This window comes from Psychrobacillus sp. OK032 (genome assembly GCF_900111345.1).
Taxonomy (GTDB): Bacteria; Bacillota; Bacilli; order Bacillales_A; family Planococcaceae; genus Psychrobacillus.
Genome location: NZ_FOGY01000005.1, coordinates 57,672 through 173,014, shown reverse-complemented (window position 1 = coordinate 173,014; position 115,343 = coordinate 57,672). Strand labels below are relative to the sequence as shown.

At 36.7% G+C, this 115,343-nt stretch carries 106 protein-coding genes, 1 tRNA gene, 1 other RNA gene, 2 pseudogenes and 1 riboswitch (2 of these 111 cut by a window edge); of the genes and pseudogenes, 89 read left to right on the top strand and 21 right to left on the bottom strand.

Translation table 11 applies throughout. From position 1 onward, the window contains the following. Together BMZ04_RS11505 and BMZ04_RS11500 are read left to right on the top strand one after the other, a co-directional pair. Positions 1 to 1,126 carry the 3' portion of an EAL and HDOD domain-containing protein gene (locus tag BMZ04_RS11505; protein ID WP_093270186.1) on the top strand. The gene continues 104 nt to the left of window position 1, outside the view, so the window shows 1,126 of its 1,230 coding nt (coding positions 105–1,230); its start codon lies beyond the left edge, outside the window; its stop codon occupies positions 1,124 to 1,126. Between the two features lie 915 nt (positions 1,127 to 2,041). Continuing rightward, positions 2,042 to 2,407, top strand: a complete 366-nt coding sequence (locus tag BMZ04_RS11500; RefSeq protein ID WP_093270183.1) for a YhjD family protein — start codon at positions 2,042 to 2,044, stop codon at positions 2,405 to 2,407. On the opposite strand, the gene BMZ04_RS11495 is transcribed toward BMZ04_RS11500, so the two are convergent. Further along, entirely contained in the window at positions 2,404 to 2,946 is a 543-nt protein-coding gene (locus tag BMZ04_RS11495; protein ID WP_177184420.1) for a competence protein ComK, read from the bottom strand. The two genes, BMZ04_RS11500 and BMZ04_RS11495, sit on opposite strands and share 4 nt — an antisense overlap. Before the next feature lie 178 nt (positions 2,947 to 3,124). Here BMZ04_RS11495 and BMZ04_RS11490 point away from each other — a divergent pair, with 178 nt between their 5' ends. The 23 genes from BMZ04_RS11490 to BMZ04_RS11380 all read left to right on the top strand — a co-directional run bounded on the left by BMZ04_RS11490 (position 3,125) and on the right by BMZ04_RS11380 (position 27,581). Next, entirely contained in the window at positions 3,125 to 3,361 is a 237-nt protein-coding gene (locus BMZ04_RS11490; protein WP_093270177.1) for an IDEAL domain-containing protein, read from the top strand. A 137-nt stretch (positions 3,362 to 3,498) separates the two neighbouring features. Further along, positions 3,499 to 5,481 carry an excinuclease ABC subunit UvrB gene (uvrB, locus tag BMZ04_RS11485; protein WP_093270174.1) on the top strand — a complete coding sequence of 661 codons (1,983 nt, stop codon included), beginning with the start codon at positions 3,499 to 3,501 and terminating at the stop codon, positions 5,479 to 5,481. Between the two features lie 3 nt (positions 5,482 to 5,484). Further along, positions 5,485 to 8,376, top strand: a complete 2,892-nt coding sequence (gene uvrA / locus BMZ04_RS11480; protein WP_255367903.1) for an excinuclease ABC subunit UvrA — start codon at positions 5,485 to 5,487, stop codon at positions 8,374 to 8,376. 83 nt (positions 8,377 to 8,459) lie between these two features. Then, positions 8,460 to 9,581, top strand: coding sequence for a DUF4097 family beta strand repeat-containing protein (locus tag BMZ04_RS11475; RefSeq protein ID WP_093270171.1), 1,122 nt, complete (start codon positions 8,460 to 8,462; stop codon positions 9,579 to 9,581). Positions 9,582 to 10,580: 999 nt separating this feature from the next. Further along, positions 10,581 to 11,516 (top strand): HPr(Ser) kinase/phosphatase, encoded by a 936-nt coding sequence (hprK, locus tag BMZ04_RS11470; RefSeq protein WP_093270168.1) that lies wholly within the window; start codon positions 10,581 to 10,583, stop codon positions 11,514 to 11,516. A 24-nt stretch (positions 11,517 to 11,540) separates the two neighbouring features. Further along, positions 11,541 to 12,350: a prolipoprotein diacylglyceryl transferase gene (gene lgt / locus BMZ04_RS11465; protein ID WP_093270165.1), complete on the top strand. Its 810-nt coding sequence runs from the start codon at positions 11,541 to 11,543 to the stop codon at positions 12,348 to 12,350. 18 nt (positions 12,351 to 12,368) lie between these two features. Continuing rightward, positions 12,369 to 13,307 carry a nucleoside recognition domain-containing protein gene (locus BMZ04_RS11460; RefSeq protein ID WP_093270162.1) on the top strand — a complete coding sequence of 313 codons (939 nt, stop codon included), beginning with the start codon at positions 12,369 to 12,371 and terminating at the stop codon, positions 13,305 to 13,307. Next, positions 13,304 to 13,960, top strand: a complete 657-nt coding sequence (gene ppaX, locus BMZ04_RS11455) for a pyrophosphatase PpaX (RefSeq protein WP_093270159.1) — start codon at positions 13,304 to 13,306, stop codon at positions 13,958 to 13,960. Before BMZ04_RS11460 ends, ppaX begins: the two co-directional genes overlap by 4 nt. Continuing rightward, positions 13,957 to 14,466 (top strand): acyltransferase, encoded by a 510-nt coding sequence (locus BMZ04_RS11450; RefSeq protein WP_093270156.1) that lies wholly within the window; start codon positions 13,957 to 13,959, stop codon positions 14,464 to 14,466. The genes ppaX and BMZ04_RS11450 overlap by 4 nt, the downstream gene beginning before the upstream one ends. 566 nt (positions 14,467 to 15,032) lie before the next feature. Then, complete coding sequence (locus tag BMZ04_RS11445; RefSeq protein WP_093270154.1) at positions 15,033 to 16,211, top strand: ATP phosphoribosyltransferase regulatory subunit; 1,179 nt, start codon at positions 15,033 to 15,035, stop codon at positions 16,209 to 16,211. After that, entirely contained in the window at positions 16,204 to 16,833 is a 630-nt protein-coding gene (gene hisG / locus BMZ04_RS11440) for an ATP phosphoribosyltransferase (RefSeq protein WP_093270151.1), read from the top strand. Before BMZ04_RS11445 ends, hisG begins: the two co-directional genes overlap by 8 nt. Positions 16,834 to 16,841: 8 nt before the next feature. Further along, positions 16,842 to 18,125, top strand: coding sequence for a histidinol dehydrogenase (hisD, locus tag BMZ04_RS11435; RefSeq protein WP_093270148.1), 1,284 nt, complete (start codon positions 16,842 to 16,844; stop codon positions 18,123 to 18,125). Continuing rightward, complete coding sequence (gene hisB, locus BMZ04_RS11430) at positions 18,122 to 18,718, top strand: imidazoleglycerol-phosphate dehydratase HisB (protein WP_255367902.1); 597 nt, start codon at positions 18,122 to 18,124, stop codon at positions 18,716 to 18,718. The genes hisD and hisB overlap by 4 nt, the downstream gene beginning before the upstream one ends. 107 nt (positions 18,719 to 18,825) lie before the next feature. Beyond that, the gene (gene hisA / locus BMZ04_RS11425; protein ID WP_093270145.1) at positions 18,826 to 19,569 is read left to right on the top strand and encodes a 1-(5-phosphoribosyl)-5-[(5-phosphoribosylamino)methylideneamino]imidazole-4-carboxamide isomerase; all 744 of its coding nucleotides are present in this window, start codon (positions 18,826 to 18,828) and stop codon (positions 19,567 to 19,569) included. Then, a complete protein-coding gene (gene hisF, locus BMZ04_RS11420; RefSeq protein ID WP_093270143.1) occupies positions 19,563 to 20,318 on the top strand; it encodes an imidazole glycerol phosphate synthase subunit HisF in 756 nt (251 codons plus the stop codon). The genes hisA and hisF overlap by 7 nt, the downstream gene beginning before the upstream one ends. Next, entirely contained in the window at positions 20,315 to 20,941 is a 627-nt protein-coding gene (gene hisIE, locus BMZ04_RS11415) for a bifunctional phosphoribosyl-AMP cyclohydrolase/phosphoribosyl-ATP diphosphatase HisIE (protein WP_093270140.1), read from the top strand. The genes hisF and hisIE overlap by 4 nt, the downstream gene beginning before the upstream one ends. 194 nt (positions 20,942 to 21,135) lie before the next feature. Then, positions 21,136 to 22,662, top strand: a complete 1,527-nt coding sequence (locus BMZ04_RS11410) for a tetratricopeptide repeat protein (RefSeq protein ID WP_093270138.1) — start codon at positions 21,136 to 21,138, stop codon at positions 22,660 to 22,662. 69 nt (positions 22,663 to 22,731) lie between these two features. Continuing rightward, entirely contained in the window at positions 22,732 to 23,682 is a 951-nt protein-coding gene (gene trxB / locus BMZ04_RS11405) for a thioredoxin-disulfide reductase (protein ID WP_093270135.1), read from the top strand. A gap of 293 nt (positions 23,683 to 23,975) precedes the next feature. Beyond that, entirely contained in the window at positions 23,976 to 24,458 is a 483-nt protein-coding gene (locus BMZ04_RS11400) for an NUDIX domain-containing protein (RefSeq protein ID WP_093270131.1), read from the top strand. Further along, positions 24,451 to 25,335, top strand: coding sequence for an RNase adapter RapZ (gene rapZ, locus BMZ04_RS11395; RefSeq protein ID WP_093270128.1), 885 nt, complete (start codon positions 24,451 to 24,453; stop codon positions 25,333 to 25,335). Before BMZ04_RS11400 ends, rapZ begins: the two co-directional genes overlap by 8 nt. A 4-nt stretch (positions 25,336 to 25,339) precedes the next feature. After that, on the top strand, positions 25,340 to 26,296 hold the full coding sequence (yvcK, locus tag BMZ04_RS11390) for a gluconeogenesis factor YvcK family protein (RefSeq protein ID WP_093270125.1): 957 nt from the start codon (positions 25,340 to 25,342) through the stop codon (positions 26,294 to 26,296). Positions 26,297 to 26,361: 65 nt separating this feature from the next. After that, the gene (gene whiA, locus BMZ04_RS11385; RefSeq protein ID WP_093270122.1) at positions 26,362 to 27,303 is read left to right on the top strand and encodes a DNA-binding protein WhiA; all 942 of its coding nucleotides are present in this window, start codon (positions 26,362 to 26,364) and stop codon (positions 27,301 to 27,303) included. Positions 27,304 to 27,323: 20 nt separating this feature from the next. After that, positions 27,324 to 27,581, top strand: coding sequence for an HPr family phosphocarrier protein (locus tag BMZ04_RS11380; RefSeq protein ID WP_093270684.1), 258 nt, complete (start codon positions 27,324 to 27,326; stop codon positions 27,579 to 27,581). Positions 27,582 to 27,754: 173 nt separating this feature from the next. Here the strand turns inward: BMZ04_RS11380 and clpP are convergent, their stop codons facing one another. Then, complete coding sequence (gene clpP / locus BMZ04_RS11375) at positions 27,755 to 28,351, bottom strand: ATP-dependent Clp endopeptidase proteolytic subunit ClpP (protein WP_093270119.1); 597 nt, start codon at positions 28,349 to 28,351, stop codon at positions 27,755 to 27,757. A 163-nt stretch (positions 28,352 to 28,514) separates the two neighbouring features. On the opposite strand from clpP, the gene BMZ04_RS11370 reads away from it, so the two are divergent. From BMZ04_RS11370 to BMZ04_RS11345, 6 genes are all read left to right on the top strand, one after another. After that, positions 28,515 to 28,586: transfer RNA gene (locus BMZ04_RS11370), tRNA-Arg, on the top strand. Between the two features lie 500 nt (positions 28,587 to 29,086). Further along, entirely contained in the window at positions 29,087 to 29,884 is a 798-nt protein-coding gene (locus BMZ04_RS11365) for a helix-turn-helix domain-containing protein (protein ID WP_093270114.1), read from the top strand. Between the two features lie 100 nt (positions 29,885 to 29,984). Next, on the top strand, positions 29,985 to 30,398 hold the full coding sequence (locus BMZ04_RS11360; protein WP_093270111.1) for a DUF1761 domain-containing protein: 414 nt from the start codon (positions 29,985 to 29,987) through the stop codon (positions 30,396 to 30,398). Positions 30,399 to 30,559: 161 nt separating this feature from the next. Then, a complete protein-coding gene (locus BMZ04_RS11355) occupies positions 30,560 to 31,138 on the top strand; it encodes a LemA family protein (RefSeq protein WP_093270107.1) in 579 nt (192 codons plus the stop codon). Continuing rightward, complete coding sequence (locus BMZ04_RS11350; RefSeq protein ID WP_093270104.1) at positions 31,138 to 31,971, top strand: TPM domain-containing protein; 834 nt, start codon at positions 31,138 to 31,140, stop codon at positions 31,969 to 31,971. Before BMZ04_RS11355 ends, BMZ04_RS11350 begins: the two co-directional genes overlap by 1 nt. 113 nt (positions 31,972 to 32,084) lie before the next feature. Then, on the top strand, positions 32,085 to 32,531 hold the full coding sequence (locus BMZ04_RS11345) for a GNAT family N-acetyltransferase (RefSeq protein ID WP_255367901.1): 447 nt from the start codon (positions 32,085 to 32,087) through the stop codon (positions 32,529 to 32,531). Between the two features lie 253 nt (positions 32,532 to 32,784). Here BMZ04_RS11345 and BMZ04_RS11340 read toward each other — a convergent pair whose 3' ends face one another. Together BMZ04_RS11340 and BMZ04_RS11335 are read right to left on the bottom strand one after the other, a co-directional pair. Beyond that, a complete protein-coding gene (locus BMZ04_RS11340; RefSeq protein WP_093270100.1) occupies positions 32,785 to 33,531 on the bottom strand; it encodes a hypothetical protein in 747 nt (248 codons plus the stop codon). Further along, positions 33,506 to 34,030, bottom strand: a complete 525-nt coding sequence (locus BMZ04_RS11335; RefSeq protein ID WP_093270096.1) for an RNA polymerase sigma factor — start codon at positions 34,028 to 34,030, stop codon at positions 33,506 to 33,508. Before BMZ04_RS11335 ends, BMZ04_RS11340 begins: the two co-directional genes overlap by 26 nt. A gap of 182 nt (positions 34,031 to 34,212) precedes the next feature. On the opposite strand from BMZ04_RS11335, the gene BMZ04_RS11330 reads away from it, so the two are divergent. Beyond that, positions 34,213 to 34,446, top strand: coding sequence for a glutaredoxin family protein (locus BMZ04_RS11330; protein WP_093270093.1), 234 nt, complete (start codon positions 34,213 to 34,215; stop codon positions 34,444 to 34,446). 88 nt (positions 34,447 to 34,534) lie between these two features. On the opposite strand, the gene BMZ04_RS22395 is transcribed toward BMZ04_RS11330, so the two are convergent. Then, the gene (locus tag BMZ04_RS22395) at positions 34,535 to 34,675 is read right to left on the bottom strand and encodes a hypothetical protein (protein WP_177184419.1); all 141 of its coding nucleotides are present in this window, start codon (positions 34,673 to 34,675) and stop codon (positions 34,535 to 34,537) included. 105 nt (positions 34,676 to 34,780) lie between these two features. Between BMZ04_RS22395 and BMZ04_RS11325 the strand changes: the two genes are divergently transcribed. From BMZ04_RS11325 to ssrA, 11 genes are all read left to right on the top strand, one after another. Beyond that, positions 34,781 to 35,830 carry a sugar-binding transcriptional regulator gene (locus BMZ04_RS11325; protein WP_093270092.1) on the top strand — a complete coding sequence of 350 codons (1,050 nt, stop codon included), beginning with the start codon at positions 34,781 to 34,783 and terminating at the stop codon, positions 35,828 to 35,830. A 1-nt stretch (position 35,831) separates the two neighbouring features. After that, positions 35,832 to 36,839 carry a type I glyceraldehyde-3-phosphate dehydrogenase gene (gene gap, locus BMZ04_RS11320; protein WP_093270089.1) on the top strand — a complete coding sequence of 336 codons (1,008 nt, stop codon included), beginning with the start codon at positions 35,832 to 35,834 and terminating at the stop codon, positions 36,837 to 36,839. A gap of 158 nt (positions 36,840 to 36,997) precedes the next feature. Then, positions 36,998 to 38,182: a phosphoglycerate kinase gene (pgk, locus tag BMZ04_RS11315; RefSeq protein WP_093270086.1), complete on the top strand. Its 1,185-nt coding sequence runs from the start codon at positions 36,998 to 37,000 to the stop codon at positions 38,180 to 38,182. A 14-nt stretch (positions 38,183 to 38,196) separates the two neighbouring features. Then, a complete protein-coding gene (tpiA, locus tag BMZ04_RS11310) occupies positions 38,197 to 38,958 on the top strand; it encodes a triose-phosphate isomerase (RefSeq protein WP_093270083.1) in 762 nt (253 codons plus the stop codon). Further along, complete coding sequence (gene gpmI / locus BMZ04_RS11305) at positions 38,951 to 40,489, top strand: 2,3-bisphosphoglycerate-independent phosphoglycerate mutase (RefSeq protein ID WP_093270080.1); 1,539 nt, start codon at positions 38,951 to 38,953, stop codon at positions 40,487 to 40,489. Before tpiA ends, gpmI begins: the two co-directional genes overlap by 8 nt. Positions 40,490 to 40,491: 2 nt before the next feature. Beyond that, entirely contained in the window at positions 40,492 to 41,787 is a 1,296-nt protein-coding gene (eno, locus tag BMZ04_RS11300) for a phosphopyruvate hydratase (protein ID WP_093270077.1), read from the top strand. 629 nt (positions 41,788 to 42,416) lie between these two features. Then, positions 42,417 to 42,644 carry a preprotein translocase subunit SecG gene (gene secG / locus BMZ04_RS11295; RefSeq protein ID WP_093270073.1) on the top strand — a complete coding sequence of 76 codons (228 nt, stop codon included), beginning with the start codon at positions 42,417 to 42,419 and terminating at the stop codon, positions 42,642 to 42,644. A gap of 95 nt (positions 42,645 to 42,739) precedes the next feature. Further along, complete coding sequence (locus BMZ04_RS11290) at positions 42,740 to 43,486, top strand: alpha/beta hydrolase (protein ID WP_093270070.1); 747 nt, start codon at positions 42,740 to 42,742, stop codon at positions 43,484 to 43,486. A 42-nt stretch (positions 43,487 to 43,528) separates the two neighbouring features. After that, entirely contained in the window at positions 43,529 to 45,835 is a 2,307-nt protein-coding gene (gene rnr, locus BMZ04_RS11285) for a ribonuclease R (protein WP_093270066.1), read from the top strand. Between the two features lie 45 nt (positions 45,836 to 45,880). Beyond that, the gene (smpB, locus tag BMZ04_RS11280; protein ID WP_093270063.1) at positions 45,881 to 46,348 is read left to right on the top strand and encodes an SsrA-binding protein SmpB; all 468 of its coding nucleotides are present in this window, start codon (positions 45,881 to 45,883) and stop codon (positions 46,346 to 46,348) included. 95 nt (positions 46,349 to 46,443) lie between these two features. After that, positions 46,444 to 46,797: a transfer-messenger RNA gene (ssrA, locus tag BMZ04_RS11275) on the top strand. Positions 46,798 to 46,930: 133 nt separating this feature from the next. Here the strand turns inward: ssrA and BMZ04_RS11270 are convergent. The 3 genes from BMZ04_RS11270 to BMZ04_RS11260 all read right to left on the bottom strand — a co-directional run bounded on the left by BMZ04_RS11270 (position 46,931) and on the right by BMZ04_RS11260 (position 50,019). Then, positions 46,931 to 48,103 (bottom strand): site-specific integrase, encoded by a 1,173-nt coding sequence (locus BMZ04_RS11270; RefSeq protein WP_093270060.1) that lies wholly within the window; start codon positions 48,101 to 48,103, stop codon positions 46,931 to 46,933. 103 nt (positions 48,104 to 48,206) lie between these two features. Further along, a complete protein-coding gene (locus tag BMZ04_RS11265) occupies positions 48,207 to 48,461 on the bottom strand; it encodes a MerR family transcriptional regulator (protein WP_093270054.1) in 255 nt (84 codons plus the stop codon). Between the two features lie 223 nt (positions 48,462 to 48,684). Then, the gene (locus BMZ04_RS11260; RefSeq protein WP_177184418.1) at positions 48,685 to 50,019 is read right to left on the bottom strand and encodes an SIR2 family protein; all 1,335 of its coding nucleotides are present in this window, start codon (positions 50,017 to 50,019) and stop codon (positions 48,685 to 48,687) included. A gap of 677 nt (positions 50,020 to 50,696) precedes the next feature. Between BMZ04_RS11260 and BMZ04_RS11255 the strand changes: the two genes are divergently transcribed. Both BMZ04_RS11255 and BMZ04_RS11250 read left to right on the top strand, forming a co-directional pair. Next, positions 50,697 to 53,633, top strand: a complete 2,937-nt coding sequence (locus BMZ04_RS11255; RefSeq protein WP_093270044.1) for a hypothetical protein — start codon at positions 50,697 to 50,699, stop codon at positions 53,631 to 53,633. A 471-nt stretch (positions 53,634 to 54,104) separates the two neighbouring features. Beyond that, a complete protein-coding gene (locus BMZ04_RS11250; RefSeq protein ID WP_093270039.1) occupies positions 54,105 to 54,497 on the top strand; it encodes a hypothetical protein in 393 nt (130 codons plus the stop codon). A gap of 175 nt (positions 54,498 to 54,672) precedes the next feature. On the opposite strand, the gene BMZ04_RS11245 is transcribed toward BMZ04_RS11250, so the two are convergent. After that, positions 54,673 to 55,014, bottom strand: a complete 342-nt coding sequence (locus BMZ04_RS11245) for a helix-turn-helix domain-containing protein (protein ID WP_093270034.1) — start codon at positions 55,012 to 55,014, stop codon at positions 54,673 to 54,675. Between the two features lie 152 nt (positions 55,015 to 55,166). Between BMZ04_RS11245 and BMZ04_RS11240 the strand changes: the two genes are divergently transcribed. The 16 genes from BMZ04_RS11240 to BMZ04_RS11165 all read left to right on the top strand — a co-directional run bounded on the left by BMZ04_RS11240 (position 55,167) and on the right by BMZ04_RS11165 (position 73,680). Beyond that, positions 55,167 to 55,496 (top strand): transposase, encoded by a 330-nt coding sequence (locus BMZ04_RS11240; protein ID WP_093270030.1) that lies wholly within the window; start codon positions 55,167 to 55,169, stop codon positions 55,494 to 55,496. Positions 55,497 to 55,668: 172 nt separating this feature from the next. Continuing rightward, on the top strand, positions 55,669 to 56,085 hold the full coding sequence (locus BMZ04_RS11235) for a hypothetical protein (RefSeq protein ID WP_093270026.1): 417 nt from the start codon (positions 55,669 to 55,671) through the stop codon (positions 56,083 to 56,085). 215 nt (positions 56,086 to 56,300) lie between these two features. Next, positions 56,301 to 56,558, top strand: coding sequence for a hypothetical protein (locus BMZ04_RS11230; protein ID WP_093270021.1), 258 nt, complete (start codon positions 56,301 to 56,303; stop codon positions 56,556 to 56,558). A 656-nt stretch (positions 56,559 to 57,214) separates the two neighbouring features. Beyond that, a complete protein-coding gene (locus tag BMZ04_RS11225) occupies positions 57,215 to 57,487 on the top strand; it encodes a hypothetical protein (RefSeq protein WP_093270017.1) in 273 nt (90 codons plus the stop codon). Continuing rightward, entirely contained in the window at positions 57,477 to 58,493 is a 1,017-nt protein-coding gene (locus BMZ04_RS11220; protein ID WP_093270014.1) for a reverse transcriptase family protein, read from the top strand. The genes BMZ04_RS11225 and BMZ04_RS11220 overlap by 11 nt, the downstream gene beginning before the upstream one ends. Positions 58,494 to 58,746: 253 nt before the next feature. Further along, a complete protein-coding gene (locus BMZ04_RS11215; protein ID WP_093270011.1) occupies positions 58,747 to 63,420 on the top strand; it encodes a DEAD/DEAH box helicase in 4,674 nt (1,557 codons plus the stop codon). 469 nt (positions 63,421 to 63,889) lie between these two features. After that, on the top strand, positions 63,890 to 65,080 hold the full coding sequence (locus BMZ04_RS11210) for a DUF262 domain-containing protein (protein WP_093270006.1): 1,191 nt from the start codon (positions 63,890 to 63,892) through the stop codon (positions 65,078 to 65,080). Further along, entirely contained in the window at positions 65,077 to 66,513 is a 1,437-nt protein-coding gene (locus BMZ04_RS11205; protein ID WP_093270003.1) for an ATP-dependent nuclease, read from the top strand. The genes BMZ04_RS11210 and BMZ04_RS11205 overlap by 4 nt, the downstream gene beginning before the upstream one ends. A 722-nt stretch (positions 66,514 to 67,235) precedes the next feature. Then, positions 67,236 to 67,871, top strand: coding sequence for a PepSY domain-containing protein (locus tag BMZ04_RS11200; RefSeq protein WP_093270000.1), 636 nt, complete (start codon positions 67,236 to 67,238; stop codon positions 67,869 to 67,871). 79 nt (positions 67,872 to 67,950) lie between these two features. Further along, entirely contained in the window at positions 67,951 to 68,718 is a 768-nt protein-coding gene (locus tag BMZ04_RS11195) for an ABC transporter ATP-binding protein (RefSeq protein ID WP_177184417.1), read from the top strand. Continuing rightward, positions 68,715 to 69,473, top strand: coding sequence for an ABC transporter permease subunit (locus tag BMZ04_RS11190; RefSeq protein WP_093269995.1), 759 nt, complete (start codon positions 68,715 to 68,717; stop codon positions 69,471 to 69,473). Before BMZ04_RS11195 ends, BMZ04_RS11190 begins: the two co-directional genes overlap by 4 nt. Before the next feature lies 1 nt (position 69,474). Next, on the top strand, positions 69,475 to 70,002 hold the full coding sequence (locus tag BMZ04_RS11185; RefSeq protein WP_093269992.1) for a COG1361 family protein: 528 nt from the start codon (positions 69,475 to 69,477) through the stop codon (positions 70,000 to 70,002). Positions 70,003 to 70,068: 66 nt separating this feature from the next. Further along, positions 70,069 to 70,740 (top strand): response regulator transcription factor, encoded by a 672-nt coding sequence (locus BMZ04_RS11180; RefSeq protein ID WP_093269989.1) that lies wholly within the window; start codon positions 70,069 to 70,071, stop codon positions 70,738 to 70,740. Further along, positions 70,737 to 72,122 (top strand): sensor histidine kinase, encoded by a 1,386-nt coding sequence (locus tag BMZ04_RS11175; protein WP_093269985.1) that lies wholly within the window; start codon positions 70,737 to 70,739, stop codon positions 72,120 to 72,122. The genes BMZ04_RS11180 and BMZ04_RS11175 overlap by 4 nt, the downstream gene beginning before the upstream one ends. Before the next feature lie 107 nt (positions 72,123 to 72,229). Next, entirely contained in the window at positions 72,230 to 72,880 is a 651-nt protein-coding gene (locus tag BMZ04_RS11170; RefSeq protein ID WP_093269981.1) for a phosphatase PAP2 family protein, read from the top strand. 374 nt (positions 72,881 to 73,254) lie between these two features. Next, entirely contained in the window at positions 73,255 to 73,680 is a 426-nt protein-coding gene (locus BMZ04_RS11165; protein ID WP_143128298.1) for an exosporium protein C, read from the top strand. A 440-nt stretch (positions 73,681 to 74,120) separates the two neighbouring features. On the opposite strand, the gene BMZ04_RS11160 is transcribed toward BMZ04_RS11165, so the two are convergent. Then, positions 74,121 to 74,759, bottom strand: a complete 639-nt coding sequence (locus tag BMZ04_RS11160; protein WP_093269972.1) for a 2OG-Fe(II) oxygenase — start codon at positions 74,757 to 74,759, stop codon at positions 74,121 to 74,123. A gap of 474 nt (positions 74,760 to 75,233) precedes the next feature. Next, positions 75,234 to 75,314, top strand: a riboswitch (cyclic di-GMP riboswitch). A gap of 77 nt (positions 75,315 to 75,391) precedes the next feature. Between BMZ04_RS11160 and BMZ04_RS11155 the strand changes: the two genes are divergently transcribed. Continuing rightward, positions 75,392 to 77,887: a beta-glucosidase gene (locus BMZ04_RS11155; protein ID WP_093269968.1), complete on the top strand. Its 2,496-nt coding sequence runs from the start codon at positions 75,392 to 75,394 to the stop codon at positions 77,885 to 77,887. A gap of 141 nt (positions 77,888 to 78,028) precedes the next feature. Then, positions 78,029 to 78,175 (top strand): annotated as a pseudogene (locus BMZ04_RS22005) (transposase); the annotation flags it as partial. A 105-nt stretch (positions 78,176 to 78,280) separates the two neighbouring features. Here BMZ04_RS22005 and BMZ04_RS11150 read toward each other — a convergent pair. The 5 genes from BMZ04_RS11150 to BMZ04_RS11135 all read right to left on the bottom strand — a co-directional run bounded on the left by BMZ04_RS11150 (position 78,281) and on the right by BMZ04_RS11135 (position 82,348). Beyond that, positions 78,281 to 79,393: a TolB-like translocation protein gene (locus tag BMZ04_RS11150; RefSeq protein ID WP_093269964.1), complete on the bottom strand. Its 1,113-nt coding sequence runs from the start codon at positions 79,391 to 79,393 to the stop codon at positions 78,281 to 78,283. A gap of 64 nt (positions 79,394 to 79,457) precedes the next feature. Next, positions 79,458 to 80,924, bottom strand: coding sequence for a sensor histidine kinase (locus BMZ04_RS11145; protein WP_093269961.1), 1,467 nt, complete (start codon positions 80,922 to 80,924; stop codon positions 79,458 to 79,460). A gap of 3 nt (positions 80,925 to 80,927) precedes the next feature. Then, a complete protein-coding gene (locus tag BMZ04_RS11140) occupies positions 80,928 to 81,605 on the bottom strand; it encodes a response regulator transcription factor (RefSeq protein WP_093269959.1) in 678 nt (225 codons plus the stop codon). A 250-nt stretch (positions 81,606 to 81,855) separates the two neighbouring features. Continuing rightward, positions 81,856 to 82,032 carry a hypothetical protein gene (locus tag BMZ04_RS22390; protein ID WP_177184415.1) on the bottom strand — a complete coding sequence of 59 codons (177 nt, stop codon included), beginning with the start codon at positions 82,030 to 82,032 and terminating at the stop codon, positions 81,856 to 81,858. Positions 82,033 to 82,231: 199 nt separating this feature from the next. Continuing rightward, positions 82,232 to 82,348 carry a YjcZ family sporulation protein gene (locus tag BMZ04_RS11135; RefSeq protein WP_093269956.1) on the bottom strand — a complete coding sequence of 39 codons (117 nt, stop codon included), beginning with the start codon at positions 82,346 to 82,348 and terminating at the stop codon, positions 82,232 to 82,234. A gap of 314 nt (positions 82,349 to 82,662) precedes the next feature. On the opposite strand from BMZ04_RS11135, the gene BMZ04_RS11130 reads away from it, so the two are divergent. The 3 genes from BMZ04_RS11130 to BMZ04_RS11120 all read left to right on the top strand — a co-directional run bounded on the left by BMZ04_RS11130 (position 82,663) and on the right by BMZ04_RS11120 (position 86,260). Continuing rightward, on the top strand, positions 82,663 to 83,061 hold the full coding sequence (locus tag BMZ04_RS11130) for a YmaF family protein (protein WP_093269953.1): 399 nt from the start codon (positions 82,663 to 82,665) through the stop codon (positions 83,059 to 83,061). A gap of 486 nt (positions 83,062 to 83,547) precedes the next feature. Beyond that, the gene (sstT, locus tag BMZ04_RS11125) at positions 83,548 to 84,789 is read left to right on the top strand and encodes a serine/threonine transporter SstT (RefSeq protein WP_093269950.1); all 1,242 of its coding nucleotides are present in this window, start codon (positions 83,548 to 83,550) and stop codon (positions 84,787 to 84,789) included. Between the two features lie 292 nt (positions 84,790 to 85,081). Next, positions 85,082 to 86,260 (top strand): NupC/NupG family nucleoside CNT transporter, encoded by a 1,179-nt coding sequence (locus BMZ04_RS11120; RefSeq protein WP_093269947.1) that lies wholly within the window; start codon positions 85,082 to 85,084, stop codon positions 86,258 to 86,260. 101 nt (positions 86,261 to 86,361) lie between these two features. Here the strand turns inward: BMZ04_RS11120 and BMZ04_RS11115 are convergent, their stop codons facing one another. Then, on the bottom strand, positions 86,362 to 86,844 hold the full coding sequence (locus BMZ04_RS11115; RefSeq protein ID WP_093269945.1) for an Hsp20/alpha crystallin family protein: 483 nt from the start codon (positions 86,842 to 86,844) through the stop codon (positions 86,362 to 86,364). Positions 86,845 to 87,068: 224 nt separating this feature from the next. Here BMZ04_RS11115 and BMZ04_RS11110 point away from each other — a divergent pair, with 224 nt between their 5' ends. The 5 genes from BMZ04_RS11110 (at position 87,069) to BMZ04_RS11095 (ending at position 89,538) form a co-directional block, all read left to right on the top strand. After that, positions 87,069 to 87,272 (top strand): helix-turn-helix transcriptional regulator, encoded by a 204-nt coding sequence (locus BMZ04_RS11110; protein ID WP_093269942.1) that lies wholly within the window; start codon positions 87,069 to 87,071, stop codon positions 87,270 to 87,272. Further along, positions 87,273 to 87,950, top strand: coding sequence for a DUF3169 family protein (locus BMZ04_RS11105; protein ID WP_093269939.1), 678 nt, complete (start codon positions 87,273 to 87,275; stop codon positions 87,948 to 87,950). It begins immediately after the preceding gene. A 197-nt stretch (positions 87,951 to 88,147) separates the two neighbouring features. Then, positions 88,148 to 88,291: a hypothetical protein gene (locus tag BMZ04_RS22385; RefSeq protein WP_177184414.1), complete on the top strand. Its 144-nt coding sequence runs from the start codon at positions 88,148 to 88,150 to the stop codon at positions 88,289 to 88,291. A gap of 361 nt (positions 88,292 to 88,652) precedes the next feature. Further along, entirely contained in the window at positions 88,653 to 88,862 is a 210-nt protein-coding gene (locus BMZ04_RS11100; RefSeq protein WP_093269936.1) for a hypothetical protein, read from the top strand. A 145-nt stretch (positions 88,863 to 89,007) separates the two neighbouring features. Continuing rightward, complete coding sequence (locus tag BMZ04_RS11095; protein ID WP_093269932.1) at positions 89,008 to 89,538, top strand: hypothetical protein; 531 nt, start codon at positions 89,008 to 89,010, stop codon at positions 89,536 to 89,538. 636 nt (positions 89,539 to 90,174) lie between these two features. Here the strand turns inward: BMZ04_RS11095 and BMZ04_RS11085 are convergent. Together BMZ04_RS11085 and BMZ04_RS11080 are read right to left on the bottom strand one after the other, a co-directional pair. Further along, positions 90,175 to 90,408 (bottom strand): hypothetical protein, encoded by a 234-nt coding sequence (locus BMZ04_RS11085; protein WP_093269926.1) that lies wholly within the window; start codon positions 90,406 to 90,408, stop codon positions 90,175 to 90,177. Between the two features lie 170 nt (positions 90,409 to 90,578). Then, positions 90,579 to 93,596 carry an efflux RND transporter permease subunit gene (locus tag BMZ04_RS11080; protein ID WP_093269924.1) on the bottom strand — a complete coding sequence of 1,006 codons (3,018 nt, stop codon included), beginning with the start codon at positions 93,594 to 93,596 and terminating at the stop codon, positions 90,579 to 90,581. 358 nt (positions 93,597 to 93,954) lie between these two features. On the opposite strand from BMZ04_RS11080, the gene tsaA reads away from it, so the two are divergent. The 11 genes from tsaA to BMZ04_RS11025 all read left to right on the top strand — a co-directional run bounded on the left by tsaA (position 93,955) and on the right by BMZ04_RS11025 (position 103,083). After that, entirely contained in the window at positions 93,955 to 94,419 is a 465-nt protein-coding gene (tsaA, locus tag BMZ04_RS11075) for a tRNA (N6-threonylcarbamoyladenosine(37)-N6)-methyltransferase TrmO (protein ID WP_093269919.1), read from the top strand. Positions 94,420 to 94,537: 118 nt separating this feature from the next. After that, the gene (locus BMZ04_RS11070; protein ID WP_218145521.1) at positions 94,538 to 95,011 is read left to right on the top strand and encodes an MgtC/SapB family protein; all 474 of its coding nucleotides are present in this window, start codon (positions 94,538 to 94,540) and stop codon (positions 95,009 to 95,011) included. 127 nt (positions 95,012 to 95,138) lie between these two features. After that, a complete protein-coding gene (locus BMZ04_RS11065) occupies positions 95,139 to 96,122 on the top strand; it encodes a glutaminase (protein ID WP_255367906.1) in 984 nt (327 codons plus the stop codon). A gap of 627 nt (positions 96,123 to 96,749) precedes the next feature. Beyond that, positions 96,750 to 97,169 carry a nickel-responsive transcriptional regulator NikR gene (nikR, locus tag BMZ04_RS11060; RefSeq protein WP_093269911.1) on the top strand — a complete coding sequence of 140 codons (420 nt, stop codon included), beginning with the start codon at positions 96,750 to 96,752 and terminating at the stop codon, positions 97,167 to 97,169. 35 nt (positions 97,170 to 97,204) lie between these two features. Next, positions 97,205 to 98,818: an ABC transporter substrate-binding protein gene (locus tag BMZ04_RS11055; RefSeq protein WP_093269908.1), complete on the top strand. Its 1,614-nt coding sequence runs from the start codon at positions 97,205 to 97,207 to the stop codon at positions 98,816 to 98,818. Positions 98,819 to 98,877: 59 nt separating this feature from the next. Then, positions 98,878 to 99,822, top strand: a complete 945-nt coding sequence (locus BMZ04_RS11050) for an ABC transporter permease (RefSeq protein ID WP_093270678.1) — start codon at positions 98,878 to 98,880, stop codon at positions 99,820 to 99,822. Continuing rightward, complete coding sequence (locus tag BMZ04_RS11045; RefSeq protein WP_093269905.1) at positions 99,819 to 100,682, top strand: ABC transporter permease; 864 nt, start codon at positions 99,819 to 99,821, stop codon at positions 100,680 to 100,682. Before BMZ04_RS11050 ends, BMZ04_RS11045 begins: the two co-directional genes overlap by 4 nt. A 16-nt stretch (positions 100,683 to 100,698) precedes the next feature. Continuing rightward, complete coding sequence (locus BMZ04_RS11040) at positions 100,699 to 101,622, top strand: ABC transporter ATP-binding protein (protein WP_093269902.1); 924 nt, start codon at positions 100,699 to 100,701, stop codon at positions 101,620 to 101,622. Then, on the top strand, positions 101,612 to 102,205 hold the full coding sequence (locus BMZ04_RS11035) for an ABC transporter ATP-binding protein (RefSeq protein ID WP_093269899.1): 594 nt from the start codon (positions 101,612 to 101,614) through the stop codon (positions 102,203 to 102,205). The genes BMZ04_RS11040 and BMZ04_RS11035 overlap by 11 nt, the downstream gene beginning before the upstream one ends. 124 nt (positions 102,206 to 102,329) lie before the next feature. After that, positions 102,330 to 102,500, top strand: coding sequence for an NAD-dependent epimerase/dehydratase family protein (locus BMZ04_RS11030; protein WP_093269895.1), 171 nt, complete (start codon positions 102,330 to 102,332; stop codon positions 102,498 to 102,500). Then, complete coding sequence (locus BMZ04_RS11025; RefSeq protein ID WP_143128296.1) at positions 102,469 to 103,083, top strand: GNAT family N-acetyltransferase; 615 nt, start codon at positions 102,469 to 102,471, stop codon at positions 103,081 to 103,083. The genes BMZ04_RS11030 and BMZ04_RS11025 overlap by 32 nt, the downstream gene beginning before the upstream one ends. 84 nt (positions 103,084 to 103,167) lie before the next feature. Here BMZ04_RS11025 and BMZ04_RS11020 read toward each other — a convergent pair whose 3' ends face one another. Next, a complete protein-coding gene (locus tag BMZ04_RS11020) occupies positions 103,168 to 104,382 on the bottom strand; it encodes an NAD(P)/FAD-dependent oxidoreductase (protein WP_093269888.1) in 1,215 nt (404 codons plus the stop codon). A 103-nt stretch (positions 104,383 to 104,485) separates the two neighbouring features. Here BMZ04_RS11020 and BMZ04_RS11015 point away from each other — a divergent pair, with 103 nt between their 5' ends. Continuing rightward, positions 104,486 to 105,361 (top strand): 5'-3' exonuclease, encoded by an 876-nt coding sequence (locus BMZ04_RS11015; protein ID WP_093269885.1) that lies wholly within the window; start codon positions 104,486 to 104,488, stop codon positions 105,359 to 105,361. Here the strand turns inward: BMZ04_RS11015 and BMZ04_RS11010 are convergent. Continuing rightward, entirely contained in the window at positions 105,352 to 105,876 is a 525-nt protein-coding gene (locus tag BMZ04_RS11010) for a C39 family peptidase (protein WP_093269882.1), read from the bottom strand. The genes BMZ04_RS11015 and BMZ04_RS11010 overlap by 10 nt on opposite strands. 311 nt (positions 105,877 to 106,187) lie before the next feature. On the opposite strand from BMZ04_RS11010, the gene eis reads away from it, so the two are divergent. From eis to BMZ04_RS10995, 3 genes and pseudogenes are all read left to right on the top strand, one after another. Further along, positions 106,188 to 107,444 carry a GNAT family N-acetyltransferase gene (gene eis, locus BMZ04_RS11005; RefSeq protein ID WP_093269878.1) on the top strand — a complete coding sequence of 419 codons (1,257 nt, stop codon included), beginning with the start codon at positions 106,188 to 106,190 and terminating at the stop codon, positions 107,442 to 107,444. Between the two features lie 71 nt (positions 107,445 to 107,515). Beyond that, the gene (locus tag BMZ04_RS11000; RefSeq protein ID WP_093269875.1) at positions 107,516 to 108,391 is read left to right on the top strand and encodes a GNAT family N-acetyltransferase; all 876 of its coding nucleotides are present in this window, start codon (positions 107,516 to 107,518) and stop codon (positions 108,389 to 108,391) included. A gap of 236 nt (positions 108,392 to 108,627) precedes the next feature. Then, positions 108,628 to 109,584, top strand: a pseudogene (locus BMZ04_RS10995) (2-hydroxyacid dehydrogenase). A 215-nt stretch (positions 109,585 to 109,799) separates the two neighbouring features. Here the strand turns inward: BMZ04_RS10995 and BMZ04_RS10990 are convergent. After that, complete coding sequence (locus BMZ04_RS10990; protein ID WP_093269870.1) at positions 109,800 to 110,117, bottom strand: thioredoxin family protein; 318 nt, start codon at positions 110,115 to 110,117, stop codon at positions 109,800 to 109,802. 254 nt (positions 110,118 to 110,371) lie between these two features. Between BMZ04_RS10990 and BMZ04_RS10985 the strand changes: the two genes are divergently transcribed. The 3 genes from BMZ04_RS10985 to BMZ04_RS10975 form a co-directional block, all read left to right on the top strand. Beyond that, positions 110,372 to 112,798, top strand: a complete 2,427-nt coding sequence (locus tag BMZ04_RS10985) for a 3-hydroxyacyl-CoA dehydrogenase/enoyl-CoA hydratase family protein (protein WP_177184413.1) — start codon at positions 110,372 to 110,374, stop codon at positions 112,796 to 112,798. Positions 112,799 to 112,828: 30 nt separating this feature from the next. Next, positions 112,829 to 114,004: an acetyl-CoA C-acetyltransferase gene (locus tag BMZ04_RS10980; protein WP_093269861.1), complete on the top strand. Its 1,176-nt coding sequence runs from the start codon at positions 112,829 to 112,831 to the stop codon at positions 114,002 to 114,004. Positions 114,005 to 114,427: 423 nt separating this feature from the next. Further along, positions 114,428 to 115,343 carry the 5' portion of an acyl-CoA dehydrogenase family protein gene (locus BMZ04_RS10975; RefSeq protein WP_093269858.1) on the top strand. Its footprint extends 866 nt past the window's final position, so the window shows 916 of its 1,782 coding nt (coding positions 1–916); the start codon lies at positions 114,428 to 114,430; the stop codon falls past the right edge of the window.

The window sequence follows — 115,343 nt, the reverse complement described above, 5'->3', positions numbered from 1 at the left end:
AACAGGGGATGAAGCCACATTAGATGTAATTACGCATTCATTTTTAACAATAGGTATTAATGAACTAGCAGGAGATAAATTATGTTTTATTAATTTTACGGAAAATTTATTAGTAAAAGAAGTGTTTACTAAATTTCCTGCGGATCGAATTGTTGTCGAAATTTTAGAGGATATTCCGATTACGGTGGCTTTACTACAGAAACTACAAGAGATTAAATCTCTTGGCTTTTTAATTGCCCTAGATGATTTTGTATTGCAAAAAAATGTCACTTTATATGATAAATTATTCTCACTGGTAGACTTTATAAAAGTAGACTTTTTATTAAGTACTTTGTCAGAACGACAAGCCATTGAACGAATCGTCAAAACCAATTATCCAAATATCGTGCTGTTGGCAGAAAAAGTAGAAACAAGGGAACAGTTTTATGAAGCGAGAGTTGCTGGTTATGAACTTTTTCAAGGTTACTTTTTTGCAAAACCGGAAGTGATAAAAGGAACAGAAATCCCAACCAATTTAGCGCAATATTTTCGGATTATCAATTTGCTACGAAATAGTTCTGTTTCCGTAGAAGAAATTTCGAATGAAATTGAGCGAGATGTATCGCTTTCTTTTAAAGTACTAAAGATGATCAATTCCCCTGCGGTTCGTACAAAATCCAAGGTTCGCTCGATTAAGCAAGGAGTGCTCATGCTTGGACTTGAGGAATTGGGTCATTGGTTGTTTGTTCTACTACTACGTGAATCTAAAAAGAATCATTCAGGTGATGGAATGGCTCTTATAGAAGCATCGCTATTTCGAGCAAAACTTTGTGAGCTACTAGCAAGACGGAAATTTTTACAAAATGCTTCTGAATACTTCCTAGTAGGCATGTTTTCTTTAATAGATACATTACTCCATCGACCGATGATCCATTTACTGCAAGATCTACCACTTTCGGATGAGGTGGCAGAAACACTTTCTGGAACTAAAACGGAAATGTCTCCATTCCTAGAGCTTGCCATTGCATGTGATGAAGTTCGTTGGGATGACATGATCGTTGGAGCTGCCAAACTTGGCATAGATCATTCCACATTAAACGCGCTTTATCTAGAAGCAAGGCGCTTTGCAGCCGAAATAATAAACTAACTACCATGTCATTTTGACTGGTAGTTTTTTGTTGTATTCAAATGAATACGCCGGGACATAATAGAAAGTTTTGAGGTAATTTGCATTATAGAGATAATACGTCGCAACTAGTTACCGGTATGATTTCCGCTGCAGGGCGGACGCTTTCCGCGGGGTGAGCGATGTGCCAGCACCGCCGCTTCGCGTACGTTGTGATGGCACATCTGTCTCAACAGGGGAACGAAGGCTAAGTACGCCACATCGTGTGGCAATGCCTTCGTGACCAACATCCTGTTGGCCTCCGCAGGAGTCGCCGCCCTTCCGCTTCAATCAATGAGAATTTCTTTCTAATTTAGCGTCTGCAGTTATCAGAGATGTAAATTTATCAGGTCCACTGCGCAATATTTAGTTAAAAAAATTAGAAAGTGCTGTCTCCAAATAATTAGAGCGTTTACTAGGACAAAGTTCGCTTTATTCAACTATTTATTGGAATAACACCTCGCATTCTTCATTGTCTCAAACCAATTAAACTTGTTATTTGAAGGATTGGTTGCTTTCACCAGCAATTTGGTTGCCCTCGTGCTAATTTAGTTGCTTTCCGAGTGAACTGGTTGCTTTCAGTCACTGATTGATTGCTCTTATCCATTTATTGGATTATATTTTCAGGGAATACTACACAAAGTTGGATTTAGCGCGGCGGCGTGAGACTCCTACGGGAAAGCGAGGTAGACGAGACCCTGCAGGAGCGTTAGCGACGAAGCGGCTCGTCGCTCGCCCGCGGAAAGCGAAACGCCGCCGCGCTAAATCCCAGCGGTAACTTTATAGACTGTTTACGACGCATTATCCCTAAAAAGTATTGGTACTTAATTGTTGCATTTCCTTCTAAAAGTAGTACAATAAAATAAGAACAAATGTTCTTTAAAAGGAGAATGCGATATGCCATTAATACCGGAAGAGGCCATCCCTTATTTAGAAAACATGATTTATCTCCCAATGGTATTAACTATTTTAGAGAAGGATCGAATAATTTTCGAACGGGGTCCCTTTAAGTTAAAGCGTCCGTATGTGGCTATGGTAGAAGGAGCCACAAAGCATGTTCAAACTGAATTGAAAAAGACTCATATTTATATGAAAAGGCATAGTATGAAAGTCCTTCGCGGAGAAGGCGATGATATGTTCACGGAATATGTATTTTTTCATGGAGGCTATGAAGAACATCGTCGTTATTTAAATGTCCGACTCCGCAATCGAGTGGAAGAACTACTCACGATGTATTTGGCGATTGTAGAAAATGCACGTTAGCCAAATAAATCTTTTTGAAATAGTGGTTTGCGAGAAGTGATAAATCCATTATTTACTAGATGACTCATTCTTTTTAAGAAGTGCATATTTAAAATGTTAGCAAATCCAACTTGTCGGCTAATCGTATTCGAAGAAGAAGGCACTTGTATCGTTTGTCCATTTGGTAAAGCGATTGTGCAGCCACCTTCAGAAGGATAGAATGATTCAATCGCTCCAAGAGAAAACCATGTGTTTAAATCAGATTTTGGAGAAAGAATAGGGATTAAAATACAGGGACTTCCAAAGTCATGTGCGATAAGAATAGGAAGCTTTAAATAATTTCCAATAGCTTCTTTCGATAATTTAGTGGATTGTTGAAATGAAGAACCATAATAAGAACAAGAATAGCGAACAATATCATAAGGCTTTTTACCTATCATTTTAGATTCGCCCGAATAGCTAATAGCTTTTGTGAAAACTTTGTTATTAATTACAACTGGTTGAAGTACAGCGGTATCAAATGAAACTAGGAAAGGTTTTTCGTCTTTATTATTGAACATATACATTCACTCCTTAGTAAGTTATAACTCGATTATAGTTAAATATGGGAAAAAATCAAGTAAATATGTCGAATTTTTAAAATTATTCTTCTTCACTTTAAAATCGCAATTTTCTAAAAATGATTGCAACTAACGTTCAGCTTTTATATAATGAAAAAAAGGCATCGGGGTGATGGAGATGGACAAACAATATTCATATGCAGAATTTTTAAGAGCAATGGGTAAGCCAGGGAAAGAAAGCTCTGCAGAAAAACTGTTGAACGAAATTTATCTTGATATGTTTTTGAACATTATCCACCGGGAACAAACCAGTAATCGATTATTAGGACTGATAGATGAGGCACTGGATCAGAAAGACGAAAAGGCATTTACACAATATACAAATGCTTTACAACAATTAAACAATCCAAAGTAATAGACGTAAAAGCCGCTTATGCTTAAGCGGCTTTTGTTCTGCGCAAAAAATAATCTTGAAAACATACGTTCGTTTTATTAGTGTTCAAAAAAAGAGTGTGGTAAACTGAGATTATTCAAAATGTGGGAGGCTTATGTATGGAACAAATTTTCGATTTGCAAGCTCCGTATGAGCCAGCAGGAGATCAAATAGAAGCGATAAAAGAATTAGTAAAAGGTGTGCAAACAGGGAAGAAACATCAAACATTGCTTGGTGCCACGGGTACTGGAAAAACGTTTACGATTTCAAATGTCATTCAACAAACGAACATGCCAACCCTTATAATGGCCCATAACAAAACACTTGCGGGACAGTTATATAGCGAGTTCAAAGAGTTCTTTCCTAATAATGCTGTCGAATATTTTGTTAGTTATTACGACTATTTCCAGCCAGAAGCGTACGTACCTCAAACGGATACGTATATTGAAAAGGATTCAAGCATCAACGAAGAAATTGATAAACTTAGACACTCCGCTACATCATCCTTATTCGAAAGAAAAGATGTCATCATTATTGCATCTGTTTCTTGTATATATGGACTCGGAAATCCGGAGGAATACAGAGAATTGGTCGTTTCCCTTCGAACAGGAATGGAAATTGAGCGAAATCAGTTACTTCGAAAACTAGTTGATATCCAATATGAACGAAACGATATAAATTTTACAAGAGGTACATTCCGTGTACGCGGAGATGTTGTCGAAATTTTCCCAGCATCAAAAGATGAGAAATGTCTTCGAGTCGAGTTTTTTGGAGATGAAATTGACCGAATTCGAGAAGTCGACGCACTTACTGGCGAAATAATGGCAGAACGTGAGCATGTAGCCATATTCCCGGCATCTCACTTCGTTACAAGAGAAGAAAAGTTGAAACTTGCCATAGAGAATATTGAAAAAGAATTAGAAGAACAATTGAAGATACTACGTGCTGAGGATAAATTACTAGAAGCGCAACGACTGGAGCAACGTACGCGCTATGATTTAGAAATGATGGAAGAGATGGGCTTTTGTTCAGGTATTGAAAACTACTCGCGGCATCTCACTTTACGTGAAGCTGGGGCAACTCCATATACATTATTAGACTACTTTCCAAAAGACTTTTTATTAGTAGTGGACGAAAGCCATGTTTCATTACCGCAAGTTAGAGGAATGTTTAATGGAGACCAAGCGAGGAAATCAGTATTAGTAAACCATGGTTTCCGGTTACCTTCTGCACTTGATAATAGACCACTTACTTTTAGTGAATTTGAAGACCACGTACATCAAGCAGTTTACGTTTCAGCAACGCCAGGACCTTATGAGATCGAACATACTCCAGAGATGGTAGAACAGATTATTCGACCGACTGGGTTACTAGATCCAGTAATAACATTGAAACCGATAGAAGGACAAATTGATGATTTAATCAATGAAATACAGGAACGTGCAGCAAAAAATGAGCGTGTACTTATCACAACACTAACGAAGAAAATGTCGGAAGATTTGACCGATTATTTAAAAGAGATTGGCATTAAAGTGCAGTATTTACATTCGGAAATAAAAACGTTAGAGCGAATTGAAATAATAAGGGATCTTCGTTTAGGAACATACGATGTCCTGATCGGGATTAACTTATTAAGAGAAGGGCTTGATTTGCCCGAAGTGTCTCTAGTTGCGATTTTAGATGCAGATAAAGAAGGATTTCTACGCTCAGAGCGTTCGTTAATACAAACAATTGGACGGGCAGCGAGAAATTCGAACGGCGAAGTAATTATGTATGCAGATAAAATAACAGATTCTATGCAAAAAGCGATGGATGAAACGAAACGACGTCGCATGATACAAATGGAATATAACGAAAAGCATGGGATTACACCGAAAACGATTCAAAAGAAAATTCGAGACGTTATTCGTGCAACCCAAGTGGCTGAAGAAGAAGCGAGTTATGCACAGCAGTTAACAAGTGGAAAATCTTTAACGAAAGAAGAAAAAGATACACTACTACAGAATTTAGAAAAAGAAATGAAAGATGCTGCTAAAGCACTTAATTTTGAACGGGCAGCACAATTACGTGATGCGATCCTTGAATTGAAGTTGGAAGGATGAATAATGTTGAAAAACCAAGAAATTATTATAGAGGGTGCTCGGGCACATAATTTAAAAAACGTCAGCTTAAAAATACCAAGAGATAAGCTAGTTGTTATGACTGGATTATCTGGATCTGGTAAATCGTCTTTAGCATTCGACACTATTTATGCAGAAGGCCAACGCCGATATGTAGAATCATTATCTGCCTATGCAAGACAATTTTTAGGACAAATGGATAAACCTGATGTCGATGTCATTGAAGGACTTTCGCCAGCTATTTCTATTGACCAAAAAACGACGAGTAAAAATCCACGGTCTACCGTAGCGACGGTTACGGAAATTTATGATTATTTACGGTTATTATTTGCACGTGTCGGAAAACCAATCTGTCCTACACATGGTATTGAAATATCATCTCAAACGATTGAACAAATGGTTGACCGACTAAGTGAGTACCCGGAGAGAACAAAAATGCAAGTACTAGCGCCAATTGTGTCCGGACGTAAAGGAACGCATGTGAAGTTAATGGAAGATATGAAAAAGCAAGGCTTTGTACGTGTTCGAATTGATGGGGAAATTACGGACTTAGACGATGATATAAATTTAGATAAAAATAAAAAACATAATATTGAAGTGGTTATAGATAGAATCGTACTAAAAGACGGTATTGCAGCAAGGTTAAGCGATTCATTGGAATCTGCGCTTCGACTTGCAGATGGTCGAGTATTAATTGATGTAATGGAGCATGAGGAAATTTTGTTTAGTGAACATCACGCCTGTCCGATTTGTGGGTTTTCAATAGGCGAGTTAGAACCAAGAATGTTTTCATTCAACAGCCCATTTGGTGCATGTGCCGATTGTGATGGATTGGGAACGAAATTGGAAGTAGACCCGGAATTAGTTGTACCTGATAAAAGTATGACATTGGAAGAGGGGGCAATTGTCGCATGGCAACCAACGAGCTCCCAATACTATCCAAAATTATTAGAAGCAGTGTGCAAACATTACAAAATTAAAATGAATGTACCAGTCGAAAAATTGCCGATCGATCAGTGGAATAACATTATGTATGGATCCGGTGAAGATAAGATTCGTTTTCGATATGAAAATGAATTTGGTCAAGTACGTGACAGTTTAATCCAATTTGAAGGAGTACTTTCTAATATCGAACGACGATATAAAGATACGTCTTCCGATTACATCCGCGAGCAAATGGAAAAGTATATGGGGCAACACGATTGTCCAACTTGTAAAGGGTATCGTTTAAAAAAAGAAACGCTCGCAGTTAAAGTGGACTCATTGCATATTGGTCAAATAACACAATTTTCTATTGAAGAAGCAAATAATTTCTTTCATCAATTAACAATGTCTGAAAAAGATACGCAAATTGCAAAACTAATATTAAGAGAAATTGACGAACGTCTTGGGTTTTTAAAAAACGTCGGTCTCGATTATTTAACATTGAACCGAGCTTCAGGAACATTATCTGGTGGAGAAGCACAACGAATTCGTCTTGCAACACAAATAGGTTCAAGACTTACGGGAGTATTATATATTCTGGATGAGCCTTCGATTGGTTTGCATCAGCGTGATAATGATCGATTAATCGATACATTAAAAAATATGCGCGACATTGGGAATACCTTAATCGTTGTAGAACATGACGAAGATACGATGATGGCGGCCGATTACTTAATTGATGTTGGGCCTGGTGCTGGTATTCGCGGTGGAGAAATCGTTGCTGCTGGTACACCAGAACAAGTGATGAAAAATAAAAAATCGCTTACTGGTCAATACTTAAGCGGGAAAAAGTTTATCCCACTACCAACAGAGCGTAGAAAACCCGATGGACGATATATTAATATTAAAGGTGCAACTGAGAATAACTTGAAAAATGTTAGTGTAGATATACCATTAGGCGTATTTACAGCAGTAACTGGTGTATCAGGCTCTGGGAAAAGTACGTTAGTGAATGAGATTCTATATAAATCGCTTGCGTCAAAACTAAACCGATCCAAAGTAAAGCCAGGAGCGAACAAAGGTATTGAAGGTATCGATCAGTTGGAAAAAGTAATTGATATCGACCAATCTCCAATAGGTCGTACACCAAGGTCTAATCCAGCAACATATACAGGCGTTTTTGATGATATAAGAGATTTATATGCTGCGACAAATGAGGCAAAAGTAAGAGGATATAAAAAAGGTAGATTCAGTTTTAATGTGAAAGGTGGACGCTGTGAAGCATGCCGCGGAGATGGAATCATTAGAATTGAGATGCACTTTTTACCGGATGTTTATGTCCCTTGTGAAGTATGCCATGGTAAACGGTATAATCGGGAGACATTAGAAGTACAATACAGAGGGAAAAATATTGCAGAAGTTCTGAAAATGACAGTAGAAGATGGGTTAGCATTTTTTGAAAACCACCCGAAGATTAGTCGAAAACTACAAACGATTGTCGATGTTGGATTAGGTTATGTGGAATTAGGTCAACCAGCAACGACACTTTCCGGAGGAGAAGCACAGCGCGTAAAATTAGCTTCTGAATTGCATAAACGATCCAACGGCAAAACGTTTTATATTTTAGATGAACCAACAACGGGTTTACATGTCGATGATATCGCTCGATTACTTGTCGTACTTCAACGTCTCGTAGAAAATGGTGATTCTGTACTTGTTATTGAGCATAACTTAGATGTTATTAAAACAGCTGATTATATGATTGATTTAGGTCCCGAAGGTGGAGACAAAGGTGGGACAATAGTAGCGGTTGGGCCACCAGAAAAAATCATCGAAGCAAAAGATTCTTATACTGGTAAGTACCTAAAGACTGTTCTTGAGCGTGATCGAAAACGAATGGATGAAGTTGTTTCAGAAGCTTCTGCGAAGAAAAAACCAACTGTCCAATCATAAATGAAACTTTATTGAAGTTTAATCGTATTTAATAGAGTAAGTAACTCGTTTTATATTTTAAACTTATGAGGAGGCCTTTCATTATGCAAGAAGAACGCAAACGTATTTTAGATATGGTTGAAAACGGCACGATTACTGCACAAGAAGCATTGGCATTACTAGAGGAACTTGGCAAACAGTCAGCACCTATCATTTCGTTAGAAAAGGAAGAGCCAAAACAAGAACAAACACATGCACAAAACAAGCACCAAAACGCCGATTTTATAGAAGATTTAAAACGTGATTTCACGGTAATGGGTGAACGGTTTATGCAGTTTATGCAAGGAACTGTAGATAAGATGAAAGAGTTCGATTTTGAAATGCCATTTGGTGAGCCAGTTATTTTTGAAGAAAATCTAGTAAAAGAACAAGCATCTTTCGACGATATTTCCGTTAATATAGCCAATGGTAAAATAGAAATTCATCCGACAGAAGAAGCTTACGCACATGCAACTGTAAAGGTGAAATCCTTCAAAAATTCTACAGAAGAAGAGGCGAAAGCACGCTTTGCAGAAGAATTTATTTTCACTACTGAAGGAAGTAAATTGCGTGTATACAGCGATATGAAAACAACTTCAGTCCAAGTAATGCTCTATGTACCGAAAAAAGCATATAATCATATTTCAGGCAGATTGTTCAATGGGGAATTTGCTGCAAAGAACCTGGAAGCAAACTCGTTTAAATTAAAAACAACGAACGGAAAAATAACATTAGATGCGTTGACGTTCAAAAGAGCAGATATAGAAACTGTAAATGGAGCCGTACAAGTCCAAGATGTTGTAGGTGATTCAATCGAAGTAGAAACGATGAATGGTCGTATTTATGTAGATGGAAAGCTGAAGGAAATAGAAGGTTCTTCGGTTAGTGGGCATGTCATTTTAACGACGAAAGATAAGGAAGCACGTAAAATCGAAGGTACTGCTGTTGCAGGAACCGTTGAATTGTATGTACCAAAAGATGTATCGTTAAAAGGAGAAACTACTACTCAAATTGGTAAAATTGACGTGCAACTTGCAGATATCACGCAAATAAACCAATCAGAACAATTGTTAAATAAACGAGTAGGATTCACTAAAATAGTGGATTCTGAAGCAGAACCACTAAAAGTATACGGCGATGCAAAAACAGGATCAGTGCTTGTACGATATACAGTAGACAGTGAATAAACAACAAAGCTGAAAGGGGCATCAGGCTCCTTTCAGCTTTTTTTAGAGAAAGTATATACATTGGAAAAAAATATCCAAATTGCATCAGGTGTATCGCTTTTTAGGAATAATGCGTAACAATTAGTTACCGCTAGGATTTCCGCTGCAGGGCGGACGCTTTCCGCGGGCATGGGCTTCAGCCTCCTCGTCGCTAATCGCTCCTGTGGGGTCTTCAGCTCATGCTATTCCCGCTGGAGTCGCCGCCCTTCCGCTGCAATCCACTGAGCTAGCTAGTTAACTAACAGTGTCGCTACCCTTAATCCAATCTAATATAGAAATTCCTGGAAATAAGACTAATAAATGGTTGAAGGAGACAGCATCCACTGCGAATGCGACAAACTTTCTCATAGTAAAGGCTCCACTTGTCATGAGATTACATTTTCTAATTAGCATTGCACGTTTATATAATGTGCATAAAATGATTCTCACTAAGTAACTGCTAGGAGAATGTTGATAAACCTTAGTGCTTATTCAATATAGCAATTGATTAGTCAGCAAGTTCCATTGATTGCAACGGAAGGCGGCGACTCCAGCCGGATGAGTGAGACAGATGAGACATCACAACGTACGCGTAAGCGGCGGTGATGGCTCATCGCTCACCCGGCGGAAAGCGTCCGCCTGCAGTGAAAATCATTGCGGTCACCTCATAGAGCTTTTTAAGACGCATTATTCCTATATTGCGCAATACATAGTATTCATCAACATTGTCTCACAGCAAGTAAATTCCTTACTTTGATAAATGGTTACTCTGCATAGTTTTTGTTTCTTTTAATGGCCGATGTACTGTATAAAGTAACACATTATACGATGAAGACAAGGTACTTAAAGCATTCTGCACTTATCTAATCCGGTATCCTTTAATAAATAGTTATGCAAAAGATAAATGAATACAAAAAAAATGACTAATCATGCTAAAATAAGAACTATGTGCGGAAAGAAGCATGAAAGGAGTGGAGAGATATGCCTCATGTGACGACAAAGGATATAAAAGAAAAGTTCAATCTTTCATTAGTAAGCGGGGAGGAAGGAATTGGACGCCACGTTGCAATTAGCGATATTTCTCGACCAGGAATTGAAATGGCGGGTTACTTCACACATTATCCGTCCAATCGTATCCAATTAATGGGGAAAACAGAAATCTCGTTTTTTGCATTATTAACAGAGAAAGAAAAAAGCGAGCGAATGATGAAACTATGTGCATCAGATACACCAGTAATTATCGTTTCACATGGAATGGAAGTACCAGAAGAGTTAATCATTGCATCGAATGAAAACTCTGTTCCTGTTTTAACGACTACTATGCCTACTACTAGATTCTCTAGTATGCTAACGAATTTTTTAGAAAGTATGCTTGCTCCTACGACTGCTGTACATGGCGTATTAGTAGATATATATGGAGTTGGGGTTTTAATCACTGGTAAAAGTGGTGTTGGTAAAAGTGAAACAGCACTAGAATTAGTTAAAAGAGGGCATCGTCTAGTAGCAGATGATTGCGTGGAAATTAGGCAAGAAGGGGAAGACACGCTAGTTGGAAGTGCGCCCAAATTAATCGAACATCTTCTAGAGATTCGGGGACTTGGTATCATTGACATTATGACGCTTTTCGGTGCAAGTGCCATTCGAAACTATAAACGAATTACATTAGTGATCGAGCTTGAAATATGGGATGAGAAAAAGACGTATGACCGACTTGGATTAGAAGAAGAAAAGATGGAAATCATAAATACCGCTATTACTAAATTAACTGTTCCAGTTCGACCAGGTCGAAATTTAGCCGTTATTATAGAAGTAGCAGCAATGAATCATCGATTAAAACGTATGGGCATTAACGCTGCAGAAGATTTTGCGAAACGATTAGATGATGTAATAGGTCAAAATGGAGAAGCAAATTACTAATGAGTCAGTTGAAGGGAGTTTCATATGAATTTATTACAAGCGATTGATCCGGTGGCTTTTTCATTAGGATCATTGGAAGTACGTTGGTACGGGGTAATTATCGCGTTCGGAATTATTGTAGCTTTTTTAGTAGCTCAAAAAGAAATGGTGAAACGTGGATTTCATCCCGATTATTTAACTGATCTACTCATTTGGGCAGTACCAATAGCGATAATTAGTGCTCGTATATACTATGTCATTTTCAAATGGGATTATTACGGCCAGAATCCTGGCAAAATTATAGAGATTTGGAATGGCGGAATTGCGATTCATGGGGCATTAATTGGGGCATTTTTAACTGCTTACTTTTTTACAAAGAAAACAGGTACTTCTTTTTGGAAAGTGACCGATATTGTAGCTCCAAGTATTTTAATCGGGCAAACAGTTGGGCGTTGGGGAAATTTCATGAACCAAGAAGCGCATGGTGGAGAAGTAACGAGAAGTTTTTTAGAAAATTTGATGCTTCCAGATTGGATTATTAACCAAATGTATATAGATGGTAAGTATTATCACCCTACTTTTTTATATGAGTCCGTATGGAATTTAATAGGGGTTATTATTCTCATTCTTCTTCGTAAAGTAAATTTACGTCGCGGAGAAATGGTCTTATTTTATTTAACATGGTATTCAGTTGGACGATTCTTTATAGAAGGAATGCGTACAGATAGTCTTTACTTAATAGGGGATTTACGACAAGCTCAAGTCATTTCATTAGTTACGATTGCTGTCGCAATTATTTTATTTGTATATAGAAGAATGACTGTTAAACCAGTCGTTCGATATCAGGACAAGTAAGGGAAAGAAGGGGATTGCGTGGAGACATTAAAAAGGGGACTTATAGCAGGACTAAAAACTACATGGTCATTAAGTAAGATAATTTTTCCCATAACTCTATTCGTAGTTATTTTGCAGTATACTCCTATTCTCCCATGGATAATCGAAATAATCTCGCCGTTCATGGGTCTACTTGGGCTAAGAGGAGAAGCAGCAATTCCACTCGTTTTAGGAAATGCATTGAACCTTTATGCCGGTATAGCAGGAATACTTTCGTTGGAACTAACGGTAAAAGAAGTGTTTATATTAGCAACCATGTTATCTTTTTCACATAATATCTTTATAGAAACAGGAGTTGCACTTAAAGTAGGAGTAAAACTCTGGGTTGTTTTAGTCGTTCGTTTTGGATTAGCAATTATATCGGCAATGATTATAAATGTAGTTTGGCAAGGTGGCGGAGAAATAGCTAAGTATGGGGCAATTGCAGGTACGGAGAAAATCCCTGATGGTTGGGGAGAAATTATTTTACTTGGCTTGCAAAAAGCGACTTTTGGTGTTTTACAACTTGCACTTATTGTTATTCCATTGATGATTATTATTCAAGTGTTAAAGGACCGTAATTATTTGCAAAAGTTTTCCGAAAAGATCGCCCCACTTACGAAAGTTATTGGCGTTCAACCAAATGCCTCTTTAACACTTGTCGCAGGGCTTACAATAGGTCTTGCATATGGTGCTGGTGTTATGATTCAAGCAGTGCAAGAGGACGGGGTAAGTAAGAAGGATGCGACACTTGTCTTTATCTTTTTAGTAGCATGTCATGCAATAGTGGAAGACACGTTAATCTTTCTTCCGTTAGGAATTCCAATTCTGCCTTTATTTTTAATAAGACTCGTGACAGCGTTTGTACTGACGATAATTGTCGCTTACGTTTGGCGTAAATCTGAGCAAAGAAAGCAAGAGGAAGTGGCTACACTATGAAGGGAAAACCGTATAAAGCACTGTTGTTTGATTTTGATGGAACATTATTAAACACGAATGAGCTAATTATCGAAAGTTTTTTACATGTTTTAGGAGAAAGATTTCCTGGGAAATATGATAGAGAGAGTGTTTTACCATTTCTCGGACCAACATTGCAAGAAACGTTCCATGCCATTAATCCTGAACTCACGGAATCTCTTATAGCCGCTTATCGTACATGGAATATTCAACACCATGATGAAATGGTTGCACCTTTTGATGGGGTTGTCGAAACATTGTATAAATTAAAAGAAGAGGGATACAAACTAGCAGTCGTATCGACAAAGAGAAGAGAAATGATTGTTAGAGGGATTAACCTGATGAAATGTGAGACGCTATTTGACACAATCATTGGATTAGATGATGTAAAGAATGCGAAACCAGATCCTGAGCCAATCGAACTTGCACTTGAAAGAATTGGTGTTGGAAAAGAAGACGCATTAATGATTGGTGATAATTTACATGATATCATTGGCGGACAAAGAGCTGGAGTAGATACAGCTGCTGTCGCATGGTCAATGAAAGGGGAAGCTTTCTTAGCAACCTACCTCCCAACTTATATGATTCATCATATAAGTGAGCTTGTCGAAATTGCTAAAGGTCAGACAGTATGAGGAAAACCGAAAGATACCCTGTAAGTGGTGCAAATTCGTTATGGCATGTGTATGATACAGTTCCATTTTGGAAAGTAGTGAAGAATTTTATCTTCATACAAGCGGCGAGATACTCTCCATTTTTAAGTTGGAAGAACTTTTTTTATCGTGTATTTCTAAGAATGAAAGTTGGTAAAGAAACTTCTTTTGCTTTGATGGTTATGGTGGATGTCATGTTTCCGGAACGGATCAAAGTTGGCGATAATACGATAATCGGTTATAACACAACGATATTGGCGCATGAATATTTGATAGATGAATATCGTATTGGCGACGTAATCATCGGAGACCGGGTGTTAATTGGAGCCAATTCTACGATATTGCCAGGTGTGACGATAGGGAATGATGCAATAGTTTCCGCCGCTACACTTGTAAATGCAGATGTTCCAGAAGGTTGCTTCGTCGGAGGCAACCCGATGCGCATTATTTATACAAAGGAACAAATGATTGAACGAAATAATAAATAACAAACAAAGCTATTCTTCATGTGGAGGATAGCTTTTTTCTTAAGAGTAAATGATTACTTGCGAAGTAGAGTATGCATCTTGCGATTCGTGGACGTTAACTTGCGATTCGCTGATATATTACGTAAACACATTAAGTGTTTCGATTAATCTATCCTATTTTTGGCTTTGTTAAGCTTAGATGTTGAATAGACGGCAAGTTCCTTTGATTGGAGCGGAAGGCGGCGACTCCTGCGGGAAAAGCATGAGCTGAAGACCCTGGACTGAGCATAGCGAAATTGTTTTTTTGCGACGAGCTTGCGCAGGAGCAAGGGAAGCGGCTGAAGCCATGCCCGCGGAAAGCGTCCGCCTGGAGCGGAAATCAAATGCCAGAGCACTTTACTTTCTCTTCCGCTGGAGGTACGACGAGGGGGCTCGATTTTTTGCATATGGTAAGCTTCGGAAATTTTTTCTTACTATTCTAAAAGGAACTAACGGATAGTTTGACGAAATGAATAATATAGGATAAAATCTATATAATTTAACATATTAGTACTCTAGCATGATGAAGTAACTAAAGGAGTGGTGAAATGGGTAAAATTCAAATGTTCGAGAAACCTCTAGGAATGAGAGATTCGTTTCCAAAAGTAAATGAACAAAAAGAATACATACGTTCAACAGCAAGAAACTTTATACGAAACAAAGGATACGATTTTATCAAAACACCGTCTGTTGAATATTTTGAAACAATCGGAAAAGCTTCAGCAATTGACGAATCATCTCTTTTTAAACTAGTAGACAATCAAGGAGAAACGCTTGTATTGCGTCCGGACATGACGACTCCAATTGCAAGAATTGCAGCTTCCAAATTATTGAAAGAAAAAAATCCTTTGCGTCTAGCTTATTATGCAAATGTTTTCCGAGCGCAACAACGAGAAGGTGGCCGTCCAGCAGAGTTCGAACAGCTAGGACTAGAGTTAATCGGAGATTTCAGTGCATACGGAGATAGTGAAATTATTCATACAGCAGTAGAGCTCTTAAAAACGCTTGGTGTGGAAAGTTTTCGAATTACGATTGGCCATGCAGGATTATTAACGGCGTTACTAACAAATAATACTAATACAATGGAACAAGTAGACGCATTAAGACAGCTTTTAGTAGAAAAAAACTTTGTAGGATTCGAAGAAAAGTTAGAAAATCTAGGCTTATTACAAGAACAAAAAGATAATCTTACAAAGCTAATAGATTATACGATTGACTTTAAAGTATTTGAAAACTTCCGACCATATTTAACGAATGAACAACAATATTTAATTGATCAACTGGAGCAGTTAAAGCGTTTGTTGGAACTTCAACTAAATTATCCATCTATTGTCTCATTCGATTTCTCACTTGCTAGTCATATGAGTTATTACACAGGCATGTTGTTTGAAATTTATGCTGCCGGAAGTGGATTTCCCATTGGTAACGGTGGTAGATATGATGAATTGTTTAATCAGTTTGATGAAAAAGTAGGAGCTACGGGATTTGGAATACGTGTAGATCGGCTTTTAGAAGTGTTACCGAAAAATGATGTGAAGGAAAAGCATACACTTCTTTTATTCGATGAAGCATCCTATTTAAAAGCAAATGTATTAGCGGAAGCGAGAAGAAATAATGCAGAACGAGTAACCCTTCAATTTATAGCGAGTATCAACGATTTAGAAGCGTATAAACGAAGTTTTGATGAAGTACTAATTGTCTCAGAAGGTGGTTCTTTACGTGAATGAGTTAACAATTGCAATGCCGAAAGGGCGTATTTTCGAAGAAGCATATCAATTATTTGTAGAAGCTGGGTTTAATCTTCCTAAAGAGATTAATGACTCTAGAAAGCTTATTGTCGAAGCACCCGAGGAAAGAATTCAATTTATATTAGCGAAGCCGATGGATGTTCCCGTTTATGTAGAGCATGGAGTTGCAGACATCGGTATTGCGGGAAAAGACGTGCTATTAGAACAGCTTCGAGATGTTCATGAATTACTCGATTTGCATATTAGTAATTGTTATATAGCAACTGCAGGGCTACCTAATACGATGATGAACGAAATAGCACCAAGAGTTGCAACGAAATATCCGACAATTGCTACGAATTTTTATAAAGAAAAGGGAGAGCAAGTAGAGATTATTGAACTAAATGGTTCCATTGAATTGGCGCCGATGATTGGATTAGCCGATCGCATCGTAGACATCGTTTCAACTGGTCAAACATTAAAAGAAAATGGGCTAGTCGAATATGAAAAAATTGTAGATATATCCTCTCGATTAATCGTAAATCCTGTAAGCTACCGTGTGAAAAGTGAACGCATTCGTACATTTGTAGCACAATTAAAAAACGAATTGATTAAAAGGTAGGGAATCCTATGAAAATAGAAAAGCTTACAAATACAATTTCATTGCAACGTTCAGTCGAACAAGCAAATGAGAATCACTTAGAGACGGTACGGGAAGTCATTGAGCAAGTGAAACAAAAAGGAGACGAAGCCCTTTTTACATATACAGAAAAATGGGACGGTGCAAAACTTTCTTCTTTAAAAGTAACAAAAGAAGAAATGGAAGAGGCATTTGCTAGCTTTGACCCTCAATTGATTGAAGATTTAGAAGAAGCAGCTACTAATATCCGTGCATTTCACTCACAACAGGCACGACAAAATATAGATTTCCCATTAGCTAAGAACTCGTATATACAATATAAGATCTCACCACTCGATGCAGTAGGTTTATATGTTCCAGGTGGTACTGCTGCTTATCCATCATCGGTATTAATGAATGCTATTCCTGCAATCGTAGCGGGGGTAAAACGTGTAGTAATCGTGTCGCCGCCTTCGAAAAATGGCAAGCTACCGGCATCAGTATTAGTTGCTGCTCGCATTGCTGGAGTTTCAGAAATTTATAAGGTCGGAGGAGCGCAAGCGATTGCTGCTCTTGCTTATGGAACGGAAACGATTAAAGCGGTTGATAAAATTACAGGTCCAGGAAATAGCTTCGTCGCGCTTGCGAAAAGAGAAGTGTTTGGAAAAGTTGCGATTGATATGATTGCAGGACCTAGTGAAATAGCAATACTAGCGGATGAAACGGCTTATGCAGACGAAGTAGCTTCGGATTTATTGGCTCAAGCGGAACATGACCGATTTGCGTGTTCAGTGTTAGTTACAACGAGTGAAAAACTAGCAGAACGAGTTTCAAAAGAAGTGGAAAAACAATTGAAGCAACTTCCTAGAGAAGAAATAGCTAGAGCCTCTATTGAAAATTTTGGATATATTTATATTGCTGAATCATTAGAACAAGCTATTTCTGCAATTAATGAACTTGCGCCAGAACACTTAGAAATTATGACAGAACATGCAGAAGCGGTTTGCGAAAAAATCAATCATGCTGGCGCCATTTTTATTGGTAGATTTAGTAGTGAACCAGTTGGGGATTATTTTGCTGGTACGAATCATGTATTACCTACAAATAGTACAGCGCGCTTTTCAAGTGGACTATGTGTAGATGATTTTGTAAAGAAAACGAGTGTTGTCTATTATTCTGAAGAAATGTGGCAAGAACACTATCCAAAAATCGCACGACTTGCAAGACTGGAACAATTAGAAGGACATGCACGATCGGTCGAATCGAGAAGCTGGGATAAGGGGGATTCAAATTGACAAACAAAAGAACGGCAAAAATAGAAAGAATGACAAATGAAACTAAAGTGTGGGTAGAAATAGATTTAGACGGAGAAGGGAAATCACAGATTGATACGGGTGTACCATTTATGGATCATATGCTCGACTTATTTACAAAGCATGGGTTATTTGACGCAACGATCAAAGCGAATGGCGACACACATATCGACGATCATCATACAACGGAAGACATTGGGATTGTCCTAGGTCAAGCGGTAAAAGAAGCGCTGGGGGATAAAAAAAGTATTAAACGATACGGAAATGCATATGTACCAATGGATGATGCGTTAGCACAAGTAGTAATAGATATTTCGAATCGTCCGCATTTAGAATTTCGCGCACAATTTCCTACACAAAAAGTTGGGAATTTCGATACGGAGCTTGTACATGAATTCTTATGGAAATTTGCGTTGGAAGCACGTATGAATGTGCATGTTATTGTACACTACGGAGTCAATACACATCATATGATTGAAGCTATTTTTAAAGCATTGGCTCGTGCAATTGATGATGCGATTACGAAAGATGAACGAGTGAAAGGTGTACCTTCCACAAAAGGACTGCTTACATAAGAAAAGCGTAAGCTCCTATGTCTGTCCGGAGCTTTCGCTGGAATCTAGACAGTTAATAAGTAGAAAAGCAGTACTTTATTATGTGGTAAATAATAGGGGGAAATAAGATGACGTCCATTCAAGTCTATCCAGCAATTGATATGAAAGGCGGAAAATGTGTCCGTTTATATCAAGGGGATTATAAGCAAGAAACTATTTATGGCGATTCGCCATTCGATATGGCTAAAAAATTTGCAGATGAAGGAGCGACTTGGATTCATCTAGTTGATTTAGATGGGGCGAAAGATGGCGAGAAAATACATGCCAACGAAGTCATCCGAATTGCAAAGGAATTACCTGTTAGCGTGCAAATTGGTGGTGGCATTCGCTCAAAAGAAGATGTAAGTTACTATTTAAATAATGGCGTGACACGTGTCATTATCGGAAGTCTTGCAATAGCAAAACCAGAACTAGTAGCAGAATTATTAGAGGAGTTTGGCGGTGAACGAATCGTAATTGGTTTGGACGCAAAAGACGGCATGGTAGCAACGCATGGTTGGTTAGAGACATCTTCCCAATCTGCGATAGAAGTAGGTCAGTATTTTGCTACTAAAGGGGCAAAGCATGTGATTTTTACCGATATTGCAACTGATGGAACGCTTCAAGGACCTAATTTAGCGGCAAACAAAGAACTTGCAGAAGCAACCGGACTATCAGTTATCGTTTCCGGTGGGATCAGCTCACTAGAAGATTTGGGAGAAGTAGCAAAGTTAGCAAAAGATACGACGATAAGTGGCGTCATTACAGGAAAAGCATTATACAATAACCGATTCACATTGACAGAAGCATTACAGGAGGTTACAAAATGGTAAAGAAAATTATTCCATGTTTAGATGTGAAAGACGGGCGTGTTGTAAAAGGAATTCAATTCGTGGGACTAAGAGACGCCGGAGATCCAGCGGAATTAGCTGCATTCTACGATAAAGAAGGAGCAGATGAACTCGTCTTTTTAGATATCTCGGCGTCTGTAGAAGGTCGCGATACTATGCTAGATGTCGTGAAAAAAACAGCGGCGCAAATTTCCATTCCCTTAATCGTTGGCGGTGGAATTCGTACTACTGAAAATATGAAACAATTACTAGATGCGGGTGCCAGCAAAGTGTCTATAAATAGTGCAGCAATAAGTAATCCTGCTGTTATTACAGAAGGCGCAAAAGCATTCGGTTCCAATAAAATAATTATCGCCATCGATGTGAAATGGTCGGAAGAAGAGCAGGATTGGTTTGTCTATACACATGGTGGACAAAAGAAAACGGATTGGAAAGCGGTAGAATGGGCGATAGAAGTAGAAAAGCTCGGGGCAGGGGAAATATTACTGACAAGCATGGACCGCGACGGAGAAAAAGATGGCTATGATATCGAGATTACGAAACAAGTGAAGGAAGCTGTTTCTATTCCGATTACTGCTAGTGGTGGAGCTGGAAATGTTGAGCATATATTAGCTGCCTTTACAGAAGCTAACGCCGATGCAGCACTTGCAGCTTCCATTTTTCATTTCAAAGAAACGAGTGTGGCCGAAGTGAAAAATTACATACGTGAAAGAGGAGTCGAAGTGAAATGACCAACCTAAACTATGATGACAAAGGACTTATCCCAGTAATCGTTCAACATGCCATAACACGAGAAGTTCTAACGCTCGCTTATATGAATGAGGAATCGTACAACAAGACAGTAGAAACAAAAGAAACATGGTTCTTCAGCAGAAGTAGACAGGAATTATGGCATAAAGGAGAAACATCTGGAAATACACAAAAAGTAGTATCTATTCGTACTGACTGTGACTCAGATGCTTTAATAGTGGAAGTATTACCAAATGGGCCTGCTTGTCATACTGGTGAAGCAACTTGCTTCCATACCAGTCTAGAAAAATTTGACGAGACAGTTGGTTATAATGTTGTCACTTCGCTAGTTAATATTATTGAAGAAAGACAAAAAACGATGCCAGAGGGTACGTATACGACATATCTATTCGAAAAAGGCGTAGATAAAATTTGTAAAAAAGTTGGAGAAGAGGCTGCAGAAGTTATTATTGCTTCTAAAAATAACGACGCGGAAGAGTTAAAATGGGAAGCAGCAGATCTTATTTATCACTTGCTCGTACTATTACAAAATCAAAAAGTCAGTTTTTATGATCTGTTACAAGTACTGCAAAAAAGACATGAAGAGAAAGCCGATAAAAAATAATACTTTATGATATACTGAAGGTTATACTAATAAGGAACGTTTCAACTTCATTCAGCAATGCTAAATGAAGTTGAAGCCTCCGGCGGATGCCACAGATTTTTTAAAGGGATTTATCGAGCAAGCTCGATAAAAATCTGGGCCAAATACGCCAAGGCGTATTTGATTAGTTCCTTATTATTTTTCGGAGGATTATCTTGGATAAAAAACGTAAAAAGGTTTTAAAAGAAAATATTATTTCATTTTTGCCTACGGGCGATTATTACTATAAAAAAGCTTTAGATGAGCTACAAAAAGAAAAGTATGAAAAAGCGCATAAATATTTAAAAAGAGCTGTAGATTTAAGCCCCGATGACCCGGTTATTTTGAAGCAATATGCAATTTTACAAATGGAATTAGATAAATTTGATCTAGCCCATGAACTTTTGAGACATGCTTATACAATCGACTCAAGTGATCCAGAGATCGTCTTCTTTTTGGCAGAAGTGAACGCTCATATAGGAAACTTTATGGATGCTAACCGATTTGCCAAAAAATATTTGGAGATGAATATTAACGGAGAATATACAGAAGATGCAATGGAAATAGTAGACTTCACAGAGCAGGAAGATATTGTATCTCTACAAGTGGATGCACCTTCCTCTGAAGCTCTTTTTTTACAGGAAAAATCTCGCCGGCTGATGGAACAAGGGAAATTTCCAGAAGCAGTCGAATTATTAGAGGATATTATTACACAATATCCTGATTTTTGGGCAGCATTTAATAATTTAGCGCTAGCCTATTTTTATATTGGCGAAGAGGAACAAGCAAAGGCTTTACTTCATGAAGTATTAAGAGAAAACAGAGGGAATATTCATGCACTCTGCAATTTAGCCGTTATATATTATTATGAAAAAAATAGCGAAGAATTAGAAGATATAACTGAATTTTTATCTAAAATAAACCCATATTTCATCGAACATCGATATAAATTAGGTGCTACATTTGCGCTTATAGGTAAATATGAACAAGCATTCAAGTGGTTAAGAAGTTTGCAACGTAAAGGTTTTGAAGGGGATCCTGGATTTTATTTTTGGCTATCACATTCCGCTTATTTTTCTGGACATGAAGAAGTTGCGAAAAGTGCATGGAATACATTATTAAAATTAGATCCAGAAAAAGCAGGCTTTGAACCTTGGTTACCGCATATAAAAGATATAGATGAATCGCAGGTGGAGAACCAAAGAGAGTTCATTCTAGAAAAGCTTCAGAACCAACATGTGAGTGAGCGAATTTTAGGTTTTTATCTATTAGGAAAATCAGCGCATCGTCAAGAAATTATTTCTCATCCAAAATGGATTGTTGTAGAAGAATTGACGACTATGGAAAAATTATTTTTGGCGAATGCATTAGGCCATTCATTTAACGAAAAAACTGTAGCGGAAAAAGCTTTTTTAAGAGCCATTGCGGCTACAGATTTGCTTTATGAAAAACATAAGCCATTGGAACATTCTGCTGCGTTTTTATTTCAAATGTGGTTTGTATTATTGGAGCGTGCATTAAAAAAAGCATACGCTTTCAAAAATCCACGGGCACTTGCAGCTGCCACGGAATATATGTTTGAATCTTCCAGAAAGAAAAATGTAACGAAAAAACAATATGCGGAAGAATACGGGATTACGACAGCTACTCTTACAAAATATGTGAATGAACTCATGCAATTTTTGCCATTATTCGATGCATAAGCATAAAAGTTGAAGCAGTTATAAAAATCCTATAGATTGATGGTAGAAGCAATGTAGGAGGAATGTCAGATGACTGAAGAAAAAATTTATGATGTGATAATAATCGGAGCAGGTCCTGCAGGGATGACTGCCGCTGTTTATACTTCCCGTGCGAATCTTTCTACTTTAATGATCGAACGAGGTATTCCTGGTGGTCAAATGGCGAATACAGAAGAGGTCGAAAACTACCCAGGTTTTGAAATGATTTTAGGGCCGGAACTTTCGACAAAAATGTTTGATCATGCGAAAAAATTCGGTGCAGAATATGCATATGGAGACGTATCTGAAATCGTGGACGGGGAAGTTTATAAAACAGTTAAAGTGAGTGGAAAAGAATATAAAGCACTTGCTGTAATTATTTCATCCGGTGCGGAGTACAAAAAAATGGGGATTCCAGGCGAAAGTGAACTTGGCGGACGCGGCGTAAGTTATTGCGCAGTTTGTGATGGTGCATTCTTTAAAGGAAAAAACCTAGTCGTAGTCGGTGGGGGAGATTCCGCTGTTGAAGAAGGTGCATTTTTAACAAAATTCGCGGATAAAGTAACGATTGTTCACCGTCGTGATGAGTTGCGTGCGCAGAAAATTTTACAAGACCGAGCATTTGCAAACGAAAAAATCGACTTTATCTGGAATACAACGTTAAAAGAAATTCACGGCAAAAATGGTAAAGTGGGAAGTGTAACATTAGTTTCAACTGTAGATGGGTCTGAAAGAGAGTTCGAAACAGATGGAGTTTTTGTATATGTTGGTATGCTTCCATTAACAAAACCATTTTCAAATTTAGGAATTTTAAACGAAAACGGATATATCGTAACGAACGAAAGAATGGAAACAGCTGTACCTGGAATTTTTGGTGCAGGGGATGTACGTGATAAAATGCTTCGTCAAATTGTAACGGCAACTGGGGACGGAAGTATCGCAGCACAAGCCGTGCAACATTATATTGAAAATGTAAAAGAAAAAACGGCGACGAACGCTTAAAATTAGTATTTTTAATTTGCCTATTTACTTATGTGTTTAGGGGAGCAACAGGCTTCAAATTTATATACTTATATGTCAGTAACAATAGTCTGAATTTAATTATTTCTTAATCGATTTGTAACCTGCTTGAAACAATTATAGCGTATAGTTAGAAATATAAATTGACCCCCCTTTTTATATAAGAAATAGTTGAACAGGCTGTTTCGCGATTTTAATCGTGAAGCAGCCTCTTTTTGTGAAAATTAATGTATAATAAAATTATTAACAGATGAAAAGATGCGGAGTGACAATTCGTGCAAAGAATCGCAAATTTACTTATATGTAAAGATGGAAAAGTTCTTTTATTAAAAAAGCCTAGGAGAAACTGGTATGTAGCTCCAGGTGGGAAGATGGAAGTAGGAGAATCTATCTTCGTTTCTGCTATTCGAGAGTTTACTGAGGAAACGAATGCTAAACCTATTGAACCGCATTTAAAAGGAATTTACACGATGGTGATCGAAGAAGATGGTAAACAAATAGATGAGTGGATGTTATTCACTTTTGTTGCGAAGGACTTGGAAGGCACACCGTTTCATGAAACGAGAGAAGGTATTTTAGAATGGCATCCGGTGGAAGCTTTACGTACGCTTCCAATGGCTGAAGGGGATCGAACAAACTTGTTATTTGCTGTGCAAGAAAAGGGAATGCAATATGGAACATTTATTTACACACCTGATTTTTCATTGATAACAGAAACGATTCAGCATTCATCGGAGGGAGAAGTAAACAATGGATAGTACACAAAAGCCGGAAACAGAAGTGGTCATTATTACAGGAATGTCTGGAGCAGGTAAGACAGTTGCCATTCAAAGTTTTGAAGATCTTGGGTACTATTGTATTGATAATTTGCCACCGGAGCTTTTAAGTACATTCATAAAGCTAATGATCGATTCCAATAAACAACCTCGAAATATTGCAGCAGTAATGGATTTAAGAGGTGGCGAAATGTTCCATTCTCTAGTTGAATCGGTTAATCAGCTTCAAGAAGCAACAACTGTAACTCCAAAAGTATTATTTCTAGATGCAAATGATGAAGTATTGGTTAGAAGATATAAAGAGACTAGACGCTCTCATCCACTAGCTAATTCTGGTCTACCACTTGACGGGATAAAAAAAGAAAGAGAGTTACTTTCCGAGTTAAAAGGAAGAGCTCAATTTATTTATAATACATCTACGATGAAGCCCCGTAAGTTAAGGGAAAAAATACAAGATGAATTTTCGTCAAAAGGTAGTAAAGTATTTACTGTGAACATAATGTCTTTTGGGTTTAAACATGGAATCCCGATCGATGCGGATTTAGTATTTGATGTACGTTTTCTCCCCAATCCGTTCTATATTGAAGAGCTCAAGTTGAAATCAGGCCTAGATGAAGAGGTATCTAGTTATGTACTAAAATGGGCCGATACAAAGACATTAATCGAAAAGCTAACCGATTTGTTTTTGTTTATGATTCCACAGTATAAACGAGAAGGTAAAACGCAGCTAATCATTGCATTTGGTTGTACGGGTGGACAACATAGATCCGTTACATTGGCTGAATACTTTGGTAAACTATTAAAAGCTGAAGATAAAACGGTTATCACACATAGAGATGTTACGATAAGAAAGGAATGAAGGAATGGAGCGTACAAAACACCGTAAGAAAATAGTTATTATTGGTGGTGGTACGGGACTATCTACATTGCTTCGTGGTTTGAAGAAATTCCCACTCGACATTACAGCGATTGTCACTGTAGCAGATGATGGCGGAAGTTCAGGTCGATTGCGGGACGATTATGATATTCCACCGCCTGGGGATGTTCGGAATGTGTTAGCAGCACTTTCGGATGTAGAACCTCTAGTGGAAGAAATGTTCCAGTATCGTTTTTCGAAATCAGAAGAGCTTAAAGGCCATTCTTTAGGAAATTTAATGCTAGCAGCGTTAACTTCTATTACAGGTGATTTTGCTAATGCCATTAGTGAAATGAGCCGTGTATTAAAGGTTCATGGAAAGGTTCTTCCTGCAGCCAATCAATTAGTGACACTTCATGCACGATTTGAAGATCAAACAATTGTAAGTGGGGAATCTAAAATTCCATCATATGGAAAGAAAATAGAAAAGGTATTTATTTCGCCATCTGATGTGAAACCGTTACCAGAAACTATTAATACGATACGAGAAGCCGATATTATCGCAATTGGACCTGGAAGCCTATATACTAGTATTTTACCGAATTTATTGGTGCAAGGTATAAAAGAGGCAATAATCTGTTCAAAAGCGAAGAAAGTATATATTTGTAATTTAATGACACAGGCCGGGGAAACGAGTGATTATACTGCATTCGATCATGTCAACGCTCTAGTTGATCATGTAGGTGAAAATTTCTTAGATGCAGTTTTAATAAGCAATGAAGAAATTCCTGAAAATGTGCAATATTTATACAAGCAGGAAAAAGCATCTCCTGTCAAAATAGATATAGAGGAACTAGAAACATTAAACTTAAAAGTCGTGAAAAAAGACATTTCCATCGTCCATGGTGGCGCAGTGCGTCATGATGCGATGAAAGTAGCGAAATGGCTTGTAGAATATGCGTAAATGATTACTAGTAAAATTACATAATAAGTTATGGTAATCGTTAGCTAGAAAGGGGGAAACGGATTATGTCGTTTGCTTCTGAAACAAAAAAAGAAATGACGCAAGAAGAGTCCAAACCATGTTGTGCAAAAGCCGAACTATCAGCCCTTATTCGAATGAACGGATCTCTCTCATTTAGCAATAAGGCGTTTAGTTTAGACGTGCAAACTGAAAATGCTGCAATCGCTAGAAGATTGTACACATTGATAAAAACATTATATTCGTTGCAAGTAGAATTGCTTGTTCGAAAAAAAATGAGATTGAAAAAAAATAATATTTATATCTGTCGTATCCGAGAAGGATCGAAAGAGTTACTAGAAGATTTACAAATATTGAAAGATCATTTTCAATTTGAATATTCTATATCGAAAGAACTAGTAAAAAAGAATTGCTGTAAGCGCGCTTATTTAAGAGGTGCTTTTTTAGCTGGAGGGTCAGTTAATAATCCGGAAACGTCTTCTTATCATTTAGAAATTTATTCATTATACAAAACACATAGTGATGCATTAGTAGAATTGATGAATGGTTTTGAGTTAAATGCAAAAACGATAGAACGGAAAAAAGGCTTTGTTGCATATTTGAAAGAAGCAGAAAAAATTTCTGATTTCTTAAGTATTGCAGGGGCTCACAGTGCATTGTTAAAATTTGAAGACGTCCGTATTATCCGAGATATGAGAAATAGCGTCAATCGTTTAGTTAACTGTGAAACAGCTAATCTAAATAAGACGATTAGTGCAGCTATTCGTCAAGTTGAGAATATACGATATATAGAAAGCTCGGTCGGTCTCGATCGATTACCGGACAAACTACGGGAAATAGCACGTTTACGTGTAGAATATCAAGATGTAACATTAAAAGAACTAGGGGAAATGGTTTCCACTGGAAGTGTTAGTAAATCCGGTATTAACCATCGATTACGGAAAATAGATGAACTCGCAGATGCACTTCGTAGAGGCGAAACAATTTAGTGAAATGGAGCGTAATAATGATGACTGAAAAACGAGTCGAAGTGAAATTACCAGCAGGGTTACAAGCACGACAAGCAGCATTGTTTGTGCAAGAGGCAAATCGTTATATTGCCGATGTATATTTAGAAAAAGATGAGAAAAAAGTAAACGCTAAAAGCATTATGGGAATTATGAGCTTAGCAATAAGCAAAGGAATTACTGTAAACTTGAGTGCGGAAGGTTCAGATGAGGAAGAAGCGGTAGAAACGTTAGCAAAGTTTATCTCTAACGAGGAATAATAGAAAGGGGCTATCTCAGGTAAGTCATTTTTGACATTGTGGTGGCCCTTATTATTTTTGTATTTCGTTTTCATGAATAGGTATGTCTCGTTTAGTAAATGTTTTGTTGCACTAAGGTGTATTTCTCATAAAAATACCCAAGGAAAATAAACTTTCCTTGGGTACAATTTTCATTATGCTTTTTTCATTTCACTGCGATCGATAATATGATCGATTAGACCATATTCTTTTGCACGTTCAGCAGTCATGAAGTTATCGCGATCTGTATCTCTTGAAACGACTTCAATCGGTTGACCAGTACGCTCTGCCATAATATTGTTTAACTTGTCACGTAAGAATAAAATACGTTTTGCTGCAATTTCGATTTCCGTTGCTTGCCCTTGTGCTCCACCAAGTGGTTGGTGAATCATTACTTCAGCGTTAGGAAGTGCATAACGTTTTCCTTTTGTTCCCGCTGTAAGAAGGAATGCTCCCATAGAAGCAGCCATACCGATACAAATTGTTTGAACATCCGGTTTGATGAACTGCATTGTGTCATAGATTGCCATACCAGCTGTAATGCTTCCGCCTGGGCTATTAATATAGATGGAAATATCCTTCTCTGGATCTTCTGCTTCCAAAAATAATAGTTGGGCAACGATAGAGTTTGCAACATTGTCATCAATGCCGCTTCCAAGCATAATAATACGGTCTTTTAATAATCGTGAATAAATATCATACGCACGTTCTCCACGATTTGTTTGTTCAATTACTGTAGGAATTAAATTCATCCTGTTTGCCTCCTTCAAAGGTGGTATTGTAAGTTGATTACTGAAAAGTATATCTCAGTTGTAACTTTATCATACACATTAAGGTCAAGGAAGGTCAAATATTAAGCATCAAAAAGATTGGTTGAATTATTTTGATTTCATTTGTATAATATATAAGTCGCTAGTCCTCGTAGTGTAATGGATAACACGGAAGCCTCCGAAGCTTTAAATGTGAGTTCGATCCTCGCCGAGGGCATAATAAGTAATCGTATATGATGTTGAGAAAGAATCCGTAAACGTTATCACATTAACGTTTACGGATTTTTTCTTTATAAAATTGAAAGGGGAAGAACCTAACTAGCAACAGCTAAGTGTAAAATGGAATACTTATGTGCATTTCTTGTGAAATTTAAATGGATAATAAACAGACGAAATATTAAACAGGTCTGTTTCAGATTGAAGAAAAACCCATCTTGGGTGCATAGAGTTGTATAAAATCGGCAAGGACCACCACTTCGCTTTCCGTGGGCTTGGCTTCAGCCTCGGGCCAACACGAGGTTGGTCATGAAGGCGTTGCCGCAGGACGCGGCGTTCTTAGCCTTCCTTCCTCAAGCGTTCCTGCGGGGTCTTCAGCTCAAGCTGTTCCCACAGGAGTCTTCGTGGTGGTCATTGCCTTATAAACACTTCCTTATAGATATCCACTATCTTTACTATAAATGATCATTCTTTGAAATTATTTAAGGAGAATATAGCCTAATGAATATTGGAATGAAACAGCCAAATAAATTATTGAAACCCTGGATTGAGTGTTATTGGTACGTTGAATTTAAAGATGTAGCTAAGAAGACGGAAACGATTTTACCGAATGGGAAAATAGAAATGATCTTTGCCCTAGAAGGTAACTATAAAGTGATTAACAGAAAAACACATAAAGTGAAACAAGCTTGGATATCTGGTATCCATCATGAGCCCTTACATATTCAATATAGTGGAAGTTCAAACTTAGTCGGTGTTCGATTTTACCCATATGGAATTTTTCCATTCTTCAATATACCAATACATGAAACAGTAAATCAGGTAGAAAATTTAGATGCCTTCTGGGGAACTTTTCAAGATGAAATTTACGAGGCACTTTGTATGGCGAAAGACAAAGAGCAAATCTACTTTCTTCTTGATCAATTTTTAATCCGAAAAATAGATGAAGGTAAAACCAAACATAATCAGATGGTTGCAAATGCTATTAAGCAGATCAAAGGGGAGGAGGCTATACTACTCCCTGAGATAGCAACCTCTTTAGGCTTTACACAAAGGCATTTTAATCGATTGTTTAAGGATCAAACAGGAATTAATCCTAAGCTACTGGCGCAAATTTTCCGTTTTGAAAAGTCTTTCTCCTATTTGTATAATAATCATTCATCTCTTACTATTTCAGATTTAATATCTGAACTAGGTTATTATGATCAAGCGCATTTTAATAAAGAATTCAAACGTTTTTCTGGGATGACCCCAGGTGAGTATACCGAAAAAGCAAAAAAGGCGAGTAACTTTCTATAGTAAGAATGTCCATTTCTTACAATACAGTTTTGATTTAAATCGGTATAGTAAGTTTAGATAGAATTGGTAGGAACTTATTGAGATAGAAAGGGAGTATGAAATGGATTTTCAACAGTCATTAGAGTCAATAAATTATTTAGCAGTTTTAGTAGCAGGATTATCTGCATTCGTTATTGGGGGTCTTTGGTATTCCGTCTTCTTTGCAAAGGCTTGGATGGAGGAAAACGGTTTTGATGAAGAAAAATTGAGAAATAGTAATATGGCAAAGATCTTTGGAGGTTCCCTCATATTTTCGTTAATCATTTCCTTTGTACTTGCTCTATTTTTAGGACCGGAAAGAACAGCTACAATGGGTGCGATGGCCGGATTCATGGCTGGACTCTTTTGGGTAGCAACCGCGATGGGAATAACGTATTTATTTGAAAGAAAGTCATTAAAATTATTTTTGATTAATGCAGGGTATCATGTAATTACCTTTATGATAATGGGGTTAATTTTAGGTTTTTGGGTATAATAAATTCACTAAACGCGTAGAAATGGTTTGTAATCATATTTCTACGTGTTTTTTTCATGTAAAGGATTAATTTCATGGAGTATTTTTCAGAAGGGTGTAGTATGTTTCGCATTTGAATATTAAAGGTACATTATTACTATACTTAAATAGAGGTGACTAAGATGAAAAAGTTAATAGGACCAATTGTAATTATTTTAGTTATTATTGCAATTATTGCCGGTGTTTTTTTCTCCAGTTATAATGGCTTTGTAAATGCCGAAGAAGATGTAAATAAATCATATGCGCAAGTGGAAAATCAATTACAGCGACGCTTAGATTTAATACCGAACCTTGTGAACACAGTAAAAGGATTTGCTTCACATGAAAAAGAAGTGTTAGGTAATATTGCGGATGCTCGTACCAAATTAGCAGGGGCAAGTACACCTGAAGAACAAGCAGCGGCAAATGATCAGTTATCCGGTGCTTTAAGTAGATTATTAGTAGTCGTGGAGAATTATCCTGATTTAAAAGCGGATGCTAACTTCCGTCAATTGATGGATGAACTTGCTGGAACGGAAAATCGTTTATCTGTGGCTAGACAAGATTATAATACCGTTGTTGCTGATTACAATAAAAAAGTAAAACGTATGCCAGGAAGAATTGTTGCCTCCATCTTTGGCTTCGATGAAAAAGAATATTTTAAAGCAGACGCAGCAGCACAAGATGCTCCGGTAGTGGACTTTGAAGGAGATGGAGAGTGATGAAACAAGTTGCGCAAATGCTTATGGCTGCGCTACTTTTATTTCTTTTTGTTCCATTAGTAGCTACAGCAGCATCTGATATTCCAAAACCAATTCCTGGAGAGTTATATGTTCAAGATTACGAAAACTTTCTATCAAACGAAACAGAGCAACAAGTAGAACAATTGGGTAAACAATTAGATGATGCAACAGGTGCCCAAATTGTTGTGATGATTATTAATTCTTTGAAAGGGCAAGATGCCAATCAGTTTAGTGTAGATGTCATCAGAGAATTTGGTATTGGGGATGCTGAAAAGAATAATGGTGTGTTACTTGTAATTGAAACAGATCCTACAAAGCAAGGTGACCGAGAAGTATATATTGGAGTAGGTCAAGGTCTTGAAGGTGCTTTACCGGATGGTAAAATAGGTCGGATTATTGATGACTATACGAAACCATTCCTAAACCAAGGGTCCGTCGATGATGCGGTACTTTCCACATACCAAGTGCTTTACAATGAAGTTGCTACAGAATACGGTTGGGACGGGGCACTAGTCGAGCCGAAAAATCCATCTGCATCAAGTGGAGGATTTTCGTTTTCAACGATCATAATAATTATCGTGGTCATTTATCTGATATACACCATAATGTCTGGTGGTGGCGGTGGCGGTGGTGGCGGTGGTGGCGGAACTGGTTCTCGTAGAAGAAGACGTTCTAGCACTATGTTTGGGCCAGGAAGTTTCGGAGGAGGATTTGGTGGCTTCGGAGGCGGAAGTGGAAGAAGTTCCGGTGGTGGTTTTGGGGGATTCGGCGGCGGCAGCTCTGGAGGTGGCGGAGCAGGACGTAAATGGTAAATTATAAATGGAAAACGCTCATAAACGGGCGTTTTTTTTGTGTCTTTCAATTATGCGATTATTTTAATTACTATGATAAAATAATATAGAAGTAATGAATGGGGGATTTGGGAATGAAACTAGTAGAGATTAATAAGGATAACTGGCTAAGTACGGTTCTTTTGACAACTAATGAAGACGGGAAGGCGACCGTAGTAGAAAAATTTGTAGCCTCCAATGCACTATCTATTGCGCAATCGATTTACGAAACGGGATGGATTGTTAGAGGAATTGAGGTAGATGACAAAATGATTGGCTTCACGATGTATGGATTAGATGAAGATACTAAGAATTACTGGATATGTCGATTAATGATTGATCATACCTGTCAGGGGAAAGGCTACGGCAGAGAGGCCATTCAGTTGATCATGGACGAAATGAAACAGCTAGACAGTTGTGACACAATCTATCTATCAACGGAGCCAGACAATGAAGTAGCCATTAAATTATACGAAAGCTTCGGATTCCAAAAAACAGGTAAGATGAATGAAGGGGAAGCTGAGTTTGTACTGAAATTATAAGCGTAGGTTATTCTTTTTTTAATGGTAAAAGTTTAGCATGAACACGTTCTCGACTAGATAAAAACAAACCAACAATTAGTTGGTTTGTTTAACTGCTCATTTTCTGCAAATTCATCTAACATCAGCTTGATCTCTTCATATAAACATGACATGTGAATTAGTAGTGATGTCACCAACAATTCCAAGGTTAGAACCTGGAGCGAACATGAGAACTCCATCCTCGTATAATGTAATAGTTAATAAAGTATTTCCTTTATCTTGCATATGAGTTGAAGTTTGCTATTTTCTTTTGAAGCTCTAGGCCTCCACCATCTTTAACCCCATTATAGCTCCCGATTTTTCCAGGCTCTGATGTAGATAAGATAAATTCTTCTTGCAATGTATGAAAAATTTTCTGGCCTTGGTTATTGGTTAAGGAAACCTCTATTACTGGGCGATAAATATTTGGATGATCTTTCTCTTGCTTAATTTCAACGTTCTCCAAATGCATCTCTATACCCGAATTATCTAGGTGATAGTCATATTTGAATATAAGATTGGAATTAATTAAGGAAGCCAGAACACCTTCACTAAAGTAAGCCCCAAAAGTGTTTTGGTAGTAATCCTGTATATCTGTGTATTCCTTTGATTTTAGAAGTTGATCATACTCCTCTTGGTTTTTCGCATCCGTTTTACTTTGGAGATTCAACCAATTATCTATTAAGCGCAAAAGCTCCATGTCTGGGCCGGTGTATTCCCGCTCTAGTACTGCTTTTATAACCTCTTCATTAGAAAGAGGTTCAGCCGATTTCTCCGTCTCCGAAGGATTCAAAAAAGTAATGAATAGAAAAGAGGCAATTGCAACTATTGCTAATGAAATAAATGCAGGAATTATGTTTGGTTTTCTCTTTGCTTCCAATCTAGTCTTTAAGGCCAGCCACGTATTGCGCCTAGCTTCCTCTGAACGCTTTACATCTTTCATTTCCTCAAAAAGCTCATCGAATTCTTTTGATGGTTCCATTTGCATGACCTCCTTCCCGATGAAACTCTTTTTTAAGTGCCTCAAGTGCTCGTGTCATTTTCATTTTTACTTTTGCCTCAGTCCAGCCCAGTACATAGGCTGTTTCTTGAATCGAACATTCTTGTATTTTGCGTAGGAGCAAGACCTCCTGGTAGTCTTTTTTAAGTTTACTTAAGGAGTCATACATTCTAGCAAGCTGTTCCTTTTGTTCAACACGACTCTCAGGTGATAGTGCGTTTGTCTCTAAATCATGCTCTTTTTCAAAGGAGAAAAACTGGATGACTCTTTTCCTTCGAAAATAGTCATAGGTTACATTACGCGCTATTTTTAATAGCCAGGTGGCAGTTGAAGCCTGTTTGTTAAAGGTATTAAGCCCTTTATATGCTTTATAAAATGTTTCTTGTGTGAGATCTTCGGCAAATTCTCTATGACGGACAAGTAGATATATATAGTTGTAAACTCTATCACTGTGTTCTCTGTAAAGCTGTTCCATTTCCATCTTTTGACCTCCCCTTATTGCTATAGACGAAGGAACGAATAAATAGTATCGCTTTAATTTTACCTTTTAAAAATTCAATTGTGCGGATGGTTTATTGTTAGCGCAAAATAAAACACGATTTTGTTGTTCTAAAAGACTATAATTAAGATGGATCAAATGATTTTTGGGAAGGATGGTATCAAATGATTGTCCATTTCTACACTAGGCCAGGTTGTCATTTATGTGAAGATGCAAGAATAGTTCTGAAGCTAGTTCAAGAGGATGTTGCTTTTGAAGTAAAGGAATTTAACATCGAGGAAGACGATAAACTGCATGAAAAATATATGCTTATGATTCCTGTAGTCGAATTTGAAAATGAAATAATACAATATGGCCAAATAGATTACGTTACAATTCTGGATGCATTACTACCATAATGCTCCAGATTTTTTTGTCGTTTCTGCGAATCGCAAGAAAGGGGAGTAGAATCGCAAGATAGATGTCCAGAATCGCAAGTTCACCATGCTAAATCGCAAGATGCAACCTCCGAATCGCAAGATCTCCGCTTAAAATCGCAAGAGGCATTTTGCCGATCATATCCTTTGGAGTTCCACTTAAAACCTCGATATTATCACTAAGTAATGCACAATTGTTGCCAATTTGCATAATATATTATATGATTATTTATAGAAATTCTCTTTTTTTTTAACTAAGTGGGACATTTTTTAACTAAGTGGGACAAAAATGTCACAACCAATGAGGAAGTGAATTATGGAATCATTGCTCAATGCTCAGCTAAAGCTAATACCTGAAATGAGTGAGTTGTTACAAAAGAGGTATCGAATACTTCAAACGATTCAACTAACCAAAGGGATTGGCAGGCGAGTTTTAGGAGAACAGCTAGGTTTGTCCGAAAGAGACACTCGAAAAGAGTTAGATACTTTGAGAAACCAAAGTTTAATCGATATTTCAAGAGACGGAGCAGCAATAACTCCTAAAGGTACACAATTATTAACCGACTTAAAAGAAGTTGTAAGAGTATGGTCTGGTAGATTACAACTTGAACAACAACTGACAAAATATTTATCCATTAAAGAAGTAATTATTGTTCCCGGAAATGTAGATACTAATACAAATGCAGCAACGCTTTTATCACAAGAAGCAGCGAAGTATTTGGAAAGTATTTTGACAGACGAAAAAATAGTCGCTGTCACGGGCGGTTCTACGATTGCCTCAATAACTAATTTCGTACATGAAACATCGAAGTGGAAACAATTATTGTTTATCGCTGCTCGAGGCGGGGTAGGAAAAGATGTATCGTTTCAAGCAAATACAATTGCGTCGCTGTTTGCTGGGAAAATGAATGGAACTTACCGAACCTTATATATGCCGGATAGTTTGAGTGAAGAGGCATACACTACGATGAAGAAAGAGCCTTTTATACAAGAAATGATGGATCTATACGAAAGAACGAATATCGTCATTCACGGCATTGGTGATGCGGAAGAAATGGCTCGTAGAAGAAATACGAACGAGCTTGAAATCGAACGGTTAAAAGAAGCTGGCTCTGTCAGTGAAGCATTTGGCTATTATTTTAATGAACAAGGTGAAGCAGTTCACCGAATTCGAACAATTGGTATTCAGTTAAAACAGTTACAACATATAGAGCATTTACTAGCAGTTGCTGGTGGTGTCAAAAAAGCAAAAGCATTGTTGTCTTACTTTAAACAAGCACCGGAGCAAACAGTTTTAGTAACAGATGAAGGTGCCGCAAATGAAATGATGCACATCATTTCACATAACCAATTAGGAGGAATTTAACATGACAGTAAAATTAGCGATTAATGGATTTGGACGTATTGGACGTAAAGTATTTAGAGAAGCATTAGAAAAAAGTGAAATAGAAGTAGTAGCGATAAATGACTTAACAGATGCTGCAATGCTTGCACATCTATTGAAATATGATTCAGTTCACGGTATTTTAAACGCAGAGGTGTCTTCAGAAGGAGATTACTTAGTTGTCAACGGTAAAAAAATTCGCGTTCTTGCAGAAAAAGACCCTGCTGCACTTCCTTGGAAAGAGCTAGAAATTGATATCGTAATTGAATCTACAGGAATATTCAGTACGAAAGAAAAAGCTGGAAAACATATCGAAGCCGGAGCGAAAAAAGTTATTTTATCTGCTCCAGCAAAAGATGATATGCCTACATTTGTACTGGGTGTAAATGCAGATAAATATGATCCAGCAACAGATCATATTGTTTCCAATGCTTCTTGTACAACAAACTGTTTATCACCACTTGCGAAAGTGTTATCCGATAAATTTGGTATTAAACGTGGAATGATGACAACTGTTCACTCGTACACGAATGACCAACGTATTTTAGACTTACCACATAGTGATTACCGTCGTGCCCGTGCAGCAGCAGAATCTATGATCCCAACTACAACGGGAGCAGCTTCAGCAGTTGCGAAAGTACTTCCTGAACTAAAAGGAAAATTAGATGGTATGGCAATCCGCGTACCAACACCAAATGTTTCATTAGTAGACTTTGTGGCTGAGTTAGATAAAGAAGTAACAGTAGAAGAGATAAATGCAGCATTAAGACAAGCTTCTGAAAATGAATTAAAAGGAATTCTTGCTTTCAACGAACTTCCATTAGTGTCAATCGATTATAATGGAAATACTGCTTCATCTACAGTAGATGGTTTATCTACGATGGTACTTGGAGATAATATGGTGAAAGTATTATCTTGGTATGATAACGAATCAGGTTACTCTGCTCGTTGTATCGACCTTGCATTACTTATGGCGGCGCGTGGACTTTAATTTGTACGTAATAACCTCTATAATATAAGAGGGTAAAAGGAGCAAGGGTTACCCTTTGCTCCTTATTTTTATATTTAGTTATATTTTACTGTTGATTTTGTAACAGAAATTCAACATTTAACTAAGTTGTTTTTATACATACCAAGGGGGCTTATTCCATGAAGGAAAAACAATCATTAAGCGATGTAACTTTACAAGGAAAGCGTGTGTTTTGTCGAGTAGACTTTAACGTGCCGATGGAAGATGGAGCTATTACAGACGATACTCGTATTCGTGCTGCGTTACCGACGATTAACTATTTAATCGAACAAGGTGCGAAAGTAATATTAGCTAGCCATATGGGGCGCCCAAAAGGGGAAATAAATGAAGAGTTACGTTTGACAAAAGTAGGAGAGCATTTAGCGACACTTTTGAATAAGCCTGTAACAAAATTAGATGAATCAATTGGTGAAGCAGTAGCACAAACTGTTTCTGATATGAAAAATGGGGAAGTCGTATTATTAGAAAATGTCCGCTTCCATGCAGGCGAAGAGAAAAATGATCCTGAACTTGCAAAAGCGTTTGCATCTCTTGCAGATGTATATGTTAATGATGCATTTGGTGCAGCACACCGCGCGCATGCAACAACTGAAGGTATTGCAAAATTATTACCGGCTGTATCCGGATTATTAATGGAAAAAGAATTAGATGTTTTAGGAAAAGCATTATCTAATCCAGAGCGCCCGTTTACTGCGATTATTGGTGGGGCAAAAGTAAAAGATAAAATCGGTGTAATCGAACATTTATTAGATAGAGTAGATAATATTATTATCGGTGGAGGCTTATCGTATACGTTCTCGAAAGCACAAGGACATGATATTGGAACGTCTCTATTAGAAGAAGATAAAATCGAATTAGCAAAAGGCTTCATCGAAAAAGCGAAAGAAAAAGGTGTTTCGTTCTATATGCCTGTAGATGTTGTAGTGGCAGATGAGTTTTCGAAAGATGCAAACACAAAAGTAGTAGACATCGACCAAATTCCATCAGATTGGATGGGACTAGATATCGGACCGAAAACTACTGCAATATACGCAGATGTCATTAAAAACAGCAAGCTAATCATTTGGAATGGACCGATGGGTGTGTTTGAAATGGACGCTTTTGCGAATGGCACAAAAGGCGTTGCAAACGCAATGGCTGAAACAAAAGGCTATACGATTATTGGTGGTGGAGATTCTGCTGCTGCTGTTGAAAAATTCGATGTTGCCGATAAAATGGATCATATTTCAACTGGTGGAGGAGCTTCCCTTGAATTCATGGAAGGAAAAGACTTACCAGGCGTATCCGCTTTAAACGATAAGTAATGGAGGAGATTTATATGCGCAAACCTATACTAGCAGGAAATTGGAAAATGTATAAAACACTTTCGGAAGCAAAAGATTTTGTGGAACAGTTAAAAGAGAAACGAGTAGATAGCGGTAAGGTGGACACGGTTATTTGTGCACCAGCACTTTTTTTAGATCAACTTGTACATGCTACAAAAGATTCGTTTATCGGGATTGGTGCTCAAACAATGTATGAAGTAAAAGAAGGTGCATTTACTGGGGAAGTTAGTGGACACCAACTACAAGATCTTGGCGTTAGCTATGTCGTAATCGGACATTCCGAAAGACGCCAATATTTCAATGAAACAGATGAATCTGTCCATAAAAAAGTACAGGCTGCTTTTGAAAATAACTTAACTCCTATTATTTGTGTAGGAGAAACATTAGAACAACGCGAGCAAAATGAAACAGTAAATATTGTATCTGCACAAGTGATGGCAGCTTTAGAAGGGCTTTCTGAAGAAAACGTGGAAAATTCCGTTATCGCTTATGAGCCAATTTGGGCAATCGGCACTGGTAAAACAGCAACTGCAGACGATGCAAATGATGTATGCCAAGCGATTCGTGAAACGATTCTAGATGGATTTGGAGAAGAAGTGGCAAGCAAGGTGCGTATTCAATACGGTGGCAGTGTGAAACCGGAAAATATTGAAGAACTTCTATCGAAAGAGCATATTGATGGAGCTTTAGTAGGAGGAGCAAGTTTACAAGTAGATTCTTTCGTAAAATTATTGGAGGCTGGACAAAATGCCTAAAAGTCCAGTAGCTTTAATCATATTAGATGGCTTTGGACTACGCCATGAATCATTCGGAAATGCGGTAGCGCAAGCAAAGAAACCAAATTACGATCGTTATTGGAAAGACTTTGCAAATGCTACCTTAATCGCATCCGGTGAAGCAGTAGGGTTACCTGAAGGACAAATGGGGAACTCTGAAGTCGGCCATATGAATATTGGAGCGGGAAGAATTGTATATCAAAACTTAACCCGTATTCATAAGTCTATTCGAGAAGGCGAATTCTTTTTAGAGCGGGAGCTTTTAGCTGCGATAGAGCATGTAAAACAAACGGGCGGTAAGCTACATTTAATGGGATTACTTTCGGATGGTGGCGTGCACAGTCATTATTCTCATTTATTTGCTTTATTGAAGCTAGCAAAAGAGCAAGGGCTACAAGATGTATTTGTTCATGGTTTTTTAGATGGACGAGATGTAGGACCACAAACAGCAGTTGGTTTTGTAGAAGAAACCGAAAAGCAAATGAAAGAAATCGGTGTTGGAAAATTTGCTTCCATTAGTGGCAGATACTATGCGATGGATCGTGATCGCCGTTGGGAACGAGTGGAACTAGCTTACCGAGCACTCGTAGATGGGATAGGAAGAACAGCAAAATCCGCAACAGCTGGTATTTTGCAGTCTTACGAAGAAGATGTTATGGATGAGTTCGTTTTGCCTTTTGTCATTGAAGAGAATGCAAAGCCAGCAGTTACGATCGATTCCGGAGATGCGGTTATCTTCTTTAATTTCCGACCGGATCGTGCCATTCAATTATCAATGGCTCTGAATACACCTACTTTCGACAGCTTTACACTTAGCAAAAAGCATCCAACAAATCTGAAGCTCGTAACGTTTACCCACTATAGTGACGATGTTGTTGCAGATGTGGTATTTGAAAAAGGTAATTTGAATAACACCATAGGAGAGATACTCTCTAAGCATGGAAAAACACAGCTTCGCATTGCAGAAACAGAAAAGTATCCACATGTAACATTTTTTATGAGTGGTAGTCGCGAGGAGCCTTTCCCTGGAGAACAGCGACTGCTAATAAATTCGCCGAAAGTGGCAACATATGATTTGCAACCAGAAATGAGTGCGTATGAAGTAACCGAAGCACTACTTTCAGAAATTGCGGATAATAAGTTTGACGCAATTATATTAAACTTTGCTAATCCCGATATGGTTGGTCATAGTGGAATGCTAGAGCCAACGATTAAAGCAATTGAAACAGTAGATGAATGTTTAGGAAAAGTAGTAGATGCTATTTTAGCTAAAGGTGGTCAAGCTATAATTACAGCAGACCATGGAAATTCAGACGAAGTAACGACGCTTGAAGGGCAACCAATGACTGCACATACGACAAATCCAGTGCCAGTTATTGTAACGCAAAAAGAAATTTCGCTTCGTTCTGACGGAATTTTAGCCGATTTAGCACCAACCATGTTACACTTGTTAGGGATAGAAACACCACCTGAAATGACAGGTAAAACACTAATCGAAACGGAGAGTTAAAAATGCCAATTATTACACATTTACAAGCTCGTGAAGTATTAGATTCACGTGGGAATCCAACAGTAGAGGTAGAGGTTTTTACAGAAAGTGGAGCATTTGGTCGTGCGATCGTTCCATCTGGCGCATCTACTGGTGAATATGAAGCAGTAGAACTTCGTGATGGTGACAAATCTAGATACCTAGGGAAAGGTGTTTTAAAAGCAATTGATAACGTAAACAATATCATCTCGGCTGAATTAGAAGAGAACTTTTCCGTTCTTGACCAAGTTGGTATTGATCACGCGATGATCGAACTAGATGGTACAGATAATAAAGGAAGCCTTGGTGCAAACGCAATTTTAGGTGTATCGATTGCCGTTGCGCATGCTGCAGCAGATTATTTAGATATTCCGCTATATCAATATTTAGGTGGATTCAATGCAAAACAACTACCAGTTCCAATGATGAACATTGTAAATGGTGGAGAACATGCTGATAATAACGTAGACATTCAAGAATTCATGGTAATGCCAGTTGGAGCAGAATCATTCCGTCATGCATTACGTATGGGTGCTGAAATTTTCCATAGCTTAAAAGCAGTTTTACAAGAAGCTGGATTAAACACAGCTGTTGGAGACGAAGGCGGATTTGCTCCGAACTTAAAATCTAACGAAGAAGCACTTTCTACAATTATGACTGCTATTGAAAGAGCAGGTTATAGACCAGGGGAAGAAGTACTTCTAGCAATGGATGTTGCCGCTTCTGAATTATTCAATAAAGAAGATGGAAAATATCATTTAGCTGGTGAAGGTGTAGTTAAAACTTCAGAAGAAATGGTAGCTTGGTATGAAGAACTTTGTTCTAAATATCCAATCGTTTCAATCGAAGATGGTCTAGATGAAAATGACTGGGCTGGACATAAATTACTTACTGAAAAATTAGGTGAAACAGTTCAATTAGTTGGAGATGATTTATTCGTTACAAATACGAAAAAATTAGCTCAAGGAATTGAGCAAGGTGTTGGAAACTCGATTCTTGTGAAAGTTAACCAAATTGGTACTTTAACAGAAACTTTCGACGCAATTGAAATGGCGAAACGTGCTGGTTATACAGCAGTTATTTCTCACCGTTCTGGTGAATCAGAGGATGTAACAATTGCCGATATCGCAGTTGCTACAAACGCTGGTCAAATCAAAACTGGTGCACCTTCTCGTTCAGACCGTGTAGCAAAATATAACCAATTACTTCGTATTGAGGATCAACTAGATACAACAGCTCAATACTTAGGAAAAGACACATTTTATAACTTGAAAAAATAATGAAGTTATAAGGAGTCAGCAACTATTGCTGGCTCTTTTTTTGAAGAATAAGATCGATACAATAATACTATTGATTTCCGTTACAGGCGGACGCTTTCCGCGGGGTGAGCGATAAGCCATCACCGCCGCTAACGCGTACGTTGTGATGTCTTATCTGTCTCAACAGAGGAACGAAGGCTAAGAGCGCCACATCAAAAGGAAGGCAATCTAAGTTCGCCGCGTCCTGCGGCAACGATTGCATGACCCACATCCTGTAGGCCTCAACGCCTTCGTGACCATCATCCTGTTGGCCTCCGCTGGAGTCGCCGCCTTCCACTACAATCAGGTAAATGTTTTCTACTGATAAGAGAGTATATTACCAAAAATATAAGCATTTATGTGTATAGAGCAGTATTAGAGCACCTGAAATCGTATACTCAAGGGAGCTCTAGCTTTTCTTGTGTGAGAGATAGTTTAGTTTAAAATCGTGGGCTTAGTTGTAAATCCCGACACCATTGTGTTGTAATAATGAACGAATTAGTTGTAAAGTCATCTATCTGACCAGGTTATTTTTCTGAAAGAGTTGTAACTTCGCACACTTTTTGGTAAAATTATTTATGTTGTGAACGTTTTATCAGGAGGTGGAATAAATGCATACGTTACTTATGATTTTACTTGTCATTGTATCGCTCGCATTAATCGTTGTTGTATTGTTACAATCGGGGAAAAGTGCTGGTCTTTCAGGAGCCATCTCTGGTGGAGCTGAACAACTTTTTGGAAAACAAAAAGCCCGAGGCATGGACCTTGTGTTACATAGAATCACGATTGTACTTGCAGTGTTATTTTTTATCTTGACGATTGCTGTAACAAAGTTTTAATAATTAATTCTAACCGAACCGCCTGACCGACATCTGATTGGTTAGGCGTTTTCTTTTACATACATATTTGTGGTAGTTGATTGGAGGTATTTTATATGAAGATTACAACACCAAAGCCATTTTTCTTTGAAGCTGGAAAACGTGCAGTGCTATTGCTGCATGGTTTTACGGGTAATTCATCGGACGTTCGAATGCTTGGACGTTTCTTAGAGAAAAACGGATACACATCACTTGCGCCGCACTATAAAGGGCATGGCGTTCCACCGGAGGAACTGCTTGAAACCGGACCAAAAGATTGGTGGAAAGATGTCATGCGTGGGTACGACCGTTTAAAAGCGGAAGGCTATGAAGAAATTGCCGTTGCAGGACTTTCACTCGGAGGCGTATTTTCATTGAAATTGGGGTATACAGTACCTGTGAAGGGAATTGTCACGATGTGCTCTCCGATGACGATGAAAACAACAGACGTTATGTTTGAAGGAGTAATAAAATACGCCAAAGAATATAAGAAGTATGAAGGAAAAACAGAAGAACAAATAGAAGAAGAAGTAGAAGCTATTCGCGAAACCCCAATGGAGACATTGGCGGAACTAAGAGAGTTTGTCTATAATGTTCGGGATCATGTCGACCATATATACGCGCCACTACTTGTCACACAAGGCAAGAAAGATACGGTAATTGATATGAACTCGGCAAATACAATTTTTGAAACAGCAGAATCATTAGAGAAAAAACTCAATTGGTATGAAAACTCAGGACATGTGATTACGTTAGGTCCTGAAAAAGAACAATTGCACGAAGATATATTAAACTTTTTAGAGTCGCTTGATTGGAATGTGTAAAACAGACCAAATGTGCACACGCTGAAAAAGGAGGGATGTAACATGGAAAATATGAAAGAAAAATTATTAGAACTAATGCAAGATGAAGAATATAAACCATTAACAACAAAAGAGCTAGAGGAACATTTTGGATTAGTGGATGCAGATGATTTCAAAGAATTAGTGAAAACACTTGTTCAAATGGAAGAAGCAGGACTCATTGTCCGCTCTAGATCCAATCGTTATGGTACCCCGGCTCGTATGAACTTAGTCGTTGGGAAATTTATCGGGCATGCAAAAGGATTTGGTTTTGTTGCACCAGAAGAGGGTGGAACGGATGATATATTTATTCCACCGACTGAAGTGAATGGAGCTGTGAACGGAGACACAGTACTTGTTCGTGTGTCCCGTGAATCACATGGTGACCGAAGTGAAGGTTCGATTATTAAAATTACACAAAGAGGGACAACTCAAGTTGTTGGAACATTCCAAGACAACAGAGGTTTTGGTTTTGTTATTCCGGACGATAAAAAAGTACCGATGGACGTATTTATTGCCAAAGGGGACACATTGGGTGCCATTGAAGGTCATAAAGTAGTCGTGGAAATTACAGAGTGGCCGAATGAAAGAAAATCCGCAACTGGGATGGTTACGAAAATTCTTGGGCATAAAAATGATCCAGGTGTCGATATTCTATCCATTATTTATAAGCATGGGATTACGATCGACTTCCCACAAGAAGTGATTAACCAAGCGGAATCAGTTCCAGATGCAATTGATGAACAAGATTTAGACAATCGCAGAGATTTACGCGATGAAGTTATCGTAACAATTGACGGAGCAGATGCAAAAGACTTGGATGATGCGGTTACTGTAACGAAACTACCGGATGGTACCTATAAACTAGGCGTGCATATTGCGGACGTTAGTCATTATGTAACAGAAGGTTCTCCACTGGATCGTGAAGCATATGATCGCGGAACGAGTGTGTATTTAGCAGACCGTGTTATTCCGATGATTCCACATCGTCTATCAAATGGGATTTGTTCATTGAACCCACAAGTGGACCGTTTAACATTATCTTGTGAAATGATTATTAATGGGTCCGGTACGGTGACATCTCATGAAATTTTCCAAAGTGTTATTCGCACAACAGAGCGCATGACCTATTCTGATGTGTATAAGATTTTAGAAGAAAAAGATGCAGCGTTAATCGAACGTTATGAACCATTAGTGCCAATGTTTGAACTGATGGGAGAACTTGCAGCGATCTTAAGAGAAAAACGCCAAGAACGTGGTGCGATCGACTTTGACTTCCCAGAAGCAAAAATTATCGTAGATGAAGACGGTTGGCCAACGGATATTGCTACTCGCGAACGTACAGTTGCAGAACGTCTGATTGAAGAATTTATGCTAGTTGCCAATGAAACAGTAGCCGAGCATTTTAAATGGATGGATGTTCCGTTTATTTATCGTATTCATGAAGATCCAAAACCGGAAAAACTTCAACGCTTTTTTGCATTCTTAACGAATTTTGGACTTGTTGTAAAAGGGACTGGCAATGAAGTGCATCCAAAGGCATTACAAGAAATTATTGAAAATATTGAAGGTATGCCGGAAGAACCAGTCATTTCTACGATGCTTTTACGCTCTCTTCAACAGGCTAAATATTATTCCGAATGCTTAGGTCACTTTGGTTTATCAACTGAATTTTATACGCATTTTACTTCTCCAATTCGACGATATCCCGATTTAATCGTTCATCGATTAATCCGAACATATTTAGTAAATGGAGACGTAAGCTCAGCAACGATCAATCATTGGGGAGCAATCATCGAGGACATCGCCGAGCATACATCGAAACGTGAACGTCGTGCAGTAGATGCAGAACGTGATACGGATGCGCTGAAAAAAGCTCAATATATGTCCGATAAAATTGGTGAAGAATTCGAAGGTATTATTAGCTCTGTTACAAACTTTGGTATATTCGTCGAGCTGCCGAATACAATTGAAGGTCTAGTGCATGTGACGAATATGACCGACGATTATTATCGTTTCGATGATCGACAAATGATGATGATTGGAGAACGAGGAGGTAAGCAATTCCGAATTGGGGATGAAGTAACCGTTCGTGTATCCGAAGTAAAACCAGAAGAATCCGCGATTGACTTTGAAATCGTAGGGATGAAAAAAGCATTCCACCGAACAAGAAAAGAAGCACCAAAAGTAATTCATGCACAGAAAAAAGAAGGCGCAGGAAGAAGAAGTTCATCTCAACCAGCTGCTAAAAAAGAAACAAAACAGAAACAGAAATTTTACGAATCCGTTGCGAAAAAATCACAACGTCGTAAACGACCAAAGAAAAAATAACAGGAGCGATTTATCGCTCCTCGTAAGCTTTAAGAGGTGAATGAGATGGCAAAGAAGCATGATGATAAAGTGCTTGCACAGAACAAAAAAGCAGGCCATGATTACTTTATCGAAGAAACAATTGAAGCAGGAATTGTATTGCAAGGGACAGAGATTAAATCCATCCGTAACGGAAAAGTACAATTGAAAGATGCATTCGTTCGCATTCGTAACAATGAAGCTTGGATTTCCAATATGCATATTAGTCCATATGAGCAAGGAAATCGCTTCAACCATGACCCATTACGATCTAGAAAACTACTTTTACATAAAAAGCAGATCAGTACATTAATCGGAGAAACAAAACGAGAAGGCTTTACGATTGTTCCGTTAAAAATGTATGTGAAAAATGGCTATGCGAAAGTATTAATCGGCGTCGGAAAAGGGAAGAAAGACTACGACAAACGAGACGTCTTAAAGCAAAAAGAAGCGAAGCGCGATATCGAAAGAGCGTTCAAAGAGCGCAATCAGTAAGACACTATCCATTATTGGTAGAATGTATCACTTGAAAATTGACCATTTTTGATGTATAGTTAGCTATGTAACAAAGCTTACATTATTCCATAAACGGGGACGTTATGGATTCGACAGGGATAGTCTGAGCTTGAGTTGCGCGTCGGAGGCTCGGCTCCGCAAAAACGGACTTTATAATAACAGGCAAAACAAACAACAACTTAGCATTCGCAGCGTAAGCTCGGATCTGCTTTATCTATCCATCGCCCATGTGGCTAGGTAGAGCTCAACTTTAGTGGGATACGGTTGGCAGTGCCACTTGAGCTGTCAGCAAGAGATTTCCAAGTTAGCGTACATGACGCCCGCTTGTCGGCATAGTGCTACGCGAAACCTAAATAGGCAAGATACACGCGTAGAAGCTTAAGTGTTAGAGTTTCTGGACGCGGGTTCAAATCCCGCCGTCTCCATATTAAGAAATCATATGATTTCATACAGTGTCAAAACCCTTGATATTCAAGGGTTTTTTCTTTTTGTCTATATCATCTAGTTTCAATGAGTATCAATCGAACGTAGTCAAAAACGTAGTCAAAGCGTAGTCACCCACTACATTTCAATGTAGCTGGCGAACTTCAGTATTGCTTCATCTTTTGCTTTCTGCGTAACATGCGTGTAGATATCCATAGTTGTTTTTACATCAGTGTGACCTAAACGAACTTGAACTTCTTTTAAACTAGCACCAGCTTCAAATAGTAGGGAACAATGCGTATGACGTAAACCATGTGTGGTAATCGTGGCTAACTTATACTTTGTTTGAACGTGTGTAATCCATTTACGAGTCTTAGTAGGCTGTAAGTATTCATTCTGTTCATTGCTAAATACAAGCTGTTTAGGTTGCATTGTATTGAAGCCAAGCACTAAATAATCTTGCTTTTGCTTTTTCTTCCACTCTTTTAAAACAGCCATTGTCTTGTCGTCCATTTTAATTGTACGAGCAACACCTGTTTTCGTAGATTTTCTATAAAGTTTGCTATCTTTACCTCGTGAAAGGGCTTTGTTGATGCGCAGTTCATTTGTTTTGAAGTTTAGGTCATCCCATGTAAGAGCCAGCGCTTCACCTTTACGCATTCCGCTGAAAGCGAGTAAGCGGAATAGGACATATGCTTTGTGGTTACTTTCACTCTCTAAGCATGATAGGAACTCTTTAAGCTGCTCCCGTGTGTAGAAGTTCTCTGCTTCGTATTCATCTGCTCCTATAGCCTTCTTTGAAGTGTTAGCGGGCAAATCTACTAGAGCAAACGGATTTGTTTGTATATAGCTACGCTTAATTGCAAAGTCCAGTACCTTAGCAGCATATGCTTTTACCATACGGAATTTCTTTAACTTCGATGCCCATTCATCCACATGCTTCTGACATACATCTACATGTATCTTTTCAATTTTATACGCCCCCATCGAAGGAAGAATATGATTTTTAAAGACGCCAGTTGTTTTTACAAATGTGCTTTCTTCCACAGTCTTCTCATATTGCTTTACCCAAAGGTCGTAAACTTCTTGATACGTTTCAGCACGTTCTTGTTGGTACGTACCATTTGCAACATCTAACTTAATACGAGCTAATGCTAATTCCGCTTCCTTACGTGTTTTAAAGCCACGCTTCAATGTTCGCTTCTGTTTACCGGTTAGTGGATCAACGCCTAAATAAGCTGGAAACTCGTATCGGGTCTCACCACTTTTCAGTTTATAGCTTTTGATTGGTGATACTTTTTTCTTTACCATGATAATTCCTCCTGAATCAGTTGCGGGGGCAAATGATTAAAGAGAGGATTTACCTCTAGTGATATTATAATCGAACCTAAAGGAAAATCCTCATAAATTATTGTTAATAGCTATGTTCTTCTAAAAATCGATCAATTTCTTTACGTGACACACGTTTTATTCCTTCTATTTCACACACTTGTAAACCCATTGCACGGAACTTCATAAACGTGTTATTGGCGACACCAGCATACTTGGCTCCGTCTTTCAAAGATAGCCACCCGCTATCCATAAACTGATGCTGCGTAGTTAATAATGCCTTCTGAACAGCCTTCATCACTACTTCTTCTATATTTGTATTCATTAATTCTTCATTCATTATATTGCTCCTTTTCATTTAATCCCCGCAATGTTTTAATTGCTTCTGTTGATTTATACGAGGAAGGAGCAGGGGAGTTAAATAGAAAAACACCATCTAACTATTAAATAGATAGACGGTGTTAAAGAAGATTAGTAAGAGAAGTTTTGCAAAGCCTTACTAATGTTGATAAATGCTAATTGAAATAATTAATAATTGTATTCTAGCTGTTAATATAAATCTATTATTTCGAATAATTTTTTTCATATACTTCAAGCATAGTTCTGGTAAATTCAGTATTAATAATCTCGTTATCGATTCTTACTCTTCTTAATCGAATATACCCCTTGATTCTTTTTACGAAATCTTCTAAAAGGTTATTTGTGTAATTTATCGAATCACACAGCTGCTCCTTTACCCTGCCTTGAACAATTGGTAGTTGTATGACTTCGCTTTTGATTCTTTTAATACCATTAAATAATTCTATAAATTCCTCATAAGGGAATAAAGTGGATTTTGTTAGTTCTTGGGAATTGAAATCTTCGAAAATATTATATATATGCTCATACATATTGATATCACTATTAATATTTGGATAATTACTTTCAGAATCATAATAATAATCCCCAATTTCGACATCAATATAATATTCTAATTGGTCTAGTAGATATTCAAAGTAATTTAATATGCCATGTTCTTCAATTGCTACTTCAAATTTATTCTTATTACTTGATTCTTGTGTAGCTAATGCGTGTTCTAAGAAGCTTGTTACATCGTCATAATCTTCTATACACAAAAACTCTATATTATATATATTTTTATAAATATACTTATCAATTTCATTAACATTATCTTGTTTTATTAAAGCATAGTGTGTAGGGCTATAGCCATTGAAAATAGATTTTAGCTGCTTTAAGAAAATTAGAATATCAGGGTCAGTCATACTGCATCCTATAAATATAAACGTATTTCGATGGAAAAAACTTTTTATTATTACGTCCAAGGTAGTATTTGAAAGAATATCCATATAGTCTGTTTCTGAAAGAACTAAGCTTTTTGTATCATTTATATCTCCATGAATCTTTAATATTTTTTTTCTTTGAGTCACTTTATGAATTTGTTCTAATAAATCGCTTTTTAAAGCTGTTGAAACTATTGGATTCTTACCATTTTTTATTATTGAGTTTTCAAGTAATCTATCATAGTTAGTAGTGATAAATAATGGGCTTTCAATCTGAGCTAGAATCTCATGATTTCTATTAGGTGTTAATAGTGCGTTATCGAATACTTGCATTAAATACCTAGTATAATCTTCTTTTAGTGTTCCCTGTAGATATTCTGCAACTTCAAGTAATTTATTATTCTTTAAAGAATCTTGAAGTTGGTCGATTATATTTTTATCTAACTTATGATTTTTTTCAGCAAATCTTATAAAATCTTTTAAAAGCTTTTTCCACCCAGGCAAATTTGTAGGTGCGTTACAACTTATGCCTGCGCCAATAAAAAATCCACAGCTTTTATTTACAATATCTTGGTATAGATTTTCGGGTAATAAATCATCAAATGCTTCTTTGTTCATCGCTTTACCTCTTCTTATATGTAGAATAATAGTAGTTAATAAGTTCTTGAATTTTCTCATTTATTATACAAGTAAAATACACTAGAAGATAGCTTACGTAAATTTTATAAAGTTCCCCAGCTTTATTCCAAAAACACTCAAATGAGCAATTGTATAGTATTTTACATATTAAATATATAACGAATAGCTAATTAAAGCAGTTATTAACAATCTCATTGTTAGTAGCTGCATTTTTTGTTTCTAAATAAATTACAACTTACGATTGTACAACAAAAAATAATAAGAATATTTAACTCTGCTAAAAAGCTTGCGTATAAAGCAAATGTGGAAGGAGGAAGTGTAGGCGGATTATAACCGCCTTATATTTATTATAGAAATAATTAGTAGGCTGCTTTAAAATAGTAACCTTTGAACATATGTTCATACGTTATTAGTAGCCAATCTCTTATCAAGCACATTACGAATAAAAATCCAAGGTTTATCAGGAATATTCTAATTACCCCCCCCCAGTGCCTACAAAATTGCTTGTTAAAGGGGCTTTACACGGGGGCTAAGTGATACCTACGAGAAATTTTTCGTGAAAAGTGGTGCGGATTAAAACATAGAAGCAATAAAAGAGGACATTCTCCTATTATATATATATATGAAAGTGTCCTCTTTTTACAGGAGGAATGAAATTGCAAGATTTATTAAACATAATTAATTATCTGAGATGTGGGAAAGAAACGTTTCCTACTTTAGCGTATTTTGATGATAAAGAAATGTCAAAAGAAGTACAAGATAAATTGCCTAACGCATTAAATGAGGTTCTAAATATTAATTCTATGGAACAATTATTACCTCTTTTATTAAAGCAATGTGAAAAAGAAACACGTGCATTATGCTTTTATCCAAATGGAGCAAAAAATACCCAAGATATAGAAGAGTTACAGTTTCATTTTATTGATATTGATGGGGGGAATAAGGAAGAACAACTTACAAGAATTAATTCTGCTCCGCTCCGTCCTACATTAGTTTATCGTGGGAGAGCGGGCCATAAAATACTGTATGCTATTGAAAACGATAAGTGGGATGCTTCAAATAAGGCAACATTAAATGAATCAATAATTAATTTTGAAAACATCCAAATGCAATTAATAGAGTATTTCGATGGAGACCGTAGTAAAAAGAATCCCAATGCTGCTTTTCGTTTACCATTAACGAATAATTATAAGGATTTCACTAAAAATGGCAGGGTATATAAAGAGGAGGTCGTATTATTTGAACCGAGTCATGTTTACACACAAGAACAGTTATCTGAAGCTTTTCCAGCTGTTTTTAAAAGGGTACAATACAATGAATCATTGTCATATGAAAGTTATCCAAAAGAAATACAGGAGGCTGTTGAATGCTTTATCCAATATCTAGATTCAGAAAGTTTATCTTACATAGAATATGAAGGTAAACTATCTTATCAATGCCCTATTCATAATGACAGTACCGCTTCCGCTTACATGTTTTATAATAATTTAATATGTCATTGCTCTAATGGTGACGCCGAATTAGATTGCGATATTAATAAAGGCAAACCTCTAAGTTGGGTGGCAAAGGAAAAGGGATGGACAGATCTTGAAGAACTATGTAAAAAGCTCGAATCTAAGCCAGCAGAAGAGTACGAAAATATTTCATTAAACGATATGCAATCTAATAAGTTAGTGCCGCTACAGCAAACAAATACCATCGCAAGAGGTAATGTAAAAGGTGTTTTATCAGAAGTTGTAGATACAATGACAAAGCTAAGAATAACTGTAGATGAAACAACTACTAATATCTATGCGAACATCATTAATGAATTAGATTTACAAGAAGTTGAAGGGATTACCGTTTGTCCTTTAGAACCGGGTGGCGGGAAGAGTACGATCATGGGTGCATATCTAAAATATATGTTAGAGCAGTCTATACCTGAATCAGGCACAATTATTGTGGTAGAACGTATCGAGACAGCTAAGAAATTAATGAAGGAATTAGGAACTTATACAATATTTATTGATGCAGACGGCAAAGCTATAGATGCACCATATTACGAATCATCACCAGCAGCGTTTGTAATGGAAAGTGCGTACACCTATAAAGACTGTAAACAGAAGCTAGAAAAATATCAGTATGGAGTATGTAGGGAGTGTCCATTTAAAGGAGATTGTATTGTTTATAACAAGCATCAAGAGCAGAAAAAATACCCTGTCGTAATTATGACCCATGCTAGATTAAAAATGGAAGCGGATGGATCAAGTAAATACAACACATGGCAGTGTAAGGATGGTAACGTATATGAACGAAAACGTATCATTATTGATGAAAAGCCACCCTTGGTAGACGTTATAACGATACAGAGAACAGACTTTGAACAATTTTTATTTGACGTGCGAACCATGGCATTGGATATCGGAAAGCTAGCTGTAGATGAAACAAAAGTATTAATTGATCAATTAAGGGAGCAGTTGTTAGAGGCCTCCAGTGGCAAAAAAATATTGCCTATTAATCCTGATTTTGTTTTCCCATACAGTAAAACTTGGTACAGAAAATATTCAGGTGACAACGTTAATTTGCTAAGAGACATTGAGTATCTCATTCAACAGGGGGGGCTGGTGAATCAGGATCAGCAACGGAATATAAGTATTGTAACGAATAAAATCATACAGTACGATTTTTCCAAATATCATGTGGTTATTCTAGATGGTACCGCTAAATTTGATATTGAATATCGAGCATTACAAAATCATCGAATGTTAGATATACCTTCTATTAAGACTTATGAACATTTAACTTTCTTTATCGACTCTAGTAGGTCATCTAGTAAGGGGAAGCTAATGAAGGATCATAAGGTAATAGCAGATATGGCCCGCAATATAAGCATCTTCTCTATAAATGAAAATGTATTAGTCTTATGCTTTAAAGACCTCGTCAATACCTTTAAAAGCTTATTGGAACGTGAAATAAAAGAAGGGCGAGTGTTAATTAATCACTATGGCAATGTAAAAGGCTCTAATGAGTATTCACGCTGTACAACAGTAGTATTAATTGGCACAATTCATAAAGGAGATCCATTTTATATCAACAAGTATGAAGCCTTATATATGGAAGAATTTGATACTAAAGCTGTAACCATAAAAAAAGTACGTCGTTTTAAAAACAAGGATACAGAAATCACAAAGCTAAATGATCAAATAGTAGAGACTATTCAAGATATACTGCGTATTAGCATACGTAATAATGGAGCAACAGTCCGTGCAAAAGTGTATATGCTAACAAGAGATACTGTGTTTACTAATATCCTACAAAACTATTTTATTGGGTGCGATTTAGAAGAATGGAACATGTCGGGCACTTTCCCGGAATGGTATGAGAAATTAGATGAATACTTCGGGGCTCTAAAACAAGGAGAAACAACTCAAAAAGCCACTTTAAGAGAAGTGTTGAATCTAAATGGGGAGGCGGGGAAGAAGCAGCTACAACGTTATATTAAAGGTGAATTATTTATAAAGCTATTAGGTGAACACAGTATAGCTACCGAGAATAACCGGACATATAAAAAAGTAGACAGTTTCGAAGTAGAGTCCAATCAAGCTGTAATATAATAAAGGAAGCATGTACCCCTAAATGGGATAGGATACATGCTTTTATTTGTTTAGAAATAAAATAGATATATACTATATTTACCTTAAACTTCAAAGGAATTTCATATATTATAGGGCATATCCAATAGAATTTTATTGTATATATCCTAGTGTCGTTCTCTCTGTTCTCAAAAGCCTAGAGGTGTGTTGCGATTTAGTAAATTGTAAACGCACCAACACGCAACAAGAGAGCCTCCCCGCCTAACAACAACTTCCATGCGTTTTTAGATTCAATAACCACCTAAATAGATTGTTGAACGTTCTTTCAATAGATGTGCCACTTGCTTAAATTCAAAACTAATCCCTCTTGGCTAAAATCACTCCATCTTTTGGGATTGGTAGAAAATTGGGTATTAACCATATACTATTTATGCTTTTTTATAGTGGGGGAGTATATAAAAAGCCGGAAAACTATATAGGGAGCGTGATTAGATGGATCTAGATTTTGTCCTTATGATGGAATTAGCAGAGGTTGATTTAATTCTAAAAGAGTTAGAAGAGGGGTATCGTAAGAAATATTTTCGGAAAGATGCAACTAAGCCGTGGGGCTTCAAGTGCTATTATTGCGAGAAGAAAGTGGCTAGTAATGAAGCAGATGAATTTTGGTGTGTACCGGATACCAGTTATGGTTCGAGTGGTATAGGACGCCGTCGCTTTTGTTCTAGAGACTGTTCAGATTGTTATTTTAATGAACAACGAAATGAATTGCTAGAGCAGCGTAAACGGATAATGGAAGACAGAAAACTGTTGAGAGTGTTTTACAAAGAAGCGGAGCGGGAGTTTAAAGAAATTATATCTGCTGCTAATGAATCGTATTCAACATAGTTAGAAGTATACCAAGAGAATTATGAATTTCACCTACATCTTTTCGATATCTATTCAAATTACATAGAGTCGCTCATCAGGTGGGTTAATGTCTAATGCAGAAGAATAATAAAAGCTGTGTTTACTCCAAATGCGAGTTTGCACAGCTTTTAATGCATAGATAGATAATTATTAATTAATCACTGCTCTTCCAATTTACAAGTAGTTCGAGTAACCCTAGAATTGTACGTTGATCCTTTCTTGAACTATCTTCTAGTAAAGTGATAATTTGACTAATTTCTAAACTATTTGCTTTAGGGCCAGTTTGGGTATTGCGGAATAATTCTTCTAATGTTATTCCTAGTGCATTAGTAATTTTAAGTAGGCTCTCAATCGTTGCGTTTTTCTCCCCACGTTCTAATTGACCAATGTATGTGTTATGTAAAGATGCTTGATGTGCTAACTCTTCTTGACTTAAACCACGTTCTTTACGGAAATTTCGAATTTTTTCACCTACAACCTTAACGATATCCTCCATTACCATCACCTCATACAACAACAATAGCTAGTCAATAGTTGAGTACCAACAGACTATAAATATGTTATGTGATAGAATGAATACTATTGATATAATTAATAGCGAATTATATACTATATACATAGAAGTTAATACTAGTAAGGGGCGGAACAATGAGCGTAAAATATGATAATGACTTTAAAGAGAAGGTAGCAAAAGAAGCAATATCCATAAATAATATTACAGCTACAGCAAAGAAATACGGAGTGAACTCTAATAGTGTAAGAAAGTGGAAAAATGATTTAGAAAAGAAATTAGGTGTTGGTGAAATCCAAAAGACAATTGGATTAGAGACTGAAAAAGATGTATCCCTTTTTAAACGGGAAATATTAGAATTGAAAACACGATTAGAAGTTACACTAAAAGATCTGAATGAAGCGATGACTTTAATTGGAGAAAAAGATTTGTATATTAAAAAGCTAGAGAGAAGCATAAATAAATAGTCAATTAAAGCACCTATAACAAAAATAATATGCTCTAGTTAGTGGTTAATAATATATAATACATTGTTGGTAGTGTATTTATACATATATTTTTTACTTTTGAAGTATGATCAGATTCAATTATTTGCTTTAATAATACAACAACATAGATTTTCAACAGGAGGGTGGGCAAATGAGCAAATCTAATTCATCGGGATGTGGAACTGTAATATTTTTAATTATTGTAATGGTAATGATTTCTCTATTAGCAAAGGGATGTCAATTTGCAAACGATTTAATAGGAACTGATGAAGAAGAAAAAAAAGCTAAGTCTACAGTAGTAGTTGATGGGCAGAATGGATACCTAATTCAAAATGCTTTTGTTGCTATTGATAAAGAGAGCTTTGACGAACTAATTAGCTATTACGTTGCAGATAACGGCGATGCAATTATAAGAATGATGGAAAATGGTCGTGTTTTTGCTGGCAGTAAAGGAGAAAAGGTAACAGTTATAGATTCTGGGTTTACACAATCTTATATTGAAATCGTTTCAACTGGAATGCGAGGATACGTAGAATCAGAACTTGTTAGATCAAAAATAGAAGAATAGAAAATAATGTTTGTCACTTGAAGGAGCTCATTTTATGTTAGAGCTTCTTTTATTTATTATTCTATTGGTTGAATTTAATGGGTTTAGTAAGAATTGGATTTTATGTCCTGTTACAACTTTTTATCTAACATTAATGTATTTGTTAATTGCTACTCCTTAATATTCAGTAAATTTTTGCTATAATAATTCTAAAAAGAAAAAGGGAGATGCTTAGTTTGAATCGAGAGTACCTATATAAGTTAGTTGATGCACTTCCAAGTAACAAACTAAAGGAATTAGAAGAAGTGCTTAAAACTATGGCAAAACCGGAAGAAGTACCAACTGAAGAAGAAATTGAAGCAATTAGATTGGATAAGGAAGAAATTCCACAGAAAACTACAAAAAAAACTGCAAGTAAAGAAGACATTCTAGCGATCTATAAAAAAGTAGTTAAAACCCATGGTAAAACTTTAGAAAGACTTAGTAAGAACTAATGAGTTGATTTTTTCCTATAAAAAGTAATATTGTTCAAGTCTTTCGCTCATACCATCGATTATGGACGATCTTTAATAAAGTATCAAATATCATCGATATAGGAGGATTATACTTTAAGCTGCAACTGGCTCTTATGCAATTTTGAATTGTGTTAGTATAAGGCACTTATTTTAATGCGACGCTAGTGTAGGGAGATAAGAGATGGAAAAATAGGATATTTACCGAAAGGCTTTCATTACTAGGAGTCGTATTGAATCTATTCTAATGTAGCATTCTAGTAAAGCGATTGGTAGGTGAGTGAGTGAAAGCTTACCGTGAAATCAATACTTTACTTGCAATTTATTTATGGTATTATGAATTTGAATAGTTGCCTATAATTCCTTGCAAATTAATTTGTTGGTATATTCCAACGGGAAATGCAAATCCCTCTACGACAACGTTATGGCAATGTCGCCATCGCATGTCATAGGTACAGCACTCGTATAATGCGTATTTCTATGCATAATCGATGACTGAACGCAAGGGGGGAAATGGCTATATTAGCCAGTTATGAAGAGCGGAAATCTTTATTAGACGGGTTTCAACCTTTAAAAATCCTAGTAAGTATATGCAAGGGGGAGGCGAAAGCCTTAGTACTTATAGGAGGTAAAGTTAAATGAAATACATTAAACGTAAAGCTATTCAGTTGAGATCTTGGGTATCGGGAAGTATTCGAGGTGATGATGGTAAAATTAGTTCCGTAAAAACTTTCTATTTCTTTTCTGGTTGGTTTGGAGCGATGCCATTTGCCGCTTTTTTACTCCAAGCGTTAGTTTGGATTTTAAAAAGTCTAAACTTTGTTCTTCCTTACGGTATCCGCTTCATTGAAGGTCTAATTTCTGCTCTTTCTTATTCATTAAATAAGAAGGAGTTTTTTTATGCAATTTAATAATAGCAAGTTATATGGATTATCCAATAAAAAACTTCTGGCAGATATTTTGAGTGTAGATAAAAAGAGCTTAAAAAATGTCTCACTTGAGTTTCTACCATATAAGCTACCACAACATCTTTCCACTATTAACGGGAAGCAAAGGGATATATATAATCCAAATGATGAACATAAAAAAGCTTTAAGAAAATTGGTCAGATTATTAATGCAAGTTGAATTACCGTCTTATGTCTTTGGTGGGATTAAAGAAAAAAGTCATATACAAAATGCATCTATTCATAAAGCAAATAATTATCTAATGCTTATAGATATTCAAAATTTTTTTCCTTCTACCTTGGACTCATATGTATATGATTTATTTAAAGGAAAATTTCAAATGGCAGATGACATAGCAAAAATATTAACTGATTTTGTTACAATTCCATGTGAGAAAAAAGATGGAAGATATCTTCCTCAAGGCTACCCGACGAGTCCAATACTAAGCTACTTAGCATATGTAGGTATGTATAATGAATTAGCGACTGTAGCAGTAGAAAATGAAATGATATTTAGTTGTTACTATGATGACTTAACTTTTTCTTCAAATAAGTTTATTAATAAATCTTTGAAGCGTAAATGTTATCAAATAATTGAAAAACATCAACTTAAAGTTCATCCCATAAAATCAAAATTGATAGTAAAAAAAGGGGTAGAAGTGACGGGGGTATTTTTAGATGATTTAGGAGAAGCAAAGGCTCCTAAGAAGCTATTAAAAAAACTACAAGAATCCTATGAAAAAGTAAAGAATATGGACAGAAATCCTAGTGAGTTTACTAAAATGAATTTTGTAGATGAATTAAACAAATTACAAGGTTTAATATCGGCAGTTAAGAGTATAGAAAAAAATAGAAAAATAGATTTGTTTTTAAATGAATTAAAGTTTATAAGAAAAAAATATAACGTTCCATATAGAAAAAATGATGTAAAAAAATACTTTAATACAGAGTATGCGTCTATAATTCGTTGAATTGATTTATTATTGAAAGAGAGAGTTTTTGGAATATGAGGAAGCAGTTGTGAAAAGGGGATGGGTATGAAACAATGGGGTACCCCTTTGGTATATAAAATTTTGGTGCCAAGAAGTACTTACTTGTTTTTCCTTTATTATTGAGTTTCAGTATAGTTTCTTTTGTTAAGCAGTATAACTGTAATAATTAAAGGGATAAATAATTGAATTGGTTAAGAGTGGTAATTTGAAATAAGAAAGTAAGGTGTAATAAATGAGTGCAGAAATAAAAAGTTCAAATAGTTTCATTTCATTAGTTAAAGAAATGGATGTAGCATATCGTACCCAACGTGATAGAGGCACGATGTTTGAGTTATTATCACGTACATATTTTAAAAATGAGCCTATGTATGAGCGCTTATTTGATAAAGTTTGGACATTAAACGAAGTACCAGTGGAATATGAAATACCTAAAAATGATACAGGTGTTGACTTAGTCGCAAGGGAACGTGAAACAGGGAATCTAGTTGCAATTCAATGTAAATATTATGCAGAGGATCTCACTATCCAAAAGCTACATATTGACTCTTTCTTAAACGAAGTTGGCAAGAAGTATTATGCTAGAGGAATTATCATTACATCAACTGATAAGTGGGGGAAAAATGCAGAAGATGCATTAGTAGGTCGTGATAAGATAATCACTCGTATTTCATTAACACAATTACAAGAAAGTAACATTGATTGGTCAAAGTTTAAATTTACTGCGCCTGAAAAGGTAACTGTACAAAGCAAAAAAACACCTCGTCGTCACCAAGTACCAGCTATTGAAGCTGTTGTAAAAGGTTTCGAGACAGCAGATCGTGGAAAGCTTATCATGGCTCCTGGAACAGGGAAAACTTACACTTCTATGGCTATTGCAGAGGAATTAGCGAAGAAAAAAGGTAGTATTTTCAGAGTTCTATATTTAGTTCCAAGCATACAATTACTTTCACAAACATTACGTGGTTGGACTGCAGATACAAATTACAATATGGACGCTATCGCCGTTTGCTCGGATCGAAAAGTAACGAAACAAGAAAGTAAAAATGAGTATGAAGATATTGCAGTTGCAGACATTGGTTATCCAGCAACTACAAGTACTGAGAAGCTTTTAGAATACCAAAGCCGTATTGAAAGTAATCAAGCCAAAGGCGATTTTATAACGGTCTTTTCAACATATCAATCCATTGATGTAATCATTGAAGCACAGCAAAACGGATTCTATGAGTTCGATTTAGTAGTATGTGATGAAGCGCATAGAACAACAGGAGCAACAGAATTAAATAAAGAAGACAGTAGTTTCACAAAAGTTCATTATGATGAAAATATAAAAACTGCAAAACGTCTATACCAAACGGCTACTCCTCGTGTATATGGTGAAGGTGCTAAACAAAAAGCAGAAGAAATGTCCGTTGTGATTGCTGATATGGATAACCCTGTGCTATATGGTAAAGAATTTTATCGTATTGGATTTGGTGATGCCATTCGTAAAGACATCTTAACGGATTATAAAGTAATGGTATTAGCCGTTGATGAAGAAATGATTGCTCGTCGTTTCCAACAAATGTTGGCTAATAAAGATTCGGAACTAGAGTTTGACGATGTAACCAAAATCATTGGTTGTTGGAATGGTCTAGTACGTCGGAAAAATAATTCGGATGAAGCTCTAGGGGCTCCAATGAATCGTGCCATTGCCTTTGCAGGAACAATTCGTGAATCTAAATTAATTACAGATATGTTTTCACATGTTGTTGACCAATACTTGAATCAAGATCCTGATGATGAACATCAATATAATGTTGAAATTGATCATGCGGATGGTTCAATGAATGCACTTGAAAAGAACAAAAAGATTTCTTGGTTAAAAGGTGATGTACCAGAAAACACATGCCGTATTTTATCAAATGCTCGTTTCTTAACAGAAGGTGTAGATATACCGGATTTAGACGCTATTATGTTCTTGAAACCACGTAAATCTAAAATTGATATTGCTCAAGCCGTAGGCCGTGTCATGCGTAAAACAGAAGGCAAAGATTATGGATATGTCATTTTGCCGATTGGTGTACCAGCAGGTAAGGACACAAATAGTGTACTGGATAACAATGAAAAGTATCGTGTCGTTTGGGAAGTTTTAAATGCTCTGCGTTCATTGGACGAGCGTTTTGACGCAACGATAAATAAGCTTGAATTAAATAAGAAGAAACCTGAACAGATTCAAATTATTGGTGTAGGTGATGCTCCAGAAGATGGTGAATTAAAGCCTGTCACACACCAATTAGAACTTATGCTGACAGAAGAAGATCTAACAGATTTAGAACGTGCTATCTACGGTAAGATTGTTCGTAAAGTGGGAAATGTACGTTATTGGGAAGATTGGTCAAAAGATGTTGCTGAAATCGCTCAACAACACATGACACGTATTCGAGTAATGCTAGAAGACACAAATAGTAAAGTTTATATGGAATTTCAAAAATTTGTAAAAAGTTTGCGTTATAATATCAATGATTCGATTAGTTATACACAGGCTATTGAAATGGTAGCCCAACATTTAATTACAAAACCTGTATTTGAAGCGTTATTTGATTCTTATAGCTTCGTTCATAACAATCCTGTTTCTAAATCATTGGAATCAATTTTAGCGATATTAGATGAAAAAGGATTAATGAAAGAACAAGAGCGACTAAATTCGTTCTATGATAGTGTACGTGTACGTGCTGAAGGCGTAGATAATTTAAAAGCAAAACAGGATATTATTATTCAACTGTATGACAAGTTCTTCAAAGTTGGATTCAAAGAGACGACAGAACGACTTGGCATTGTGTTCACGCCAGTTGAAGTAGTAGATTTCATTATTCATTCCGTAGATGATGTACTGAAAAAGCACTTCGGTAAATCATTGGCGAGCGAAGGTGTTCATCTGCTCGATCCGTTTACTGGTACAGGAACTTTCATTACTCGCTTATTACAAAGTGGATTAATTCCAAGAGAAGAGTTATTGCGTAAATACACGCAAGAAACTCATGCGAATGAAATTGTATTGCTGAGCTATTATATTGCGGCTATTAATATTGAAGAAACATTTCATAACTTATATGGTGGCGAATACATTCCATTTGAAGGTATTGTTTTAACAGATACTTTTGAAAGTACAGAAACTAAAACTTCCTTTACAAGTGAGTTGTTTAATGAAAATAATGAACGTCTAAAGAAACAAAAAGAAAATCCGATTTTTGCCATCGTGGGTAATCCGCCATACTCTGTTGGTCAAACCAGTGCAAATGACGATAATCGAAATGTTACTTATACAAAACTAAAGGAATCTATTGATAAAACCTACTCTAAGCAAAGCAAAGCGAATTTAAAAAAATCTCTTTACGACATGTATATTCAATCATTTAGATGGGCAAGTGATCGTTTGGAAGACAAAGGAGTCATTGGATTTGTAACTAATGCTTCTTTTGTAGATAGTCAGAGTACTGACGGCTTCCGTAAATGTTTACATGAAGAGTTTAATTATTTATATATATTTAACTTAAGAGGTGATCAAAGAACCTTAGGTGAACAGTCTAGAAAAGAAGGTGGGAAGATATTTGGTTCAGGAAGTCGAACACCGATTGCAATATCAATTTTAGTTAAAGATGGTTCTGACAATCATGATATTTTTTATCATGATATAGGAGAATATTTATCACGAGAAGATAAATTGAATATTTTAGGGAATACGCAGTCTATAACTAATTTAGAATGGAATAAATTAATTCCAGATAAAAATAATGATTGGATAAACCAAAGAGACCTTGATTATGATATGTATCAATGTATAGACGGAGATTATTTTATAACAAAGGCTATAGGGGTAAGCACGAATAGAGATGCTTGGGTTTATGGTTTTGATATGCACGCAGTTCAAAAGAATACCATATATATGGTTGAAAACTATAATAATGAAGTGCGAAGGTTAGCAAAAATTGTAGATAAAACTGAAAAACTAAATGCTAGGAATTTTAATGATAATTATATAAAATGGTCTACCGGATTGGCAAATAATCTAGTTAAAGGTAAAGAAATTAATGTAGATTTAAGTAATATCAAACAAAGCTTATATAGGCCCTTCACTAAGAAATGGTTATTTTATGATACAGCTGTTATCGAAAGACCTGGACGTTTTAAAGATATAATGCCGGAAAATAACAAGATTATTTATGTTACAGGTTCTGGTGCAAGTAGAGGATTTTCTGCAATAGTTACCGATTTAATACCAAATTTACACCTTCAAGATTCAGGACAAGCATTTTTGAAATTTGTAAGGGGTGAAGGGTTATTTGGTGAGGTTATTGACAATATACCACAAGAAATATGTAATATATTGAATTTGTCTTCAGAGGATGTATTTAATTATGTATATGCTATTCTTCATTCAAAAGAATACAAAGATAAATATGCAAATGACTTAGGGAAAGGACTACCAAGGATCCCTATATTGAAAAATAAAGAAATATTCACTGAAGTTGGGAAAAAATTGGTTAACCTTCATTTGAATTACGAGAATATACCAGTGTATAAAGATGTTGAAATAATGACGAAAGATAATCCATCTTTTATAGTTAATAAAATGAAACATCCGAAAAAAGGTAAAGTAGATACAATTATTTATAATGGTGATATTATTATTACTAACATTCCTAAGAGAGCATATGAGTATATTGTTAATGGCAAGCCCGCAATTCAGTGGATTATGGAGCAATATCAAGTTAAAAGTGATAAGGCTTCAGGTATAGTGGAAAACCCCAATAACTTTTCTAGTGATGAAAAGTACATTTTTAATTTGTTACTTCGCATTATTAATGTATCGATGCAAACAATTGATTTAATAGATAGTTTGCCACCTTTAGAAGTAATGGGAGATTAAACTTAAATATGTATATTTAATAATTTACCAAAAATTTTGCGTCGGAAATGTAAATTTTCACAAAGGTTCAATAGAATAGGCGGTGCATCCACGAGACTATACTTCGCATAATTTTTTCATTTAGTTGAACCAACACAAAAAAGCCTTCTGATCATTAGATTAGAGGTTTTTTGTATAGGTAGAAAATGAGGGATCTCTTAAGTGAATTTAAATGGAATAAGAATAACTATTCAATTTGAATAGCTAATGACGTTCATGATTTGCAATAATGGTTTGATAAAAAAATATTCATAGGCTTCAGTGATTTAGTAGCCATTTAAACTTTACATTATACTGGAATGAGAATACATACCTAAATTTTTTTTAAAAAGATTCTATATCTAAGAAACTTAATAATTGTTATTATTAACTATTAATGAGATAAAAAAGATGGTGTATATTTAGAATAAGTAAATTAGGGGGAATTAATGTGAGATTGCTTCCATCAGATCCAGATGTAGAAACTTTAATATTAAGGATTTTAAAAGGCGATATTAATTTACAACCGGATTTTCAAAGAGGAGAAGTATGGGGACCTAATAAGAAGGTTCGATTGATTGATAGTATATTAAGAGAATGGCATGTACCACCTCTCCATGTTATCAAAGTAAAAGAATCTGGAAAGCAAGAAGTTTTAGATGGGCAGCAAAGGTTAGTAGCAATTAGAGATTTTGTAAATGGAAAAATAGCTATAGATGGCTATATTGAACCTTTAGATCAAGAAATTTTAGAATTGCATGGATTGACATATAAAAACTTACCTGATGTTTGGAGGAGGAAATTCGAACAATTTACTATAAGGGTATATTACATTGTAGATTATCATCCAAGTGAACCAGGAGAATTATTTTACAGATTAAATCAGCCAACAAATTTAACTTCTGCTGAACAAAGGAATGCTTATTTTGGACCAGCTCGACAACAAATTAAAGAAATTGTTAAGAAGTTTGATGAATTTAATTTAACAAAAAATGAAATTGGTTTTTCTAATTCTAGAATGGCGTATGATGATGTAGTAGCTAGACTATGTATGTTTTTAGAGTTCGGAACTTTAAGAGAAAAAATTACGGCTACAACTTTAGCTGATAGATATCGTGATGGGAAGGGTTTTGATAATGATATTATTATACGAGTTGAAAAAGCCTTAGAAAATCTTTCTAAGGCTACGAAAACTTTCGATGGCACTATAAAATTTAATAAAGCTACCTTATTAAGTTGGTTAACTTTTATTGTTGAATTAAACAAACAAGCTCCTGATATTTCTTCTGACGTTGTGGGAAGATATATATACATATTCGAAACATGTAGAACAACCGCTATAAAAAGAAATGAAAACATTGTTATTTCAAGTTTTAAAAAAATAAGTCCAAATCTTACTATAGAATTATTCAATATATTTAATGATAGAGCTAGTTCAAGGGTAGCTGATGTTTTATCTGTAGTGTCTAGAGATGCTATTATATGGATTATGTTTATTTTTCATATTGACATGTATGAAATGGATATCATAGATACCGAAAGAGTAAAAAAAGTTAATGAGTTTTTATTCAAAAGTAATTTGGAAGACAATCATGAGATATATGAAAGCTTAATGGAAATCGGTTGGGGTAACAGTATATGAGAACAGCTACTATAACTGATCATTGGAAAAATGTATATGATTCAAAATATAGCTTCAAATTGGAAAATATGATTTTTGAAAATCTAAAAGGATTAGACTACGGAGAAATACATTTTAATGGTGGAATAACAGCTATTTGTGGAACTAATGGTGTTGGTAAAACTACTCTGTTACAGGCAATAGGTAGTTTTTTAGAATCTGAAAAACCTATTTTTGGAAATTACTTTAAACTTGGAGAAGTAAATTTAGTTGGTGAAATAACTATTAAAGCAACGAGAATAGAGAGAAATGTTGTAATCGATGATTCCAAACAAAAAGTAAGCACGCCAGAAATAGTAGATATTAATTGTGAATGGATTGATGCTTCCCTTGAAGCTCCTCAACTAATTTCATTTTTTGCAGAAATGACTAACATAGTCGAATTATTAGAATCAGAAGGTGAAATGGATTTAGATGAAGACGAGCTTACTATGCTTTCATATATTGTAGGGAAACAATATGATGCTGTTAAGATTTACGAAACTGAATATAGCGATGAAGTTATTAGACCATACTTTAAAGTAAAGTATAAAGGAATTGAATATGGAACTGAACAAATGGGTTTAGGGGAGTTAGCAGTTCATTTAATTTTTTGGAGATTAAATAGAATTAGAAGAAATTCAGTTTTACTTTTAGAAGAGCCTGAAACTTATTTAGCTCCTCGTTCTCAAGAGGCTTTATTAAATGCTATTGCTAAAATAAGTGAAAAAAATAAAGTGTGGGTAATAATCACTACGCATTCTCCAGTAATTTTAACAAGGATTCCTCCTAAACATATTAGATTGCTAGTAAACGGTAAAGACTCAGTGAAAATTATCGAATTAGAATCTAACATAGATGCATTACAAGTTATAGGTGTACCTAATAACAAAAAGGGTATAATTTTTGTAGAAGATAGAGCAGCTAGAGTTTATGTGAGATATTTGATAGGTAAATTTGCGCCTAATTTATTGCAAGAATATGAGATTATAGACGTTGGTGGGGTAAAAGGGATTATAAATAATTTAAAAAATTTCCCTGAGTATATTAAATGGTTAAAGATTATAGGGATTTTTGATGGAGATCAAAGGGAAATTATTAAAGAGAAGTTTAATTGGCCTTATTTATTTTTACCTGGAGTAGAAGCAGTTGAGCAACCTTTTATGAGAATCTTAGATGAGAAAAGGGAATTATTTGCTAAATTAACTGGTGTTAGTTTAGACAGGATTGATATAGCTCTGACTGCCCTTGAAGGTAAAGATCACCATGATTGGTTAATAGAATTGCCGGAAAAATTGGGTTTAACTTATGAACAGGTAATTGGATATTTATTTGAAACAGGAATCCAAGGTCGGGAATACGAGGAAAGTGTAAGAGAAACATTAAAAGAACTTTTGCAGTTTATTAATAAATAGATATATTTACATAAAATATGTAAAATAAATAAATATTGCCCCCGCAACTCATTTTTTATAAAACGTAGTCAAAAACGTAGTCAAACATTTTTAACAGTAGCTATAAATTCTTATAAACATTGGTATTACAACGGTTCATGAGACTGTAGGTTCGACTCCCGCCGTCTCCATAGATTAATTTCATTGAGTTTCATTGAACGTCAAAATCCTTGATATATAAGGGTTTTGACGTTTTTGCTATTTCATATAGTTTCATTGAATTTCAAATATATCTCGTCAAATTCGTGTCAAAAACCTATTCCTAAAAGCAATCAATTTGTTATTTATTTTTCGAACTTATCAATCGTTTCAGCTTTTGCTTTTTTGGTGACGTGAGTATATACGTCTAAAGTTGTTTTTACGTCATTATGACCCAAACGGAATTGAAATTCTTTAATTGTTGCCTCAGCATCAAATAATAGGGAACAATGCCTTCCACTTTAAAGCAAACCCTTCACTCTTACGCATACCCGAATAAGAAAGCAAATGAAAGAAAGCATATTAAGGTGAATCTTGTGGAGAAGAAGTAGCAGGAATTGCACACTAGTGAACACGCTAGAAAATGAGAAAATCCTCATTAAACTTTCATCAACTTCTTAAAAAAGCTTCGTTAACTTTTCATAACCATCTGGCAGAATAAAGGCTGTAAGAAAGATTCACAATACTTTTTAGGAGGAATACAGATGAAAAAGAAAATGATAATCCCAGCTTTAGCAGCTACACTTATTGGAGGTGCGGTTGTAGGTAATAGTGTATTCTCTACTGCTTTTGCAAGCAACAACGCACCTACAACGACTCAAGCAGAAGAGCAAAAAGACGATGAAAATATTGCCGAGCTTCAAGCAAAAGCAAAATTATCATTAGATGAAGCACAAGTAATTGCACTAAACAAAGTAGCGGGAACAGTAAAAGAGTCTGAATTAGAAGATGAAGATGGTGTAGTTGTTTACGGCTTTGAAATTCAAACAGCTTCAGGTGATGTAAATGATGTGAAAGTCAATGCAATAAACGGAGATATCGTTAAGATCGAAAATGATGCAAATGACGATGAAAATGATGGAGAAGAAAATGATGATAATATTGCCGAGCTTCAAGCAAAAGCAAAATTGACTGTAGATGAAGCGCAAGCAATTGCTTTGAAAGAAGTTGCAGGAACAGTAAATAAGTCCGAGTTAGAAGATGAAGATGGCGTAGTTGTTTACGGTTTTGAAATCCAAACAACTAACGGAGTACAAGACGTGAAAATTGATGCTGCTACAGGAAAAGTAGTGAAAGTTGAAGCGGACAATGAAGCTGAAGGACAAGAAGGAAACGAATAATTGGAGTTTCTAAAGGGGAAAGATGGTTATCCCATCTTTTCCTTTTTTTCTTTCATCAATTATTAGGAGGAGGTACAACATGATCCAAACGAAGGATTTAACAATGCAATATCCAAATGGGTTCACTGCAGTTAATCATCTAAATTTACAAGTAAATAAAGGCGATATTTATGGTTTTTTAGGTCCGAATGGTGCTGGTAAAACAACAACTATTAGAATGTTAGATGGACTATTAAAGCCAACAGCTGGAGAAGTAGTTATTCAAGGGAAAAGTGTAATACGAAACGAACGTGAAATTCGAAAAATGATAGGGGTATTGCCAGAATCGCATGGCTACTATAACTGGATGACCGGTGCGGAGTATTTACTATTCTTTGCCCAACTTTATGGTGTGAGTAAAAACAAACAAAAAGAACGAGTAGAAGAAGTACTTCAACAAGTTGGAATGACTAGTAAAGCAAATATTCCAATTGGACAATATTCTCGAGGGATGAGACAAAGAATCGGTATTGCAAAAACGATTATTCATGAACCCGTACTTATCTTTTTGGACGAGCCTACACTCGGTTTAGATCCTCAAGGCCAAAGAGATATCCAAATGATTTTACATGATTTAAATAAAAAACATGGGGTTACGATATTCATCACTTCTCATTTGCTAAAAGAAATCTCCGAAATATGTAATCGAGTGGCAATTGTAAAAGAAGGAAACTTAATAGAAGAAGATTATTTAGAATCTCTATTGAACAAGTATGGTTCACTGAAAGTAGATACTACGGAACCAATTACGTTGGAAGAGGTTTTCTTTTATCTTACAGATCAAGAAGATAAGGAGATGAATCTATGATAGCGGCACTCATCGGAAAGGAAATAAAGGAAAATGTTTTTTCTAAAAAGAGCTTGTGGATATATTTTGCAGTGACACTATTGTTTAGCGGTCTAGCGTTAAGTTTTGTCTCCGTTAAAGAACTTAGTTTACTTGCTCAGGTAGAAGTAAATATGACGTTTATGAAAGTAGTTTTAGGGATTAGTATTTTAGTAACGATCATTATTGGATCGAATATGTATGCGGGGGAAAGGGAAAGAGAGACACTCGAAAGTCTGTTATTATCCCCTTTGTCTAAAGCGCAAATTACATTTGGGAAAATAGTAGGTTTGCTCTTATTTTGGTTCATCATATCTTTAATATCCCTACCTTACTTTTTTGCACTTTCAATGGGTACGGATATATTTGTGAAAGCACTAGTGTTTCTTTATTTAATTTGTTTTCCTTTAGTCATTGGATTTGCAGCGTTATCGCTAGGATTTTCCGCAATACTTTCATCTACGAAGAGTTCTACACTTTTATCATTTGTCTTATTTTTAGTAACGGCAATACCAATGTTCTTATCAACGACGATGAAAAAAAGTGGATTTGCGCATATTGTGGACACAGTTAGCCCATTATCACGATCCATGTTGACTTTAAAGGATTATTTTGTGAATAGGCTCGGCTTCACCGTGCTGATGGTGGATTTACTGCCAGTGCTCGTCTTCTTAATATTAAGTATTGCGTTATTGTTATTTGCAAATAATAAAATTACCCTTAAAGGAGGAGAATAAGATGAAAAAGGTATGGATTACATTTGCTTTTCTCTTCTCTCTTCTGCTGATGATGCAAACAAGTGGGGTTGCAATTGCACAAGATACGATAGATATTAAGATTCTCTCTCCTGATGCAGTGGAAAACTACCCGGGTCTTGAAACGAGTGTGCAAGCTGAGATTACCAATTTATCAGACAAAGAGCTGAAAAATGCAATGGCTTATATTACGATGGCAGATATCGGGAAACATATGACTGTAAATTTAGAGGATTATAGTGCAGATGTACCTATTCTACTCGATACTTTAAAGCCACAGCAATCCGTAAAAGTTGAATTACCAATTCGTTTTGTGTATACAAGTCAGTATAAATTGTATGTAACTGTAAGTAGTGACGACGATCAACAAATTCATTCGAGTGCGTCAATACCCGTGCATATTTTAGGAAATACACAAATTAATCCACTTTTTGTTCAAATTGTATCGATCGCAATGCCAATGGTTTTACTCCTATTACTATTTTTCATTACAAGAAGAAAAAAACAATAAAGAAATTTGTCTGTCCTACCATTGTTCGATAACATGGAGGTAAGTTAATTCGTGGGAGGGTTCACATTGAAAAAAGTACTAATCATTGAAGACGAGGAAAGCATTACAGAATTTCTAGAGTTAGAACTTAAACACGAAGGCTTCGATGTGACGGTTTTCCATGATGGTAGAGATGGATTAGAAGCAGCGTTAAATAACCATTATGATCTTATACTTTTAGATTTAATGCTACCTCATTTAAATGGCATAGAAATTTGCAGAAGAATTCGAGTAGTTAAAGAAACACCAATTATTATGCTTACTGCTAGAGATAGTGTGATGGATCGTGTAATGGGCTTAGATGTTGGGGCAGACGATTATATGTCAAAGCCTTTTTCGATAGAAGAACTTTTGGCACGGATGCGTGTAATTTTTCGAAGAAATGAACGACATGAAGAAAATATTGTGAAACATTTAGTATTCAATGAAATTGAAGTTGACACTATTTCACGAACCGTTAAAAAAGGGGAAGAAGAGATTTCTTTAACCAAAAGAGAGTATGAACTACTCTTAATGTTTTTACAAAATGTGAACCGAGTTCTCTCTAGGGAATTGATTCTGGAGAAAATTTGGGGATATGAGACAGAAGTAGAGACGAATGTGGTCGATGTATATGTACGATATTTGCGAAACAAGATAAATAAAGAAAACGACAACTATATCCACTCTGTCCGTGGAATTGGTTATGTGATGAAATGATGAAAAAGTTAAAGTTAAAATCGAAAATTGTTTTATGGGCGACTGTGCTTATGATTGGTTTGTTTGTTTCTTATAATATATTGCAATACTTTGTGATGAACAGCTGGATGATTCATTATGAAGAGCAATCCATTGAAATGAAAATGACTACTATACAAAACTATTATTCCAATCAAAAACTATCTGTACAATTCATTAAGGAAAATGAATCGTTTATCCATTCGATTAACGAGAAATCGGAGACGATTCGCATCCTGGATAAAGATGGAAAAAGTGTCGTGGCAGTAAGTGAAGAAGAATTATTGCATGTACCATCCCAATTAGTTCAAAGTGAACAATTTGAGCTAGTCAAATCAGGCGATGACCGTTTGCTTGTATATCGTGAACCATTAGTGGATATGAATTATGTAGGAACAATTGAAATCGTAAGAAATATGGAGATTTTCGATGGACTATTAGAACAATTTAGCCTTGTTATGTTTTTAACAGGAATTGGTGCAGTATTCTTGAGTTTAGTGGGAGCACTTTTTCTTTCTAAACAAATAGTTAGACCAATACAAGCTATTTCTCATTCACTTACTAGAATCAAAAAATTTGGTTTAAAAGAAAGAGTGAAAATTCCACCTGCACAAGATGAAATCTCTGAATTAGCGATTCATTTTAATGAACTAATGGATCAACTTGAAACTTCTTTCAATCAGCAAAAACAATTTGTAGAAGATGCTTCTCATGAACTGAGAACCCCTTTATCTGTATTGAATGGAAACTTAATGATGTTGAATAGATGGGGAAAAGATGATCGGGAAGTGTTAAATAAATCATTGGCTTCTTCATTGAGAGAAGTGGATCGCATGGACAAATTGGTGAAGGATTTATTAGAACTTTCCAGACTTGATTCGGAAAAAACAGTTGATGCCACGATTTCTATGATCAATCCAATAAATGTTATTGAAAAAGTCGTAAATGACTTCGAAATGACGCACCCGGAATTTATGTTTTCTCTTCAATTATTTGATGGCACTCTTCTTCCAATGAAAGAGCAACATTTGGAACAACTACTTACGATATTAATCGATAATGCAATTAAGTATTCAAATGATGACAAAAGAGTAACGGTAAATTACCGACATCGGGAATTAACTATTCAAGATTTTGGAATCGGAATACCGAAAGAAGATGTACTACACGTAACAGATCGATTTTATCGAGTAGAGAAATCTCGCAACCGAAAAAAGGGCGGGTATGGAATCGGATTATCTATTGCATTAAAGTTGATGGAAACATACAAGGGAAGTTTAGTGATTGAAAGTCAGTTAGGTAAAGGTACTTCTGTAAAACTTGTATTCCCAAAGACAAAAAACACAAACAATGAAGTGAACTAGTGAAATTAAAAATTACACCTTGCTATGTCTTATCCATATTTGCAGAGTTTCATTGGACAAAAAAGAAAAAAATCTTCTAAGAACAGATGAAGGTAGGAGTTTTCAGTATGAGATTAACTGGGTATTTATTGACTGCTTTTATTATTGGTTTAGTTTCACTTATCGGTTTTAGTTGTATGGCTATTTTAATTAGGGGGCATAAAATAGTTCAATTTGATCAATACGTGATTACCTTTATACAAGGTTTTGAATCACCAACTCTGACCTCAATAATGAAATTTTTTACGTACGTCGGATCGTTTCATATTGTGTTTGGTATTTCTGTAATAGTAGTTTTTATTCTTTATTTTGTATTAAAGCATCGTTCAGAACTCTTATTGCTTGGTACTGTTGTTATTGGAACGCCCATCATAAATCAGGTCTTAAAACAATTCTTTCATCGAGTGAGACCAGATTTGCATCGATTGATTGAAATAGGAGGATATAGCTTTCCTAGTGGACATGCGATGAATGCTCTTGCAGTTTATGGAATTCTTACATTTCTGTTATGGCGTCATATTCCTTCACGGTTATGGCGCACTATTTTGATAATAATTAGTACTATAATCGTTCTCATGATTGGTACCAGTCGGATTTATCTGGGTGTGCACTATCCGAGCGATATCATCGGAGGTTATTTTGCCAGTGGCTTTTGGCTTACTATTTCTATCTATTTTTTCCGAAGATATAAAGAAAAGCGGAATGCAAGGGGAAATTAAAAAAGTTACCCTGTGTTGGAAACATTCATGTTAATTCAAACAAACGTGAATGTTATGATTTTCATGCTTGTTTCAGACACAGGGACAAAACACAATTTTAGTAAACCTTATTAATTCCTTTGTAAGAGCATTTTTTGAATGTGAAAAAGCTGTATAAACGTTGATATAATAAGGTTTCATGGATTAGTTGTCATAACACTCGCCGTCCCCATAGTTGAGTTTCATTGAACGTCAAAATCCTTGATATATAGGGGTTTTGGCGTTTTTGCTATTTCACTGAGTTTCAATTAAATCTATTAAAATTAATTCAATTATCCAAGCTCTTCCTTCTAAACTGCATACTATAAAGTATTAAAGTTAAGGAGGTGACTATAGTGGTTCAGATAATTGATTACCAAGCAGCACAACCCATTCGTAGGGTTAATCTAAACAATCCAATTATGATTCCTCGTTCACCATTAAGGGTTTCATTGGCAAATATTCGAATAAGTATTCCCAGTGGTGCAACTAGAAATCGTGTAGAATTAATTGCGACAGTAGGAGTGCACGGGGTTACAGGCACATCCCAAATTTTGTTTAGAATCTTCCGCGACGGAAGAGAAATCTTCAACACCCAAGTAGGAGTAGAATCTGATACTACATCAGAAGTAAACTATGTAGAAACATTCCAAGCAATAGATTTTAATGTTGGACAAGGTACCCATGTTTACCAAGTAACTGCTCAAAATTTGACTAGTGGGACAGAAGCTGCAGTTGTAGGCCCTGTATCCTTTAGTGGCTTAGCAATTGCTCTATCATAATGGGTGATTCCATTGCTAAGGTGGGTTTGGCCTTATAAGTAGGCCAAGCACACCATTTGAAATCTTGTTTATCCTTATCAATGTTTGGGTCTTAATCGTAAGCAAAATAAGTATTGATTGTATCAAGTCTTTCATTTAACCATAAAAAATAACCCATCCTTGAGTTAACGGCTCAGATGGGTAACTACCTATTAATAGCCAGCCCCTTGAAGGGAACCTATTATATATATTGGGCCGTTTGATGGGAAAACATCAAACGGTCTTTTTTATTGTACTCAGATGTTGCTCTTAGAATACGTTAATATTTTTACTTTTTCTAGAATCGGGGCATGTGTATGATCATAGCAAAAATTTTTCCTTAGCAGTCTAGTCTACTGTTCTGAGCTTTTATTGGTTTGGGAGTCTTCATATGCGTACGAAAACTATAAATTAGCACCTTTTCATCTTAATTTTTGTTTTCTCATCCATTGCGTTGCGACCCACTTCTCACCAGTTATAACTGGTGCTCCAGCATGTAAAGTTAAATCATTTAAATTTTGATCGTCATAGAAATACTCGAAATAAACTGCCATACCTTTTTTGGGCGATACTGAAAAATTCAGTTTAGGGAAAAAAGTTTCTCCACCTTGTTCTACATCATTTAAGTACATAAGAAGCGTACTAATTCTATTATTGTGTGCTACTTTACTAGTTGATGAAAAGAAATCGTAATGAGCTTTATACTCTTGACCAGGAGTATACTGAAGGATTTGAATGCCTTCTCCGTGTTCAATAGGTATATTCATAATAGATGAGATTCTTTTTTCGACTCTAGCAACAATTTCGTTTTCACTTTCTTCAATAAACGTACTACTACTTGTTCTCAGTTCATTTACTTCGCGTGTCGTTCCAATTTTTGAACGTTTCATTTTGTCCTTAGACAATCTGATTAGTTCATCGCACTCTTCGTTACTTAAAATATTTCCTAAAACCACTATCAATGGTTCCTCTAATCTAGTGACTATGTCAATCTCTCTATCTGTAATTATCTTATTTCCAACGTGATCAAATATAGTTTGCTCTCTATTCTCCGTTATCATCTTCAAACCACCTCTTAAACTATTTAATCTTAAATACGAGTACGCTACGTTTTGGGGTAATGACTATACTTGTTAACGGTCTTCTTTTGTTTAAAATACTTGAATATCAGAGTTTGCTATTATACTTTTTTTGGAATTAATTTCATTTATTTTACCATAGTATTTTTATATATCGCAACTTTGTGAAAATTTTAACGAAGGGTTTTTTTCCGGAAATAACACAGTATCATATAAAAGAGCCTTGTCTCCGGCAGAATAAATCTAAAAGGAGGCCAAATAAACTATTAAGGGCCTCTATTTTGTATATTTCATACTAAATTGGTAAGTTTGCGTTATAGTAATGGGTAATTTCCTGTCGAATGATGTCGAAAAATAGGTATGAGCTCATAGTTGAGAATAGTAAATATTAAATCTAGTTAAGTGGAAAATATAGGAGTATATTAAGAGTAAGAATGAGAATGAAACAAGTTCCTCGTTTGAAAAAGGCAAAACTATCGAAAGGTAGAGACGCAAAGTCACAGATCTAAGGGAAACTATGATGGCTGGGCTACCAAATGAAGAATCTCGAATTTAATCTCGAAAATAGAGAGTGATTCTGGATTCTTCCAATTAAAAAATGGAGGGATTTTTTTATGACGAGCAAGTACAAAAATGTACGTAACGTACTCGCAACAAGTATCTTAGCTACAACTATTGCATTTGGTTCAGTAATTCCAGCTAATGCGATGAACGGTGGAACGGAAGTGACCAACCCCTGGATGAACACTCAGCTCTCTGCTGAGGAGCGCACCGAGCTGCTTCTTGATAATATGACGTTGAAGCAGAAGATCCAGCAAATCGCTACTTCGCGATTTAATGAGAACGACACCGGTAAGACGGTCGTCATCAATAATCCTTATAAAGCAACCAAGTACCGGAACGGCGAATTTGCGCCCCAGGGTACCCTGCCTGGGTGTGAATTTCAGGACACTGGCCGTCAAATCCGTGGGATCGATGAGCTGGGCATTCCCAATATCCGCATGACCAACAGTGGTACGGGCGTTAAGGGCGGATCGTGTGTCGATCACGTGACAACGGGTCTACCTTCCACACTGGCAATGTCCGCGAGTTTCGACCGCGAGCTGAACTATGAGGCCGGCCGAATTCTAGGCGAGGAGGCTCGGGCATTCGCGCATCAAGTGATACTTGGACCGAGTATGAACCTCCTGCGTCACCCGTACGGTGGTCGTGCCTATGAGTACTTCAGTGAGGACCCTTACCTGACGGGTGCCCTAGGGATCGAGCAGACAAAGGGTATTCAGGACCAAGGTGTTCAGGTTCAGCTCAAGCACTTGGCTGGAAACGAGCAGGAGTTCGAACGTAATACGATGGGTGGCGAGATCCCATCAAGAGCCATGCACGAGCTGTACATGTTGCCATTCGAGATGAATGCCAAAGAAGCTGACCCAGCCTCTATGATGTGCTCGTACCCGAATGTTAACGGCACTTTTGCCTGTGAAAGCTCTGAATTACTCCAAGAAGCCTTAAGAGACAAATGGGGCTTCAAAGGTTGGGTTATGAGTGACCGTCGCGCGATTCACGACACGGTCGGTGCCATCAAGGCGGGCGCGAATGTCGAGCTAGACTGGACAGCGCAGTACTACACAGAGGAAAAAATCAATGATGCCATTGATTCAGGTGAGATAACTGAGAACGACATCGACAATCTGCTTCGTGCACGATATATTAAGATGATTGAGTTCGGCCAAATGGATGAGCCTTGGGACGAGTTCAAGTGGGAGAACGTCGATCTGATGGAAAACGGCGCAAGCGCACGTGAGATTGCTGAGGAAGGGTCCGTGCTGTTGAAGAACGATAACGGCTTCCTTCCACTGGACGGAGAGCCGAAGTCGATCGCACTGATTGGCGTTGAATGGTTCGCCGGCATTGCGAAGTTGCCGGAGCACTCGCTTAAAGCTAACAATACGAACGTCCCGACTTCTTACACGGTCACACCACAACAGGGCTTGGAGAATGTCATCAAGGAGTTGGGCTACGATACTAAAGTAACGTATAACGATGGCCGCGATCCGGAGGCTGCTGCTAAGCTGGCTGCTGAGTCCGATGTCGTGCTGCTAATGATCGGTGACAACCCAGCTGAGAGCAAGGACCGCACGACTCTTGGCTTCCCGGCTATAGACCTCGATCCGACCGAAAAAGGAAAAGACATAGTGGAACAGGAGCCGCTAATCGACGCGGTTATGGAGGCTAACCCAGAAAACACTGCTGTGGTTCTGAAGACTTCTGGTACGGTACTTATGCCATGGTTAGATAAGGTACCTGCAGTACTTGAGGCGTGGAATCCAGGTATGGAGGATGGCAATGCCGTGGCCAACATACTATATGGTAAAGTTAATCCTTCTGGTAAGCTGCCAATGACGTTTGGAAATAAAGAGCGTGAAGCTGCCTTCGCGACTGAGGAGCAATACCCTGGAACACGTAAAGACACTGGTAAGCCAGGAGGCCCGGGAGCGTACGGTGACGGTTCTCACCAGCTAATCACTCAGTACTCCGAGAATCTCGAGATGGGCTATCGCTGGTATGAAGCGAACGATGTGAAGCCGGTCTTCCCATTCGGGCACGGCTTGTCGTACACGACTTTCGAGTATGATGACCTTAAGGTGAAGCAGGTGCAGGGCAAAGGTTCAGTGTCTGGTATTGACGTGTCCTTCACAGTGAAGAACACAGGCGACGTTACCGGCGCTGAAGCGACACAAGTCTACTTGACTCTACCGGACGAGGCTGATGAGCCAGCTAAACGTCTTGTTAACTTCGAGAAGGTTGAACTTAAGCCAGGTGAGAGCAAGAAGGTTACTATGCGAATTAACCAGTCCGACTCCAACCACCCGTTCTCTTACTTCGTTCCGGAAGATCCGGACAACCTAGCGAACTGGGCTGATGGCGAGTGGGAAACTGCTAAAGGAAAGTACCGCGTGCATGTCGGTGGTTCCTCTGCAGACACACCGCTTGAAAAGGACGTTCCGTTGAACTTCAAACTCAACAAGGACAACGGTAAAGGAAACAACAACGGTAACAATGGAAACAACAATGGTAATGGCCAAGGTAACAACAAAGGCAACAGCCAATGACAATAGCAATGGCAAGGGAAGCTCTAATAGGTTGGCCCCTGGCCATGGGATGATGTCGGCGACCCGTTAGGGGGCGTCGGGGCATCCCGAAGGCGGTGAGCGCGTGAGCTCACCGCTTTTTTCGTCTCCTTTATGGACGATGAAATTTACCTGGAACCAGTTTTTGGATTCTTGAAGGCTAATTTAGGTTTTACGCGATTTTCTGTTCGTAGAAAATCTAAGGTCGAACACGAAATCGACCTCGCATTAATGGCCGTAAATATCCGAAAATATGTGGCAAGAGTATAAGCTCTTGTCCACATAATATTAAAATATGAAAAAAGTGAAATAGTGCTTGCGATTTCACTTTTTTCATTTATTAAGGCTACTTCTGTCCCAGCCTCTTTGATTTTTTTATTTATCTGATTGGACTTGAAATACCTCAATAGTGTCGATGGTTTCTTTTCCAGGAATAGTCGTACTTATATAGAAGGTATTCGAGTCCATACTCCAATACCCAGTGTGAGATATAACACCATATAAATCTGCGTTTTGCATAATCAATGATGGGTTGGAAACTTTTCCATTCACTAGCTCAGCTATATAAACATTTGTTTTATACTCTTTACCTACTTGGACAGGGGCATCGAATAGAATTTTGTTCTCATCTGGTGATAGTTTGTAAAATGGTATCCAAATACCTTCCTCGTCTTCACCACCTGCTACAAGTTGTGTTACTTGTTCTGTTTTCAAATTCAGTGTATAAATCCCAGATTTTCCGTTGTACATGTCGTTAAAGATAATGGTTTCTTCGTCTAAAAAGTGATAGCGGTCCATCGAATCTATTTTTTCTAATGGGGATAATTGTTCCATATCACCATTTTCCGTCAAATGATAAAATCCATAACCTTCTTGTAATGAGTTTCCTACAATATATATCCCATTACTACTCGTTTGGAAGGATGAAATGGATAAACCATCCCACTCAAACATGTCTGAGATTGTCCAGGATGTTTTTTGTTCTGTTGCAAGGTTTGTTTTTTCTATAACCATGTCACTTTGCTTTTCAATAACTTGAATGACTGTTGACCCTTCTACATTACCAAAGTATGTCATGTATTCTTCTGAACCTGTTCCAATGAACTGTTTTGTATTCGTTTGAAAATCGAGTACATAAAATTCCTCGTTCACAAGAGACAAGGCGCGTTTGCCGTCCTCAGATAACAAATAGAATGGTTCATCTGCTATTTTTTCTTTTTTCATCGTCTCCAAATCAAGACGATAGGTAGCTTTGTTTTGATTGTAAAATAAATTGTTCCCTTTGAAACCGGTGTGTTTTACTTCTACATCAATAGGTATGGAACCATCATGTTTTGCGATAATACTGCCATCCGTTAAAGCACTTTCTAATTTGACATCTTCGGAAATGGTTACGGTTTTAGTAGTTGCATTTCCATTCATCGTGCATCCTGCTGCGATAATACTGCTTATTGTGAGTACTGCAATTCCTTGCCATTTTCGTTTCATTTTTTATTCCTCCTATTAGTAGCTTGCATACATAGCATAAGGAATTGTTGTTTCGAATCTTGTCTTAGTTGTTGCCAGAATGTTGCCAACGAGGAATAATGATTGTTACAACTGCCTGTCCCAATTTTTCTTCAAACATAATGGTACCTTTATGACGTTCGACTATTTCGGCACAAATAAATAAACCTAAACCGGAACTACCTTCTTTTTTTCGATGCACAAAAGGTTCGAAGATATGTTCCAGAATGTTTGGTGGTATAGGGAAGCAAGCATTTTTTATTAGGATTTGATCACGTACCTCTATGTCAATATCGTGACCTGGTTTACCATGCTGAATAGCATTATCGATCAAATTGATAAAAAGTTGTTTGAGTTCATTTTGATTGCCTCGTACAATAAGTGGCTCTCCACTTACCACAATGTTTGTATTATACTGTGTTGCCTTCAGCTGCATGTCCTCAGAAATCGACTGTACAAGCGGAAATAGATCAAATACTTCCGTTCGTTTATTTAGAGTCTCCGATTGATATTTTGATAATGTCAGTAATTGGGTGACCATTTCATTTAAACGATCGCTTTCACTTCTTATTTTTTGAGTGGCTTTGCTAAGAAAGATAGCATCGTCAAAATCCTTTTCTCCAATAATTTGTGCATACCCTGATATGGTCGTAAGGGGAGTTTTTAATTCATGGGTTACATTATTAAAAAAGCTCCTACGCTTTTCTTCTAATAACATGACCTTCTCTTTTTCCCGTTCAATTGTCTGGATATGTTGCTGAATTTCATGTTGCATCAGCTTGAAATGCTTCGCAAGTTCGCCCATTTCATCGGTTCTATTGATTGCAGGAATGGGCTGATAATCACCTTGTGCCATTCGTTTGGTCGCATTTGTTAAGTCATGAAGTGGTTTAGTGATCTGGTTTGTTATTAATAAAGAGATTATAAAGACTCCTAAAAATAGTAAGATAGTAAGTAGGGTGAAGCTTCTTAATAATCGCTCGTTATGCTGAAAAACATCTGTATAATCAGCGGTAAATCGAATGACACCATAAAAGGTATCTTCGATATAAAGCGGATATGCAAAATAGAGAAGTGTTCCATTTTCAACGGGTTGAATAGTGTAGGCCGATTTATTTTGAAATGCCTGTTTTAATTCCTCACTACTCTCATTTTCTACATTCGTTTGATAACGTTGATGTTCAATGAGTAACGATTGGTCAATGGGTGCTGCTTCATATATAAATTGCCCAGTCACATCATATAGAGCCACACTTTGGTCATTGATTTTACTAAGCTCATTTGCAATGGTGTAACTATCTTCTATAAAAAAGCTTCCGTCTTGTTTATGTAATTGTTTAAATTGTTTCATATATTGTTTCGTTGCAAATTGTAACGTGGTAACATCTGATTCTAAATTGGTTGTCGTATGATTTTCTAGCATATTTGCCAATACGAAGTTAAATAGAAATGCAGCCACCGTAAACAAAAAGAAAAACCCTACAAAGAATTTTTTTCGAATTGTCCATTTCATCGTTTAGTTTCCCTTCATTTTATAGCCTATCCCAAAAACAGTCTCAATAATGGAGGAATCCAGTTTCTTCCGGATTCTCTGTACATGTACATCGACCGTCCGAAGTCCACCTTCATAATCCATCTCCCAAACGGTATCTAGGATCTCTTCTCGTGAAAACACACGATTTTTATGTTGAGCTAATAATAACAACAACTCATATTCTTTAGGCTTTAGCACTACCACCTCATTGTCTTGGAAGACAGCGTATGCCCGAGGATCAATATGAATCGATTCATTTACTTTTATAGAGTGAAAGGGAGTTTGTGATGAATTTCGTCGTAGTAATACTTTTACCCGTGCAATGACTTCTCTAACATCAAATGGCTTGGTCATATAATCTTCAGCTCCGAGTTCTAGTCCTAAAACTTTATCTACAATATCATCACGAGCAGTTAGCATTAGGATTGGTAAATTACTATTAGACGTAATCTCTTTGCATAACTCAAAGCCTGTTGTATCAGGTAACATTAGGTCTAAGATAACCAGGTCTATTTCTATTCCTTGAAAATATTCTAAAGCTTTCTTCCCGGTAGAAGCACCATACACACTAAATCCTTCTTTACGTAAAGCATAAGATAATATATCGTAAATGGATTCCTCGTCTTCTACTATTAAAATTGTTTTCTTTACAGTATTCATTTTACACATCCTCTAAAAAGCATCTATTGTTCATTTTACTATAAAGTTGTTTCTAAATTATTGCTGCTAAATAATGTTCGTTAGTGATAAGGAGTCAAAAAGGATGAGATAGGTAGCTACAATAAATTCGCTGGAAGTTCGTCTCTACACGAAATCACTTGCATGGTATTTATCAAAGTAACTAAATAATAAACGAATCCCCATCTGATTTACAGATGGGGATTATTTGACGCTTACTTCTATCTTAATGCTATATTAAAAATAGAGTTGCGATTAAGAAGAAAGGTATAAATTCTCTTCTAAAGCGATTTCGTATAAACATTCCTCTTCCTGGTACAACGCCATCTATCATTCCGATGCGTCTTCTACCCATTCTATCTCTCACCATAATCCGACGGCCCATATTTCTCATAGCGAACGGTTCCATAATATCCCTCCTTTCTATTGTTTAAACATTCTTTGATTCCGTGTTAAAAAAATCCCCTTTTATTGGTGATCGTATATTTCTCCATCCAATAATCTAAAATAAAGGGCAGATTGCCTTGAACCTGCCCATTATCCTTATTAATTGTGGTGGTAATACTCAATGACGCGGAAGCTATCAAATATTATCCATCACATAGAGATTAGTAAGAACTCATAAAAGAAGCGCCCACGATGATAAGGAGAATAAACAATACGACAATCAATGTAAAGCTTGAGCCCGTGTTGCCACTGCCACCGCTATAGTTTCCATCACTCATATATTTTCACCTCTTACATTAAGATTAAGGATTACTTGAATTCATCCTTAAAGATATATTATGTCAAAAATATGAATAGACTTGGACTAATGTGATAAGTATCACAACGTTGCGTTGTATTAATTTCATAAAATATTAAAATACCCTAAATAGATACTCTGTGTTAGAAACATTCATGTTTGTTTCTGACACAAAGAACAAAATTAATCGGATTCCAATAAGCTTAAGTGTTATTATTTTTTTCTTTTATTCATAAAGCCCTTACTCAACCAATAGTATATAGAGCAGTCTAATTTTAAGGGGGCCTCTGTTTAATGATTAAAGATTTACATGAAAAAGAAACAAACCTAAAAGAGAAGAACATTAAAGAAGAGCAGGCTAACAAGATTAAAGCTTCAGATGAAACAAATCAAACGCATGTTCATGAATTTTTGGCTAGTACCAAATTAGCTGAAGAAGGAGATGACAGACATAATCATCGTTTTGCAGGCGTTACGAGTGAAGTAATTCCGAGAGGGAATAGTCATGTACATGTTCTAATGGTTAATACTGATTTTTTAGATCATCATCACGAGGTTGCAATAGAAACAGGGCCTGCTATCCGTGTTGGCGATGACAAACACGTACACTTTGTCAAAGGTACTACTACCCTTGATGATGGGCATGTGCATCCGCTAGAATTTGCTACATTGATTCAAAAGCCACTAGTATAAAGGTAGCTTAGTTCTCAGGACATAATATTTGGTTGTTTTTTCCGAAAACGGCTCTTTACATTCGATTTCTTCGCCTGTTTCTATATCAATAAATATGATTGTTACATTAAAATAGCTGCCATGTGTAAGAAACATTCATGTAAATACAGACCAGCTTGAATGATAAGATTTTCATGTTTGTTTCTTGCTAGGGAACAATAGCTATGAATTTAAAAGCCACAATTACTGAAAAGATTCAGTAATTGTGGCTTTTTTATTGTTTTCATAATGTCCCTGCCTTGTCCAAAAGTTCCCTAAATAACGGCTAAAACAGGAAAATCTTCACAATATAAACCAAAATATAACGTAAAAAAACAATTCAAAATTCTAAAAGTATATGTTAAGATAAAATATCAGTCTATTTAAAGATAAAATAAGTACATATTATTTTAAGGGGAGAAGTGGCTGTACGTATTAAATCTTAAGAAAATTTTGGGGGATAGTATGATGAAAAATTTATTAATTAAGTGGAATCAAATGAGCCTTGTTAAAAGGATCGTTATCGGTATTATTGTCGGAGTTATCTTAGCTTTAACCCTTCCTAATGCCGCAAGTGGAGTCACTATTTTAGGTTCCTTATTTGTCGGTGCATTAAAGGCAGTTGCACCAATATTAGTATTATTCTTAGTGATGCATGCCATTGCCGGTCATAAAAGTGGTAAGAAAACGAATATGAAATCGGTTCTTGTTCTTTATGGTCTTGGTACATTCCTAGCAGGGGTTGTCGCTGTTCTTGCAAGTTTTATGTTCCCAGTTACATTAACACTCAAAACAGGAGCAGAAGATCTTGCGCCACCTGAAGGTATTGTGGAAGTTGTTCAAACATTATTATTTAACTTAGTTGCGAATCCAGTTGATGCATTAGTCAATGCTAACTATATAGGTATATTAATGTGGGCAGTCGTACTTGGGATTGCATTAAAGAGTGCAAATCAAAATACGAAAGACATGTTGGGTAGTTTTTCAGATGCAATCACTAAAGTAGTACAATGGGTGATTAATTTAGCACCGCTTGGTATTATGGGGCTTATTTTTGACTCAATCGTAACAACTGGTCTTTCTGCTTTACTTGAATACGGTAGATTAATTTTAATTTTAGTTGGGTGTATGTTGTTTATCGCATTTGTAGTGCATCCGTTGCTCGTATTCATGTATACGCGAAAAAATCCTTATCCACTTGTATTATTGGTTTTAAGAGAAAGTGGTATAACTGCATTCTTTACACGTAGTTCAGCTGCGAATATTCCAGTAAATATGAAATTATGTGAAAAACTTGGTTTAGATGAGGATACTTATGCTGTATCAATCCCTCTAGGTGCTACTATCAATATGGCTGGTGCAGCCGTTACAATTGCTGTGCTAACGCTTGCAACAGTAAAAACGCTTGGTATTGAAGTTGATTTTATAACAGCAGTTATGCTAACTGTTGTAGCAGCTATCTCTGCTGCTGGTGCATCAGGTGTTGCAGGTGGATCACTTTTACTAATCCCACTAGCATGTAGTTTGTTTGGTGTTCCAAATGATGTTGCCATGCAAGTTGTTGGTGTTGGTTTTATCATCGGTGTTATTCAAGATTCTTGTGAAACTGCATTGAATTCATCTTCTGACGTACTGTTCACAGCTGCTGCTGAAGAAGCTAAAGAACGTAGATTAGGAAAACACAGCAAAGCAGTTCCTGTTAATTCTTAAAAAATAGGACAATTGAAGTTTTAAAAGCCACGATTACCGAAGATGATTCGGTGATTGTGGCTTTTTCGTTTTGTCATTTCGTACATATATATGCCTTGAATTCAAATAAATGCAATCAAAGTGTTACAATTTGGTGAACCGCTTACATAAAATATAATATTCTTTTATCAAGATGGGTAACATGTAAAAAATAGTATTTGGACATACTGAGTTAAAAATGTATACTTAGTAAGTTGGATGGTCAGACGTCCAATCTTCTAAAATTACAACTTAGTGGAGGCATTAAATTTAAATGAATTATTTAATCTCAATCGTAGGCTTAATTGTTGTTCTGGCTCTTGCCTGGGTTGCAAGTAACAATCGTAAAGAAATAAAAATTAGACCAATTATCCAGATGCTCATTATTCAAGTAATTTTAACTTTTTTATTACTGAATACGAAATTTGGATTGATACTTATTAAGGGAATCGCAGCTGGGTTTGAAAAATTACTCGAATTCGCTAATGAAGGAATCAATTTTGTATTTGGTGGCCTTGCTAACGAAGGACAAGCTCCTTTCTTCTTAACAGCTCTACTTCCTATCGTATTCATCTCAGTTCTGATAGGAATTCTGCAGCATATTAAAGTGCTTCCTTTCATTATGAAATGGATTGGGTGGGTAATCAGTAAAGTAAACGGCATGGGTAAATTAGAATCTTACAACGGAGTAGCATCTGCTATTGTTGGACAATCTGAAGTTTTTATTACCGTGAAAAAACAGCTTGGTCTATTATCTCCTCAACGTCTATATACACTTTCTGCGTCAGCGATGTCTACAGTATCGATGTCTATTGTCGGAGCTTATATGACGATGATTGAACCGAGATATGTCGTAACGGCAATCGTGATTAATTTATTTGGAGGATTCATCATTGCTTCCATCATCAATCCATACACTGTAACCGAAGAAGAAGATCTCCTTGTTGTGCAATCAGAAAAACAAAGCTTCTTCGAAATGTTGGGCGAGTATATTTTAGATGGATTCAAGGTTGTAATCATAGTTGCGGCGATGTTACTCGGATTTGTTGCACTAATGGCAGGAGTAAATACCTTATTCGATATGATATTTGGGGTCTCATTCCAACAAATTATTGGTTATGTCTTTGCCCCATTTGCGATTTTAATGGGTATCCCTGTTTCAGAATCAGTAACAGCAGGCGGTATTATGGCAACTAAATTAGTTACAAACGAATTTGTAGCGATGCTCTCATTAAATGATTTAGCGTCCAATCTGAGTGAACGATCAATCGGAATCATTTCCGTATTCCTTGTTTCCTTTGCAAACTTCTCTTCCATTGGAATCATTTCAGGTGCTGTAAAAGGTCTTCATGAAAAACAAGGAAACGTTGTAGCACGAATGGGCTTGAAACTTTTATACGGAGCAACGTTAGTGAGCGTATTATCAGCAGTTATTGTAAGCTTTATCTTATAATCAAAAAAAGAATTAACCAAAATAGAAACCAGGTCATAGTGTTTAAGCTATGTTCTGGTTTCTTTTTGTTTATATACCTAGATGATCATACAACTATCCTCTTATACTCGTTCGTCATCAATTGTTAGGTATCTTCGCTTAATACTTTCCTTTGGGAAGCTGATTGTTAATATTTCATTTTCAAAAGAGACTTTTGCTTCTTTTTCGGGGATTGTAAATGGAAGGGATACTATACGCTCTCTTCGTTGATAAAACTGTTTTCTGCCTGTGTGGGTCGGATATTTAACTTCTTCCTGAAGAGAGTCCTCCACACCTATCCTTAGCCTGTTTCCGACGATTTCCAATTGAATCTGATTCCGATTGCATCCTGGTAATTTTGCTTCAACAATCACATTCGACTCGTTTTCAAACGTGTTAACACTAAGGGGATCAGCGATAAGGTGAGTGTTCATTTGCTGAAAGAATTGATTGAAAAAAGTATCTATCTGGTTTATGAAATTCCATAGTGGTTGTTCGCTAAATCCAGATGTATTGACTAAGTGATCATTATTCCTGGTTGGCAGGTTGTCATTTTCAAATGGCATTCTTATACCTCCTTCAATTTTTGATATTCATAAATAAATTATGTAGGAGAGGAGGAATGGAGTGGGCGGTACTTACATTCTTCCGCTGGACGAGGATCTACATCTGTACATAATTACGCTGAGGGGAATTGCTCAATTGGATGACTTGATTTATTGTCAATTTGACAAATATACTTGTCAAATTGACTGGTGTTTGTTACACTTTTTTATGAGGGGGATGCTATATGAAAACTCGGCTGAAAGAACTAAGGGCAAGGGATGGGTTAAACCAAACGCAGCTTGCCAAGCTTACTAAAGTTTCAAGGCAAACGATTAGTTTAATTGAACGGGAAGAATTTATACCTTCCTTATTAATTGCTGCTCGAATTGCACGTGTTTTTAATGAACCTGTGGAAAGTATATTTCTGATAGAGGAGGATGAGTTATAAATGAAAACAGTGATCCAACTTATATTTAGCGGTGTAGTTGGTTTTGTAGTGGTTACACTTATGCTAAATAATTTCACGGTAGACTTTTTCGAATATGCGGATGCTATAGTTTTTACATTATTGTTTATCATTTTCATATTGTTAGTTATTAGCTTTATATTGTATTTGCAAGTGAAAAAACTACATCACACTGAAGCGGATGGGGACGAAGAAGATGAAGTGGATTTGTTGATATATAAAAAATTTGCTGATTACTCATTTTTTGTTCAGTCTAGTATTGTACTTTCGGTGTTGGTTTTATGTACAACCGTTATTACATCACAAAGTATCTTCTTCACGATTATTGCCATAGTTACTATGATTCTAAGTTATTTATTTACGATTTACATGACAAACTTAATACGATTAATATATCCTGAACGTAAGATACCGAAAGTTACAGATTCAAAGTATGATGAAAAACTGTTAGAAATATCGGATGAAGGTGAAAAACATGTTATGTTCATTGGATTCTATAAATCCTATCATTTAATGAATGTTGCTTTATTCATTGCCATTGTACTTGCTACTTTGTATTCCATTTCTACGGATCATTCTCAGCTGTTCTCCATAATTGCCATGAGTATTGTATTAATAATTGTAAATGGGAAGTATTGTTTTACCATTCGAAATAAATGAGATTGTACTGCTGAGAAACGATTTCTATTGACAATTAATTGCTTACAGGTGTTATTTGGTTACTCTTACTCTCAGTACGCTAAGCAGCGGTGATGGCTCATCGCTCACCCTGCGGAAAGCGTCCGTCTGTAGCGGAAATCATAGCGGTCAACAAAGTATTTTCTGAGTCCATTTTATAATAAAAGGGAGGAGAATTTATGAAAAAGAGAGTGTTTCTCTATTTGTTAGGATTAGCAATGTTTATTGTTGGTTTTTATTTATTTAAACAATGGAATATGATTGGTAGTGTTCTAATGGTGCTTGGAGGTGGAACTTTAGTCACTGCTGCTTCATCAAAGTAATCGCCTGTTGTATTCTTACTTAGCACTATAGCCAAATAAAAAAGCACTATCTCCAAGGAGATAATGCCTTTTTTCTAAAGAATTCTTTGTTCCTAAAGAACTCTTGCGGGTTTGGCACCCATTAATGTCGACTAACCTAATAATCGATAGTATGGATGTCAAAACATATTTATTACTAGAGACTTAGTATAGCACAAATGATTTCAATAAACAATATTTTTATGGGGAAATTGTACATGGATTCTTAAAGAGGTGGTATAATAACACATTGAGGTAGATTGGGATTCATGAATCTAATAGAACGAAAAAGTATTTAATGCTTCTTCGATACTTAAATAATAACGCCATCGGAGGTGTCGATTTGAATAAAAAATGGACAATAGATCAAATTAGAGATTATGTCAATAAGAATTCAGAATGTACATTGCTTTCATCTGAATATATAGGGTATTCACAAAAACTACAGTTTAAATGTTCTTGCGGAACCCTTTTTGAAAAAACCTTAACAAAATTTAAAGGTAGCAATCAGAAAAAATGTTCTAATTGTTTAGAACCTAGAACCCCACGTTAAATTTTTGTCGGTTTAAAAAGTCGCTCCACATTCTGCTAAGTCAGAAGTTGGGCGACTTTTTATATATTAGAAAAAAGATTAATAGAAATAAGATATAATCGTTTTAAGAGTATTCTTTAACTCTTAAAGAAGGGGATTGCTTAACGTGATTAGACTAATTAAAAAGACAAGTAATGAGACGTTCTATTGTCAAGTTTGGAAAGTGGAGAAGAATATTCACATACTGTCTGGCACTCTAGGGTTTAGTGGTGAAGAGGAAGAAATCCCACTCAGGTTATTTGAAAGCTCCAAAAAAGTTATGAAAAAATTAGCTACAGAGAAGGCGAATCAGGGCTATGAATATGTTGATGCAGAGTCGTTGATCAAATTAGCTGTACAATATCGTTATGAAGAGGAAGAGCAATTCGAAGAGGCCGAGGAAAAGAGTTTATTTGTGGACGATTTATTAGACGAAGCTTTGCACTCAACTGGAAATGGGGAGTACGATGGTTCAGAAATTGGTGATGGTGCTGGGATTACTTTTTGCTTCGTAATAGATGTTGAAATAGCATTGGAAACAATAATGAAAGAGCTATCTAAACACAATGTACTAGAGGGAGCTGAAATAGCCTTTTTAAATGGAGAAGGTGCATATGTTTCGCTTTATCCAGAAGGTGCAGTTTTTGAGCTTGTATAAATTCTTGGGGAACAAGGGCTAGGAACGCCACCTCTTATGGAAGGCAATCTAAATTCGCCGCGTCCTGCTCCTGCGCGAAGCTCGTCGCAAAAGTTCTGTGCTCCTGCGCGAAGCTCGTCGCAAAAGTTCTGTGCTCCTGCGCGAAGCTCGTCGCAAAAGTTCTGTGCTCCTGCGCAAAGCTCGTCGCAAAAGTTCTGTGCTCCTGCGCGAAGCTCGTCGCAAAAGTTCTGTGCTCCTGCGCAAAGCTCGTCGCAAAAGTTCTGTGCCCCTGCGCAAAGTTCATCGCAAAAGAAGTTTTGCGGTAACGATTGCATGATCCACGTCCTGTGGGACTCGGGCGCCTTCGATACCAACATCGTGTTGGCCTGAGGAGGCTGAAGCCAAGCCCACGCCAAAGTGAAGTGTTGGTCCTTGCTGAATTTGATATACCACTCTATGCATCTGAAATTGGGATTATCTACAGTCTGAAGCGTACAATTTAATGCCCGCTTTCCTTTGACTAAAAGAGCGGCTAGTTACGATATTCAAAGCCCACATTATTAAAAAAATGGTATCTGGATGCGGGTTTTATTGCCTGATATGCCAAAAAGCTGATACGGTTTGTTCTCGCATTATCAAAACATTGCTCATAATTGGTTATTTGTCCTTACCAGTGACTATAATTACTGGGGTATCATTGTTGCTGATGTATGTGGGCAGTACTTGCTCCTGGTTATTTTTTGCATAGAACTCTTCTTGGAGGGCAATATTCGCCTCAGTTGCAGAGCTAGCTCCTTTTCTGTAAATAAGTTTATTGTCCTCATTCATTATTTCATTCAACTCAATATTTGCTTCAGCTGTTTCCATATTTTGAAACTCATTTTTTTTCATTTTCTTCACTCCTATTACTTTTTAGTATGTAACGAATAGAGAGGAAAATACGATATGTATCGAATTTCTTGTCAAACTAAATTCACTTCCCCGAAAAAGAGTGAAGTAAAAACCAGACCATAGAGTTAGCTAAGGCCTGGTTTAATATGTTCACATTAAGATGATGCTTCTCACTCAGCTACTTGATTCATCCGCTGTTTCTTAGACTTTTTAAAATAAAGTAATTCATATATACATGGAATTACAATCAACGTCAGAAGAGTTGCCATAGCTAACCCACCAATAACAACAATAGCAAGACTTTGTGATACTAAACTTCCTGATTCGGCTTGCTTCATTAATAATGGAAGCATTGCACAGATCGTCGCAATTGCGGTCATGAATATTGGTCTCATTCTTGTTGCTGTTGCTTCGACAAGTGCATCACGAATAATCATTTTTTGTTCATTTTGTTTCACTCGGTCTAATAATACAATCGCATTTGTTACGACGATTCCAATTAGCATTAATGCTCCAAGAAGAGCTGTAATATCAACTGATATTCCGCTAATAAGGATACCTAAAATGGCTCCAATCGCAGCAAGTGGTAATGAGCAAAGAATAGCAATTGGTGCTTTGATTGATTTAAATGTGATTACCATTATTAAGAATACAATTCCAATCGATACAAGCATAATAAGGAATAAATCTGTAAAGTCTTCTGCTTGTTGGCTACTTGAACCACCGATAAGAACGTCTACATTCACTGGTATATCCATACCTTCATTGCTCTCATTATCGCCGAAAATTTCGAGATTTACTGCGCTAGAGATTTCTGATAGCTTTGTAGGATCTACGGAAGCTGTTACTCGAAGGTAGGTATCTCCGTCTTTATGGAACTGATTAGTTGATCGTTCTTCACTTTGTAATGTTGCAATCGATGATACAGGGACAAGACCTGTATCGGTCATAACTTGGATCTTTTCCAAGTCTTCTGGTGTTTTCGTATCAAGGAGCGGTTCCAAGAATACCGTTTTTTGTTTATCATTTAAACTAATAGTTCCGATTGGTGTTTTATTTAACATGACACCTAACTGTTGTGCAACTTGTTCTGTGTTTCCTTTTGTCGGGTCAACTACAAGTGAGTGTACCGTTTTCTTTTCGTCTTGATTGGTCGTTACTTCTTCTACACCTTCAATATTCTGCACTTTTTCTTTTATAGCTGTTGCTACTTCTTCTAAATCCGTTACATTTTCACCAACGACATCGATTGTAATATTTGCACTTGCTCCACCCATCATAAAGGAGGCTGCAGTTAATTCTAAAATAGCATCGGGATAGTCATCTTTTTTCTTTTCCATCTCATTGATGATATGTTCGGTATCTTTTTTATCATGCAATAAAATACTGAAGGATGCTTCTGTTGGTGAACCAACATAGCCATATTGAGCTGCTTCTGCTGGTGAACCTACTTGTGAAAACACATGTTGCACTTCATCTATCGCTAGAATAGATGATTCTAGTTCCAATGTCTTTTCTTTTACTTCTTCTATTGGTGTATCATTTGGGTAACTAAGTGTTGCCATAACATAGTCAGCTGAAGAATTATCAACTGCACCTTTAGGAATGACAAAATAAGTACCGATTGATCCGAAGAATAGAAGGATTGAAATTGTAAAGACAATCCATTTATGGTTTAAGGACCACGTAACTAGTTTTGGAAAACGAACAGCTGGCTTATGTTCAGGCATCTTTGTATTCTTTAATAATCCTGCACTCATTACTGGAACAACAGTTAACGCTACAAGCAATGATGCAAGCAAGGAATACGTAACCGTTAAGGCAAATGGTAATAGGAATTCTTGTAAACCACCATTCAATAAGCTCATAGGTAAGAATACGGCTACAGTCGTTAATGTAGAAGCAGTAATTGCGACACCTACTTGCTTCGTTGCGTCAATAATCATTTGGACGGAAAATTTCTCTGTTTGCATTTTGCGGAAAATATTCTCGATTACGACTATACTGTCGTCCACTAGACGTCCAACTGCAACAGCGACACCGCCAAGCGTTAATATATTCAGTGTTACTCCAGACATCGACAGTAGGAATAATGTAAAACATAGCGATAAAGGAATCGATACAATTGTAATAAAAGTAGTACGTATATTTCGTAAAAAGAGCATAATGACAATCGTTGCAAATAGTGCACCAAGAAGCACTTCTTTTATCATCGTATGAACCGAATTTTTAACTAAATCAGCTGAGGATACGTAAATTACAGATTCTTGCTGAGCATATTTTTCATTGATTTCCTTTGTTACTTTTTCAACTTCTTTGCTAATTGTTACAGCATTAGATTGACTGTCTTTCGTAATGCTAATGTCTAAGCTATCTTTTCCGTTAAAACGGCTAATGAAATTCGTATCTTTTGTTTCTTCAATCGTGGCGATGTCGCTAAGCGCTACATTAGGAGCTACTGTTAATCCTTTTAGTTTTTCAATGCTTGTGACATCCCCGATTACTTTAATATTGCTCGTTTTACCGTCAATTGTCTTTTCTCCAACAGCAACCGCAGTATTTTGACCTTGAAGTATACCCATAACGGCTTGAAGAGGAATTTGATGTTCAGCCAATTTTTCTTCATCAATCTTCACAGAAATAATGGAATCTGTAACTCCATATACATCAACATTAGAGACCCCTTTGATCTCTTGATATAGAGATTTAAGCTCATCTTTTGCGAAATCCATGTTTTCTGTTGTCAAACCATCATCAAATGTAACGGCAAGGTTGACAATTGGAATCATGGAAGTATTTAGCTGTGATATAGTGGGTTTAGATATATAGGGAGGAAATGCCACATTGCTAATCACATCCTGTACATCCTGTTTCGCTTGCTTCATATCAGATCCTGCCTCGAAGAACAGGTCTACTTTTGAAAAACCATCTCCGGTTGTAGAATAAACGGATGTTTTTCCATTTATTCCTGTAACAGCTCTTTCAATTGGTATAGTCACTTCCGACTCCATTGTTTTGGAGTCAGTACCATGACCCATAGAAATTATAGTCACTTGCGGATTATCCGCAGCGGGTAAAAATTCCATTGGTAGTCTAAAATAACTGACAACACCTATCACTAATATTAATATCGTTAATACAGCGACAGCGGCCCTGTTACCAAAAGCCCATTTAGTAAACGTCGACATAGAAATAATTCCTCCTAAAAATAACAATTTTGCACCAATAAAAATGAAAAAAAAACAGATTTGTAGAAAACTTTAAAAATTTTGCGGAATTTAATGTTTATAAAAGCTCCTTTCTAACGTTTAAGTTCTTATTTCATTGTATGAAATAGAAAAATGTTCCACATTGATCCTTAGAATTAACTTTTTCTACGACCTGAGACCTAGAAGGAAGTAAAATGCTGTTGCTGATGACTTAGGGGGAAGGCATTTACTTATTTTTTTGTTTTTTGATAAAAATAAACTATTACTCTTTATCATTAGTACGTAATTTTCATTTTATTATTGTATGTTATTATTTTCCTATATAGGAGTGAGATAAATGAACAAGTTTACGATCAGTTCTATTGGGGCAGTGCATAATGCACGTAAAACTCCAGAAGACGATTATTGGGGTGATGTAATTTCAGAAATAAAGTTAAATAATGAATGGAGTATGAGCAGTTTGGATGGAATTGAGTCTTTCAGCCATTTGGAAATTCTTTTTCTTTTTCACCTTGTAACAAACGACATAATTCAATATTCATCTAGACATCCTAGAAATAACGAAGCGTATCCGAAAGTCGGCATTTTTGCCCAAAGAGGAAAAAATAGGCCAAATAAAATTGGACTAACAGTTGTAGAACTAATTAAACGAGAAGATAATTGTTTAACGGTTAGAGGGTTAGACGCAATAGATGGTACGCCTATAATCGATATCAAGCCTGTGATGAACGAATTCTTACCAAAAGGAGAAATAATACAACCACAGTGGGCGACTGATTTGATGGCTATCTATTGGGAATAAGTAGAACTTGCCTAAAATTTGTTATAGTGTTCAGTGAGTCTAGTTGTGGCTATAATGAAGGCAGAATGATTTTGGGTGAAAGTCTTGATATGAGTAAATTTCGAAGGAGTAATGCACGGTGAGTTTTATTACATCATTATTTGATTCACATGTTGAATTATATATTAGATTAATTATAGCGACGGTTGTCGGTTTTTTTATTGGTTTAGAAAGAGCTATTAAAGATAAGCCCGCAGGTATTAGAACACACATATTAGTATGTTTAGGATCGACACTAGCGATGGCTTTATCAACTTTAAACCATGGTCCATATATGGATCCTATGCGATTAGCAGCCCAAGTAATTAGTGGTATTGGTTTTCTTGGCGCAGGCGTAATTTGGATTGATAAGGGTAATGTTAAACGGGGACTTACTACTGCTGCAAATCTTTGGATTACTGCGTGTGTCGGTTTGACAATAGGTTATGGAGCATATGATTTAGCCATTATCACTGCAATATTAATGTTTATTGCGATGAACTTACCAAAGCTTGTGGTAAAGATGGGGATATTACCATCAAGAGAGCAAGATGATGATAGTGATGGGGAGTAGTCTATCGGTTTAAATCTGACTAATATAGCAAAAGCTACAATTACCGTAATTAGCGGTATTGTAGCTTTTTTATGATGATCTAAACACATGAGCAGTTATAGAATAGGAGATGGAAGCAATAGAAAAAATTAGTAAAGATGCAATTACTCAAAGAAGTAATCAAAATCAGAAATTAATGGATGATTGGGTAACATATTATCGCGCTTTTACTGCTGAAGGGAAAAATGCCTCCTATATTCCAGCTTTAGAAAATGCGGACTCAATGCATCTAGGTATTACAATAATCGAGCCAAATGGGACTATTCTAAAGTCCGGAGATTCAGATGTTACGTTTACATTACAAAGCGTTTCCAAAGTAATCAGTTTTATAGTGGCATGTATGCATCATGGGATTCCATATGTATTGGAAAGGGTTGATCTAGAACCAACTGGTGATCCGTTTGACTCGATTATTCGTTTAGAAATGCATAAACTAGGAAAGCCATTAAACCCTATGATTAACGCAGGAGCAATAGCCGTTTCTGCGATTCTTCCAGGACATAATCCGGCAGCCAAGTTAGAGTCCATATTGGTCTTATTGGAAAAAATGCTAGGGAAAACTCTTATATATAGTGAAGAAGTATTCCGTTCAGAATGGGAAACGGCAAATCGAAATAGAGCACTCGCCTATTATTTAAAAGAAACAGGCTATTTAGAAATAGCGGTAGAGGAAGCATTAGAGGTTTATTTGAAGCAATGTTCGATTGAAGTAACGACAGAAGACATTGCTTTAATGGGGTTAATTTTAGCACTTGATGGTTATCATCCGATTCGTAAAGAACAAATACTTCCTAAAGAAGTTGCTAGATTAGCAAAAAGCCTAATGCTTACTTGTGGAGTATATAATAACTCAGGTCGATTTGCTGCATTCATTGGAATTCCAACAAAGACTGGGGTTTCAGGGGGAATTATGTCGGCTGTACCTCCACGTGTTAGAGAAGAAGGATCTCCTTTACTAGAAGGTTGTGGGATAGGTATTTATGGGCCAGCTATAGACGAGTTTGGAAGTAGTGTGGCTGGTGTATATTTACTAGAGAAAATAGCTAAAACATGGGATTTAAGTATTTTCTGAAATTTATAGGTTAAAGGCTCTACAAATTACGAATAGTGTAATTTGTAGAGCCTTTTAAAGTCGTAATTAACTTCATATATAGGAAGTTCGCCTTGCAATTTCTTCTGCAATTTTTAAACCATGAAGGCGTCCATCTTCAATATAAACACGATTTGTTATGCCGCTTGTAACAACTCCAGATAGAAAAACGTTTTCGACATTTGATTCATACGTCTTTGGATTAAAGGAGGGTACTAATGTAGAAGATTCTGTTTGAATTCCGATACTTTGAAGCAGTGTAATATTTGGTTGGTATCCGATGAGGGAAAATTACATAGTCATTTTGTATTGTAACTGTTCCTTCAGGAGAATTGAATATACTTGTGCGAAAAATTATATTGAACAAACATAACTACTATATTAAATTTCGCATTTTCCTAATTATAGGAAATTCTTTATCTTACCTTTCATTTTTATATTGCTACCAGAGGTAAAGAAACATATAATCAAAATTAGTTAAATCTGATTTTATAAAATATTTAGAATTATATTATTTAATTGTTGTTGGTAATTCTATACGCATATCCGTGTTACCTTTCGGATAAAACGTGTTACGGCATGAAAATTTACTTTAAAGGAGGCGGCAAAATGCAAGATATATCATTAAAAAGATTCGGAGTTTCAATGGAAGGGAAATTGCTTCGGAAGTTTGACGATTTAGTCAAACAGAAAGGCTATGAAAATCGTTCGGAGGCCGTTCGCGATCTTGTTCGTGAGGCAATTGTTCAACAATCATGGGAAGATAGTGAGCAAATTATTGCAGGAAGTATTCTTTTATTCTATAACCATCACCAACGAAATTTGCTAGAAGAAATGACGAAAATTCAGCATAGCGTTCACGACGTCATCCTTGCAACGACACATTTCCATTTGGATCATGATAGCTGTCTAGAACTAATTGTTGTTAAAGGAAAAGTGAAAGAAGTTCAAGAGCTTAGTAATAAGCTAACGAGTTTAAAAGGTGTAGGATACGGAAGTTTTACAGTGGCACCAGTAGCACAGTTGTAAGTTTACCAAGCATAACAATTAAAGGAGAATGATATATGACAAAGAAAATTTTCAGGTTAATAGTAATAGCTGTGTTCACTTGCTCCATTATATTGGCAGGTTGTTCAACATCAAAATCTAGTCAAAATAATGATAACAATGAAGTTAGTCCAAAAGATGAGCTTGTATTGGCATTTGGATCTGAACCTGAAACAGGATTTGATCCAGCAACTGGGTGGGGACGTTATGGTTCACCACTATTTCAAAGTACACTTTTAAAAAGAGATGACAAACTTAATATTGTAAATGATCTTGCAACAAGCTATGAAGTAAATGATGATGGAAAAGTTTGGACAGTGAAACTAAGAGATGATGTAAAATTTTCAGATGCTGAGCCATTAACAGCAGAAGACGTGAAATTTACATTTGATACAGCGGCGAATAATGGCTCGATAGTCGATTTGAATGGATTGGAAAAAGTAGAAGCAGTTGATAGTACTACCGTTAAGTTCACACTCAAGGAAGCGCGATCAACATTTGTTAATAATCTAGTTGCAACTGGTATTGTCCCAAAGCATGCATATGGTGAAAATTATGCCGAAAATCCTGTAGGATCAGGACCTTTTCAGCTCGTACAGTGGGACAAAGGACAGCAAATAATCGTTAAAGAAAACCCTGAATACTATGGCAAAAAGCCGTACTTTAAAAAAGTTACTTTTGTATTTTTAAATGAGGACTCTGCCTTTGCAGCTGCTCAAGCGGGAACAGTTGATCTTGCCTACATCCCAGCTGCATTTAGTAAACAGAACGTGACTGGTATGAAACTAGAAGCAGTAAAAACGGTAGATAATCGTGGAATCGTATTTCCTTACGTGAAGTCAGGTAATTTTACAGAAGATGGCTTACCAATTGGTAATGACGTAACAGCAGATTCAGCCATTCGACATGCTATTAATATTGCAATGGATCGAAAAGCTCTAATTGAAGGTATATTAGAAGGATACGGTTCTCCAGCTTACACTTCAGTTGATGGTCTTCCTTGGTGGAATCCAGATACAGTTATCGAAGATGCTGATGCAGACGGGGCGCGTAAACTACTAGAAGAAGCAGGATGGAAAGATACAGACGGTGATGGAATTCTTGAAAAAGACAATATAAAAGCAGAATTCACTCTCTATTACGTAGCGGATGATGCGATAAGACAATCCCTTGCCATTTCCGTTGCAGATATGATGAAACCACTCGGTATTCATATAAAGGTAGAAAGCGGTAGTTGGGATATTATTGGACAAAAGATGTATTCCGAAGCTGTTCTTATGGGATGGGGAAGCCATGACCCACATGAAATGTACAACATCTATGGTGGTGCTAATGCTGGGGTAGATTACTATAATACAGGCTTTTACAAAAATGATACAGTGGATGGATATTTTAAACAGGCTCTTCAAGCTAAAAGTGAAGCAGAAGCAAATGAGTTTTGGCAAAAAGCACAATGGGATGGAACGACTGGTTTAAGTGCAAAGGGAGATGCTCCTTGGGCATGGTTAGTTAACATCGATCACTTGTACTTAATGAAAGAAGATCTTGATATTGGAGAACAAAGAATCCATGTACATGGACACGGATGGCCTGCAACTGACAATATTGTTGACTGGAAATGGAGTAAGTAAACTTGCGTAAAAATGTTGGGAGAAAGATTGGAATCTTTCTATTGTTGAAAGGTTTAAGAATGCTTACATTATTAGTAGCTATCTGTTTCATATCGTTTTTGTTAGTAAAAAACTCTCCGATTGATCCAATACAAGCCTACATTGGAGCGGATATGTTAAAAGTAGGACCAGAGCAGCGAGAGAAGATAGCAGAGTATTGGGGGGTTGATCAACCAGTTATGGTGCAGTTTTTGAATTGGGGATCTGCACTACTTGCTGGTGATTTAGGTACTTCCATGATTTTTCGTCGTCCGGTAGCAGATGTTATTGGAGAACGATTTATAAACTCACTTGTCTTAATGTTAACAGCATGGGTTTTATCAGGAGTGATTGGTTTTGTCATGGGTGTTGTGTCTGCCATGAAAAAGGATACTTGGATTGATCGAATAATTAAATGGTATTGTTACACGCTTGCATCTACCCCTACCTTTTGGATGGGACTTCTAATGCTCATCGTGTTTGCTGTATGGCTCGGCTGGTTTCCAATCGGATTGGGTGTACCAGTCGGAGTTCTCGCAGAAGATGTGACCATAGCAAATCGAATAGAGCATCTTATACTTCCAGCGGTTACACTTAGTATTATTGGCGTTGCAAATGTTGCATTGCATACGCGTCAGAAGCTAGTAGAAGTGCTTGCGAGTGATTATGTGTTGTTTGCGAGAGCTAGAGGGGAACGCGGTTTCACTTTGTTTTGGAGACATGGCTTACGTAATGTTGCATTGCCAGCGATCACTTTACAATTTGCCGCTTTTAGTGAATTGTTTGGTGGTGCCGTGCTTGCAGAGCAAGTATTTTCGTATCCAGGTCTCGGACAAGCGACGGTCGAAGCGGGTCTTAGGGGAGACGTTCCTCTTTTATTAGGATTAGTCATATTTAGTACATTCTTTGTGTTTGCAGGAAACTTAATTGCCGATTTGATCTATTATGTTGTGGATCCGAGAACAAGGGAGAGTAGAATGCTATGATTCCAAGTCTCAAAGTTAGAAATAAAGAAGAAAGTCGATTTTTCTTAAATCGAAGACAAAGGAAGTTCATTACAAGTATTCTTTCGGCAATACTTTTGGTAACTGTTGTTGTGGTAGGAGTTTTACTCGATGAGGAGAGGATTGCAACGAATCTTATTACCCGTAATTTGGCCCCGTCTTTAGATCATCCTTTTGGTACGGATTGGCTAGGAAGAGATATGTTTGCCAGAACAATTATGGGGCTTTCATTGAGTGTGGGAGTTGGATTGATCGGAGCAATTGGCAGTACGTCCATTGCTCTTATTCTTGGTATGGCTGCAGCAACAATGGGAAAAGTAGCAGATCGTCTAATTTCATGGCTAATCGATCTTTTCTTGAGTGTTCCTCATCTTGTAACCCTTATTCTTATAGCGTTTACATTTGGAGGAGGATTTAAAGGTATTGTCATCGGTCTAATGTTAACCCATTGGCCAAGCTTAGCTCGGGTCATTAGAGCAGAAGTTATGCAAATTCGCTCTGCAGAATATGTTCAGATCTCTCGGCAGATGGGGAAATCTAAGTGGTGGATTGCTGTTCATCATATACTTCCTCATTTGACTCCACAAATCTTAATCGGCTTTATGTTGATGTTCCCCCATGTGATTTTACATGAATCTGCCGTAACATTTATAGGTTTAGGGCTGTCTCCACACGAGCCGGCTATTGGCATTATTTTGTCAGAATCCATGAAGTATTTGTCTGCAGGTATGTGGTGGCTTGCCTTTTTCCCCGGACTTTGCTTACTCCTTATTGTTCAGGCATTTGATCGAATTGGAGAAAACTTTAGATTACTAATGGATCCTACGAAAAGTAACGACTAAAATAAGGAGGGAAAAAATGCCTATCCTTGAAGTAGAAAACTTATCTATATCTTTTAATCAATATACAAGTAGTTTTAAACAGAATAATATACAAGTGATCTCCAGTTTAAATGTATCGCTAGAAGAAGGAGAAATTCTTGCAGTTGTAGGAGCGAGCGGTTCTGGTAAGAGTTTACTTGCTCATGCTATTCTCGGAATACTTCCAGATAATGCGACAATAAGTGGAACCATTTATTATAACGGCGAAGTGCTCACCGCTTCTAAGCAAGCATCGTTACGCGGGAAAGAAGTTGCCTTTATTCCACAATCGACAAACTACTTAGACCCGCTTATGCGCGTAGGAAATCAAGTTCGTACTTCCGTAAAAACGGGAGACGCGACTGCAGCACAGAGAGCGGTTTTTAAACGACTTCACTTACAACCAACTGTAGAGAACATGTATCCCTTCCAGCTTTCTGGGGGAATGGCACGAAGAACGCTTCTGTCTACGGCAATCGTAAGTGATGCGAAAGTAATTATTGCGGACGAGCCTACGCCGGGACTAGATCCAGTTGTTATGAAAGAAGCGCTAAATAATTTCAGGGAATTTGCAGACAATGGATGTGCGGTTATGCTAATTACACATGATATTGAATCCGCTTTAACGATTGCAGATAAAATCGCAGTGTTTTATGCAGGTACGACGGTCGAGGTAGCTCCTGTAGAAGATTTTACCGGAGATGGTGAAGCATTACGGCATCCTTATAGTAAGGCATTATGGAGAGCATTACCTCAAAATGATTTTATACCAATCCCAGGTTCGCAGCCTCATCCAAGTGCTTTGCCAACTGGTTGTTTGTTTGCACCACGTTGTAAAGAGGCAATACTTGAGTGCGGAAAAAAGCAGCCGGAGATGCGAAACTTACGTAATGGAATGGTGAGGTGTATCCATGCAACTTGAAGCAAAAAATATTGGATTTCGATACGACAATGGGCCATGGTTATTTCAAAATACCAATTTAACCGTGGAACCAGGAGAAATTGTAGGGCTCACAGGGCCAAGTGGTAGAGGTAAAACAACTCTTTGTCGTATCCTATCGGGATATGAAAAGCCTCTAGAAGGGAATGTAACAATTGGTGGTCTGCCAATTTCCTCGAAAGGGGTTCACCCAGTTCAATTAGTTTTCCAACATCCAGAAAAAGCGGTAAATCCACGATGGAAAATGGAGAAGGTGCTAAGCGAAGGAGGAAAACTAGACGAAGAACTGTTCGATTTATTAGGAATTGAGCAGGAATGGCTAACTCGCTGGCCTAATGAGCTATCAGGAGGTGAGCTACAACGATTTTGCGTAGCAAGAGCACTGGGACCTAGTACCCGTTTTCTTATTGCAGATGAAATGACGACCATGCTAGACGCAATCACCCAAGCTCAAATTTGGCAAGCTGTTCTGGAAATGGCTACAAAGAGAGAGATGGGAATAATTGTTGTCAGCCATGAAGCTAAATTGGTTGGAAGACTTTGTGATCGGGTGGTGAAGTTTTAAACTACATAATCAATAATATATTAACTTTGAGTCGTCCTAACATGAAAATGTAGGACGTTTTTTTATTCTCGACCAAATAACTTATGTGAAAGATAGTAATGACATCCTGTGTTAGAGCGTATATATACTTGACGAGAAGAAAGTATTAGTTACAGGAGCAGCAGGATTTATCGGTTCATATGTTGTACATGCATTAGTGAAAGAAAGCTTTACAGTAATAGTTGTAGAAAATTTATCGAACTCAAAAATAATTTTAAAACAGAATGGAGGATCATTTGGAGCTTATTCTGATTAAGTCGTATAACCATTTTAAATTCTTTGAAAAAGACTGGATTACTATTTTAGATGAAAACCAAAACACAAATCCATTCATTGAATATGAAAATGTTAGTAATTGGTTGAAGCATTCAGATGGCAAAACCGAAATAGAAATATATGCCGTTAAAGAACATAATCGTGTTATTGCTTTTTTTCCATTTCAATTGAAAAAAACTTGGTTTGGCAATGTCTTTCAGTTTCTTACTGTTGGCGATACTTATTATGTGGACATCATTGCTAGAAATAGAGACATGAAACGGATTATTATGTATGGTTTAGATAATATAATTAGTCAAAAGAAGAATGCCGTATTTCTTTTACAGGGTAAAGTAGAAGGTGGAGCCACGTTTGATAATTTATCGGATTACTTGCGAGCGAGGAATCTAAAGGAGCAAACAGCTCAAATGATAACTAGCGAAGAGGAGGTAGATGAAAACAGAAGGAAAATTATTTTTTCTACTAATACAGTCAAAGCAAAAACATATCTTAACCTCTTATTATTAAAAGAAAAGGTTAAGACCATGCGAATCAATAGAGTGAGTGCAAAAGTAAAGCGATAGCAAACTAACAAAAATTGAAGAAGAATTTGTAATGAAAATTAGTTCATAAAAACCACGAAGGGAGTACTATTTTCCTTTGTGGTTTTACTTCATCCCAAATTCCCGATGTAATTGAACAATCTCCACATCTTCATTTCTTTTGCCAGTGATCAAATCCCTTAAAATAATAGATCCTAACATACTATATACCGTGCCATTTCCCCCATAGCCTAACAAATAATAATGATTATTTTTAGTTGGGTGTTCTCCGATAAATGGTAGATTATCGATGGACTCCCCAAAACTCGCAGCGTAAGCATAGTCGATTTTCATTTCATAATTCGGAAATAGCTTTTTCGTTTGTTTTAATAAGTTGTTTGCGCGTTTCATAATTAATTCATCTGAAAAAGGGGCTTCTGGTTTGTCCTCATCTAATCCACCTGCGATTATTCTGCCATCTGCGGTTGATCGAATATATAGATATGGACGTTTCGTTTCCCAAATAAGGGCCTTCTTATGCCAGTCAGATAAATCTTTTATTGGATTACTAACAAATACATACGAGCGGTTAATATCTGCACCAATTCGTTTACCAACAGGCGTCGTTTCATAGCCAGTCGTATAAACTATATGTTTGGCATGAAATGATTGGCCGGAAGTACGAATCTCCAGAATATCATTTTCTTTCAGTACATCTAGTACGTCCACATAGGGAAAAGGATGTACTCCGAGGGCTTCAACTTCTCTTAAAAGTCCTTGTACAAATTTTAATGGATTTATTTCTGCATCACTGAAGGTAACTAAAGCACCTAACTTTGAAAATGGAAACTTTTCTTCTATATCATTTTGTTCGAAATAGTCACATGGAAATCCATACTTTTTCAAAGTAGCGTATTCATCTTTAATTTTTTCCATGTCTTTTTCATCGCTCGCATTACAAATACTAGGTCTACGAATAAAATTTGCATCTATATGTAGTCGATTTACTATTTTTTCAATGTCATCTACCGCTTCATAACAAAGCTTATAAAAGCGAACAGCCTCTTGCTCACCAATTTGCTCTATCAATTTATGTAGCATAATATCATTTGAATACTGGAGTAAACCTGTATTTGCACTAGTGCTACCAGAGCCAAACTCCCGTTTATCTAGTATCGCAACAGACAATCCAGCTTCTACTAGAGCAAGGGCTGTTAAAGCGCCGGACATGCCTGCACCGACGATTACTACATCATATAGATCAAGTTTTTCATTCGTAACTTTTGGTTTAAAGGGAGCAGTTGTTGTTGGCCAATAAAGTGTTCCATTATGTATTTTCATCACTAAAACTCCTACAATATATTTCTAGTTATATACCCATATTCTTATGATTAAACTCATACATGTTATACTTATAATGAATTAATGAAAAAGGATGTTGAAGATGACTCAGGATAAACCACATGTACTAATAGTAGATGGAATGGCACTATTATTTCGCTCATTTTTTGCTACGGCGATGTCAGGAAACTATTTTAAGAATGATAAAGGGGTTCCAACAAATGCAGTGCAAGGATTTGCTCGTCACGTATTAGCTGCTCAAAATTTAATCCAGCCTACGCATATGGCAATATGTTGGGATAAAGGAGCGCACACATTTCGTAATGAACTTTACGATGGATACAAAGCAAACCGTCCGAAGCCAGCAGAAGAACTAATCCCTCAATTTGATATGGCACAAGATTTGTCAAAGCATTTAGGATGGATGAACTTTGGAATTGTTGGGATGGAGGCAGATGATACAATCGCTTCGATTACACATAAATGGCAAGATGATGCGAAATTCACGATAGTTAGTGGAGATAAGGATTTATTGCAATTATTGCACCCATCTACGGAAATCGCTTTTACGAAAAAAGGATTTACAATCTATGATGTTTACAATGAAGCACGTTTTATAGAAGAGTACGGGATCTCGCCATTGTTATTCCCTGATGTAAAAGCATTCATGGGTGACACTAGCGATGGCTATGCTGGAGTAAAAGGAATTGGACCGAAAACAGCATTGCAACTAGTACAAACATATGGAACAGTAGAAAAAGTAATTGAATCGCTTCCTTTACTGAAAGCTGGCCAACGAACGAAAATTGAAACGGACTTAGAAATGTTGAAATTATCGAAAGAACTTGCAACGATTAGAAGAGATGTCCCGATAGAAGCAGAATTAGATCACTTGATTGTACAGGATATTGCATCTACGAAATTCGATTATTTGTATGAGCATGGCTATACGATTTTGGCGAGACAACTTCAAAAATAAATGTTAGATGTCGGTGTAACTCGAATGAAAGTTAATATCGATGCGTTTTGGCTATAGGGAACTTTGCGAATTTTGCTTTCACGATTTCGACCACCATTATCATGAATAATTAAAACAAGTTCATCGTTTGCCATTTCATATCCGATAAGGGGTACCCAGTGATAAGCGAAAGTCGATTTTTTGTTCCACTGTAATGAAAAGTATTTATCGAATTTGAGTGCAACTAGTCGCCCGTTTTTAAGCTCATTTAGTGCTGTATGAAGGGAACATTTTTCAATTTGCCAATTCGGACCGAGTATTTTGCGCATATTACGAACAAATCGATGGGTAAACAATCCAATACGGGTGCCACCTAATCTCTTATACAGGTCATTCGGGTGATAAGTACTCTTATTCGGCGATAAATAATTTAATAGAACGTATGCAGTAACAGGTCCGCAAGCAGAAGTACGGTAAGTCGTATGAATAGACGAATCATATTGAGAGATACCTTGGACAGGCAATTGGATTTTCATATGTACCCTCCTTGTAAAGAAGAGTTTTTCCTAATCCGTTAGGAGGAACTCTTTTTTAATTTTGCACTACTTATTGTAACAAAAAAATCGAATATTTATATGAAGTCTTATTACATTGATTGAAGTGGAAAGCGTCCGCCCGAAGCGGAAATCAAATTTTTCGGATTTAAATTCTTAAGTATAAATTAAAACATACTTTGTCTAAGTTGCAACCATGTAAGCTATAGAAAATATATTATCAAAATAATAAGAATAAACTATAATTACACTAGCTATTCATTCTACATTTTTTTTCGAAAGGGGAGATTAACTTGATTCGACTTTTACAAAAGCAAGACCTAGAAGCAGCGGCAAACATTGCAGCTTTTGCGTATCCAGGCATGAACATCCAAACCGCAGAGAAACAAACGGAACTTGTAGATCGTTTAACAAAAGAGCAAGAGGAACAAAATGGTATTCATTATTTTGGGTATTTTAATGTGGAAGAAGAACTTCTAGGTATGTATCGTTTGAATGATTTTGAATGTAATTTAAATGGTAAATTTCAACGGATTTTTGGAATTGGTATGGTTGCAGTCCATCTTCTACATAAAAAAGAGAAAATTGCATACAAACTTCTGTCTCATTTCCATGAGTATGCTATTCAGGAAAATGTAATCCTAGTATCCTTGTACCCGTTTAATCCAAGTTTTTATCGAAAGATGGGTTATGGTTATGGACCGATGAAATATGAATTTAAAATTAAACCAAATGCTCTTATTACAAATGGAGAAAAAGGATTGGTTAAGTTCTTGTCTCCCAAAGATGAGGAAGCAATCGTTTCCCTGTATAACGACTATGCCCAAAAGAATCATGGGATGATTAAAAGAACGTGGACCGAACGACAACGAATTAAGAATGCAACAAACAATTATGTTGGTGTTGTAGAAAAGGGGCAATTAATAGGTGCATTAGCATTTACATTAGAACCAGTAAAAGATAGTCACTTTTTACATCAACATATGATTGTCCAAGAATGGATTTGGACTAATCCGACTGGTTATAAACAGTTAGCAGCATGGTTACATTCACAGCAAGATCAAGTGGATAGAATTATCTTTCGGACACATGATAAATCATTTTTGCATGCACTTACGAGTCCATTGAATGATTCGAATCATCTTATTCCAAGTGTATACCATGAAGTGGCAACATCCGGAACAGGACTGATGTATCGAATAACTGATGTTATTGATTTTATTCACGAAATGAATTTTCATCAACTTAGAAAACCGGATGAATATACAAGAATAGTATTAGAAATAGAAGACACATTCTTACCAACACAAAACGGCTTATACGAAGTCATTTATAATGGTGACTTTTGGAATGCTACAAAATTATTGAATTCCACTGAAGAAGCAAATATCCAAATAGGCATTCATGATTTAAGTTCTTGGTGGATGGGATGTGTTTCTATAGAGACGCTGAATAATTATGGGACAGTTTCTATAAATAATGTAAATATCAAAATGCTAGATGAGTGGTTTAAGCCGAGGCAAGGTCCTATTTGTTTTACTACGTTTTAAATTAGGAATGTACAGATTTGGTTCTGAATATAAAAAGTTAAGAATTGTAATTTAATAAGGGGTGTTATGAATTGATTACATTTAAAACAATGGACCACATTACGTTTAAAGAAGCACATGAACTATTTACGAATGGGTTTGAAGGATATTATATTCCTATGAAAATGTCATTGGATGCTTTTGTTGCCCGTTTTGGAAATGATAATCTTTCACCAACATTGTCGATTATTATGTTTGATGAAGGTATACCGGTAGGATTTGTGTTACAAGGCATTCGAGAAGTAAATGGTCAAAAAATAGCTTGGAACGGTGGAACAGGAATTATTCCAGAGTACAGAGGGAAAAAACTTGGTGCTGTGTTGGTAGAAAAAGCTCTAAACATATTGAAAGAGCAAAATATAGATATTGCGACCTTAGAAGCTTTGTCTATTAATAAGCCAGCGATTAGACTATACGAAAAAGTTGGCTATAAAGTAATCGATACACTACATTTATTAGAAGCAGATGGAGAGCTCACTTTTGATGAAAAAGTGGCAAATGAATTTTTATTAAGAAGAATACCTGCTTTACAAGCAGTAAATGCAGGAATCTTTCCTGCCATTGTTCCATGGCAGGTTGATCCAACGATTATTCCAAAGGTGGGTGGAGAAGCGGTTATTGCAAGGAGAGGCAATGAGTTACTAGCTGCTTGTCTAGTAAGAACGAAGCAACAATTCGGCTTAGAAGCGGAAGGCGTCACTTTATTCCAAGCTATCGTTAATAAGGATAATGAAGAAGGGGAGCGTGCACTCCAAGCGGTACTACAAGAAGGCTTACTTTTCCAACACTCCCTTAAAAGGACGACTTATAATTTTATGAATCATAACAAAAAAGCGATTCCTTTTTTAGAAAGCAAAGGATTTAGGAGTACGGACATTTCGCAAGTATTCATGGTAAAGGAATTATAGAGGGAAAGAATTAAAAGACGGTTCCTACTATTATAGTGAGAGTTTTTCCTTTTCAACAGGAAGAACTCTTTTTTAATTTATATTAATTCAATTAAATTTGCACGTTGTCTTAATCTATTCAATATAAAAGAATTATTATTTGAATTTTAAAAATATTAATTGATTGAGTTATTCGTTTGCCATACAATTAGAGATATTAATAGCTATGGAGCAAATTAATTAGGAGGAACTTAAGTATGCAAAAAGTAATAGTATATAGAAAAGTGGATCCACGTGTTTTAGATTATTTACGTACAAAATGTGAAGTAGTTTATTTTGAAAAATTAGATGAATCAACGTATCCTCATTTCATCTCTCATCTAAATGATACAGTAGCATTGTTAGGTTCTGCTCTAAAGATAGATGAAGAGATTTTGGAAAAAAGTCCAAAACTGAAAGTAGTAAGTAATATTTCGGTTGGATATGATAATTTGGATTAAGATTTATTAACAAAACGAAATATAGTAGCAACAAATACACCAGGCATTTTGAATGAAACTGTAGCGGATGCAGTGTTCGGTGTACTTCTTTCTGCAGCTAGAAGAATACCAGAGTTGGATGCATGTGTGAAACAAGGAAATTGGGATGCAATGATTGGAGAAGAGTTATTTGGAAATGATGTTCACGGAAAAGTGATTGGAATTATTGGGATGGGTGGAGTTGGAAAGGCAATTGCCACGCGTGCAAAATTTGGCTTTGGTATGGACATTCTATATCACAATAGAAGTCGTGATGAGGAAATCGAATCGATTTATGATGCACAGTATTGCAGTTTTCAGGACTTACTGAAACGTTCAGACTTTGTATGTAATATGGTTCCACTAAGCGAAGAAACAAAAAATATGTACGGCGCTGCTGAATTTAAGCTGATGAAGAAAAACGCTTTTTTTGTAAACGGATCACGGGGGGCTGTCGTCGATGAAGATGCTTTAGTTGAAGCATTGAGGAATAAAGAAATTGCGGGAGCTGGATTGGACGTTTATAAACAAGAGCCCGTTGATATCAATCATCCGCTATTGAAGTTTCCAAACGTTGTAACTACACCACATATAGGATCCGCGACGGTAGAAACGAGATTCAAAATGGGGATGTTAGCTGCTGACTCTGTTTTAACGGTACTTAGAGGGGAATCCCCTACGAATGCATTGAACTAATTAACCTCGCGTGATGAAATGACTAAAGAATAGTGTTAAATGAAATATTACTTATGAATAAAGCCCTTTGAAACTAAATTAATAGTTTTAAAGGGCTTTATAAATTTGCATTTATTAATTCTGTGCATCCAAAAATTCAGTTACTTGCTCCTGCGCGAAGCTCGTCGCAGAGTATAAAGATATTTCTCCGAGCGAAAATATCCCCATTGTACTAATTAAATCTGTGCATCTAGAAATTCAGTTACTTGCTCAGGAGATTTTGCGTTTGCACTATGTAAATGTGCTTTTTTCTCTCCATTTTGATAAATAAGAAGGCTTGGAATACCCATTACTTCGTATTTTTCAGCGATTTCAGGTAGCTCGTCTCGATTCACTTCATACCAAGTATATTGGTTATATTTTTCAATGATTGGATCGATGAACATTTCCATACGACGGCAATCAGGACACCAGCCAGCTTCGAATTTTACTAGCACTTCATTGTCCCCAGATATGATTTCGTTGAATTGTTCTGCAGTTGTAATTTTATTCATGATATTACCTCCAATGATTTTGTTATTATGTCTAGTTCCAGCGCCTTGCCCCGCGTGATCAAATGAATGCCTTCCTTATTCCCATTTGCCTGTCGGGGCAGACATAGGCACTTACACTTTTCTTGTAGTTTACACTGTTTATGAAAGACTAGAAAGAAAATTGCTCGAAATGATTCATTTTATTATTGCGAAAATTTAAAAAATGTTCTAAACTAATAGTCATAGAGAGTGTTTCTATTTTTTTTGCTTATAAAATGAATGAGTGTTCATTCAAAATAAAGGGGAGGCTTTTGCACGTGACATTTCAAATTAAAAGAGCAGCGGTTCTTGGCTCGGGGGTAATGGGGTCAGGAATTGCAGCTCACTTGGCGAATATTGGTATACCAACATTACTATTAGATATCGTACCAAAAGAAGTGAGTAAAGAAGAGGAAGCAAAGGGGGTATCTTTGGAGCATCCCCAATTGCGCAATAAATTTGCCCAATCAGCATTACAAAAATTGCTGAAACAAAAACCGGCACCTCTTACATCTACTAAAAACGCACAACTAATTACTGCAGGCAACTTAGAAGATGATTTAGAAAAGTTAAAAGAGGTCGACTGGATCATTGAAGTAGTAGTCGAAAACCTAGACGTGAAAAAAAACTTATATAAAAAAATAGACGCAGTACGAAAAGCGGGGACAATCATTAGTTCTAATACTTCAGGAATTAGCATTAATGCAATGGTGGAAGGACGATCTGAAGATTTTGCTAAGCATTTTCTTGGGACGCATTTCTTTAATCCGCCACGATATTTAAAGCTGTTAGAAGTGATACCTGCTAAAACAACAGATGCTAAAGTAGTAGATTATATGAAGCAATTCGGAGAGGACATTTTAGGAAAAGGGGTTGTTTTAGCAAAAGATACACCTAACTTTATTGCTAATCGAATCGGAACATATGGATTACTTATTACGCTACGCGAGATGCAAGCGCGTGGATATTCTATAGGTGAAGTGGATTCGGTTACTGGTCCACTAATCGGTCGACCAAAATCTGCTACGTTCCGAACGTTAGATGTTGTTGGATTGGATACGTTTGCACATGTTGCAAAAAACGTATATGACTTAACGATTGGCGAAGAACAGAAAGTGTTTGAAGTACCTGCTTTTATGCATAAAATGCTTGAAAATAAATGGCTTGGTGCAAAAACAGGTCAAGGTTTCTTCTTAAAAGAAGGAAAAGAAATTAAAGAATTAAATCCAGAAACACTTGAATATGAGCCTGTTAAAAAGCTAAAAACACCATCGATGGAAATGGCGAAACAACAAAAAGGTTTAGCGGCAAAAGTGAAAACGTTAACATATGCAAAAGACCGTACTGGAGAATTGCTTTGGAGCATCTTAAGCCCAACACTTATTTATTCTGCTGAACTTCACGGGGCAATTGCAGACGATATCGTATCCATTGACCAAGCGATGAAATGGGGATTTGGCTGGCAGCAAGGACCGTTTGAAATATGGGATGCAATTGGTGTAAAAGAGTCAGTTGAAAAAATGAAAGCAGAAGGACAGGAAATTCCTGTATTTGTACAGTCACTATTAGATAAAGGGTTCGAATCATTTTATAAAGAAGAAAACGGAGATCTTTATTACTTCGACGGTAATGACTATACTATTGTTTCTTTCAATGAAAAGGTAATTGATCTGAAGAGATATAAGAAAAAACATGGTGTTATAAAGTCCAATTCTGGAGCTAGTTTAATAGATTTAGGGGACGGAATCGCATTACTAGAATTCCATTCTAAATCGAATGCAATTGGACTCGACATCATTCAAATGATTAACTTTGCGATTGATGAAGTAGAGAAAAACTTCAAAGGGCTTGTCATTGGAAACCAAGGGAAAAACTTTAGTGTTGGTGCGAACCTTGGCATGATTTTAATGGAAGCACAAGATGACAATCTATTTGAATTAGATTTTGTCATTCGAAGCTTCCAAAATGCGATGATGAAAATTAAATACGCTTCCAAACCGGTAGTAGTGGCTCCCTTTGGTATGACGCTTGGTGGTGGTGCAGAAGCTTGTTTACCAGCAGCTCATATTCAAGCAACGACAGAAACCTATATGGGTCTAGTAGAAGCGGGGGTTGGACTAATACCTGGTGGTGGCGGAAACAAAGAGCTATATATGAAGCATTTAAAAGGACTACCAAAAGGCGTTCAAGTGGATTATCAATTTGTTGCAAATAAAGTATTTGAAACAATTGCGATGGCAAAGGTTTCCACTTCAGGTGAAGAAGCGCTTGAAAACAACTTCTTAAACTTTGCAGATGGTATTAGTGTGAATGCGGATCACCAATTATACGATGCGAAACAAGCGGCACTTAGTCTTGCACATGCAGGATACAAAGCTCCATTACGAGAAAAGATTCCGGTAACAGGTTCTCCTGGTTATGCAACATTACTATTAGGTGCAGAAGGTATGTTCTTATCAGGTTATATTAGTGAGCATGACTTGAAAATCGCCAAAAAGCTTGCTTATGTGATTGCTGGTGGAGAAGTTCCATACGGTACTTTGGTGGATGAACAATATTTACTTAATTTAGAGCGAGAAGCATTTTTAAATTTAGTTGCCGATCCAAAATCGCAAGCAAGAATGCAACATATGTTAGTGAAGGGTAAGCCATTACGCAACTAAGTTTGCGTAGGTGATAAAGGAGGAAAACTCATGCGTGAAGCAGTTATCGTAGCAGGTGCAAGAACACCGGTTGGTAAAGCGAAAAAAGGGTCTTTAGCGACTGTTCGTCCAGACGATTTTGGAGCATTAGTTGTGAAAGAAACATTGAAAAGAGCGGGCGGTTATGATGGTCCGATCGATGATTTAATACTAGGATGTGCTATGCCAGAAGCGGAACAAGGGATGAATGTAGCACGAAATATTGGTGCATTAGCAGGTCTTCCAGATTCGACACCTGCGATCACAGTGAATCGCTTTTGTTCATCGGGCTTGCAATCGATTGCGTATGCAGCAGAGCGGATAATGCTCGGGCATTCCGAAGCAATTATTGCGGGTGGAGTAGAGTCGATGAGTATGGTTCCAATGATGGGGAATACGATTCGACCGAATGCTCATTTAGCAGAAACAGCTCCACAGTACTATATGGGAATGGGGCATACTGCAGAGCAAGTGGCAACTAAATACGGGGTGAGTAGAGAAGACCAAGATGCGTTTGCAGTTCGTTCACATGAACTTGCTGCGGCTGCAATTGCTGCTGGGAAGTTTAACGATCAAATTGTTCCAGTAGAAGTAGTGAAGCATTTTGTAGATGAAAATAATAAAGCGCAAGAGAAGAAGTTTCTATTTGAAATGGACGAAGGCGTTCGAGTTGGCACGTCCATCCAAACACTTGCAAAGTTACGTCCTGCATTTAACGTACGCGGATCAGTAACAGCGGGTAACGCATCGCAAACTTCTGATGGAGCAGGGGCAGTTTTAGTGATGGACCGTGGAGTTGCAGAAGCGCAAGGATTAAAACCAATCGCAAAATTTCGTTCGTTTGCAGTAGGCGGCGTTGCACCGGACGTAATGGGAATTGGCCCAATTGTAGCAGTGCCAAAAGCATTAAAGCTTGCAGGTTTATCCATTGAAGATATCGACGTTTGGGAGATTAATGAAGCATTCGCTTCTCAATCCATCCAAGTTGTACGTCATTTAGGGATTGATCTAGATAAAGTAAATGTAAATGGGGGTGCAATCGCACTAGGTCATCCACTTGGAGCTACTGGTACTATTTTAACATTAAAAATGCTGAGCGAACTTAAACGTCAAGGAAAGCAATTTGGTGTTGTGACGATGTGTATTGGCGGAGGAATGGGAGCAGCAGGCGTTTTTGAACTTTTATAACTTCATTCAGCATATGTTTTCTGCGAGGAGCTCGCGCAGGAGCAAACAATAACTGCTGAATTTCAAGGAACTCTGGCTAGGAGCGCCGCGTCCTGCGGCAACGCCTGAGTGACCAACATCCTGTTGGCCCAAAGCCTCCGGTGGATGCCACAGATTTTTAGAGGGATTTATCGAGCGGGCTCAGGCCTGCGTGATACAGCTCGGTTAGCTGTTGTCGCAAGGATGCGACGGTCTTAGGCTAACTTCCTTACTTGATCTGGGCGCACTGTTTTCTGCGACGAGCTCGCGCAGGAGCAATGTTTTTCTTGCGGAGCTGAACAAAGTGAAGCGGAAGCAATGTTTTTCCTGCGGAGCTGAACAAAGTGAAGCGGAAGCAAATACGCCGAGGCGTATTTGATTACTAAAAAGTAGGGGGAAATGAACATGACGGAAGTGAAGGAAGTTATTAAAGGTGGAAGCTTTTTAGTAGAAGATATCGAGGCAAGTCGTATATTTACACCAGAGGATTTTACAGATGAGCAAAAAATGATTGCGAAAACTGCAGAAGATTATGTAACGAATGAAGTTTTACCTGTTGTAGAAAAACTAGAGCATCACGAGTTTGAGCATTCTGTTCGATTACTTAAATCTGCAGGTGATTTAGGATTACTAGCAGCTGACATTCCAGAAGAATATGGTGGAATTGCATTAGATAAAATTTCTTCCGCATTAATTGCGGAAAAACTTTCTGTTGCAGGTGGTTTTTCCATTACACACGGTGCACATGTAGGAATCGGAACATTACCAATCGTACTTTTTGGGAATGAAGAACAAAAACAAAAGCATTTACCAAACTCTGCTTCTGGAGACAAAATCTTTGCTTATGCACTTACAGAGCCGGGCTCAGGCTCAGATGCACTGGGGGCTAAAACAACGGCGAAGCTAAATGCGGAAGGTACACACTATATATTAAACGGGGAAAAACAATGGATCACAAATGCAGGCTTTGCGGATGTATTTGTTGTATATGCAAAAGTGGATGGAGAGCATTTCACTGCATTCATCGTGGAACGTGAATTCACTGGCGTTTCTGTTGGAGCGGAAGAAAAGAAAATGGGGATCAAATCATCTTCTACACGCACGCTTATTTTACAAGATGCACAAGTGCCCGTAGAAAATCTACTAGGTGAAATTGGTCGCGGTCATGTGATTGCATTTAATATTTTAAATATTGGCCGTTACAAATTGGGAGTTGGAACTGTTGGAGGTTCAAAACGTGCATTAGAATTAGCGATTTCCTATTCTAATCAACGTCAACAATTTAAAACACCTATTTCTTCTTTTAATTTGACGAAACAAA

Excerpts from the sequence above, each read along its gene's own strand:
- BMZ04_RS11500 (WP_093270183.1), top strand. The coding sequence starts at position 2,042 with ATGCCATTAATACCGGAAGAGGCCATCCCTTATTTAGAAAACATGATT.
- BMZ04_RS11495 (WP_177184420.1), bottom strand. The coding sequence starts at position 2,946 with ATGTTCAATAATAAAGACGAAAAACCTTTCCTAGTTTCATTTGATACC.
- BMZ04_RS11490 (WP_093270177.1), top strand. The coding sequence starts at position 3,125 with ATGGACAAACAATATTCATATGCAGAATTTTTAAGAGCAATGGGTAAG.
- uvrB (WP_093270174.1), top strand. The coding sequence starts at position 3,499 with ATGGAACAAATTTTCGATTTGCAAGCTCCGTATGAGCCAGCAGGAGAT.
- uvrA (WP_255367903.1), top strand. The coding sequence starts at position 5,485 with ATGTTGAAAAACCAAGAAATTATTATAGAGGGTGCTCGGGCACATAAT.
- BMZ04_RS11475 (WP_093270171.1), top strand. The coding sequence starts at position 8,460 with ATGCAAGAAGAACGCAAACGTATTTTAGATATGGTTGAAAACGGCACG.
- hprK (WP_093270168.1), top strand. The coding sequence starts at position 10,581 with ATGCCTCATGTGACGACAAAGGATATAAAAGAAAAGTTCAATCTTTCA.
- lgt (WP_093270165.1), top strand. The coding sequence starts at position 11,541 with ATGAATTTATTACAAGCGATTGATCCGGTGGCTTTTTCATTAGGATCA.
- ppaX (WP_093270159.1), top strand. The coding sequence starts at position 13,304 with ATGAAGGGAAAACCGTATAAAGCACTGTTGTTTGATTTTGATGGAACA.
- BMZ04_RS11450 (WP_093270156.1), top strand. The coding sequence starts at position 13,957 with ATGAGGAAAACCGAAAGATACCCTGTAAGTGGTGCAAATTCGTTATGG.
- BMZ04_RS11445 (WP_093270154.1), top strand. The coding sequence starts at position 15,033 with ATGGGTAAAATTCAAATGTTCGAGAAACCTCTAGGAATGAGAGATTCG.
- hisD (WP_093270148.1), top strand. The coding sequence starts at position 16,842 with ATGAAAATAGAAAAGCTTACAAATACAATTTCATTGCAACGTTCAGTC.
- hisA (WP_093270145.1), top strand. The coding sequence starts at position 18,826 with ATGACGTCCATTCAAGTCTATCCAGCAATTGATATGAAAGGCGGAAAA.
- hisF (WP_093270143.1), top strand. The coding sequence starts at position 19,563 with ATGGTAAAGAAAATTATTCCATGTTTAGATGTGAAAGACGGGCGTGTT.
- hisIE (WP_093270140.1), top strand. The coding sequence starts at position 20,315 with ATGACCAACCTAAACTATGATGACAAAGGACTTATCCCAGTAATCGTT.
- trxB (WP_093270135.1), top strand. The coding sequence starts at position 22,732 with ATGACTGAAGAAAAAATTTATGATGTGATAATAATCGGAGCAGGTCCT.
- rapZ (WP_093270128.1), top strand. The coding sequence starts at position 24,451 with ATGGATAGTACACAAAAGCCGGAAACAGAAGTGGTCATTATTACAGGA.
- yvcK (WP_093270125.1), top strand. The coding sequence starts at position 25,340 with ATGGAGCGTACAAAACACCGTAAGAAAATAGTTATTATTGGTGGTGGT.
- whiA (WP_093270122.1), top strand. The coding sequence starts at position 26,362 with ATGTCGTTTGCTTCTGAAACAAAAAAAGAAATGACGCAAGAAGAGTCC.
- BMZ04_RS11380 (WP_093270684.1), top strand. The coding sequence starts at position 27,324 with ATGACTGAAAAACGAGTCGAAGTGAAATTACCAGCAGGGTTACAAGCA.
- clpP (WP_093270119.1), bottom strand. The coding sequence starts at position 28,351 with ATGAATTTAATTCCTACAGTAATTGAACAAACAAATCGTGGAGAACGT.
- BMZ04_RS11365 (WP_093270114.1), top strand. The coding sequence starts at position 29,087 with ATGAATATTGGAATGAAACAGCCAAATAAATTATTGAAACCCTGGATT.
- BMZ04_RS11360 (WP_093270111.1), top strand. The coding sequence starts at position 29,985 with ATGGATTTTCAACAGTCATTAGAGTCAATAAATTATTTAGCAGTTTTA.
- BMZ04_RS11355 (WP_093270107.1), top strand. The coding sequence starts at position 30,560 with ATGAAAAAGTTAATAGGACCAATTGTAATTATTTTAGTTATTATTGCA.
- BMZ04_RS11350 (WP_093270104.1), top strand. The coding sequence starts at position 31,138 with ATGAAACAAGTTGCGCAAATGCTTATGGCTGCGCTACTTTTATTTCTT.
- BMZ04_RS11345 (WP_255367901.1), top strand. The coding sequence starts at position 32,085 with ATGAAACTAGTAGAGATTAATAAGGATAACTGGCTAAGTACGGTTCTT.
- BMZ04_RS11340 (WP_093270100.1), bottom strand. The coding sequence starts at position 33,531 with ATGGAACCATCAAAAGAATTCGATGAGCTTTTTGAGGAAATGAAAGAT.
- BMZ04_RS11335 (WP_093270096.1), bottom strand. The coding sequence starts at position 34,030 with ATGGAAATGGAACAGCTTTACAGAGAACACAGTGATAGAGTTTACAAC.
- BMZ04_RS11330 (WP_093270093.1), top strand. The coding sequence starts at position 34,213 with ATGATTGTCCATTTCTACACTAGGCCAGGTTGTCATTTATGTGAAGAT.
- BMZ04_RS22395 (WP_177184419.1), bottom strand. The coding sequence starts at position 34,675 with ATGCAAATTGGCAACAATTGTGCATTACTTAGTGATAATATCGAGGTT.
- BMZ04_RS11325 (WP_093270092.1), top strand. The coding sequence starts at position 34,781 with ATGGAATCATTGCTCAATGCTCAGCTAAAGCTAATACCTGAAATGAGT.
- gap (WP_093270089.1), top strand. The coding sequence starts at position 35,832 with ATGACAGTAAAATTAGCGATTAATGGATTTGGACGTATTGGACGTAAA.
- pgk (WP_093270086.1), top strand. The coding sequence starts at position 36,998 with ATGAAGGAAAAACAATCATTAAGCGATGTAACTTTACAAGGAAAGCGT.
- tpiA (WP_093270083.1), top strand. The coding sequence starts at position 38,197 with ATGCGCAAACCTATACTAGCAGGAAATTGGAAAATGTATAAAACACTT.
- gpmI (WP_093270080.1), top strand. The coding sequence starts at position 38,951 with ATGCCTAAAAGTCCAGTAGCTTTAATCATATTAGATGGCTTTGGACTA.
- eno (WP_093270077.1), top strand. The coding sequence starts at position 40,492 with ATGCCAATTATTACACATTTACAAGCTCGTGAAGTATTAGATTCACGT.
- secG (WP_093270073.1), top strand. The coding sequence starts at position 42,417 with ATGCATACGTTACTTATGATTTTACTTGTCATTGTATCGCTCGCATTA.
- BMZ04_RS11290 (WP_093270070.1), top strand. The coding sequence starts at position 42,740 with ATGAAGATTACAACACCAAAGCCATTTTTCTTTGAAGCTGGAAAACGT.
- rnr (WP_093270066.1), top strand. The coding sequence starts at position 43,529 with ATGGAAAATATGAAAGAAAAATTATTAGAACTAATGCAAGATGAAGAA.
- smpB (WP_093270063.1), top strand. The coding sequence starts at position 45,881 with ATGGCAAAGAAGCATGATGATAAAGTGCTTGCACAGAACAAAAAAGCA.
- BMZ04_RS11270 (WP_093270060.1), bottom strand. The coding sequence starts at position 48,103 with ATGGTAAAGAAAAAAGTATCACCAATCAAAAGCTATAAACTGAAAAGT.
- BMZ04_RS11265 (WP_093270054.1), bottom strand. The coding sequence starts at position 48,461 with ATGAATGAAGAATTAATGAATACAAATATAGAAGAAGTAGTGATGAAG.
- BMZ04_RS11260 (WP_177184418.1), bottom strand. The coding sequence starts at position 50,019 with ATGAACAAAGAAGCATTTGATGATTTATTACCCGAAAATCTATACCAA.
- BMZ04_RS11250 (WP_093270039.1), top strand. The coding sequence starts at position 54,105 with ATGGATCTAGATTTTGTCCTTATGATGGAATTAGCAGAGGTTGATTTA.
- BMZ04_RS11245 (WP_093270034.1), bottom strand. The coding sequence starts at position 55,014 with ATGGAGGATATCGTTAAGGTTGTAGGTGAAAAAATTCGAAATTTCCGT.
- BMZ04_RS11240 (WP_093270030.1), top strand. The coding sequence starts at position 55,167 with ATGAGCGTAAAATATGATAATGACTTTAAAGAGAAGGTAGCAAAAGAA.
- BMZ04_RS11235 (WP_093270026.1), top strand. The coding sequence starts at position 55,669 with ATGAGCAAATCTAATTCATCGGGATGTGGAACTGTAATATTTTTAATT.
- BMZ04_RS11225 (WP_093270017.1), top strand. The coding sequence starts at position 57,215 with ATGAAATACATTAAACGTAAAGCTATTCAGTTGAGATCTTGGGTATCG.
- BMZ04_RS11220 (WP_093270014.1), top strand. The coding sequence starts at position 57,477 with ATGCAATTTAATAATAGCAAGTTATATGGATTATCCAATAAAAAACTT.
- BMZ04_RS11215 (WP_093270011.1), top strand. The coding sequence starts at position 58,747 with ATGAGTGCAGAAATAAAAAGTTCAAATAGTTTCATTTCATTAGTTAAA.
- BMZ04_RS11205 (WP_093270003.1), top strand. The coding sequence starts at position 65,077 with ATGAGAACAGCTACTATAACTGATCATTGGAAAAATGTATATGATTCA.
- BMZ04_RS11200 (WP_093270000.1), top strand. The coding sequence starts at position 67,236 with ATGAAAAAGAAAATGATAATCCCAGCTTTAGCAGCTACACTTATTGGA.
- BMZ04_RS11195 (WP_177184417.1), top strand. The coding sequence starts at position 67,951 with ATGATCCAAACGAAGGATTTAACAATGCAATATCCAAATGGGTTCACT.
- BMZ04_RS11190 (WP_093269995.1), top strand. The coding sequence starts at position 68,715 with ATGATAGCGGCACTCATCGGAAAGGAAATAAAGGAAAATGTTTTTTCT.
- BMZ04_RS11185 (WP_093269992.1), top strand. The coding sequence starts at position 69,475 with ATGAAAAAGGTATGGATTACATTTGCTTTTCTCTTCTCTCTTCTGCTG.
- BMZ04_RS11175 (WP_093269985.1), top strand. The coding sequence starts at position 70,737 with ATGATGAAAAAGTTAAAGTTAAAATCGAAAATTGTTTTATGGGCGACT.
- BMZ04_RS11170 (WP_093269981.1), top strand. The coding sequence starts at position 72,230 with ATGAGATTAACTGGGTATTTATTGACTGCTTTTATTATTGGTTTAGTT.
- BMZ04_RS11160 (WP_093269972.1), bottom strand. The coding sequence starts at position 74,759 with ATGATAACGGAGAATAGAGAGCAAACTATATTTGATCACGTTGGAAAT.
- BMZ04_RS11155 (WP_093269968.1), top strand. The coding sequence starts at position 75,392 with ATGACGAGCAAGTACAAAAATGTACGTAACGTACTCGCAACAAGTATC.
- BMZ04_RS11150 (WP_093269964.1), bottom strand. The coding sequence starts at position 79,393 with ATGAAACGAAAATGGCAAGGAATTGCAGTACTCACAATAAGCAGTATT.
- BMZ04_RS11145 (WP_093269961.1), bottom strand. The coding sequence starts at position 80,924 with ATGAAATGGACAATTCGAAAAAAATTCTTTGTAGGGTTTTTCTTTTTG.
- BMZ04_RS11140 (WP_093269959.1), bottom strand. The coding sequence starts at position 81,605 with ATGAATACTGTAAAGAAAACAATTTTAATAGTAGAAGACGAGGAATCC.
- BMZ04_RS22390 (WP_177184415.1), bottom strand. The coding sequence starts at position 82,032 with ATGGAACCGTTCGCTATGAGAAATATGGGCCGTCGGATTATGGTGAGA.
- BMZ04_RS11135 (WP_093269956.1), bottom strand. The coding sequence starts at position 82,348 with ATGAGTGATGGAAACTATAGCGGTGGCAGTGGCAACACGGGCTCAAGC.
- BMZ04_RS11130 (WP_093269953.1), top strand. The coding sequence starts at position 82,663 with ATGATTAAAGATTTACATGAAAAAGAAACAAACCTAAAAGAGAAGAAC.
- sstT (WP_093269950.1), top strand. The coding sequence starts at position 83,548 with ATGAAAAATTTATTAATTAAGTGGAATCAAATGAGCCTTGTTAAAAGG.
- BMZ04_RS11120 (WP_093269947.1), top strand. The coding sequence starts at position 85,082 with ATGAATTATTTAATCTCAATCGTAGGCTTAATTGTTGTTCTGGCTCTT.
- BMZ04_RS11115 (WP_093269945.1), bottom strand. The coding sequence starts at position 86,844 with ATGCCATTTGAAAATGACAACCTGCCAACCAGGAATAATGATCACTTA.
- BMZ04_RS11110 (WP_093269942.1), top strand. The coding sequence starts at position 87,069 with ATGAAAACTCGGCTGAAAGAACTAAGGGCAAGGGATGGGTTAAACCAA.
- BMZ04_RS11105 (WP_093269939.1), top strand. The coding sequence starts at position 87,273 with ATGAAAACAGTGATCCAACTTATATTTAGCGGTGTAGTTGGTTTTGTA.
- BMZ04_RS22385 (WP_177184414.1), top strand. The coding sequence starts at position 88,148 with ATGAAAAAGAGAGTGTTTCTCTATTTGTTAGGATTAGCAATGTTTATT.
- BMZ04_RS11085 (WP_093269926.1), bottom strand. The coding sequence starts at position 90,408 with ATGAAAAAAAATGAGTTTCAAAATATGGAAACAGCTGAAGCAAATATT.
- BMZ04_RS11080 (WP_093269924.1), bottom strand. The coding sequence starts at position 93,596 with ATGTCGACGTTTACTAAATGGGCTTTTGGTAACAGGGCCGCTGTCGCT.
- tsaA (WP_093269919.1), top strand. The coding sequence starts at position 93,955 with ATGAACAAGTTTACGATCAGTTCTATTGGGGCAGTGCATAATGCACGT.
- nikR (WP_093269911.1), top strand. The coding sequence starts at position 96,750 with ATGCAAGATATATCATTAAAAAGATTCGGAGTTTCAATGGAAGGGAAA.
- BMZ04_RS11055 (WP_093269908.1), top strand. The coding sequence starts at position 97,205 with ATGACAAAGAAAATTTTCAGGTTAATAGTAATAGCTGTGTTCACTTGC.
- BMZ04_RS11050 (WP_093270678.1), top strand. The coding sequence starts at position 98,878 with ATGCTTACATTATTAGTAGCTATCTGTTTCATATCGTTTTTGTTAGTA.
- BMZ04_RS11045 (WP_093269905.1), top strand. The coding sequence starts at position 99,819 with ATGATTCCAAGTCTCAAAGTTAGAAATAAAGAAGAAAGTCGATTTTTC.
- BMZ04_RS11040 (WP_093269902.1), top strand. The coding sequence starts at position 100,699 with ATGCCTATCCTTGAAGTAGAAAACTTATCTATATCTTTTAATCAATAT.
- BMZ04_RS11035 (WP_093269899.1), top strand. The coding sequence starts at position 101,612 with ATGCAACTTGAAGCAAAAAATATTGGATTTCGATACGACAATGGGCCA.
- BMZ04_RS11025 (WP_143128296.1), top strand. The coding sequence starts at position 102,469 with ATGGAGGATCATTTGGAGCTTATTCTGATTAAGTCGTATAACCATTTT.
- BMZ04_RS11020 (WP_093269888.1), bottom strand. The coding sequence starts at position 104,382 with ATGAAAATACATAATGGAACACTTTATTGGCCAACAACAACTGCTCCC.
- BMZ04_RS11015 (WP_093269885.1), top strand. The coding sequence starts at position 104,486 with ATGACTCAGGATAAACCACATGTACTAATAGTAGATGGAATGGCACTA.
- BMZ04_RS11010 (WP_093269882.1), bottom strand. The coding sequence starts at position 105,876 with ATGAAAATCCAATTGCCTGTCCAAGGTATCTCTCAATATGATTCGTCT.
- BMZ04_RS10990 (WP_093269870.1), bottom strand. The coding sequence starts at position 110,117 with ATGAATAAAATTACAACTGCAGAACAATTCAACGAAATCATATCTGGG.
- BMZ04_RS10985 (WP_177184413.1), top strand. The coding sequence starts at position 110,372 with ATGAATGAGTGTTCATTCAAAATAAAGGGGAGGCTTTTGCACGTGACA.
- BMZ04_RS10980 (WP_093269861.1), top strand. The coding sequence starts at position 112,829 with ATGCGTGAAGCAGTTATCGTAGCAGGTGCAAGAACACCGGTTGGTAAA.